The organism is Hymenobacter sediminicola (assembly GCF_014250515.1).
Classification (GTDB): Bacteria; Bacteroidota; Bacteroidia; order Cytophagales; family Hymenobacteraceae; genus Hymenobacter; species Hymenobacter sediminicola.
Map to the genome: position 1 here is coordinate 2,370,946 of NZ_CP060202.1, position 115,343 is coordinate 2,486,288.

Here is a 115,343-nt window from a genome sequence, read left to right on the forward strand (position 1 = left end):
AGGGCTCCTTGGGCGGGGCTGTAGCACTCACTACGGTTGGTAAAGTTAAAAGCCTACGGGATGGTTCAAAATAAAAAGCGCTTTTTTTAGCACTGCAAGCCGCTTTGCTGGTCATAAACCTGATCCTCAGTCGTTTTATTTTTTCTTTTGCGGGTAAACGTAGCACTGGCCTCAAACTTGCAATCTGGGCAGGTAGCAGCTATTTGCCGAGAGTTGCTGACATGTAGGAGTTTTCTCCTATCTTTTCCCACCATCTTTTTACCTCCTCTCTTCACACCATGAAAAAATCCCTGTTTCTCTCCCTCGCTTTCCTGCTCGGCTTTGTGCGGCTGGCCTCGGCCCAAACCCTCTCCCCACTGGGCACGTGGCAGAACGAAGAAAAGAAAGCTACGTTTGAGATTTACAAATGCGGCAACAAGCTGTGCGGCAAAATCGTGACGCTGACTGTGCCCAATGACCCCGCTACCGGCAAACCCAAAACCGACTCCCAGAACCCCGACCCAAAGCTGCGCAACCGTCCGCGCCTGGGCCTGGTGTTCATGCAAGGCTTTGAATACGACGACGCAAACAAGTGGGACGATGGCAAAATCTACGACCCCGAAAGCGGCAAAACGTACTCCTGCTACATGAAGATGATCAACGCGAATACGATGGAAGTAAAAGGATACATCGGCTTCTCCATGATTGGCAAATCGCAGACCTGGACTCGGGTCAAATAAGCCCGATTCACTTTTCAGGCGTATACTTGGCGACGCTTCCGCAATTGCGGGGGCGTCGCTTTTTGTTGTTATAGAGTTGTTGTGGCCCATGCGCTACCCCTCAACATTTCATCTCAAACCGGTTTTTCAACGCTTTGAAATCATTACTACTGAGTTTATTGCTGTGGTGGCGTGCTCTAGTACCGGCGGCCTCCCAGACACCAGTGCCTCTGGGCATCTGGGCCGATGACTCCGGCGACTCCCATATTGAGCTTTACCGCTGTGGTGAGCAGCTCTGTGGGCGGCTGGTGTGGCTGCGCACCCCAACCGATGCCAACGGCAAACCCCGCCTCGATGAGCACCATCCCGACCAAACCAAACGAAGCCAGCCGTTGCACAACATGACGGTGCTGCAAAACCTGCGCTACAATGCGGAGAATGACCGGTGGGAAGACGGCTCACTCTACGACCCTGACAATGGCCGCACCTACTCCTGCTACCTCGCCGCCGCTGGAAAAGACCGACTGGAAGTGAAGGGATACATTGGGTTTTCTCTTTTTGGCCGGGCGCACTACTGGCAGCGCGTGAAGTAGAAACCGGCACTGTTTTTTCTTTGCAAGGCAAGCACTTTCCAGTGCTTGCCTTTTATTTTCTCGCCTACCCGAAGTGGTCGAAAAACCCGCCTTGGCCCCACTGAAAAAACCATTTGCCTGGGGTGGTGTTCTTCATCATATACCCTGTTCACCTTGTTACAACTTCTTAAACGGCTCTTTTCCTCCAGCTCTGCTACTCAGCCAACTGAGTGGCAGCCACTGCACCGCACGCCTGCGCAAGAGCGGCTGCATGCGCGCTGGATAGAGCAACAAGTGTATCTGAACTGGGCCGGACCTTACTTCAAGGCCTATCATTTTTGCAAAGCCGGTATTCAGGGGCATGGCCTGCGGGTGCAGTTACTGAACGAGCCCGGCCGCCAAGGAGCAGTGCTGCTCTACGACCCCAGTATTGGTCCGGGGAATTTTCGCCACTTTTTCGACCTGCTACGTGACCGAGTGCTGGCGCTGGGCTACAACGTATCGACTTCTGACCAGCGCACTCTGCATCACGAGCAGTACACCGAAACCATTGAAAAGCATTTTCTGAAGCCCCGGCCCAACGACTGTACCGCTACCGGCCGCTGCAACCAGCGCTATGGCAATGTGGTAGTAGACTTAGTGCAGGTGAATGGTCAGCCAGGGTTTATCCGTTTCTTCAGCAACCCTTTTCAGGATTCCATCTTCACGGCACCACACTCCTTTGACGAGTTGATGGCTGCGGTACTGGACCTGCCGCCCGCTCCAAAGGAAGTACAGGCTCGCATCAAGCAGTACGCCAAAGGATAATCCACAAGAACCTGCAGCACCCCCTGTTTACAAGCAAGCCCTTGCTACCACGTGGTAGCAAGGGCTTGCTTGTTATTGTAATGTACAGATAGGTAGTCCTACTCCCGTACGAAGCGGGCTAGTGCTGTTTTACCGTTGGCGAAAGTCAGACGCATGTGGTATAGCCCTGCAGCCAGCGCTTTGGTGTCGAGTTGAGCATGAAGCGGGTCTACCTCTTGGCGCAATAGCACGCGGCCAGTGGCATCCGTTACTTCAGCAGTGGCGCGGGCAGTCAGGTCCTGGAGCCGGAGTGTTTCGCGGCAGGGGTTTGGGTACACGGTGAACCGAGCAGTGCGGGCCGCCGCCTCGGTGCCCAGTATCAGCGTGAAGTCACGCGAGGTAATACCGTCGCCTTTCAGCAGCCAGTTGTTGGCATCTACTTCCACAGAAGCTACCGTTTTGGTGGTAGGTACGGTGAAGTTGGAAACCAACTGAGACTGACGCAGACGCAACACCTGCGAAGTACCATCAGTAAAGAACAGCGTGTAATCAACGTCTGTATCGAAAAAGGGCGTTATGCCGGCCACCGACACGGTTTCGGTGTTGCGCAGGTAGAAATTCTGGCCTACCTGATTCCAGTAAACCGAGAATGTGGGGTAGCCCTCGCCGCGGTACCATTGGTCGAAGAAGTACTGCAGGGAGCGGCCAGCTTCGGCTTCAAAAACAGCCTGCAGGTCGCGGGTGCGGGCCGTGCGGCCGCTGTATGTGCTTTGGTAAGTGCGCAGGGCCCGGAAAAACTTGGTATCGTCGTTGAGCAGGTAGCGCAGCATATGAACGACTATCGCGCCTTTCTTATAGGTCAGGTTGTAGTCGAAAATGCGGCCCACGTTGGTCGTGTCCGGCACCCGGACGCTTCCGCCCAGCGCCGGTACCCACTGCCCCCCTACGTAGCGGTTTTTGGCATAATACTGGGCCGTTTCTATCCATTGCTTCGCATCATTCGCCGAGGCAAAGCGCGTGAGGGAAAGGTATTCGCCGTAGGAGGCGAAGCTCTCATTCAGCCAGATATCTTCCCACGAGGCGCAGGTCACGTTGTCGCCGAACCATTGGTGGAATAGTTCGTGAGCCGTGAGGGTGAAGTCGAACCCGTCCTGCGTGGTCATGGTCTGGTGCTCCATGCCGCCCCCGATGGGAGCCATGCTGTGGCCATACTTTTCGCTGGCAAATGGGTAGAGCCCTACCAGGCTAGAGTAGTTTTCGATGAAGCCGGGCGTGCGGTCAATTTCCGTCCGGTAGTAAGTCAGCGCCGCCTGGTTATAAACGTAGTTGACGATGGGAATTTGAGGGCCGCCTACGGGATTGGCGTAGTTGATGTACTCTATATAAGGAGCCACAGCTACCGACACCAGATAATAGTCGATGGGTTTGGCGCGGTGCTTCCACTCGTAGCGGCTCTTGCCATTGGGCATGGGCGAAACCCGCTGCAGCACTCCGTTAGAGCCTACTTTGTTGACGCTACTCGTTGTCACCCATACATCCAGAGAGTCGGCTTTATCGGTGAGCACCTGCTTGCAGGGCCACCACTCATGGGCCGAAAAGGGCTCCGACAGGCTCCAGGTGACGTTGTATGTGTAGTTCAGGTTGTTGACCCGGACGCTGGAACGAGTATTTAGCGCGTTGCCAATGGCCGCCGTATTGCCGTTCGGTGCCGTGCCCCGATAATAGACCACGGTGCTGAACTGGGTGTTTGCCGGTACGGCCTGCGGCAGAGCGGCCGTCACATCGGAGCCAGCGCGGCGCAGGCCCGGTGAGCGGCGGCCGTTTACTACCACCGAGTCGATGGTGAACGTCTGGTAGAGCTCAAACGCGACGGAGTCCAGCGGCTGGGCGAGGCTGCGGGCCACCATCCGGACATTGCCGCCAACGTTGCGGGAATTGTTTTCGAGAGCAATATCCAGCTTGTAGTATTTCACATCGTAGCGGTCCATTTTCTGGCGGTGGCGCACGGTAGTTGCCGGGCCGCGCTGCGCCGAGTGAACATGCGCACGCACGCAGCTGGCCGCCCCATCATGGGCTAGGCTAAGCGGATCTGGTCGGGCAGCCAGCGACTGAGCCTGCGCTCCGGAAGCGGCCAGCAACACCCCTGCCAGCAGTGAGTAGAAACGATACATAGAGAAACCGGGAATTTAAAGAGTGAATGAGCAGCTGCAGTAGCAAGAAGCCGCCTGGCAAGATACGCAGTACCCTTCACTAACCGTTGTTGAAAAGAACCGGGTTCCCCTGTCCTGGTTGTATATTTCGGAAGCGCTTTTCTGCCTGTTATATCTCTCTGCTATATGCCCATTTCTACCCTCCATTTCGTCCGTTGCCGCAGCCGTTGCCTGGGCCTGTTTCTGCTGCTTGCGCTGTGGCTGGGCTGCGCGCCGACGGCCCGTGCCACGCACATTGTGGGCGGCGAAATGGACCTACTCTATCTGCAGGGAAACACCTACCAGATTACGCTTAACCTCTATTTCGATGCGCTGAACGGCAACCCTGGCGCCCTCGATAATGACATGACGGTCAGCATTTTCGAGAAAGGCTCGAACCGCCGTATGCAAAACCTGACGCTGCCGCTTACTTCCAACACGCTCGTCAACTACACAAACCCAGCCTGTTCGTCGCCTTCGCTCGTTACGCGCCGTATTGTGTACGCCGCCCGCGTTGATTTATCGGCCAACATCTACACCAACGCCGCGGGCTACTATGCGGCAGTAGAGCGGTGCTGCCGCAACAACGGCATCAGCAATATTGTGCTGCCGGCCGATGCTGGCCAGACGTTCTATCTGGAGTTTCCGCCGGTGGTGCGCAACGGCCAACCCTTCCGCGACTCTACTCCCCGCATTTTCCCGCCCCTGAGTGATTATGCCTGCTTGGGTGAGCTGTTCTATTATGATTTTGGCGGCGTGGATACCGATGGCGACTCACTGGTGTATGAATTGGCGACTCCCTTCAATGGCTACTCTACTACGGGCGTGCCCAAACCAACGGAGGCGCGCCCGCAGCCTTACCCGGAGGTACGCTGGGGCACCGGCCTGAGTGTACAGAATCAGATTCCGGGCACACCTACGCTCAGCATCAATTCCGCTACGGGCCGGCTGGAAGTACGGCCCACCAATGTCGGGCTGTTTGTGTTTGGCATCAAATGCTCGGAGTTCCGGGACGGCAACAAGATTGGCGAAACTAGGCGCGACTTTCAGCTCAAGGTTATTGCTTGCCCGCGCAACACGGCCCCCAGCATGAGCGTGCAGATGCCGGGAACCACCAGTTCCTATCTGCCTGGCCGCGACACGCTACGCCTACGCCCCGGTTTCAGCCGCTGCATTACGCTGCGTTTCACCGACCCTGACTCTCCTTCACGCCTGGCCTTGTCGTTGCGGCCCGTCAACTTCCCGGCCTCCTTGCTGCCGTCTTTCACCGTCACGCAGGGCACCGTAAAAAGCCCGGGCGCCCCCGATACGCTGGTGTCGCAGCTGTGCTTTCCAGCTTGCTTCAACTCACGGGGCCAGGTATATCTGCTCGATGTGATAGTGGCCGATGATGGCTGCAGCCTGCCCAAGCGCGACACCGTGCGCGTGGCTTTTACGGCCATACCAGACCCCAACAGCCCGCCCACTATTACCTCCACGGCCGCCCTGCCACTGCGGGCCCGCGTCGGCGACCTGATAACGTTCGACGTAACCGGGACTGATGCCGATGGCGACCCTCTCTCGCTTTCGATGACCGGCCAGGGGTTCCAGCCGGCCGACCAGGGCATTACCTTCACGCAGGGCGCCAGCGGCAACCAGATTCGGGGGCGCTTCTCCTGGCGCGTCGATTGCCGGGCAGTAGGCCGGCCGCTATACGAACTAAATTTCCTGGCTAGCTCATCGGTCTGTAGTGAGGCCCAGACGGCAGGCCTGCGCATTCCCATTCAGATTGACTACACCAATACCCCGCCGGTCCTGACCTCCAGCTTGCCGCCGGCCCCCACGCCCATCGACTCGCCGGTGCGCATCCGGCGGGCCGTGGGCGGCGTGTACGAAGCTACCTTCGCCGGTACCGATGCCGACACGGACCCGTTGGTGCTGTCGGCTACGGGCAACGGGTTTGATCTGGCTGCTGCGGGCATGAGCTTCCGGGCTACCAATGGAGCTGGTCGTGCTACGGCCGTGTTTCGCTGGGACGCCAACTGTGCCGGCCTGCAGCAGCCTGACGGAGCGCTGGAAGTAACGTTCCGGCTAGAGGAAACCACCTGCCGCCCTGAGCCTCGCACCCGGGTTGTGCGCTTTGAGCTGATTAACCCGGATACGCTGGCTTTCACGCCGCCTAATATCTTCACTCCCAACAACGACCCCGGCCAGCGCAACGAGTTCTTTACTATTCCCAATCTGCCGCCTGACTTCTGCGACTCCCGCTTTGCCAGCATCAAGGTGTTTTCGCGCTGGGGAAATCAGGTGTATGAGAGTAAGCTCCGCAACTTCCGCTGGAATGGTGGCCAGCAGCCGGCTGGCGTATACTTCTACCTGATTGAGTTCACCGACGGCCGCAAATACAAAGGCCCTATCACACTGGAAAGATGAAGCTGACAGGCAAGGCTACGTATCAGCTACTGATATGACTGGACCAAAAAAGCCCCGCCGGACAGTCCGGCGGGGCTTTTTGCTTTCTGCCACCACAGCTAGTAGAGCAGCACAAATACCACGAACAGTGCCACCCAGAGCACGTCAATAAAGTGCCAGTAGATACTAAGCATCCGTAGTTGCAGACGGCGGTAGGGGTTGCGGATAAAAACCAGGGTGCGCACGGCATCATGGGAGGCATGCAGAGTGCGCAGCAACAGCACCAGCAGGAATACCATGCCCCCCAGCAAATGCACGACGTGCAGCGCCGAAATCAAATACAGAAACGTGCCGCTAGCCCGGCCACCGAAGGGCACGCCCTGCAGCAGCAGTTCGCGCCAGCCCAGTATCTGCAGCCCCGAGAAGATGCAGCCCAGCAACAGGGTGGCACCCAAGCACCGGGTCAGGCTCTGCACATCGTCGGCGCGGTAGAGGCGTGGGGCCTGGCTTAGTACATAGCTGCTGATGAGCAGCACAATTGTGCTAATGGAAAAGAACCTTGGGAGGGACTGTGTGCTGGTAGGCATTTCGGCCGCGTAGCGAGTATAGGCATACGCCACTACCAGAAAAAGAAACAGCACAGCCACTCCCGACAGCCCCAGGTACAGAATCATAAGCAGCGGCGGTACTCGCTCCATGCGCTGGAAGGCGGAAGCCGGCCGGTTGGCACCGACTTTATCTTTGTGTTCTTTATCGGAGTTCATGAGCGGCGGTAGTAGGCAACGGTCTTTTGCAAACCAATACAAAGGCCTTTAGTTCCGGACGCGCTGCCGCCGCTTAACCCAAGGTCTTAGAGCCAGGTACGTAAAACCGGTTCGTACCGACGAGTAGGATTCGGGGCATTTTTCCAGAAAAAAACCGTCCTCCCGCATAGGGCGGAAAGACGGCATTTTCAGTCGCCGCGAAAGAAGGAACCGATTTTCCCCAACACGGCATTCAGGGTGATTTTGGGGCTGCGGCCGGCACCAAACGTAACGTAGGTTTTGCCGGCTACCCGCAGATCCAGCACCAAGCCCAGTTGCAGCGCCAGGTCGTTCAGTTGCTGCAGTGGATCGGGGCCGCGGCGGCCTTTGGGTTTGGGCGGGGCATTCGGATCTTTGGGAGGTCCGCTGGTAAGCTTATCGAGGACCCGCTGGCTGGGCACGTTCAGGATGAGGTAGGAGCCGGAAGCTGCCACCTGAATATCGTCGCCATCGAAGGTAATGACCAGCTGAGCCTCAATGTCGAGGCCGCTAGCCAAGGGAAGGCGAAGTTGAGGACGGCAGTTCCGGCCGGGCCGGCGCAGGCGGGTTTTCGCCGCGCGTCCGAATGCGCAGGGAACCGTTCAGGCGAAACGTGGTGGCCGGGGCACTGGCGTTCTGCGCATTGGGCATCTGCAGCTCCATCTGGTCGAAAGTTAGGGCTAGCTCTACGCCGCCCGACAGTTTGGAGAGCAACGAGGCAGCCGTGTCGGCCCAGGAGGTGGGTTGAGAAGAATCGGGCATAAGGAAGAGGTGATGGTGTTGCTACGAAAACGAAGGCGAGTGGCGCAAGTTACACGCCCCATTGGATTCCGGGATGTAGACTCCAGCATTGGGCACAACGGGAGGCTGGCAACGATTTTGCACTACCGAAGCTCAGCTACTGCAATCAAAATATTGCGGACTGCGTATGTTGGCCCGTTGCCGTACGTCTCTTTTGCACCTGTTTCGCATGCTATTCTCCTGTCCTCGCCCATTTCTGCTGATTTCGGTCCTCACATTGACACCAAGTATCACCTATGCCCAAACCACTCCTGCTGCCGCCGAATCCAATGCGGTGCGCCCGGCAGACAGAGCATTGCTTTCACCAGCCATAAAGCCCGCCGCCGGCCAGCCTTTCGGCCTTTCTGATAATACCGAACTGGTTTATCGTTTGCTGGATGCCAATGGCAAGCCAGCCGGTGAGCTGCACCAACGTGTAGTTCGCCTGAAGAAGGATGAGCGGGAAGAAAGCAAAAAGCAGGTGGTGACGGAGCAGACCGCGCTGCTCAAGAGCGGCCTCTACGACAAAAAGAATATTCTGGTAACCCTCCAGGACCTTACTTTCCGGGCCCGCCGCGACACCAGCTTCACCGACGGCATGGCCTGCATCAACCAAGACGCGCTGCGCTCCTTCCGCGACCGGAAAATTGCGTACGCCCCGGTGGCGCTGGCCTGGCCCGACCGGCCCACCGTTGGCACCGACCTGCCCGATGGTGGCGTCACCATCAACGTCAGTAGCTCTGTGGTGAGTATTGCTAACGTAAGCACCACACTGCGCAAGCGGCGGGTGGTAGGCGGCCCCACTCCTCTTACAACACCAGCCGGCACATTTTCCTGCTACAAAGTGGAATCTGAGCGCGAAGAAGCCACGGTGCCCCGCCCCGACATGGCCATGCGCAGCACCACAAAGCAGGTGGATTTTTACGCACCCGGCGTGGGCATCATCCGGACGGAGCGCTACACGAAAGGTGGTAAGCTTGAGCAGGTTCAGGAACTCACTTCTCGCACTACCTCAGCGGGCGCTACGGATGAGAAGGTGAAATACAAGGCAAAAAAATCGTAATTTCCGGACCGGAATATTTCGTTGTCCTCACCTTTCTTTTCCATGTCCTTCCAGCACTTCGTTTTCGCGGCGGCCCTGCTTTCCCTGGCTGCTTGCCAATCTTCTCCCGCAACCGAAACAGCGGCCACTGATAAGCCCGCTACCGAAACGCCCGTTCTGCTTACCGGCAAAACCTACGGTGCCGCGGTAAACTCAGAAGGTGCCAAGCCGCTGTCAGAACTCAATCAGGTGCTCGGAACCCAGGATTCGGCGCAAGTGAAGCTAATTGGCAAAGCCGATGCCGTGTGCCAGGCCAAAGGTTGCTGGATGACGATGAAGACGCCAGATGGCCGGGAAATGCGGGTGCGGTTCAAGGATTATGCTTTCTTCGTTCCCAAAGACATTGCCGGCAAAACTGTCGTTATCAATGGCTGGGCGCACCGGGAAGAAGTGCCAGTATCTGATTTGCAGCATTACGCCAAAGACGCTGGTAAGTCTGAGAAAGAAATTGCGGCCATTACCAAACCCGAACAGCAACTCAACTTCGAGGCTGACGGAGTGCTAATTGCGGATAAGCTGTAGTACAGGCATCTTGCCTCACAAAGGAAAGCCCCGCTTGCAGAGCGGGGCTTTTTGTTTTGAAATTCCCCACTGGTTAGAGGCATATGGCTGTCAGAAACCGGCCCCGGTTAGTAGCTTGCGGAGCCATTGACCCACACTACCGAATCCCCCGATCTGGACCCTGCTATAGCTCCGCCCGCCTATGACACCTGACATCCAGCAGCGCATCACGGCCCTTACTGAACGGCTACACCACCTCAACTACCAATATTATCAGCGCGACATTTCAGAGATTCCAGATCAGGAGTTCGACCACCTACTGGCCGAGCTGGCGCAACTGGAAAAGCAGCACCCGGAGTTTGCACATGCCAACTCTCCTACCCAGCGTGTGGGGGGCACCATTACCAAGCAGTTCCCGACGGCTGCCCACCGCTACCCCATGCTCAGCCTCGGCAATACCTATTCTGAAGCAGACCTGCGCGAGTTCGATGAGCGGGTGCGCAAGGGCTTGGAGGGAGCCGACTTTGCGTATGTGTGTGAGCTGAAATTCGATGGTGTGGCTATGAGCCTGACCTACGAAAACGGCCAGCTTACGCAGGGCGTCACGCGCGGCGACGGCACCCGCGGCGACGTCGTGACCAGCAACGTGCGCACCATCAAGAATTTGCCGCTACACCTGCGGGCCTCCTCGCCGCAGCCCGCTGAGTTTGAAGTGCGCGGCGAGATTTTTATGCCGCTGCCAGTATTTGCCGAGCTGAACGCTGAGCGGGAAGCCAACGGCGAGGCGCTGCTGGCGAACCCGCGCAACGCGGCTAGCGGTGCCCTCAAACTCCAGGATTCGGCGCTGGTGGCCGCCCGGCGGCTGCGCTTCTACGCCTACTCGTTTCTGATGCCGGGCCGCAGCGTATTTCCTACGCATAGTGCTTCGCTGGCGGCACTGAGTGCCTGGGGCCTACCTGTGTCAGATACATGGCGGCTGTGCAGCTCCATAGCGGAAGTGCTCGATTTCGTGCATGAATGGGACAAGAAACGCTTCACGCTGCCGGTTGCAACCGATGGCATTGTCATCAAAGTCGATGATTTCCGGCAGCAGGAGCAGCTAGGCTACACGGCCAAGAGTCCGCGTTGGGCTATTGCGTACAAGTACCCAGCTGAGGCGGGCCGCACACGCCTGCGCGCTATTCAGTACCAGGTGGGCCGCACGGGCGCCGTTACGCCGGTGGCGCTGCTGGACCCGGTGCCGCTAGCCGGCACTGTGGTAAAGCGCGCTTCCGTGCACAACGCCAACCAGATAGCTGCCCTCGACCTACGCCTCGGCGACATGGTATTTGTGGAGAAAGGGGGCGAAATCATTCCTAAGATTACTGGTGTAGATCTGGCCGCCCGGCCCGATGACAGCCAGCCCATCGTCTATCCTACTGAGTGCCCGGCCTGCGGCACACCGCTCATCCGGCCCGAAGGCGAAGCGCACTTCCGCTGCCCCAATGACCGGGGCTGCCCCCCGCAACGGAAGGCCAAACTGGAGCATTATGTGTCGCGCAAGGCCCTAAACATTGATGGTCTGGGTGCCGAAACCGTGGGCCGCTTCTTCGACCTGGGCCTCGTGACGGACCCTGCCAGCCTGTACGACCTGCCAGCCAAGGCCGAAGAGCTGGCGCAGCTAGACCGGATGGGCGAAAAATCGGTGCAGCGCCTGCTGGCCGGGCTGGAGTTGAGCAAGCAGGTTCCTTTCGACCGGGTTCTGTTTGGGCTGGGCATTCGGTACGTGGGCGAAACAGTCGCCGAAAAACTGGCCAACCACTACCGCACGATTGAGGGGCTGATGGCGGCTACGGCTACGGAGCTGGCAGCCGTACCGGAAGTTGGCGGTGTCATTGCCGAGTCGGCGGCGGCGTGGTTTCAGGAGCCTGAAAACCGGTTGCTGCTGGAGCGGCTGCAGCAAGCCGGGGTGCAGATGACCCTCACGGGAGAAGCGCCTAAAGCCATGAGCAACCGCTTGGACGGTCAGACGTTCGTGTTGTCGGGCGTGTTTGAATTGCACTCCCGCGACGAGCTGCAGGCACTTATTCAGGCGCACGGCGGCAAGGTGACGGGCAGTATCAGCAAGAAGCTCAGCTACCTGGTGGCCGGCGACAAGATGGGCCCCGCCAAGCGCGAAAAAGCCACCGAGTTGAAAGTGCCTATTATTTCTGAAAACGAGTTGCTGGCCATGCTTCCTTCTGCCACTGATGCTGCCGCACCCGCCGCCAATGCCCCGGATATGGCAGCCTCAGCGGAACGAATACCGACGCCAGACGTTACGCCAGAATCCTCAGCACCACTCAATACCCGACCGGGCCAACAGGGCTCTTTATTTTAGCCACCGGCCAGTCCCCCCACTTCTACTCCTGCTTTTCGCCATGACTACCCGCTTTTTGCTACTGGCTTCTCTTGCCGCTCTGCTCAGCTTCCAGCCAGCCCAGGCCCAGACGGCCTCTAAACCCGTTCCGCCTATTGTAGCGGCCGAATTCATTAAGAAACCGGATGTTGTAGTACTGGATGTGCGCACGCCCGAAGAGTTTGCCACCGGTCATTTGAAAGGAGCCCGGAATCTGGATTTCCGCGCCCCGGGCTTTGGGGAGCAAGTTCGTAAGCTTGACAAGAGCAAAACCTACGTGCTCTACTGCGCTTCCGGCAACCGCAGCGGCCAGAGCACCGTGCTCATGGAGGAGCTTGGTTTTCGCAAAATCGTGAATGCCGGCGCGTTCAAGGACCTGAAAGAGGCCGGGTTGAAAACGGAGTAATCCTTCCCTTCGTGATAAAACAAACGGCCCCGCCTGCACAATGCAGGTGGGGCCGTTTGTTGTGCAATAGCCTTTGCCTTAGAAGCTGTTTACCATACTGTTGCGCAACGTACGGGCACTCCAGTAGCCGCTAGCAATGATGCGGCGAATTGTGAACAACGGGTCCTGCGGGTCGCGCTTTTCGGCCAGCACGAAGGCGGCCACCATGCCGCGCTGCTTCAGCTGCGGAATAGCCTCGGGGTTCCAGAGGCCGAAGGGGTAAGCGAAATACTTGATGTCTTTGCCGGTAATTTCCTCCAGCGTTTTGGTGGGCTTCTCGATCTGCGTCACCCAATCCTGGCCCTGGTATTTCTTCACGTTGTGGTGGTCCCAGGTGTGCGAGCCGATAACGTGACCCTCATCCGAAAGCTGCTTTACCTGCGCCTTGCTCATGTAGTTGGGGCGGCCTAGGCTCACAGTCATCACAAAAAACACGCCTTTGAAACCGTGCTTTTCCATCTCAGGCTTCGCAACGGTAAACTGGTCCAGGTCAGTATCATCGAAGGTCAGCATCACAGGCTTGCTGGGCAGCTTGGCACCAGTGGTGAGGTAGGCGTATAGCTGGTCGGGCAGGATGGTGTGGTAGCCAGAGTCGGCCAGCATCTGCATCTGCTTGCGGAAGGCATCTACTGGCACGATGTAGTCTTTGGCACCTTTCGAGTCCTTGGCACGCCAGTCCCGGATCTGGTGGTAGCACAGAATCGGAACCTGTGGACGGGCCGTGATGGTGGCGGCATCCGCAATTTTTCCGGCCGGAATGCTGCTTGGGTCGGGAGCCGTGGTGCCGGAAGCAGTTGCGGCAGCCGAGTCTTCGGCCGCGGCAGTGGCGGCCGTACCGCTCATGGCTTCACTGGTGGGAGAATCTGCTTCCGTGGTAACGGCCGACTTAGAATCGTTGCAGGAGGGCAGGCTGAGGGCCGAGGCCAGGGCCGCTACGGCGAGCAGCGTGAAATGGGTACGCTTCATGAAAAAGGAAAACACGGCCGGGCCGCAAAGGAAATGCTGTATTTTTGTCGAATTAGTCTGCTGGGGCAGCCGTGAACCGGCGCACTGGCGTTCCATCTTACAAAGCAACAGCTAATTCCCCGCATGGACAAACTCCGTGGCACCGGCGTCGCCCTCGTTACGCCCTTCACGCCTGCCCCCGACCACGCCGTAGACTACGCCGCCCTGCGCCGCCTCCTCGATTTTGTCATTGAAGGTGGGGTGGAATACCTCGTCATCAACGGCACCACGGCCGAGTCGCCAACCATTAAGACGGCGGAAAAGGCCGAGATTCTGCGCGTCGTGAAGGAACATGTAGCCGGCCGCGTGCCACTCGTGTACGGCATCGGGGGCAACGACACGGCCGGCACCGAAGCTACCATCCGCAGCACCGACCTGAGCGGCGTAACGGCCATCCTGTCGGCCAGCCCCTACTACAACAAACCCAGCCAGCGCGGTATCATTGCGCACTACGAGCGGCTGGCTGATGCCTCGCCCCTACCAATTATTCTGTACAACGTACCGGGCCGCACGGCTTCCAATCTCACGGCTGCTACCACACTGCATCTGGCGCAGAACCCCAACATCATCGGTATTAAGGAAGCCAGCGGCAACCTGGAGCAGTGCCAGCAGATAGCCGCTGCCAAGCCCGCCGACTTCCTGCTCATCTCCGGCGACGACATGATGACGACTTCGCTCGTGAGCTTCGGGGCCGTAGGCGTTATTTCGGTGCTGGCCAATGCTTTCCCCCGCCCCTTCACCGACATGGTACGCCACGCGCTGGCCGGCAAGTTTCAGGAAGCCTCCCAGCTGCTGTTCAAGTTCGTGGACCTGAACCCGCTGATGTACGAGGAAAGCAACCCAGTGGGCGTGAAAGCAGCACTGGAAGCCCTGGGCGTATGTTCCGGCGAAGTGCGCCTGCCGCTGCTGGCCGCCTCCGAAGGCCTAATGGATCGGGTGAAGAAGCTGCTGTAGCAGCAATTTTAGCTCGATAAAAGCCTGTCATCCTGAGCGGAGCGAAGGGCCTTATCACGCCAGAACGATTATGTTCAACGTGATAAGGCCCTTCGCTCCGCTCAGGATGACAGGCTTTTTTACGGTTGATTCTCACCACCCACTGGCCAGCACATCGGCGACGTGCAGGGTTTTGATGGGCTTTTTCTCGCGGCGGATGTAGGCGTCGAGGTGCATCAGGCAACTGGTATCGGTGCTGATGATGTAGTTGGCGCCGGTGGCCAGGGCGTGTTCCACTTTCTGCTCAGCCATAGCCACGGATATGGCTTCGAACTTCACGGCGAAGGTGCCGCCAAAGCCGCAGCAGGTTTCGTTTTCGGCCATTTCCAGGCGTTCCAGGCCCGGCACAGCGTCGAGCAGGCGACGCGGAGCTTCCTTGATGCCGCACTCCCGCAACGCCGAGCAGGAGTCATGGTAGGTGTAAGTGCCCGAGAGCCGGGCCTGCGGGATGGATGTTATGCCCAGCACATCCACCAGAAATTCGGTCATTTCGAAGATGCGGCGTTGGGTGCCGTGGTAGCGGCCCTGCTCCGGGCTGCCATCGAACAACTCGGCGTAGGAGTTGCGCACCATACCCACGCACGATGCTGAGGGGCTGACGATGTAGCGGCCCGGCTCGTTGGGAAAGTCGTCCAGGAATTTGCAGGCCACTTCGCGGCTTTCGGCCTTGTAGCCAGCGTTGTAAGCCGGCTGCCCGCAGCAGGTCTGGTTGTTGTTGTAGTGCACCTCGCAGCCTACCGCTTCCAGCACCTTCACCATGTTCATGGCGGTGTTTGGAAAAAGTTGATCTACGAAACACGGAATGAATATATCGACAGCAGTAGGCATGGCGTGTGGCGGAAAATGGCTGTCATGCTGCGCGGAAGACCTTCTCAGGTCTGGACGAAACGTCTGACAGATATGTAGTCGTGAGAAGCTCCTTCGCGCAGCATAACCGGGGACTCAGGATGGCAAAGTACAGCTAATGCCCCGCAAATATCTGCTGATTTAGCCGCATGGCTTCTGCCAGCGCCTCCGGATTCAGGTGCAGGTCCTCCCCTGCTTCGGCAGCAAACGAAATCAGGTGCTCAGTGGGCATGTTACCCGTGAGCTGGTCGGCGGCCATGGGGCAGCCGCCGTAGCCGCCCAGCGCCCCATCGAAGCGGCGGCAGCCGGCCTGGTAAGCAGCCTGCACCTTCTCGCGCCAGCTGGTGGGCGTGGTATGCAGATGCGCGCCAAACTCAATATGAGGGAAAGCAGCCGTCAACTCGCGGAAAGGCGGTGCAATGGTGGCAGGTGTAGAAGCTCCGATGGTATCGGACAAGGCCACGATGCCTACCCCCAGCTCGTCGAGCTGTTGCGTGAATTCGCCCAGAATGTCTGGGTTCCAGGGGTCGTTGTAGGGGTTTCCGAAGCCCATGCTCAGGTACACGACTTGTTGCTGGCCGGTGCGGGCGCACAACTCCTGAATGCGCGTCACATCAATCAGCGCCTCGGCAATGGTCTTGTTGGTGTTGCGCAACTGAAACGTTTCGGACACGGACAGCGGGAAGCCGATATAGCGAATCTGGGGGTGCGTGGCGGCAGTTTCGGCGCCGCGCAGGTTGGCCACAATGGCCAGCAGCCGCGTACTCGACTGCGCCAGGTTCAGACCGTCCAGCACTTCGGCCGTGTCGGCGAGCTGCGGAATGGCCTTCGCCGAAACGAACGAGCCAAAATCCAGCGTATCAAATCCTACCCGCAGCAGCGTGTTTAGGTAGGCTATTTTCTGGGTAGTAGGGATGAGCATGGGCCAGCCCTGCATGGCGTCGCGGGGGCAGTCGATGAGTTTCATGGGCAGCTAGCTGAGTGGGAGGCGCAAAGGTAGAATCCTGCACGACAACTGCCCGGTTGCCTCTGGCCTGTCAGGGCTGCAAGACCCCGTACCGGCCGCCTTTGACGTCCAGCACAAGCATGCGGCCCGCAAAGGGCTCATTGCCTAGCATACCGGCGAGGCCCGAAAAGCGCATCAGCGTCTGCTGCATCAGGTTCATACCTTCAATGTACGTGACGGTGCGCAGGGGAACCTCGGTGGTGCCAAAGCGGAGCTGCGCGGCAGTCGGGGCTTTGTGCACGAGTAGCTTTTTGCCCCAGGAGTTGGCGACAGTGGTACGGGCCGGGGCGCCCGGCGTAGCCATCTGCTTCCAGGTATCCTGGCTAGTTATCAGAGCATTGCCGCTAGAGCCGGAGTCAAACAGAAGCTGCTGGGTCTTGCCCTGCAACCCGGCGTCGAGTAATAAGCGGCGGTTGGTGAAGGCCAGCGGCGCAAACTCCGTGCGGCGAGCCAGACTGTCGGGCACCTGCGCGGCAAGCGTAAACTGGTTACGGGAGTAGTCCAGCACCAGCACGCGCCCGTCGAGCACATCCGTCCCGAGCGTACCGATAATATACGGCTCCAGGCTGTCGGCGGGCAGCTCGGGGCGGCCTTGGGCCAGTACCGTGGTACGGCGCATAGTTACCTGGGCACCACCCAGGCCGAAGCGGAAGTTGTGCACAGTATCATGGGAGGCTTGCAGTGCGGTAGACAGCGCCGTGTAGTGGGTGCGGAGCACTTCTATCTGGTGAGCATAGAGTACCGTGTAGGGCACACCGGTATCAAACTGCAGGTAGAAGGTGCGCGCGCAATTGGGTAGCCTGACGGGCACCAGCAGCGCGGTGTGCTGCACGGCGGGCTTCGCCGTAGTATCAGCAGTCCAGTGCAGGAGGCCGGTGGCGGGCAACCCGGCAATAGTGAGCTGGTTGGCGGGTGGCGCGAACTTTTGCTTCATGTAGAAGTAGCCACCTATGCCGCTCAGCACGAGCAGCACCACAACCGACAGCAGGATTTTGAAGAGAGTTTTCATGAGGCTGAAAAGCGGGTTAGAATACGGTAGCAAACCTACCCGCTCCTCTCGCTCAGCCTTGCGTCATTTCCCCGACATTCACCCGCCACTTATCACATACAGCTATTTATCAACGCATTGCCACTACAACCGAACTGGGTAAACTGCTAGATTTCCTCGCCGCAGCTGCCAGCCATAGTACCCGATTGTGGCTACATTCAACAGATAGGTGAGCAGTAGTATCCAGAGAAACCCACCCTTGAGCGGTGCCCGCTGGTATTGCGCGGCTACTATCTGGCCCGCGGCCAGCAGCACGTAGGCAAAGAAGCAGCCTACCTGCCACAGAATCTGAAAGCCCAGTACGCGGCGGCCCACCTCCGCGACATGCGCAATACTGTGTCGGCGCGCGCGCCACAGCAGGAACGGCACAACCAGATTCAGGAGCGGCAGCACCAGAAAACTGAGGGCACTCAGGTTGAGCAACTGTAGAAAGTCCGGGTCGGAGCGCAGAGCTGGCTCGACGGGCTTGGTCACCAGTGCTGGGGTGGGTGGCGGCGCTGGTGCCAGCCCTTGCTCAAGTGAGACCGGCAACACCTGGGGCGCTACTACCTCTACCTCGCTGAATGGCACCGCAGCCGCAGACACTGGCACTTGCTCGGCCTGTAGTTCCTGCAGTGGCACTTGTAGCGCCGAGGCCAGGGCCAGCAGCGTGTGGCCCCGTGGTACGGTGTCGCCCTGTTCTACCCGCTGAATGGTGCGCAGACTTATGCCGGCCTGCTCCGCCAATACCTCCTGTGAAAGACCTTTACTTTTCCGGATAGCAACAACACGAGCTGCAGAAAACATAGTAGCAAGTAGAAGAGGAATAATGCCACAATAATACCTCTTTCCGCTACCAGAACCAGTGTCATAAGTAAGCGGGTTCTACCGTAGCAGATCAGCAGAAGCAGCGAACTACCCTCAGCAATTTGAGGTTTAGAAGGAAATCGATACTTCCTATGCCCTACTCCTTGCGTTTCGCTTTTTATTTATCATTTTTTCTGCTTCTCGCTGCCTGTGGCAAACAGCAGACTCTGCAGGGCATCTTTCAGAAATCAACTCCGCATGAGGCATATGCCCGCAAGCTACGGCAGGCTGGCCTCGACCAAACTGCCTTGGGCCGCGACTGGCTGGCCGCCGCTGACCGGGCACTGCGCGACTCGCTGGTCGTGACACTGCCTTTTGAGGAAACGGGCTACTTCGCGGCTGAGCGGGCCACTGCAGCGGCCTTCCGCTACCAAGTACGGGCCGGCGAAACCGTCCGCATCAGCCTTACCCTTGACAAAGGCGCTGATGCCCGCGTGTTCTTGGATGCCTTCGAGCTAGACCCGGAGCGCCGTGCTACCCGCCCCCTGGCCTCGGCTGATACCACGGCGCTGGCCTTCAGCTACCTTGCCGAAGACGACCGGCAGCATCTGTTGCGCGTGCAGCCCGAGCTACTGCGTACCGGCCGGTTCACATTGCGCATTCAGCGGGCACCCAGTCTCAGCTTTCCAGTGCGCGGCCAGAACGACGTAGCGGTGGGTAGCTTCTGGGGGGTAGACCGCGACGGGGGAGCCCGCCGCCACGAGGGCATCGACATTTTTGCCAAGCGCGGCACGCCAGCCGTCGCCTCCGCCAATGGCTATATCACGCGCGTAAACGAGACGCCGCTTGGCGGGCGGGTAGTTTGGCTGATGGATACGGAGCATGGCCAGCACCTCTACTACGCCCACTTGGATAAACAGCTAGTGCAACCCGGCCAGCAGGTACGCATAGGAGATACGCTGGGGCTGGTAGGCAACACCGGCAATGCCCGCACCACTCCACCGCACCTGCATTTCGGCGTCTACCGCAGCGGCCGGGGTGCAGTTGATCCTTTCCCGTTTGTGCGTCGTCCTGATACAGCCCCGGCTACGCCGCGTACTGCTCCCGAGCGTCTGGGGCAGTGGGTACGCGTGCAGGATAAGCGGACTGACCTGCGCCGGGGCCCGGTTGCGAAAGAAGCTACAGTAGCGTCTGTTGTGCGCAATACACCTCTGCTGGTGGTAGGCAGCCAAACAAACTGGTACCGTGTGCAGCATCCGGATGGCCGGTTTGGCTACGTGCCGGCTAAAGCGGTTGTGCCCGCCAGCACTCCTCTGCGCCAGGCAGCCCTAACCGACGTTGCCATTCTCTACACTCTCCCTCAATCCGGGTCTGCTTCGCTCGATTCGTTGCCTGCCCGCAGTTCGGTGGCGGTGCTGGGCGAATTTGGTGGCTACCGCCTGGTGCGTAGCGCCACTGGTCGGCTGGGCTGGATAGTGCTGGCTGCTTCCTAGCCGTACCAAAAAGTACCGCTTCACCTATTACTCATCTGACCATCACCACTTTTGAAACGGTGATTGGAGTACCGCGCGGCACGGCGTTCCTTGGACAGACAATGCCGCGCTTCCGCAACAACCCCTCCTTACTACGTAAGCAAAAAGGCCCACACGTATCGTGCGGGCCTTTTTATTAGGAAACGGTATACCGTCCTACTCGGCTACAATAACTGCTTTCTGCAATTTCTTGGCATACGCGAGGCGGCGCTCCTTGCCGTTGGCTACGTAATCGAAGCCCACAGCTTTGGTATCGGCTTTCACTGCCTGCCAGGCCTGCGCATCTACCTCGCTAGGCTGGGTGGCGTTGCGTGGCACAGCAGGCTGCGTGAACCGGTCTTCCCGGAAGTAAGAATTCATGCCCTGCAAAATGGCAATTTCCTTGTCGCGCACCGTAGCCGCCTGCGGATCGGCCATTTCCCGCTCGTCGAGCAGTGCCGTGGCCGGCATCACTTCTTTGCGCAGCGTGTCGCCGGCGCTATTCAGAATGATAAGGCGCACCCGTGAGCTGAGGATTTTAGGCCCCTGCAATTGCAGAATGAAGTTGTCCTTGGTTTTAGTATTCGAAAAGTAGTGCGTGGCATTTACCGTCCGCAGAATGGTCCGGTCGTTTACACGGCCCCGGGCACCCTCTGGCGTAGGAGTAAATGGACGGTCAGGATTCCGGGAATTTCCCATTTCCTTTTCCGTATTAAGACACGAAGTAGTCTGGAACAGCAGCCCCGAACAGGCGGCGGCCAGGAGTATTTTTTTCATTTGGTGGTGAGCAACCATTGTCAAGTCAGATCGGCTAAATACAAAACCTCCCGACAGTGGAGAGGAACATAAAGCCGCAACAGCTAATTTTATTCAAAGCTACGGCTCTCCCTGCATCTACCCAAAAAATAGCACAGGGTTGGGGTTCTTTACTTTTTTCTTTTCTGATAAGGGGCTCAACGTGTGGTAAGGCAGTAAATATCTCCACAAGACTGCTGAGTGTAACAGCAGTACTGCACTACGTGGCATATATCACAGCCAGCCCAGTTCCACTCCTACGGTCCAGCGTGGCAGCTCAGGGAAAAGCGCCCCAGCATCAGAAGTAAAGGTGTCGGAGAGGCGGTAGCGGGCTACGGCGGCATAACGGCTGGAGCCCAACCGGGCCCCAACTCCGTAGGGCCAGCGACGCAGATAAGGCAAGCCGTTTTCAGTCTGCTGCACCTTTTTTGGGCCTGTGCCGGGCCGGTCTTCAAAGCGGTGCGCGGTGCTCAGGGCCCAACCGCCCCAGCCTGTCAGGTCGAGGTAGCGGCCTATGGCATCACCGCGTTGGCCTGCATTCAGGCGCACGAAGCCCTCCACCTGCACCTGCGACATAGCCAATGACTCGCGGTAGTGCAGGTCTGTGGTAGGCAGCACTTTGCCGGGGTTTTGAGCTAAGTCGTAGGTTAGGCGCACAAAGCGCAGGTCGAAGCCGATGCTTAGCGGCTCACTCAGGCGAAACTTGTTACGGACCCCTACCATAAACTCGGCCGAGCTGCCATAGCGCAGTTTGGCGCCGGTTCCCGCCGACCTGCCTACCACCGGCATGTAGCCCAGATAGAGGTGGTTGAAGAAGGCCCGGTTGGGCCCGAACTGCTCATACACAGTGTCTTCAGCCGTTGTAGACTGCAGCAGTACGCGCTGGGCCTGTCCTTCAGCCGCTACCAGCAGATGTAGCCCCAACACAACGATGAGCGTACGTATAGAGAGCTTCATAAAACTGGATAGCTATGGGTAGTGCCCAAGTAATATACCCGTACTACGTCGCCGGGCTGGAGCGTACGGCGCGGAATACGCAAAATGGCGCGCTGGCTTACTTCCACCACTTCGTAGCGCCGCAACACGCCACGCGAATCTGATACGTGCCAGTACAGGTAGCCAGCCGCCGGCAGTGCCAGTGCTACCGGCTCCGACTCCGGCACCACTACCGACTGTGTCTGGCCCTGGTTCAGTGGGCGGGGCTCTTCGCGCCCTACCCGGGGCACGCGCTTGGCATCAGGCAGTGCGCCCAAGGAATCGGCGTAGAATGGCAGCGTCCGCACCATGAGGCGGGTGGCTTCCGGACGGATGTTAACAGCCAGAATGCTGTCTTCGACCACAAAATCTACTTTCGTGGCATGTGTGGCAGCCGTTTTCTGCAGAAAGAAGCCGGCCTGTGGCAGTCCGTAGCCATGCGCATAGTCGTAATACGGGTAGAGCGAGGCCGATTCCTGCAGCTTCTGAAACAGTTGCATAGCAGTGAGGCCACGCTGCTGTTGCCATACGCAGGCCGCAAACCCGGCCACGAGCGGACTGGCGAATGAGGTACCATCGACGCGGGAGTAGCCACCTGGCGCCGCCGTCAGGACGGTACCAAAAGCAGCTACATTAGGCTTCAGGCGGCGGTCGGCAGTGGGGCCAAAGGCGCTGAAATTCAGGTGAAGGCCTGTTTCAGGGTCGAGCCCGCCTACTGCCAGCACCGAATCCGCATCGGCAGGGGTGCCCACCGTGCGCCAGTCTTCGTTGTCGCCGTCGTTGCCGGCAGCATTCACCACCAGCATGCCCTTGCGGGCCGCCAGGTTGGCGGCCCGCGCCACTAGGCTCAGGCGGCCGTTCATTTCTTCCGGAAAATAGCGCCGGGCCGTGTATCCCAGCGACGAATTGATGATGTCGGCACCGTTGCGGTCGGCCCACTCCACAGCGGCCAGCCAGTCCAGCTCTTCGGTATATATCTCGCGGTGCATCCGTTCGGTACGGGCCAGCAGGTAGTCGGCGCCAGTAGCTAGGCCCAATGGTGTGCCATCGGGCAGGCGGCCTGCCAGGCAGGCCAGCACTTCGGTGCCGTGGCTGCCGCCATGAAATACGGCGGTAGTATGCCGGGCAAAATCGTAGGTAGCCACTATCCTTTTCTGGGCAAACAACTCCCGAAAAGCCGGATGCTGGTCGGCGCCATTGAAGCCGACATCGAACACGGCAATACGCAGCCCTTTGCCATCTAAAGCGGCCTGCCCAAACGCATCGGCCCCGAGGGTGCGCACCTGGCGGCGGGCCAGCAGCCGGTCGGTGGTGCTAATCGTTTTGTGGCCTTCCTTCCTTGGCGCTACCGCGCGGGCAGCCGCCACCAGTTCCGTATGGGCCAAAGGCTGCACCTGGCGCACGCCGGGTAGGCGGGCCAACGCCGCAGCTTGCGCCGGCGTGGCACGGCAGGCAACTGCGTTGAACCAGCGGCTTACCAGCAGGATTGAATCAGAATGCAGGCGCACAGCGCGTACATAATCAGTACGGACAGCAAAGTCAGTGCTATCGGCGGCGGGTAGGTGCTGACGCTGGCGGCGGGCCCGCGCCTCGGGCACGAAGTACGTAGCGGCGTCAAACCGGACACCGGCTTTGTCGCGAAGCTCTACCCAATAGTGCGCTACCGGTGGCGCTGCCTGTGCAACGGCGCTACCGGTTGAGGCCAGACTCAGCAGAAAGAAAAGAAAAGGAAGAGGCCGCAATAGCAAGAATAGATAAGAGAAAGGTAGAAAACCAAGTTGGCAGGCAGGGGCCGGACACGCCGGGCGCCAGGCTCAACAGGGTTGTCTACGTAAATCGAAGGCGGGCTGCCATCCTTCCTCACTAAGCAACTGGCCCGCCGTGTAGCTGGGAGGGCAAGATAGCCAGAAACCCAACAGCACTGGCCCAGCCGGCAACTCCATACTCCGGCTGTCCGTTTGAAGCCCAACAGCACCTGCTGTGCTGTTTCTCACCTTTCTGGTTCATTCTTATGTATATGCTCCCCATGCGTGCTTCTCTCATCACGGTTCTAAGTGCCGGTTCGCTGCTGCTCGGTGGCTGCAACGCCAAAGAAATTGCGGCGCTCCAGCAGCAAAATGCGTCCCTCAGCTCGTCCCGAGACCAGCTTCAGGCCCAGAAAACAGCACTGGAGCAGGAAAAAGCCCGCAATGAAGAGGCGCTGCGCTCTAGCCTGCTCAACAAAAACCAGCAGGTAAATCAGCTGAATGACAACCTGAGCGGCGCCCAGCAGGCCAACTCGGCCCTTTCTGCTGATTTGCGCTCCAAAGAGCAGCGTATTGCTGAAATGCAGCGCATTCTGGACCAGAAAGACGCGGCTGTGAAGGCCCTGCGCCAAAAAGTTGGGGATGCTCTGCTTGGGTTTAATGCCCAGGACCTGCAGGTGAATGTCAAGAACGGCAAAGTATACGTGTCGCTCTCGGAGCAGCTGCTGTTTAAATCGGGCTCAACCAAAGTGGACCCTAAGGGCCAGGATGCACTGAAAAAGCTGGCTACAGCGCTGAAAGGCAACCAGGATGTGAATGTGCTGGTAGAAGGCCACACCGATAACGTGCCTCTGAAGGGCGTGGTGAGTGGCGCTAAAGACAACTGGGACCTAAGCGTACTGCGGGCCACTGAAATTACCCGCATTCTAACCGAGGCAGGCCTGGCCGCCGGCCAAGTGACGCCTTCGGGCCGCTCGATGTTTGTGCCAGTGGCCGCCAACGACTCCCCAACGAACAAGGCCCTGAACCGCCGCACCGAAATCATCCTGACGCCTAAGCTTGATGAGTTGTTCCAGATTCTGGAAGCCAACTAGCCTGGTGGAGTAGCGCAGTGTCCGCTACTATCTGTGCTTAATACATTGCTTACCTGCAAGTAAAAAGCCGGCTGCTCCTAGTGAAGCAGCCGGCTTTTTTATGGCTGGCCAGTCAGCTGAAATGTCTCTACTCCTACCCATTGCTGGCCGTTATGGCGAAACAATTCGAATGTAGAGACCGGAAAAGTGGCTTCATAGCAGCGAGCAGCAAATTCCTGGCGTAGCGCGGGCACTTGGTCGGCCGGCAGGTCGCGGGTGGCCAAGGTCATATGGGGCGTGAAGGGGCGCGGCTCCTGCGGCACGGCCGGCAGGTACCGGGCGCAATGCGCTACCAGTGCTGCGTGAAACTGCCGGAGCGCCTCCGCCACTCGTACCTCCACAAACAGCGTGCGGCTCCCAAACCAGTTGAAGCCTTGCACCCCTACTTCAAACGGCGCCTGCAAAGCCGCAAAGTCACGAAGCACTACGCTGGCTTCGTCAGTGAAGGTATCCGGCTGGCGCATAGGTGGCAGCAGCGTGATATGCGGTGGCAGCCGGATGGCGTTGCGGCTGCCGGTGCGGTGGTGTAGCTCCTGCTTCATTTCCCACACCTGCTGCCGCACCGGCTCGGGAGGCAGCAGCGCCAGCAGGTACAAGGCGGCGGACTCTTTTGTATAGCTTCGCATGTAGTTTGTAGCAACAGAATGCACAACACACGAAAATTAATAGGCCCTATCCTCCTTGATACACAAAAACCTTTCTCCTACTGAGTGGCCTTCGAAGTAAGCAACTTTGCCACGTATGAATGAAATACTAGTAGTGCTACTTAAGCCGACAATTGCATCCAGCGCCTCCTCAATAGGCATTGTCTGTTGATGATAATCCACTATGGGAGACATGATATAACACACCTTCAATTTATACTTAACTATTGCTTTCAGCACAAATTCAATGTCATGCTGTTTGCTTCCTTTGGGTAGCTGCTTGCAATACCGAATATCTAGCTCTCTCCCCAAACCATCCATACCAAGCATAGGGTTTATGTGACGGTGTCTTGCGCTGCGCTTTGCGGCTTTTTTGGACACTTCGCCTTGTGGCAGATAGTGTCTTCTAGCGGAAGAATGCCTTTCAGTGAAAGCAGCCACAAAAGCCTCCAACTGCTCCTGCATATACAAATGCGCTTGGTAGTCAGGGTCCATTCCGAAATTTCTTCAGGTACCTATAAGGGACAATTGGGCAGCCTAGTAATCAGCAACACACCTTCTACAGCCCATACTTGCTCAGCAGATAAACCAATGCGGCCATACTGGCACCGCCTAGTTCCAACTCCCGGCGGTTGACTTTGTCGAAGGTGTCGGTGGCGGCGTGGTGAATGTCGAAGTAGCGCTGGGAGTCGCAGTCGAAGCCGATGAGGGCTTTGGCCTGGCCTTTCAGCGGGCCGATGTCAGTACCGGCGTGGCCTGCATTGAACTCGGCGCTGCCATAGGGCTGGAGGAGCGGCTGCCAGCGCTGCACTTTCCGCACGGTAGCGGCGTCGGCCTCAATATTGAAACCCCGCGGCGTAAATCCGCCGCCGTCCGACTCCATAGCCGCCAAGTGCTTCTCATTGGTCGACTTAGCTACTTCAGCATATTTATTGCCGCCGCGCACCCCGTTTTCCTCATTCATGAAGAGCACGGCGCGCACCGTACGCTCCGGCTTCAGGCCAGTGACTTTCAACAGGCGTAGCACTTCCATACTCTGTACGCAGCCAGTGCCGTCGTCGTGAGCACCCTGCGCCAAGTCCCAGGAGTCGAGGTGGCCTCCCACCGTAATAATTTCATCAGGATATTTGGAGCCGCGGATTTCACCCACCACGTTATAGCTCTTCACATCGGGCAGCGTCTGGCAGGCCATTTCCAGCTCGAAGGTTAGGTCGGAGTCGGCTTTGAGCAACTGGCTGAGCTGGTCGGCCCCGTTGGTGCTGAGAGCAGCGGCCGGTACCTGCGCCACCCCATCCTCGTAGCGCATGGCACCCGTGTGCGGATAGTCGTCGTGGGCCAGCGAAAGGCTGCGCACCAATGCGCCGATGGCTCCACGCTTGGCAGCTTCGGACGCACCGCTGCGGCGCTGGTCGCCGGCCTCACCATAGGCACGGCCGGTTTCTACATATGCAGGGTTCATTGGGCGGTTGAAGAACACAATCTTACCCTTCACTTTATCAGCGGGTAATGCAGCTAGCTCTGCCATGCTCTTCACCTCTACTACCTGGGCTTTCAGCTTGCCATTGGTGCCTACTGAGCCGCCCAGCGCGCACACGTTAAAGTCGATGCCCTTACCTTTTGCGCCCGTCGCGCGCGCCCTTTCCTTGGCTCCACGAACCCAATGTGGCACCATCACTTCCTGCAGATATACCCGGTCCAGGCCTATCTTCTCCATTTCCGTTTTGCCCCACTGCACCGCCTGTTCAGCCTGTGGCGAACCACTCAGGCGCCCACCAATGCGGGTGCACAGGTCACGCAGGTTGGCGTAGCTCTGTCCCCGCAACAGGGCCTCATCATAGAGCTTGCGGATGTTCAGCGAGTCGGTTTTGGAAGTGGTGGCAGCAGCAGACTGCGCCGTGGCAGACCCGGCCGCGGCCAGGAGCATACCGGCCAGGGCGAAGGGACGGAAGATGTTTCGCATGCGGAATAAAAGAAGCGTGAAAAGGCATTTGGGCGCTTTTCACAGGAATACGGATGGGTAAAGTAGCCGAAAAAGATGGCAGGTTGCAGCGCCTAGCCCCTGCCGCAGCCTAATACATCTGCGTTTCGACTGTTGCGGCCTGCGTAGAATCGCGCGGTATTTTCACTTTGAACAGGTAGCCGTACTGCTCATCCGGGACGCTTGCTACCGGCCGGCGGGCACCCAGCGCTTCTACCGTTTCAAGAATAGTATTGGAGTGTCCCACTACCACTGCCACCCGCCCCCGGTGGTCGCGCCGGATCTGGCGGGCCAGAGCAGGTAGCTGCCGCGCGTCGTAGGTCTGGGGTGTCAGCTTCATTAGGTCAGCTAGGGGCTGCACCGTGGCGCGGGTACGGGCCGTATTGGTAGTAAAGATGACGCTGGGCCGGGCCTGCTCGAATATTTTCTCCCGCAACGCTACTGCCCGCTGCCGTCCGGCCGCCGTCAGGGGTGGGTCAGTCAGACCGGGGGTCAGGTCTTTTTCAGCGTGCCGCACTACATACACGATAGTTACGTAACGGTCGTGCTGCGGCGTAAGCAGGCCGCAGTTACTGCTCAGTAGCAGTACAAGCAGCGGCAGCAGAAAGTAGAGAGGGCGGCGCGGAAAACTCATAGCGGGGTGCGGGAAGATGTAGATGGAAGGCTACCCGGCGGCGGCAAAGCCCTGCAGGGTTGCTGGGGCGGGAAGCGGCTATTCAGCCCTAAATATCGGGTTTCCCTTCTACCTTACGCTGGCCAGCCGGATTTGCTCCTGCATCTGGCCCCAACCTGACTATATGGTGCCCCCCGTTACTCCTGCCATCCGCGCCCAGCACCTTAGCAAGCACTACGATGGCCACGCGGTGGTGCAGGACGTTTCGTTTGAGTTGGCTCCCGGCGAAACCTTGGTGCTACTGGGTCCCAGTGGCTGCGGCAAAACCACGCTGTTGCGCATGCTCAACCGCCTCGTGGAGCCCGACAGCGGCACGGTGGAAGTATTTGGGCAGGATGTGCGCCATTCGCGGCCCGAGCAACTGCGGCGGGGCATTGGCTACGTGATTCAACAGGTTGGGCTGCTACCGCACTATACGGTAGCCGAAAACGTGGGCGTGGTGCCCCGCCTGCTTGGCCATGAGCCGGCCGTAATAGCAACACGTACCGAGGAGCTACTCAGCCGGCTGCACCTGCCCCCGGCCCGATACGCTAATCAGTATCCGCACCAGCTTTCAGGCGGGCAGCAACAACGGGTGGGCCTGGCCCGCGCGCTGGTCGCCGACCCGCCGCTTATCCTGCTCGATGAGCCCTTCGGCGCCCTCGACCCGATTACACGGACCAGCATCCGACGTGAGTTTCGGGAACTGGAGGAGTTGCGGCGCAAAACCATGGTGCTGGTAACGCACGATGTGCAAGAAGCTTTCGAGTTGGCCGACCGGATTCTGCTGCTTGACGCCGGGCAGGTCCAGCAGTTGGGCACGCCCCATGAGTTGCTGTTCAGCCCAGTCAACGATTTTGTGCGCCGGTTCTTCGCAGCCGAGCAACTGGCGTTGCAGCTACGCACACTGCGCCTTACTGACCTGCTACCTTATTTAGTTCCTGGTTCAACAAATAGCTCACTATCAAACCGTAACATCATTCCAACTACAGTAACGATACAGGAAGCCATTGAGGCGCTGAGCAATGCATCTGAACTAACTATCCCGGCTGAGGAGCAGGTGATTTTCGTGCGGTCTGCCGATACCGTCTCGCCAATAAGCCTCACTATTTCGTCCCTGATGGGGGCTTTTGGCCAAGCCATTCAGCACCTGCGTCGCTCATGAAACTCCTCTCTGACCTCTTCTCCTTCTGGCTGGCGCAGGCGGGAAAACTGGGCGAGCAAACGCTGCAGCACATTGGTCTAACGGCGGCGTCGCTGCTACTGGGTGTGCTGGTAGGAGTGCCACTAGGGCTCTGGCTTACGCGCCGGCCCCGGCTGGCACCGTGGGTGCTGGGCGCCGCTGGCATCCTCCAAACCATTCCTAGCATTGCGCTGCTGGGCTTCCTGATTCCACTTATGGGCATCGGCCACTGGCCCGCTATTCTGGCCCTGTTCCTGTATGCGCTGCTGCCCATCATCCGCAACACGGTAGCGGGTGTTCAGGGCGTGCCGGCTGCCGTGGTGGATGCGGCCCGCGGCCTGGGCCTCACCGATGGGCAACTGCTGCGCCGGGTAGAGCTGCCGCTGGCTCTGCCCGTGCTGTTTGCGGGCATCCGGACGGCAGCGGTTATCAATGTGGGTGTGGCGACGCTGGCAGCCTATGTGGCGGCTGGTGGCCTGGGGGAGTTCATTTTTGGCGGCATTGCCCTCAACAACCCGGTCATGATTCTGGCGGGCGCTATTCCTGCGGCGGCGCTGGCACTGGCTTTCGATGCGGCGCTGGCCGGCGTGCAGCGCCTCTCAGTACGAAACTTGACGCGGGTGGGCCGCGCCCTGCTGCTGGCGCTGCCGCTGCTGGCGGGCCTCTACCTGCTGCCCAGAGCCACGGGCAAGCTGCTGGCCGGCTTCAGTCCGGAGTTTGTGGGGCGTGCCGACGGACTGCCGGGGCTGCGCCTGGCGTATGGGTTGCGCCATCTGCCAAGTGTGGTGCTGGCTCCGGCCCTAGTGTACGAGGCGGCCCGCAATGCCAACGTCGATGTGATTGATGGCTACTCTACGGATGGACGCATCAAGGCCTACCAGCTGCAGGTGCTTCACGACGACCGGCGCGTTTTTCCGCCCTACTATGCCGCTCCGGTGGTGCGGCCGCAGCTGCTGGCAGCCCATCCGGAACTGCGCGCCGTGTTTGCGAAGCTCACCGGGCAGCTTTCCGACTCCGTAATGACGGACCTCAACTACCGCGTCGATTATCTGCATCAGGAGCCGAAGGCAGTGGCCTTGCAGTTTCTGCGGCGGCGCGGGCTGTGGCAGGCACCCCGGCCGCTGGCCCCAGATGCTGCCGTCGTGCGGCTGGGTTCCAAGATTTTTGCCGAACAATACATCCTGACCGAACTGTACGCGGCGCTTATCCGGGGCTATACTTCACTCGACGTCAGCACCAAAACCGGACTGGGCGGCACTACTATCTGCTTTGAAGCCCTGCGTACCGGCGCCATCGACATGTATCCGGAATACACCGGCACGGGCCTGCTGGTATTGCTGCAGCCGCCACCTGCCGTCGTCGACTCATTGGGTGGCAATGCCGACGCAGTGTTCCGGTATGTGCAGCTGGGTTTCCGGCGACGCTACGGGCTGGAATGGCTGGCGCCGCTGGGTTTCAACAACACGTATGCCCTGCTCATGCGCCGGCAGCAGGCCGCCACGCTGGGTATTGCGTCGATTTCTGATTTGGGGGCGTACCTGCAGCGGTAAGCTTCGGCCCGGCAACCAGCCGGAACCTATGTTTTCCGGTAGGTGGCCTTCTGTGGTCTACTTCATGTACTCTTCACGGCTGCGGCTCGTATGTTGCAGCACCATTTAAGCTACATGCTCCATGCACGTCCTGATTGTTGAAGATGAGAAAAGCCTGCACGAAGAAATGCGGCAGTTTTTGATTCAGTCCCAATACATCGTCGATTCCGCCTTTTCCTTCGCCGATGCGTCCGAAAAGGTCTTCGTGAACAGCTACGACTTTGTGCTGCTGGACCTGGGCCTGCCGGACGGCGACGGCCTGACCCTGCTCCGAGAAGCCCGCCAAAACGACCAGCAGGAAGCCTCATTTATCATTCTTACGGCCCGCGGCGACTTGGACGACCGGATCAAAGGCCTCGACTTGGGCGCCGACGATTATCTACCCAAGCCCTTCTCGCTTCTGGAGCTGCAGAGCCGAATGCAGGCCATTACGCGCCGTAAGTTTGGGTTGAAGCGCCAGGAAGTTGCGTTTGGGCAGGGCTTCCAGATGGATGTCACGGGCCGCGTGCTGCGCCATGGCGAGCAGGAAGTGCCGCTCACCAAAAAGGAGTTTGACCTGCTCCACTACCTAGTGCTGCACAAAAACCGGGTTCTGACGCGCCTGCAGCTGGGGGAGCACCTCTGGGGCAACGTGCTAGAAGACGACTCCGATTCCAACTACATTGATGTGCACATCAAGAACATCCGCAAGAAACTCACGCCCTTCGCCCCCGCCGATTTTTTGGAAACGGTGCGCGGTATCGGCTATCGGGTGGCGGAGTAAGCGGCCTTCATCTGCTACTGCCGCCCGTCCAGCAACACAGCCCTTTGTGGCCCCTCCAATTCTCGCTTAGTGAGCAAAGCAGCCCTCACTCCACCATCCGGCTATGCGCTTAGAAGCGAAACTCGCCCTCTTTAATGCCCTCTCAAAGCTGCTGCTGGTGCTGCTGGGGGCACTGGTGATTCCGCCGGTAGTGAGCCGGGTGGCCGTGTCGCACACCGACCAGCGCCTACATGAGAAGAAACAGGAAGTTCTGAGCCTCATTGCCCGCGACGGACTGGCCGCTTTTGTGCGGCAGGAGCAGGATGAGGCTTACGCTGACTACAATATTCTGAAGCAGGAATACATTACGCTCACTCCAGAACAGGGCCCGGCCGTGGCGCTGCCGGAGGAAAAGATTTTCGATGAGCAGCGGCAGGTGGATAAGCAAGTGGAAGACTTCCGGATTCTGAGCTACCGTTTCCTGGCCCAGGGCCGCCCCTACCGGCTCGAAATCGGCTCGTCGCTGGCAACGGTGGAGCTGCTGGAAGATACGCTGCGGCGGCTGGCGCTGTGGGTGCTTATCATCGGGGCCCTGCTGACCATTGCGACGGATGCCGCCTTTGCGCGCTTTCTGCTGCGGCCCTTGGGCGAATTGATTACACGCAAGCTCCGCAACGTGCGCCACCCTTCGGCTTTCCCGTTTGCCCCCATTCCCACCTCCACCACCGACTTCCGCCGCCTCGACGACAGCCTCAACGAAATGATGCGCCAGATTCAATCGGCTTTCGAAAAGGAGCGGGAGTTTATGAGCAATGTGTCGCACGAGTTGCTCACGCCAGTTAGTATTCTGCAGTCGAGGTTCGAGAACATGCTGCAGGACCCCGAGCTCAGCCATGCGCACTCGCTCAAAATCGTGGATTCGCAGAAAACGCTGTACCGCCTCCGCAACACCGTCCGGACGCTGCTGCTCATTGCCAATATCGAAAACGAGCAGTACCTGCGTGAGGACACCGTATCTCTTTCGGCGGTGCTGGCCGAGGTAATCAACGAGCTGGACGACCGGCTGGCCCAGCGCGAATTGCACCTGCGCGTGCAGCTGGAGCCCGACTACGTGCTGACCCGCGGCAACCACACGCTCCTGTTTACGCTCCTGTTCAATCTGGTCAGCAACGCCATTAAGTACAACCGCTGGGGCGGCAACATCACCGTAACCGGCCAGCCCCTCCCCGGCCACGGCTACCGCCTGGCCGTAGCCGACACGGGCCCCGGTATTGCGCCCGAAAACCTGCCGCATCTTTTCGACCGGTTCCGGCGGTTTCAGGCGGCCGGCGCGGCCGCCCCCGAAGGCTACGGCCTGGGCCTGCCCATTGCTCTCACCATTGCCACCTTCCACGAAGCCACGCTTACGGCTACTTCAGAAGTAGGCAAAGGCACGACGTTCGTGCTGGAATTTGGCGTAGGCCAGCAGTCGGGGGCAACTATCTGAGGCCATATTCCTCATATAGTCTTCATGCAGAAGCAGGTAGCTTCGGGTTGCCACCTATTTTTCTGCCACCTTATGAAAACGAGTTTCCTCTTGCTGCTGGGGCTGGCCGCCATACTGCTGCTGGGCTGGCTCCTAACGCATAGGGCCCCAGCGCAACACACCGTTATTGCCCACGGCAACGTGCCCGTACTACACCGCACAACCGGGCGGGCCCTGCGGCGCGTCCGGCCGGGGCCATCAACTGCGCAGCACCCTCACCTATAAGCAAGGTAAGCCGCCTGACTTTTGCTAAGTCGGCTGCTGCTATCTGCGGGGAGACAGATAGGAGCTTATGGCTTACTAAAGCGCTGCCCGTTGAACTTCAGCGCCAGCCGGGGAGTCGCCTCCAGGCTCCGAAAGCCCCAGCGGGTTAACAACCGGTAGGGTTCACTTTGAGGCTCATAATAGTAGAAGTCAAACTCGGTTACGTCGAGACGCAATAACTGCTGACGGGCATCGAACTCCATAGGCACGTCGCACAGGCTCAAGTAGGGACTTTGGTCGAAGGCGGGCGCGTCGAGTAGCAGGTAATTTCCCTTCAACTCCACCACGTACGCTATTCGCTGCATGCAGCGGCTGCTGCCCTGCTCGTCGGCCAGCAGCAGATAGAGCTTTCGGCCGGGGCTTTTCAGCTTATGGATTTCGTAAAATCCGGCTTCCAGCGCCGGTGCATAGGAAAACAGCTGCCCAGCCTGGTTTTTCCACTGCATCACAGGCACATTCACCTGCCCACGGGTGCCGCCCGAATGGTAGTTGAATAGATATACCCGAAACTGCGCGGCATCTTTCGAGTCAACGGACAAATACAGGCCCAGCTTCTTGGCCTCGGCAGCCGAAAGCTCGTGGAATAACAGGTAGAGGGCTACCTGCCGGGCCGTTTTGGCAATCAGCAAGCCGCCATCTTCCTCGCCCTTGCTGGAAACGAGAGCAATATTTTTCTTCAGCTCAGCCGCTGATGGGCTACCGCTGCCAGCTGGCTGCCCAAACCCGGCCACGCTGCCCGCCAGCAGACCGAGCACCAGTACACCGAAGCGCATTATCCTGTTCATCATCACCAACAGACTGCTAATACCGAGCTATCCGGCGTGAAAGATAGCAGCCTGACGACAGCAACATACCATCTGGCTGGCTGAAAACCAACGAAAACGCCGCCCGCCACACCTTGCGTGGGTTAAGCGGGCGGCGTTTACTTTTCTCTTCCCTTACCCTAACCCTTCCGCCGACTCGCCGGGGGCGGGCGTGGCGCTGCCCAGGTGTGGGGTAGGCTTCTGCTGCACCGGCAGGCTGGGGCCGAGTTGCCAGTGGGCATTCATATCCCCGATGACATGGTGCGCGGTCAGATCGAACTGGCAGGGCACGATGGACACGAAATTGTTGGCCAGTGCCCATTCATCAGTATCGGTGCCCTGGTCGAGGTTCACAAATTCGCCAATCAACCAGTAGTAAGGGCGCTTGTAAGGGTCATAGCGCAGGTCAAACTCCTCCTGCCATTTGGCGCGGGCCTGGCGGCAGAGCCGGATACCAGCAATAGGCGCCTCCGACTTCTTGGGAATATTAACGTTCAGGGCAGTACCCGTTGGAATGCCGTGCTCCAGCGCCTGCCGAGCAATGTGCTCTACCCAGGCCTCGGCGTGTTCAAAATCGGCATTATGGCCGTATTCGCAGAGTGAAAACCCGATGGCTGGTAGCCCTTCAATAGCCGCCTCAATGGCCGCCGACATCGTGCCCGAGTACAGCACATTCACCGAGGAGTTGGAGCCGTGGTTGATGCCGGACACGACCAGGTCGGGCTGGCGGTCCTTCAGCACGTGGTGCTTGGCCAGCTTCACACAGTCGGCGGGCGTGCCACTGCATTCATACGACTCAATTCCCTCGAAAATAGTGCTGGGGTCAAGGCGCAATGACGTACCGATGGTAATGGCATGGCCCATACCAGACTGCGGCGAGTTGGGCGCTACCACCACCACTTCACCGATGCGGCGCATTACGCGTACCAGAGTGGCAATGCCGGGCGCAGTAATGCCGTCATCGTTGGAAATCAGAATCAGCGGTTTACGGGGTTTGGCAGTCACAGGCAGTAGTATTTAAATCAACAACGGTGGTGCTAAAGGTACGCAGTGGCCGGGCCGGCGTTCAGAAAGTTGCTGAAAGCGGCGCTGCGTTGCCCGGCGGCTACAGTGCGGCCCAACGCCCAGGGCCTTCGCCGCGTATCGTTTTAGTATGCGTTCATTTCCTTCTGCTTCTCTGAGTTGCTGCCTCTTGCTGGCTGCCGCTACCTTCCTGGCCGCCTGCAATTCGCCGGACACGTCGCGGGCGCCTAGCTCCACCCCCGGTGAAGCGCCGCCCTTTGTACCGGCTACCGGCCCTACCGATGACCCGGCGGCATCCAGCCCGGGCGCTACCCCGGGCGCGGCCACAGCGTCAGTGCCAGCAGCAAGCAATCCGCCTGCCCTGTCTACCACCGACTCTTTGCAGTATTTGCTCAGTCCGGGCCGAGTGGGGCAGCTTCGCCTTAATATGACCGAAGCCGCTCTGCTGCAGGTGGTGCCATACGAGCGGATGCGCGAAACCAAGCTGTCCATTGAAGGAATCGACTACCCGGCCTATGAACTGCCTGACCCCAAGCGCCCGTCAGCCCCACCACTGCTGCTGGAAATGGTAGGCGACTCGGCGGAAGGCTTCCGGCTATGGCGCGTGCGGGTGCGCGACCCGCGCTTTCGCACCGCCGAAGGCATTGGGGTAGGCTCGCCATTTGGGGCGGCCGTGCAGCAATACGGCATTTCTACGGTAGAACTCGCCGATGCCGGTCTGGTGGCCGTTTCGGACCAAATGCGCATGACCTGGATGCTGGATGCCAAGTCGGTGCCCAACCTACGCGGTGGCCGCCTCACAGTGGCCGATATTCCACCGGCTACCCGAATCACCGGGGTATTACTTTTCCGGTAGACCACTGTGGCTGGAGCTAGTAAACACAGAAAATTCCTGTACTTTGGCACGTCGGCTGGTTAGCCGGCCTCTGTTATTACCGGACATTATCAGCCGTCAGCCGGCCCGCACCACCTCCCGCGTATGGTTCTGTTTGAAAACCGCTACCGCACCCACGATTTTGGTCTGCTGCTTCTGCGAGTAGGTATCGGGGTAATGTTCACCATTCATGGCTACCCCAAACTTATTGGTGGCCCCGAAATGTGGGCACAGGTAGGTGGAGTCATGAAGCTGGTAGGGCTGGACTTTGCGCCCGTGTTCTGGGGGTTTCTGGCCGCCGTAGCAGAAGCAGTAGGTGGGCAGCTGCTGGCCCTGGGCCTGTTTTTTCGGCTGGCCTGCGCCCTGCTGCTGGGCACCATGATTATGGCCACCATCATGCACGTTAGCGCTGGTGATGCCTTCGGTGCCTATTCTCACGCGCTGGAATCGGCGTTTCTGTTTCTCGGCCTGCTGTTCACTGGTCCTGGCCGCTACAGCCTCGACCAGATGCTGTTTCCGTCGCGCACCCTACGGCGGCTGTATTAATCGGCGGCATTGTTCTCTGATTTAGCTGGAATGAGCGGCGGCCTGCGCAGGAAGCCGTTTGGTTTTCCTTCCTTTGCCGCATGCTCTCTTTTCTGCTTTCTACGCTCCTGCTGACCTCGGCTCCGCCGAAAAACGACTGGCGCACGCCCTACGAGTTGGGCAACGGCAACACTACCACTACCTACGCCGAGTGCATTGGCTTCTACCAGAAGCTAGACGCCGCCTACCCCGAAATAACGATGCGGGAAGCCGGTTTCTCCGATAACGGCCTGCCGCTGCACGAAGTGGTAGTGAGCCTTGATGGCGACGCCGACCCGGCTTCGGTGCGGGCCAAAGGACGCCGCGTGGTATTCATTCAAAACGGCATTCACCCCGGCGAGCCAGAAGGCATTGATGCGGCCATGATGCTGGCCCGCGACTATGTGCAGCAGAAAAAGCTGCGCCAGCAGCTCACGGACATCACGCTGGTTATCATCCCGATTTACAACGTGGATGGCTCGCTGAACCGCAACTCCACGACCCGCACCAACCAGAACGGGCCCGAATCGTACGGCTTCCGCGGCAACGCCCGTAACCTCGACCTGAACCGGGACTACATCAAGCAGGACTCGCGCAATGCCCGCTCTTTTGCGCAGTTGTTTCAACGCTGGCAGCCCGACGTGTTTGTGGACACGCACACCTCCAACGGCGCCGACTACCAGCACACCATGACCCTCATTGCCACGCAGCCCAACAAGCTGCACCCGGCCCTGAGCCAGTACATGAGCAGCCAGCTCCTGCCGGCCCTCTACGGCGGCATGGCGAAGCGCAAAAGCCCGATGACGCCCTACGTGGACTTTGCGGGCCGCACGCCCGACGCGCGCGGGCTGACGGGGTTTCTGGAAACGCCCCGTTACTCCACCGGCTATACCACGCTGTTCAACACCATCGGTTTCGTGACGGAAACGCACATGCTGAAGGCGTATGCGCCCCGCGTGAAGGCCCAGTACGACTTTCTGGAGCTGCTGGTACAGGCCGTTGGGCAGCAGAAAGACGCACTGACCCGCGCCCGCACCGAAGCGCAGCAGCAGCTTCAGACCCAGACCACTTTTCCGCTGGCCTGGAAGCTGGATACCACTGCCGCCGAGAAAACTATGTTTCTGGGCTATGAAGGCCGGATGAAGCCCAGCGAAGTTAGCGGCCAGCCCCGCCTCTACTACGACCGGAAAGCGCCTTTCTCGCGGCAGATTCCGTACTACAACACCTTCCGCCCCACCGTGCAGGTGCAGCGGCCCATAGCGTACCTGATTCCGCAAGCCTGGGGCGAGGTGCTGGACCGCCTGCGCCTCTCGGGTGTGCAGCTCCGCCGCCTGCGCCGCGACACGACTCTTACGGCCGAAGTCTACTACATCCAGGACTACAAAACCGGCCAGCGCCCCTACGAAGGCCACTACCTGCACAGCGGCGTGGAAGTGCGCCCCACCCAGCAGCCGATGGCTTTCCGCCAGGGCGACTACGTGGCCCTACTTGACCAGCCCGCCGCCCGCTACCTCATCGAAACACTAGAGCCGCAGGCCACCGACTCGTTTTTTGCCTGGGGCTTTTTCGACGGCATTCTGCAGCAGAAAGAGTATTTCTCCGACTACGTATTCGAGGATGTGGCTGCCACCCTACTCCGCCAGGACCCGGCGCTGCGGGAGCGGCTGGAAAAACTCAAGCAGCAGAACCCGGCCTTTGCGGCCAGTGGCGCGGCCCAATTGGATTGGGTATACCGCCAGTCGCCGAACTACGAAAAGACCCACCTGCGCTACCCCGTGGCCCGCTGGCTGGGCGGCTCACTCCCGACGGTGGAGTAAAGTTCATTTATGCACAGGCTCGTTGATTTCAGGCTTTTCAACTACATACCTTATCAATATTGTATCTCCGGGCTGCTTGCCAGGGTCGCGCGAATCACCACTATAAGTTTGGCTGTTTACTGCAAATGAATATTTGTAGTAGAATTGATGCGAAACGGGACTGTTGCCTAAGAATTCCTTTTCATTAGTTATTCTGGCCACAGTAGCTGCAACATTGTCACTACTCAAAAGCCTGGTTCGGGTGTAGCCGGATGATAATTTCCATCCCAAGTGCCCAAAAAGCCCGAAGAGTAGGACAAGGACAAAATACGTATTGAAACCACAACCACTTGCTTGTTTCTTTTTCTTGTGGTTCACGATTTTGCGCTTCAATGGCTTATTACTTTCCCAGTAGAACTACTAATCTACCAACCAAATAGCCTTACTATTCATCATTTCCCTTCTCTAGCTTGCTGCATGGCTATTCTTGAACTCGACAACCTTTCCAAATCATACGGCGGTACCACGGCGCTAAAGGGCCTGACGCTGCAGGTAGAGCCGGGCAGCGTGTATGGTCTGCTGGGCCCGAATGGCAGCGGCAAAACTACCACGCTGGGTATTGCGCTGGGCGTGTTGCGGGCTTCGGGGGGCACGGTGCGCTGGTTTGGGCAGGAGCCGACGGCCGCCAACCGCCGCCGCATCGGGGCGCTGCTCGAAACACCTAACTTCTTCCCCTACCTCTCTGCCCGCCAGAACCTGCTGCTGGCCGCCGATATCAAGCAAGCCGACACGCGCAGCGTAGATCAGGCGCTGGACAGCGTGGGGCTGGGCACAAGGCAGCACGATGCCTTCCGGGGCTTTTCGCTGGGTATGAAACAGCGTCTGGCGCTGGCCTCCACCCTGCTCGGCAACCCTGAGGTGCTGGTGCTCGATGAGCCCACCAACGGCCTCGACCCACAAGGAATTGCCGAAGTGCGCAGCCTGGTACAACGCCTGGCAGCCGAGGGCAAAACCATCATCCTGGCCAGCCACTTACTCGATGAGATTGAGAAGGTGTGCACACACGTGGCAGTGCTGCAGCGCGGCGAATTGCGGGCGGCCGGGCCGGTCAGCAACATCCTGGCCACCGCCGACCGGGTGCTGCTCCGCCCCACTCCCGAAACCTCCGCCGCACTGGTGCAGCAGGTACTGGCCACCTTGCCGTGGGTATCGGATGTGCGCCCGGAAACCGGCGGCATCCTCAGTGCGGCCGTAGCGGCTAGCCACGGCCCCGCCGATGTAAACCGGGCCCTTTTTGAGCAAGGCATTGTGCTGGCCGGCCTCGAAGTTCGTCACCGCAGTCTGGAGGCACAGTTTCTGGAGCTCACGAAGTAGCCAGGATAACGCAGCAAAAACAAGGAATTCCACTTCTTCTGTGTGGCACTCCCAATCCCATATCATCGATCCAAGTATATGCTTTTTCGCCCTGAGCTCCGCAAGATTCTCCCTTATCGTACCGTCTGGATTATTCTGCTGGCCTACGCGGTGCTGCTGCTGCTGTTTGTGGGAGCTGGCGGCAGCGTCACGCTGAACGGGCAGCAGCTGGGGCAGTCATTGTATGTGTTTCCGGCGCTGTGGAGCAAACTGGCGTACGTGGCCAGCTACTTCACCATGCTGCTGGGCTTGCTGCTCATCATTCTCATCACCGACGAATTTCAGTTCCGCACCTTCCGCCAGCAGGTCATCGACGGAGCATCCGTAGGCGAGCTGGTGCAGGGCAAGCTGGCCGTGTCGGGGCTGCTGGCGGGTTTTGCGGCGCTGGTGGTATTGGGCGTAGGCTTCTACTTTGGCCTGACGCGCGCCGCTGGCACCGCCGATCAGGCCGCCGCCGGGTTGCCGGCCGTGCTGCTCTACGGCGTACAGGTACTGGGGCTGCTGTCATTGGCGGCGCTGGTGGCCGTGCTAGTGCGCCGCAGTGGAGCCGCCATTCTGGTGTTTCTGCTATATCTGTGGGTGGCGGAGCCGCTGCTGCGCCTTTCCCTGCCCGATGAGCTAGACCGCTATTTGCCGGCCAAAATCTTTAATAGCCTCACACCTATGCCCGGCCAAGAACTGATGGATACGGTAGCGGGGCCTTCGCTGGCACTGCTACCGACGCAGGCGCTGCCGGTGGCGTTGGCCTACACGGCGCTATTTTGGGGCCTGAGCTACATGGTACTGCGCAACCGGGATTTATAACTCATTCCTTCACCAGAGAATTGGCGTAATTCACGATGAAGGCAAGTTCCCGAGCTACCGTGAAGCTGAGCTTATTGTCTTTGGCATACTGCTCTAGCTGCTTCGCCTGGCCCTGAAACACGGCCAGCAAGTCCTTTTTGGGGTTGCGCAGCGGGATAATAGCGCCGGCTGGCGTTGCCAGATAGAAGTCGTCTTTTACCTGCGTGTAGGAGCTGAGGTAGCGCCCGCCGCCGTAGCCGTAGCCTCCGCCATACCCGTAAGGGCCGTTGCTTACGGTGCGCTCTACCAGCGACTCACGCCGCAGCAGCATTCGGGGGCCGTTGCTGAGTTGCTCGAAGAATGCCGGCGACTTGAAGTCGCTGTAGTCGTTTCCGCGGTTCCAGCGAAAGGTTCGGAACACACGCACCCGGTTCAGATTCTCCGTTTCCGGCCGCATCCGAGGCACCCCGTACATGGGGTTGCCATAGAAATAACCATTGCGCGCATCATAGAAATTGTCGTAGTAGCCGCTGCCGCGGCGGCTGTCTACTTCTTCTCCCTTCACCGCAAAGCTGTTGATGGAAACAGCCGACAGGGTGGTAATGGTCCCATCGGGCTGGGCCATGAGCAGCACGTCCTGGTCGCGACGCAGCGTTACGGGGCCCCGTAGCGTGTCGCCGTTGGCGAGCAGAATGGTGCTGCCAGCAAACTCCTGCACCATAGGGCGCTGGCTCTGGGCCTGTGCCGGCAGAATGGTCAGGAGCTGGGCGGCCAGCACCAGCAGGACGAGTAAGTAGGTGGGTTTCATAGGAACGGGGCGGTGGGGCAAGATAAGCGCAAGGCCGGCTTTTCCATTTCATCACGCGCCGGTCCGTTTTCAGACTACCCAAGATATACAGAAGACACCTTGTAGCTATACTTCCTATACACGCAACCAAACAGGAAAGTGCGCAGCCCACGCTGCGGTAATATGCCCACACAAAAAAGCCCACAGCCGGAAGGGCTACGGGCTTTTTCATCAAGACAAAACAGACTACACTGGCTCCTGCTACTCTGTAGGCAGCATTTCGGCGGCCGTCTGGGCCGGGTGCGGGCCCCGGTCTTTGCTCAGGATGGTGTGCCCCAGCTTGTCGCGCTTGGTGGTCAAGTACGTCTCGTTGTGCTGATTGGGCTCGATTTCGATGGGCATGGTGTCCACGATTTCGAGGCCGTAGCCGATGAGGCCTGTACGCTTGCGGGGGTTGTTGGTGAGCAGGCGCATCTTTGAAACGCCCAGGTCGCGCAGAATCTGCGCGCCCACCCCGTAGTCGCGCTCATCCATCCCGAAACCCAGCTCCAGATTAGCTTCCACGGTGTCGCGGCCTTGCTCCTGCAGCTTGTAGGCGCGCAGCTTGTTGAGCAGCCCGATGCCGCGGCCTTCCTGGTTCATATACACCACCACCCCGCGGCCTTCTCGCTCAATCTGAGCCATGGCGCGGTGCAACTGCGGGCCACAGTCGCAACGGCAGCTACCGAAAATGTCGCCCGTAACGCAGGAACTGTGTACGCGCGCCAGCACCGGTTCGGAACCGCTGATGTCGCCTTTTACCAAAGCCAGATGCTGAGCACCATTGGAGCGCTGGGTGTAGGCAACCAGCTCAAAATCGCCCCACTGGGTGGGCATTTGCACCGAAATGTCGCGGGTGATGAGGCTTTCCTTTTCGAGACGGTACTTGATGAGGTCCTGCACCGAAATCAGCTTCAGGCCCCATTTCGTGGCTATTTCGCGCAACTCCGGCAGTCGGGCCATTTCGCCATCTTCCTTCAGAATTTCCACCAGTACGCCGGCCGGCTCGAAGCCCGCGAGGCGGGACAGGTCGATGGCGGCTTCGGTGTGGCCGGCGCGGCGCAGTACGCCTTCTTTCCGGGCCTTCAGCGGGAAAATATGACCCGGCTTGCCCAACTCCTCTGGCTTGGTGTCGGGGTCGATGAGAGCCAGGATGGTTTTGCTGCGGTCGGAGGCCGAAATGCCGGTGGTCACGCCGTTTTTCAGCAGGTCGATGCTGACGGTGAAAGGCGTGGCGTGTAGGGCCGTATTACGGCCCACCATCAGCTCCAGGCCCAACGCTTCGCAACGGTCTTCGATGAGCGGGGCGCACACCAGGCCGCGGCCGTGGGTGGCCATAAAATTGATGACTTCCGGCGTGGCGCACCGGGCAGCGCAGATGAAGTCGCCTTCGTTTTCACGGTCTTCGTCGTCCACTACTACCACCACCTTTCCGGCGCGGATATCGGCAATGGCCTCTTCAATGGAATCCAGCATAGCGGATTAAAACAGATGAATGGGACTTCGCGGAGTTGGTTGTTCCGGCGGGAACCGGCGCGAAGCTGCTGCTACAACCAGCAACAGTGCCGCGAAGTTACGCAAACGCAGATTGCGAAAATGGGAACTGCCGAGATTCGCGTTCTGCCTGATAAGGCCCAACTTCACCTTGGCCCCATCAGGCAGACAGTAGAGCCGCATCGGCCACGGCCTTGCCGCGCAGGCAGGACTACTTGCTCTTCTGAAACCGTTGCGTGGGCTCCCAAACCGTGGTGCGCACGCCACGCAGAAAGCGCCACAAGCCCACCAACAACGCGGCATTCATGCTGTAGAAGTGCGTGATAAAGCGCAACAGGCGCGAATGGGTGCCCACACGGCGCAGGCCGGCATCGAGTAGCAGCAGCAGCGGCACGCCTACCTGCCCGGCCAGCATCAACTGGTAGAACCAGCCGCCGCCCTGCAGCACCAGCACCGCGTTGGCCAGCAGCATGAGCAGCAGCAGCAGCGGCGTGAGCCAGCGCAGCACCTTATGCGACCAGAAGGCAAAGCTCACGCCGCGCCACGGCGGCCACAGCAGGCGCCGGAAAGCCAGCAGGTTCTGGAAGTTGCCGGCCGAGATGCGCGCCTTGCGCCGAAACTCCTCCGGCAGCCTGTCCGACACGTCTTCGTAGCACACGGCCTCCAACTCGTTGATGGCCTGGTAGCCGTCCTGCAGCACGGCCATGGAAATAAAGAAGTCATCCACCAGAAATGAAGCCGGGGCCGGATGGTAGCAGGCCCGCCGCACCGCGAAGCAGCCCCCGAAAGCACCAATCATAGCGCCCCATACAACGCCTTCCTGATACTTGATGAGGTTTTCGCGCTCCAGATAGGCCTTTTCCTGCCCCGATATGCCTTCCTGCCGGTGGTCGGGGTTGAGGATGTTGCCGCCTACCTGACCGATTACAGGATTGCGAAAGTGCTTCACCAGTTGATACAGGGTATCGGGGGCGAAAAACACGTTGGCATCTGTGAGTACCAGAACCGGCGCGGTAGCCTCGCGAGCCAGCGCCTCAATTACGCCGGGCTTGCCGGTGCGCTGCCCGAACGGCCGGAACCGCAACTGCGGATGCTCGGCGGCCAGCCGTGCTACCAGCGCATTGGTACGGTCCTGAGAGTTGTCGGAGCCGATGTAGAAGGTGAGCTTGTGGAGCGGGTAAGTGGTGGCGAAGGTGGAGCGGATTTTCTCCTTAATCACCTGCTCCTCATTGTACACGGCCAGCAGAATATCCACGGCGGGCAAGTCCGGGGCATCTGGCGCAAACACCTGCTGATTCTGGCGGCGCGTGCGGGCCAGCAGGGCCAGCAGCAGCGGAAACAGCACATAGGTGTGGGCCACCAGCAGCAGACTACCCCAGAGTGCGCCGGCCGCGAGGGCCGCGGTCAGTGTCATACGCGTACGGGCGTCAGGATGGTGTACAGGTCCAGGAAGCTCTCCACAATGCGGCGGTTGTCGTAGAGGCGCCGGATGGTGTGGGCGGCTTCCTGGCCAATGAGGGCGGTAGGCAGATGGCCCTGGTAGTAGCGGCCCAACACTTCCAGCCAGGCGGCGGGCTCGTCGCGCAGCACAATGTCATGGCCGTCGCGGGCATGAATGCCTTCGGCGCCCAGCGTGGTGCTCAGAATACACTTGCCTAGGGCCATGCCTTCAATAATCTTGATGCGCATGCCGCCACCGCTCAGCAGCGGCACCAGCATAATATCGTATTGCTGCATGAAGCCAGCTGCTGAGTCCACGAACCCGTGCACCGTGATACCAGGCTGCCGCAGCTCCCGAAACCGCGCCGGCATCTGCTTACCGGCCAAGTGCAGCTCCAACTCCGGATACTGCGCGTGCGCCTTTGGCCACACTTCGGCCAGAAACCAGTCGAGCCCTTCCTGATTCGGCAGCCAGTCGAGCGAGCCAATCATGAACAGCGTACGGGGCTTGGGCCGGATGGCCGGATCGGTCTGAAAACGCTCCAGATGCACCCCGGCCGGCACAAACACCACCGGTTCTTTGCAACCCATGTGGCGCAGACGCTGCTGGTCGGGCTCCGTGATGGCCGCCACCGCATCGAAGCGAGGCAGGTAGTCGTGCTCGAACTGCTGCACGCGGCCGGCCAGATGGCGCAGGTAGAAGCGCTTCAGCGGTTTTTTTTCGCGGCTGGCCAGCATCTGCCAGATGGTGTATTCTACGTTGTGTGCCCGCAGCACCACCGGCACCCCGGGCGCCACGCGCCGCACCACATCCACGTACCACGCCACGAACGAGCCTTCCATCTGTACCACATCAATAGCCTGCGTGCGCAGAATCTCGGTAAGCTGGGTGGCGGATTCTTCGCTCACAAACCGCTCCACGTTGTAAGGAAGGCTGCTGCTCATCAAGTTACGCAGGGCTTTCACCGGGGAGAGCCGCGTGTCCACATCCACGGTTACCAGGCGCAGGTTGGGGCCCAGATGGTTGAGGGCATCGGCGGGCTGGTGGTGTTTGGGCGTGTTCAGGGCCAGCACCGTGACGCGGTGGCCGGCCCGCACGAGGCCCGCCGCCACATCGTACATGGCAATAGCCCCGCCATCGGTGGGCGGATACGGAACGCGCGGACAGAGTTGCAGAATGTGCACTGAGGGGGAATTGGGTAGTCGGTTGGGCTATGGGCGACTTTGGCCCGGCAGCTCCGGTTTCAAGCACCAAAAATCAAAAACAAACCGCCAAAAACAAGCCGGCTAAGCGCCGCGCGGAATGACCGTGCCCAGCAAATTGGCCAGCTGGTTGTCCATCTGCTTGAGCAGCCGGATGGTTTGCAGGTGCTCCATCATGGTATCATCATCGAGAGGGTGACGCAGAGCTTCCAGCCGGATGGCCAATTCGCGCTCCACATTCACCTTGTTGAGGCGCAGGATGGCATTGTCGCAGGCCGTCTGGAGCAGGTCCAGCTCCCGGGGCACGTGAATCTGGTGGGTGGTCCAGTTGGGACTCAGCTCATACTTTTCCGTGGCCAGCTCCGCCACCATGCTCCGGATATCGGAGCGGTTGTGCTGGATGAGGGTACGCACTTCGGGCCAGCGGCCCTGCTCCAGCTCCTGCCGGCACAAGTGCATCAGGTCGGCATAGATGCCCGTTTTGAAAGAGGTGTCGTCGAGCTGCTGCAGCAGGTATTGCGCCACGGCTACTTCCGGAGCCAGCGGCTGCGCCGAGTACAGCAGCAGCAGGCGCACCACTTCCCGCTCGCACTGTTCCAGCACGTCGGGCACGGGCTCCAGGTCCTCACGGGTGAGGGTCTGCAGGTCGCCGCCCCCGCCCATCAGGTCTTCCGGCGACGCGCCGTACATCAGCGCCTCGGCCTCTTCCTCGGGGCTAAGCTGGCGGTTGCTGGTTGCTGGTTGCTGGTTGCTGGTTCGCGGCGGAAGTCCACCGGCGTTGCTGCTTCCCGCCGAAGTGCCGGCTCCGCTTCCAGGGCCGCTGTTGCTGCTGGGGGCCTTGCCGGAAGCGTTGCGTACCAGCTTGTTGTATTCCGTGATAAGCACCTGCTCATCAATGCCGAAAGCCTGCGAAGTCTGCTGCAGAAACACCTGCCGCTTAATCGGGTCGGGCACTTTGGCAATGCTTTGCAGCACCTCCCGGATGGCTTCGGCCTTCTTCACCGGGTCCTGGGCGGCCTCACGGCTTACTAGCTCGGTTTTGAACTGGATAAAGTCCTGGCTGGCCTGCTCCAGATGCTCCCGGAACTTTTGGTCGCCGACTTTGCGGATGTAGCTGTCGGGGTCGTCGCCGTCCGGAAACAGCACCACGCGCACGTTCAGGCCTCCTTCCAGCAGCATATCAATACCACGCAGCGAGGCCCGAATGCCGGCCGCGTCGCCGTCGTAGAGCACCGTTACGTTGTCGGTGTAGCGCTTCAGGAGGCGAATCTGCCCATCAGTGAGCGAGGTACCCGACGAGGCCACCACGTTTTTGATGTCGCCCTGGTGCAAACTCAGCACGTCGAGGTAGCCTTCTACCAGGTAGCACAGCTCCTCCGTCCGGATGGCCTGCCGGCCCTGGTAGAGCCCATACAGCACATCCGACTTGTGGTAGATTTCCGACTCCGGCGAGTTCAGGTACTTGGCCGTTTTGTCGTTGGGTTTGAGCGTGCGTGCCCCAAACCCAATCACGCGGCCCGACACGTTATGAATCGGGAACATCACGCGTCCCCGGAACCGGTCGTAGCGGCGGCCGGTGTCCTGGCCCTGGTCGTCTTCGCGCCGGATGATGAGGCCGGTTTTTTCCAGGTATTTCTGCTCGTAGCCCGCTGCCGTGGCTGATTTCAGCAGATCGTCCCACTGATCCAGCGAGTAGCCCAGCTCGAAAGTCTTGATGGTAGCCTGGTTGAGGCCGCGCTGGCGCAGGTAGCTCAGCCCGATGCTCTGGCCCTCGTCGGTGCTCAGCAGCAGGTGGTGGTAGTGGTCCTTGGCCCAGTTCGACACGATGAACTGGGAATCCTTTTCGTTTTGGGCGAGCTGCTGCTCCGGCGTTTTTTCCTCTTCCTGGACCTCGATGCCGTACTTTTTGGCCAGATACTTCAGAGCCTCCACGTAGCTGGTGCCCTCAATATCCATGATGAACTGCACCACCCCGCCCGCCTTGCCGCAGCCGAAGCACTTATACAGCCCCTTAGCCGGCGCCACTGAGAAGCTCGGCGACTTTTCGTGGTGAAACGGGCAGCAGGCCCACATATTCTGGCCCTTGCGCTTCAGGCTCACGAAGTCGCCCACCACCTCCACAATGTCGGCTTGGTGAATTATCTGATCAACTAGTTCTTTAGGAATGCGGGCCATACTTCCCGCAAAGGTAGGCAGGAAGTCCGGCGAAGTTTCTGCCGCATTGTGCGAACATCCTCCTACAACAACGGGGTGTCATGCTGAGCTTGCCGAAGCATATCTACCGCTTCGTTGTAACAGCAGTAAATAGCCATAGGTAGAGATGCTTCGGCTGCGCTCATCATGACGTGCTTTATAGATGGACGTTACTTTATGACGTTAATAATTCCGACTGGCAGTGGTTTCGGGGATGATGATGACGTAGTCGTAGCCTAGGATGGTGGCTTGCAATTCCTGGTCGGCTACGGGCATTGCTTTATAGAGCATGGCCCGGCGCAAGGGGCGTATATCATACACCTGCCAGGCTGCGCCGGCTGGCGTGGCAGCCATAAACGGTTTGAGCATGGCTTCGTCGGCGGCGGTGTAGCTGGTGGCGTTTTTGCTGAAATCCACTGGGTTCTGGCCAGTTACTTTTTTGCCTTGTTTACCCATCACGAAGATGTGCAGCGTTTTCTGGTCGTGCGCGTCGGCCAGGTTCACGGCCACGTTGCCCACGTCATAGATGTCGCCCCAGATGCTGCGGCCCCGCCCCAGGTGATAAGCCCCAAACTTGAACAGCATAGGCGGCAGCGGCTGCCCGGCCTTCTGATACGGCGCCAGCTCCTGCAATAGGTTGCGCTTCATCAGGTTGATGCGCGTTTGATGGCCGCCGGGCTTACCGGAGGCATTTACCCTGAAAATATTCACGCTGGCCTCCAGGTCCTGCAGCAGCTGGCGCACTGCTACCGGCTCGGTGCTGGTCATTTTCCGCAAGCTGTCCAGCAGCGTGGGGCGCATGCCGTTGATGGTGATTTTGCCGTAGTCGGCGGCTATCAGGGCCGCCCGGTCGTGGGCTTGGATGGCGGTGGCTTGCTGCTGCAGGAAGGCACGGGTGGATTTACTTTTCACCTGCTCGGCCATCAGCGCCAGGGTACGGCCCGTAGTGGCGAAACCCTGCTGCTCGACGCCCACCAAAGACGTGCCCTGCGCACGCAGGGCGCGGGCCAGTTCAAATTCCTCCGCCCAGCTATAAAACGACAAATCCATCGGGTACTGCTGCAGAAACGCGGTGGGCAAGCCCGGCTGTGCGGTCAGGCGGGTCAGGTCCAAAGCCTGATACTTGTCGATTTCAGCTACATACACTTTAGGTTTCAGCACTTGTGCCACAGCCTGCGTGAAGGCCGGAATCTGGGCTATGCCGTGGTCTTCGCCTACCAGTACCAAGGCACTTTTCCGGATGTCCTGCTGCAACTTTTCCCACCCCGGCCCACTGAATTGAGTGCCCGTTTGCGTGAGGCTGAATTGATTTTGGCGCAACAGGCGCTGGAACGTGGTATCGGTGGGAGTTTGCGCGTGCGCAACAGAACTGAAGATGGCAGCCATCAGCAGGGTACCAGATACGCGAGTGACGCAGCGCCGGAAGCGAGAAGAGACGAGCATAAGGGAAATGAAGTGTAGAAATAGAACGCGCAAGAATACCGGCTTTCCGCCGAATTATGGGGCCAGCTGCCGGATAGAGGGGAATACCCACTGACTGGTTGTATGGTCCGATTAAAAATCCTGCTCACAGCACCGGCCCGGAAGGTAGCCGCACAACTTCAGCGCCGCTTTCCGGGTTATCTTTGCGCATTGCATCCGCATTTTCCCGACTGACTATCCAATGGTACCCATCACCAAAGAAGCCGTCCTCAAGGCCTTGAGCTACGTGGAGGAACCCGACCTGGGCAAAGACCTCGTCACACTCAACATGATTGAGGATGTAGCAATTAACGGCCGCACCGTTTCGTTCACGGTGGTGCTCACCACGCCGGCCTGCCCCCTCAAACAACTTATCCACGACGCCTGCGAGCGGGCTATCCATACGATGGTAGACGCGGAGGCCGAGGTAGTTATTGTAATGACTTCGCGCGTGACGAGCATGCGCCAGAACCGCGACCTGCTGCCTGGCGTCAAGAATATCATTGCCATTGCCTCGGGCAAAGGTGGCGTAGGCAAAAGTACCGTTACGGCCAACCTAGCCATTGCGCTGGCCAAAACCGGCGCCAAAGTGGGCCTCGTGGATGCCGATATTTCGGGACCCAGCATGCCACTCATGTTCGGTGTGATGGACGCCCGCCCGCACGTCTTTCAGGGTCCCGATGGCAAAAACCTGATTCAGCCGGTGGAAGCGCACGGCGTGAAGCTGATGAGCATCGGTTTTCTGGCCCCCGCCGAGTCGGCTATTGTGTGGCGCGGCCCGATGGCCTCGTCGGCGCTGAAGCAGTTCATCACGGAAGTAGACTGGGGCGAGCTGGACTATCTGCTCCTCGACATGCCTCCCGGAACCTCCGACATTCACCTGACCATGGTGCAGACCGTGCCCGTCACCGGCTCGCTCATCGTGACCACACCGCAGAAAGTAGCGCTGGCTGATGCGGAGAAGGGCCTGCAGATGTTCCGGTTGCCCCAGATCAACGTGCCGGTATTGGGCATCGTGGAGAATATGGCCTGGTTTACGCCCGCCGAGCTGCCCGACAACAAGTACTTCATCTTCGGGGAAGGCGGCGGTGTGGCGCTGGCTGAAAAGCATCAGGTGCCGCTGCTGGGCCAGATTCCGCTGGTGCAGAGCATCCGCGAGAACGGCGACTTAGGTACTCCGGCCATCCTGCAGGAAGGCACGCCGGCCGCCAACGTATTCGGCCAGTTGGCCGAGGAACTGGCGCGCCAGGTGAGCATCCGCAACGCCATTGCCCCGCGCACCCAGGTAGTACAGATGCAGTCCTAAGGGAGTAGCGAGGGGCAGCATTTCGGCGCAAACCGAAGCTCCTCGCTAGTTCCGGCAACTTTACCGAAACGATTCGTGTTTCGTGTATCCCTGCCAAAAGCAGTACTTTTACGCGCTGCCTGCCCCGGCAGCACCGCTAATTCAATACCCTCAGCGTTACTTTTCCTTTCATGACGCATTCCGCTGCTGTAGAAGATCATCCGCTCCTGCCCCGCATCGAGCAGGCCCTGGACACCATCCGGCCCTATCTGGCCGCCGATGGAGGCAACGTGCGCGTGCTGGGCATTTCCGACGACATGGTGCTCCAGTTGGAGCTACTCGGTGCCTGTGGCACCTGCCCCATGTCGCCGATGACGCTGAAGGCTGGCGTGGAGGAATCAGTGAAGAAGGCCGTACCCGAAATCCGCGCCGTGGAGGCCATCAACCTCACACCCATGTCGGCCCAGCCCGCCGGCCAGACCGGCCACCCTCAGTCGCCCGCGCCGGTACCAACCCCGCAGTTCTAAGTTTTCCTAAGTTACATACAGCAGCGCCCCGCTCCTGCCGGTTATCTGGTTGGGGCGGGGCGTTGCTGTGTTTAGGTTCAATGTTTTTAGAAGTATATATCTAACGGTTTTGGGCTTTACGTTCGGGCGGGTTTCGGAGCACAAAACTGTCAACCTGCACTGCACCCCGCCTGACGCAAAACCCGTGTTATAGGGCGTTTTTCTTCTATTCAATTCCGTATTCTCCAAAATATTCTCTTACCTTTTTCTTGTCATATTTGTCTTCACCACGCCAATGTAAAACAAATGTCCAATCGTGTTTACCAGGTTCTTTTCTGTCATAGCGTAAAGGCTTTAAAATATCAGCACAACCAAGTATTTCCATTAGAACGTGGCGTTCATTTTTTGAAACCTTAAACCCTTCTGTTAATCTATCACGTAGTTTACTCGGTGTTTCTCCGAATTCTGAACTGGCAATAACCTTGAGAATATTTTTTAAGATTTCAATGTCATTTTTGGTTGGTGTTGGAATGCTTTCTTTTTCGAGCAAATGTAAGTCAAGCCAGTTGTAAAGTCCATTATTATGTCTAACTCCGCCCCATTTTATCCTTTCAAAATTTAGAACATTCAAGTCCTCGTTTTCTCCGTGCCCGTAATAATAGTCGTTTATGTTCTTTTCTGTCAAAAGACGTTTTGCATTTTCATAACTTCCAAGTCCAGAACGCCAGTCAAGTCGTTTGTTGCTAAGGCTACAAAGGAAAGCGTCAGTAACTTTCTTTTTTGAAATTATTTTAACAGTATTATCAATATTTGAAACAAGGTCAACTTTTGAAATTGTCAACGGGTCGAACATTAAGCCTTTTTCTTTAGCATACTTAAAGTCGCCAGGTAATGTCTTTTGGTTTTCGTCACTTGTCCAACCAGCCGATGTCCAGTAAGTTTTGAATAATATGTCTTTCGCTTTTTTGTCCACTGTCGGTTGTTTTAAAATACCCTATAACATCCTTATTACCGAAACCATACTGGCTCCTAGTTTCGGTTATAGCACCAACGGGTATCCTATAACCGATACAATTCCTGCCGCCATGGTTGCGGCAATACGTAGCGGAAGCTACAGCACAAGATAGCGGCTTCACAGGATTCTGCTTCCCTTACCCACCATTCCGCCCACCCCGTTACCTTTACCGCTCCTACCAACCACCACCCTTCCCGAATGGCTAACCCCAACGACCCCGCTCTGCACTCCTGGATTGATATTGCCCCCGGCAGCGACTTTCCCATTCAGAACCTGCCGTTTGGCGTGTTCGAGACGGAGGAGCACGGGCCGCGGCTGGGCGTAGCCATTAGCGAGTACGTGTTGGATCTGTACGCCGTGTCGCAGTTCGGCTTTTTCGAGGATCTGGAGCTGGGTGCCAAGATGCCCAAGGTGTTTCGGCGCCGCTCGCTCAACCAGTTCATTGCGCTGGGCCGGCCGGCGTGGCGGGCCGTGCGCCAACGCGTGTCGGAGCTGCTGCGCCACGACAACGCCGCCCTGCGCGCCGATGAGGTGATGCGCGAGTGCCTGCTGCGCCAGAGCGAGGTGCAGATGCTGCGCCCCGTGAAACCTCACAACTACACCGATTTCTATAGCAGCATCGAGCACGCCACCAACGTGGGCATCATGTTCCGCGACCCGGCCAACGCTCTGCTACCCAACTGGCGCCACATTCCCATCGGCTACCACGGCCGGGCCAGCAGCATCGTTGTGTCGGGCACCGATATCCGGCGGCCCAACGGGCAGCGCAAGGCTCCCGATGCCGCCGCGCCCACGTTCGGCCCGTCGCAGCAGCTGGACTTTGAGCTGGAAGTAGGCTTCATTGTAGGCAAAGGCACGCAACTTGGCGACACGGTACCGATTCAGAATGCCGAAGACCACATCTTCGGGCTGGTGCTGTTCAACGACTGGAGCGCCCGCGACATTCAGAGCTGGGAATACGTGCCGCTGGGGCCATTTCTGGGCAAGAGCTTCGGCAGCAGCGTGTCGCCGTGGGTTGTGACGCTGGATGCGCTGGAGCCGTTCCGGGTGGCTGGGCCGGTGCAGGAACCCGAGCCGCTGCTCTACCTGCGCCAGCTGGATAAGCACAACTTCGACGTGAACCTGGAAGTGGTCATTCAGCCCGAAGGCGGGCCTGAGACTACTGTTTCGCACAGCAATTTCGGGCTGATGTATTGGAGCATGGCGCAGCAGCTCACGCACCAGGCTTCCAATGGCTGCAACCTACAGGTCGGCGACCTGTATGCATCAGGCACTATCTCTGGCCCTACGCCCGACTCGCTGGGCTCCATGCTGGAGCTGGCTTGGCGCGGCACCCGCCCCCTGCCCCTCGCCGACGGCTCAGAGCGTAAGTTCCTGCTCGACGGCGACACCGTGACCATGCGCGGCTACTGCGAGCGGGACGGTCTGCGCATTGGGTTCGGCGAGGTGACAGGCAAAATACTGCCGGCCCCAGTGCTCTAGCACTCCGCTACACAGTCTCAACAACTGCCCCGTTTCACAAGGAAGCGGGGCAGTTGCGCTTGTAGCTCCTGAGAGTAAAGGCCTGCACTACGTATTTATACCGCGGCGGTGAGTGCAAATACGTATTTAGAAGTTCATATAGGCGTTGGCGCAACTTTGAATAGGCAGGGCAGTACAATTTAAACGGCTGCAGGAAGTCTTCTTGGGAGCAGCCGGCTTCGGCAAGCTCCCTGTAAAGTTCCGCACCCCTTACTACTGTCATCCGAATCTAAAGCCCCAGCCTTATGCTAGCAATGGAATATCGTGGCCCCAAGAGGGTCCGAGCCGTTCAGAAACCAATGCCCGAAATGAAGCACCCGCAGGATGCCATTGTTCGGGTCTTGCGCACGTGCATCTGCGGGTCTGACCTGCACTTATACAACGGCAACGTGCCCGATACACGCGTGGGCTCCACTTTTGGCCACGAGTTTGTGGGAGAAGTCGTGGAAGTTGGCTCTGAAGTGACAAAGGTTAAAACCGGCGACCGGGTGCTGGTACCGTTCAATATTGCGTGTGGCGAGTGTCACTTTTGTCGGCAGGGCATGTTCGGCAACTGCCACGAATCGAATACCGAGGCTACAGCTGTAGGCGCTATTTTCGGGTACTCGCACACGGCGGGTGGCTTCGATGGTGGCCAGGCGGAATACGCGCGGGTTCCCTACGCCAACGTGGGCCCCACCGTCATTCCGGCTGATATGGACCTAGATGATGCCGTGCTGCTCACCGACGTGGTGCCAACCGGCTACCAGGCCGCCGAAATGGCCGGCATCCAGACCGGCGACACGGTGGTGGTATTCGGAGCGGGCCCCATTGGCATTATGGCCGCACGTTGCGCCTGGCTTTTCGGGGCGGGCCGCGTCATCATTATCGACCAGGAGGATTACCGCTTGGAGTTTGCCCGCAACTACTCGTACTGCGAGGCATATAACTTTAAGGAAATGAACGACCCAGTAGTGTTCATCAAGAAAATCACGGACTGGATGGGCGCTGACTGTGTGATTGACGCCGTGGGTGCCGAAGCCGCCGGCAACACCATGCAGACCATTACGGGCCGCAAGCTACTGCTGCAGGCGGGCTCGGCCACGGCGTTGCACTGGGCCATCAACTCGGTGAAGAAAGGCGGCGTGGTGAGCATTGTGGGCGTATATGGCCCGACAGATAACCTCGTGCCAATTGGCAACGTGCTGAATAAGGGGCTTACTATCCGGGCCAACCAGGCTTCGGTGAAGCGCCTGCTTCCGCGTCTGATTGACCACGTGCAGAATGGGATTATCAACCCTAAAGGCCTGATTACGCACCGCCTGCCCCTGGAAGAAGTGGCCGATGGCTACCGCATGTTCTCCGCTAAGCTGGATAACTGCATCAAAACCGTGTTGCTTCCACCCACCGCTAACCAGTAACGCCGCCCGACCATGAAAAACAAAACGATAGACCCTAAGCAAATCAAAGGCTGGGGCATAGATGCCGACCCGAAGAACGACCCTACCTACCCCATGCGGGACCGGATGAATGTGGGTGAAGACCCTGACAGCAAGCACCGTCCGGCTTCTCTGCAGCCCGTTGATACTGAAGTGTTACGCTCCATTGAGCGGCCCAACGTATCGGCGGTATTCGGCACGCCGGAGCCACCGCGGGGCCTCAGCGGCATGATCCGGCGGGCTGCCTTCAAGTATAGCGAAAACCGCTACCGCCACTGGCTGCCGTTGGTGCTAGCCGACCGTGTAAACGTAGTAGAAGGGGTAGTAAGTGACTTGCTGCACGGCCATGTACCCAATATCTACGCCGAGAAAGGCTATCCTGTAGAGTGGAAGCACAACCGCACGGCCTTCATCACAAAAATGGCCACTATTGCGCTGGCTACTGCTGGCGTTGTAGCACTGCTCAGTTCCGGCAAAAGCAAAAAGAAAGCTAAGAAGAAAGACTACCTCAGCCGTTACTAGCCGGTATCCTGCCTTTTTCTAGAAACAGAAACAGCCCCCAACACGTAGTTGGGGGCTGTTTCTGTTTCTAGGTAGTAAAACAATCTACTTCTTACCAGCTATAATCTCATCTACCACGGCCGGGTCCAGGAGCGTGGAGGTGTCGCCGAGGCTGCTGGTTTCGCCTTCCGCTACTTTGCGCAGAATGCGCCGCATGATTTTGCCGGAGCGAGTTTTGGGCAGGCCCGTCACAATCTGAATTTTATCGGGCTTGGCAATTTTGCCGATTTCAGCCACGATGGTTTCGATGATGCTGGCTTCGATGTGCACCTTGTCGGCCTCCTTGCCAACCGCACCCTCATGGCAGATGACGTAGGCATAAATGCCCTGGCCTTTCACATCGTGCGGGTAGCCCACTACGGCGCTTTCCACCACGTGCGGGTTCTGGTTGATGGCGTTTTCGATTTCGGCGGTTCCGAAGCGGTGGCCCGACACGTTTATCACATCATCAACGCGGCCGATGATGCGGTAGAGGCCGTTTTCGTCGCGACGGGCACCGTCGCCGGTGAAATAGTAGCCCGGATACGGCGCAAAATAGGTCTGGCGGGCACGCTCATGGTCGCCGTAGGTAGTGCGGAGAATACCCGGCCAGCTTTGCTTGATGGCCAAATAGCCCTCTTGGTCATTGCCTTCAATTTCAGAACCATCCTGGTTGAGTAGAACAGGTAGCACGCCGGGTAGTGGCAGGCCGGCGCGGGCCGGCACCGAGGGCGTGATGCCAGCCATGGCCGATATCATAATGCCGCCAGTTTCCGTCTGCCACCACGTATCTACCACCGGACACCGCTCCTTTCCTACGTGTTGATAGTACCAATACCAGGCTTCCTCATTGATCGGCTCGCCCACTGAGCCAAGCACCCGCAGCGAGTCCAGCGAATAGCTAAGCACGTTGTCGAGGGGCGCAGCCATGAGGCTACGGATGGCCGTGGGCGCAGTGTAGAAGATGCTGACCGAGTGCTTGTCGATGACTTCCCAGAAACGGCCGGCATCCGGATACGTGGGGATGCCCTCAAACATGAGCGAAGTGCTGCCGGCCAGCAATGGCCCGTAGAGTAGGTACGAGTGACCTGTCACCCAACCTACGTCGGCGGTGCACCAGTACACGTCGTTTTCTTCTACCTGAAACACGTTACGGAACGTGTAGTCGGCCCAGACCATATAGCCGGCAGTAGAGTGTACCACCCCTTTGGGCTTACCGGTACTGCCCGACGTGTAGAGAATGAACAGCGGGTCTTCGGCGTCCATTTCTTCGGCCGGGCAGGTTTTGGGCACGTCGGCGGCTTCCTCGTGGTACCATACGTCGCGGCCTTCCTCCATGTGCACGGGCCAGCCCAAGTGCTCCACCACAATCACGCGGCGGACGCTGGAACAGGTTTCCAGGGCTTCATCTACTACACGCTTCACCGGAATTTGCTTGGCACCGCGGTTTAGGCCATCGGCGGTGAGCACCACGGTGGCTTGGGCATCATTCACCCGGTCGGCAATAGCCGTGGCCGAGAAACCGGCAAATATCACTGAGTGCACGGCCCCAATACGAGCGCAGGCCAGCACCGCAATAGCCAGCTGCGGAATCATAGGCATATACAAGCATACCCGGTCGCCTTTTTCTACCCCATTGTTATGCAGCACATTGGCAAACTTGCAGACCTCTTGGTGCAACTCGCGGTAGGTAAGGCGCAGGTGGCGGGTCTTGGGGTCGTTGGGCTCGTAGATGAGGGCCAGCTTGTTGCCGCGTGAGGCCAAGTGTCTGTCGAGGCAGTTTTCCGTGATGTTGAGGCGGGCGCCCTCAAACCAGGTGTTGTGGCCACTGGCCATGTCGGAGCTCATCACCTTGTCCCATTTGCGCCGCCACGTGAAGGGGGCGGCCACCGAGGCCCAAAACTCTTCGGGGTGGTGAATGCTGAGGTGGTAGGCCTCGTGGTAGCCTTCAATGCTACGGATGCGGGGGTGTTTAGCAGGAGTTTCGGGCATGGGAGAAAGATGATGGGTGAAGAGGTGATGAGGTGAATCGTGACAGGTGACAGGTAAATGGTGAGGGGCTGGGGGCAGTTAATGGGGGCTGTCATCCTGAGCTAGCGAAGGACCTTATCACGCTGCACGGAATCGTTCCGGCGTGGTAAGGTCCTTCGCTCCGCTCAGGATGACAGGTTCGGCTGCTCGAAGGCCTGGCCTATGCCTCGGCGCTGGAGCACAGCCCCAATTTCCTTCAATATGGCGGGGTCGTCGATGGTGGAAGGTACGGTGAACTCCTCACCATCGGCCAGCTGACGCAGGGTTTTGCGTAGGATTTTACCGGAGCGGGTTTTGGGCAAGCGCTTCACAACAGCCGCCTGCCGGAAGCTGGCTACTGCCCCAATGTAGTTGCGGATCATGCTTACGACTTCCTGCTCTAGCTGCTCCTCTCCCACCGTCTGGCCGTCTTTCAGCACCACTAGGCCCACCGGGCGCTGGCCTCGTAGCTCGCACGCAATACCTAGCACGGCGCACTCGGCCACGGCTGGGTGCGAGGCCAGAATTTCCTCCATTTCGCCAGTACTGAAGCGGTGCCCGGCCACATTAATAACGTCATCGACGCGCCCCATGATGAACAGGTGGCCATCAGGGGCGCGGTAGCCGCCGTCGCCGGAGAGGTAGTAGCCGGGGAAAATATCAAGGTAGCTGCGCTGAAAACGGGCGTCATCCTGCCAGAGCGTGGGCAGGCAACCAGGCGGCAGCGGCAGGCACACCGCCACCAAGCCGGTGGTGCCAGCCGGTACAGGCTGGCCGGCTTCGTCCAGAATCTGTACGTCGTAGCCGGGCACAGGGTGGCCGGCGCTACCGGCCTGGGGGGCCGGCATATCGGCAAGGCCAGTGAGCGTAGCCAGCATCGGCCACCCCGACTCCGTCTGCCACCAGTGGTCAATTACAGGCACGCCCAGCGTGTGGCCGGCCCACTCGTAGGTAGAAGGGTCGCACCGCTCGCCGGCCAGAAACAGGTAGCGCAGGTGGCTCAGGTCATGCTGGCGGACCAGTTCCCCGCTGGGGTCTTCTTTCTTGATGGCCCGGATGGCGGTGGGCGCCGTGAACATCACGCTGACATTGTACTCGGCCAGCAACCGCCAGAACGTGCCGGCATCGGGGGTGCGCACGGGCTTGCCTTCGAACAGAATAGTGATACAGCCATGCAACAGTGGCCCATACACGATGTAGCTGTGTCCCACGGCCCAGCCAATATCGGAGCCGGCGAAGATGGTTTCGCCGGGTTGCAGGCCATAAACAGCCGACATACTGTACTTGAGGGCCACGGCATGGCCGCCGTTGTCGCGCACTACCCCTTTAGGCTTGCCAGTGGTACCGGACGTGTAGAGAATGTACAGCGGGTCGGTGGCATCGAGCGGCACGGCCTCAACGGGCGCGGCCCGCAGCAGCTGCCGGAAGTCCACGTCTCGGGTGCCCGCTCGCAGGTGGCCTTCTGCAGGGTGTTCCGGAAAGTCAGCGGAGCAGAAGTCTCGCTGTAGCACCACTAAGTAATCCGGTTTGTGGGTAGCATGCGCAATAGCGGCATCCACGAGAGGCTTGTAAGGCACCGGTTTATCGAACTCCATACCAGCCGAGGCGCAAATGAGCACGCGGGGCCGGGCATCATCAATCCGAATGGCCAGCTCAGGTGGTGCAAATCCTCCGAATACTACCGAATGCACCGCTCCCAGCCGGGCACAGGCCAGCATGGCCACCACAGCTTCGGGCATGTTGGGCATGTAAATTATGACTCGGTCGCCTTTTTCTACGCCCAGCTCGCGCAGGCCGCCTGCGCACCGGGCCGTCAGGTCCAGCAGCTCGTGGTAGGTGTAGGCGCGCTTGGTGCCGGTCACGGGCGAGTCGTAGAGTAAGGCCGGCTGCTCTGCGCGGCCGTTGTGCACATGGTAATCGAGGCAGAGCCAAGCGGTGTTGAGCTGCCCACCCCGAAACCAGCGGTAGAAGCCAGTGGCAGCATCCTGGCTCAATACTGGGCGGGGCGGCTCACGAAACCAAGCCAGCTGCCGGGCCTGCCGGGCCCAAAAGGCATCGGGGTCAGCGAGGCTGGCGGCATACGCAGCAGCATAGGAAGTGGCAGGATTCATGGCGGCGTGGAAAGTGAGTGGGGCGGGCAGGAATCGGGGTTAGGCGGGAGTAGCCAGCAGCTCTTTCACTTTTTCCATGAGCTGGCGGGTACTGAAAGGCTTGGGCATGTAGAGGTCGGCTCCAACTTCGTAGCCTTTCTGAATATCGGCCTCCTTGCTTTTGGCCGACAGGAAGATGACGCGCGTGCTGGTGCGGCCGGGGTGCTGCCGAATGTGGCGGCATACCTGGTAGCCATCTACATCGGGCATCATGATATCGAGCAGCACCACGTCGAAGGCGCTGTGGTCTACGGCCTCCAGGGCTTCGGTGCCGTTGCGCGCAATACTGACCTGGTAGCCGTTTTTGCGCATCAGAAATTCGAGCGACATCACAATGTTGGGCTCGTCATCGACGATGAGAATGTGGGGCGTCGGCATGAGCAAATGGTTTGTTTTCGGGTGGACGACAGGCAGAACTGGAGCGGGTTGGGCGGGTATGATAGTGCGGGCGGGTTGCTTATTCTTTCACGGGCAGCTCGATGGAGAAGCGGGCACCATGGTCGGGCTGGCTCTCGACCCAGATGCGGCCGGCGTGCAGCTCCACTATTTTGCGGGTGATGGCCAGGCCCAGGCCGGAGCCTTCGGGCTTGCGTGTGGTCTGGTTGCGGGCCTGGAAAAACTTGTCGAAGATGAGTTGATGAAACTCGGGTGCAATGCCTTTGCCGTTGTCCTGCACCCAGAAGCGCAGGCTTTCGGCATCGGCCTGGGCCACCACCCCAATGCGCCCGGTGCCATCGGCGCGGCACGACTTGATGGCGTTGGAAAGCAGGTTTACCAGCACCTGCATCAGCCGGTCCCGGTCGCCGGGCAGGCGGGGCAGGCCGGGCGGCACGGCCAGATCCAGCTGAATCTGCTTGTCGCGCAGCAGCTGGCCCACGGCTTCCAGGGCATCGGTTATTACATCGGCTACGTCCACGGGGCTCTTTTCCAGCGTCGCCTTCCCCGACTCAAATTTCTCCAGGTCCAGCACCAGCGTAATCAGCCGGCTCAGCCGCTCCGACTCCTTGGTAATGGTGAGCAGGAACCGCTGCCGCTCCTCGTCGTCCAGGTCGGGGTTGTCGGACAGGATTTCGGAGAGGGCGCGGATGCTGGTGAGCGGGGTGCGCAGCTCGTGCGTAACGGTGTAGAGGAATTCGTCTTTGTGCTGGTCCAGTTCCTGCAACTGGTCGTAGGCGGCCTGCAGCTGCTGGGTGAGGCGCTGGAGCTGGCGTTGCTGCTTCTGGAGCTGGCGGTTGGCTTCCAGCAGCTGCTGGCTTTCCTTCAGAATCCCCACTACGTTATCAAAGCTGATGTCCTCGGCTGCTACCGACGTGCGCAGCAGCAGCCGCGCCGACGCTGGCCCGATGGAGCCGGCCAACAGCTTTTCGGCGTAGGCCAGCAGGCGCGGGTCGGCTTGGGGCGGGGTGAGGTCGTCGGTGGCGTGGGCATCCGGAAAACGGTCCTGGAAGGCACGCAGGGCTTGGTTGGTACGCTTTTTCCCCAGGAATCCCATCAGTAGGGCGCGCACGTCGGGCAGCGGGGCGGCGCTCTGCCAACCGGCCGGCCCCTCGAACCCGGTACCGTTGCGGAACACATCTACGAACACATGGGCCTGGTGCTGCTCCAGCGCCGTAGGCTCGCGCAGCAGCGACACGCCCACGTAGAGGCCCACATTGAAAAACCAGCTCCAGAATAGCCCGTGCGAGAGGTAGTCGAGCCCTTCAAGGCCGAACAGCGCAAACGGCCGCAGCCAGCTCAGCCCAAATAGTCCCTCGTTCAGCACCGTTTCCGGCAGCAGATCAGGCCCCACCATGGTAGGCAGCACCAGCGTGAAAAACCACACGAAGAAGCCCGCCAGAATACCGGCCGTGGCGCCCTGCCGGGTGCCGCCTTTCCAGTACAGGCCGCCGAGCACCACGGGCACAAACTGCGCCACCGCTGCAAACGACACCAGCCCGATATTGACCAGTGGCAGCAGATGGCCCACCGCCGCGTAGTAGCCGTAGGCTAGCAGCAGCACCAGCACCACGGCCAGCCGGCGGCTCTGCAGGGCTACCTGGCTGAGGTAGGCAAACCAGCGGGCACCTTCCGCCCGCGCCGTCGGAATCCGGACCAGCAGGGGCATCAGCAGGTGGTTGCTCATCATCACGCTTAAGGCAATTGTTTCGACGATAATCATGGACGAAGCCGCCGACAAACCGCCCAAGTAGATGAGCAGCGCCAGCCACGGATGCCCGGCCTGCAGCGGCAGGGCCAGCACAAACGTGTCGGCATCGAAACGGCCGGTGCCCTCCAGCAGCCGCCCGCCAAAAGCCAATGGCAGCACAAATAGGTTGATGACGATGAGGTAGAGCGGAAACAGCCACATGGCCTTTCGCAGGTGGTCTTCGTTCACGTTTTCCACCACCGACACCTGAAACTGGCGGGGCAGCAGCAGAATGGCGGCCATGCTCAGAATCAGGAGCGTGAACCACTGCGCGCCGCTAGTCCCGGCCCCGTGCAGCGTGAACAGGCGGCTCAGGTCGGGCACAGCGGCGGCGCGCTCAAACACATCCGCAAACCCATCGAACAGCCCGTAGGTGACAAAGAGGCCCGCCGCCAGAAACGCCACTAGCTTCACCAGGCTTTCCAGCGCCACGGCCAGCACCATGCCCTCATGCCGCTCGGTGGCTTCCACGGAGCGCACCCCAAAAATGATGGTAAAGAAGGCCAGCGCCACGGTGGTGTAGAACGCCGAACCGGCCGCCGCGGCATCTTCTACGGGCAGGCTTAGCGCATTGGCAGGCCGAGTCAGGATGTCGAAGGAAACCGCTATAGCCTTGATTTGCAATGAAATGTAGGGCACAATACCCAGCACGCATACCACCGTCACGAGGGCCCCGAGCCAGGCACTTTTGCCGTAGCGGGCCGAAATAAAGTCGGCAATGGAGGTGAGGCGCTGCAGCCGGCAGATGCGGATGATTTTGCGCAGCACCAGCCACGCCGCTGGCGCCATGAGCGTGGGTCCCAGATAGATACCCACGAACTCCAGCCCGAAATGTGCCGCCCGCCCCACGGAGCCATAGTACGTCCAGGCGGTGCAATACACAGCCATGCTCAGAGCATACACATAAGGGTTGCTGACGAGGCTGCGCCGTCCCGAACCGGCCCGCCGCTCCGCCGCATACGCCACCCCAAACAGCAAAGCCAGGTAGCCGAACGAAAAGCCGATGACGAGCAGAATGGGCACGGAGCGAGTAAGAAAACGCGTGGAGTGATGCAGTAGGAAATCGAGCCCTACACTAGTAGTGCAAGGCTGCTGGCTCGGGTTACTTAGTTCGGACCAGCCAGCCTGTCAGGAGCACCAGCGCGCACCAGGCCAGCAGCACGTAGAGGTAGAGCACCGGAATTCCCCCTACCCTGCCGTCGTGGTCGAAAACGGCCAGTAGCGGAAAGTTGAACAGTATCCCGAACAGCAGGGAAACGAACAGCAGCCGTTGTCCGCGCCGCTGCTCCGGGCGCTCCTGGGACGGAATAGGTGGCATGGGCGACGAGGTATGAGGGAGTGGGAGCATGGCGGCAACATAATAAAGTCCGCCGAACCAACGGCCCGGCGGACTTTATTCGAATGCAGCCCACAGGCTATTTCGCGTCGCCGGCAGTTTCGTCCATCAGCTTTACGTTGCGCACATCCTTCATCAGCGCCTGCCCGATAAACCAGCAGATCAGGGCAATGCCCACCGGATACACGAGGCCAGCCAGGGTGCTGTGCTCCTTAATAAACGGCGTATCGGAGGCAGCAGCGCGCAGCGTGAGGGCTGTGGCAATCAGCGGCACGAAGCCCCCAAACACACCGTTGCCGATGTGGTAGGGCAACGACAGGGAGGTGTAGCGCACTTTGGTCGGGAACAGCTCTACCAAGTAGGCCGCAATTGGGCCGTAAGCCATGGTCACGAAGAGCACGAGGCAGAACACGAGGGCCGTCATGGCCGGCAGATTAGGGTCCAGGGCCTTCATTACGGCCGGAATGGCTTTGCCGGTAGCATCGACGGTGGCGGCTGTTACTTCTGTGATGGGGCCAGCAAACTGCTTGAGGCCGTAGAAAATGGGGAACGTAAACAGCGCCCCGCAGAGCAGGCCCATCATGATAATTTTCTTGCGGCCAATCCGGTCTGACAGCGAGCCGAAATACACAAAGAACGGCGTGGCCAGCACCAGCGCAATACAGAGAACCAAGCTGGCATCTACCAGGTCCAGCTTGAGCGTGTTCTGCATGAATGAGTAGGCATAGAACTGGCCGGTGTACCACACCACGCCCTGGCCCATAGTAGCGCCGAACAGCGAAATCAATACCAGACGGCGGTTTACGGGATTCACAAATGACTCACGCAGCGGGTTGGCGCTGGTTTTGCCCTCCGACTTAGCCTTGGCAAACAGCGGTGACTCGTGCAGCTTGCGGCGGATGTAGTAAGAGGCAATTACCAGCAGACCCGAGAGCAGAAACGGAATGCGCCAGCCCCACTCCTTGAAGGCTACTTCGCCCATGGTTTTGCGCGTGATGATAATCACGAGGATGCTCAGCAGCAGGCCGGCCGTCGCCGTAATCTGGATGAAGCTGGTGTAGTAGCCCCGCTTGTTGTCCGGAGAGTGCTCTGCCACATAGGTAGTTGCTCCGCCGTATTCGCCGCCCAGCGCCAGGCCCTGCAGCAGGCGCAGAATGGTCACGATAACCGGGGCGGCAATACCAATCTTGTCGTAGCTCGGAATCAGGCCCGTCACGAACGTGGCGCCGCCCATAATAAGCAGTGTGAGCAGAAACGTGTACTTGCGCCCGATCATGTCGCCGATGCGCCCGAAGAACAGCGCCCCGAACGGCCGCACCACGAAACCGGCCCCGAACACGGCCAGCGTCCCGAGAATGGTGTCTTCAATCTTGCCCGTAGACCCGAACAACACCGGACCGATGATGGCCGCCAGGGACCCGAAAATATAGAAGTCGTACCATTCGATGACGGTTCCGACGGAGGAGGCGGTAATTACCTGCCAGATCTTACTGGTCGAAACCGCGTTGTTGTCGTGCGCAATGGCATCGTCGGCACCGCCGCCGGCCAAGGGCGTGGCTCCGGCATAGGCGGCAGCGTCGCGCTGAGGGAGGTTGTCTTTCATGACTGATTGGTGGGAGTGTTAGAATAGGGTTGAAAGGCAGCTTTGCGGCTAGAGGGCCACCTGCGTCTGCAGCGTGATTTCCGGCTTGTAGTCCAAGTTGTTTATGTCCGTGAAATCGGGCCGGGCGCGGTAGTTGAGCGTGAATTTGGCGTTGTGCCCATCGATGTAGAAGTTGGCCCCGGCATCGAAAATATTCACGTTCTTCTGCTCTCCGTCGCTGGTGCGCAGGCCTTCGTAGCCGGCCAGCAGGTGCGAGGCGTAGGGCTGCACGCGCAGCTTGGGGCCCAGCAGATTTTTGGGTAGCAGGAAACCGGCTTGCACATAGCCTACGTTGCCGGTACCGGAGTGCGGCACAGCATTGCCACGGCGGGCATCGGTGCCGTAGCCAGGGTTCGAGGCCCCAATGAAGCGGGTATGGTTGGGGCCCATATTGTAGTTGTAGTACACGGCATATGCCGTGAAGGCCGTGCCCGACTCCTTGTTGATGGGCGTATCAAAAAACACATCGGCCGAGAACAGGGCAATATCGTGCTTGGTGGTGCCCACGGTGTTTAGTGAACCTAGGCCTGCAGCGGTGGCCGCGTCGATGGCGGCGGCATCCAGCACGCTGCCTGCCGAGCGGGAGTACATGCCGTCTTTGTTGTAGAAGAAACCAGCCCCGATATTGAACACCCGCTTGGCTCCCAGGTATGTGCCCACGTTGAAGGGCAGCAGGTTGGCTTCCTGCTCCAGAAACTCATAGCTGAAATAGCCCTGGTACACGTGGTTGGTGCCCTGCGGATTATACTGCGCCGTGTTGGAGCCAGTATTTACGCGTGCCGCGCCGGTGCCGGTGGTCGTGCCCAGGCCCAAGGGCGTGCTGAACGCCCCCGTTTGGTTAGTCAGGAATGATTCGTTGACCGACAGCACGTAATCGAGCTTACCAACGCGGCCTTTGCCGTATACGCCAATACCGCGCACAAACTGGTCAATTGCTTCAATGACAGGCCAGTTAGTCAGCGGCGCATCCAGCGTGAGGTAGTTGATGGTGCTCGAGCGTGTCATTCGGGACAGACCGTTCTGGTAGTGCATCCCCGCCCCCAGGTTCAGGTACTTATTGACCTTATACTCCACCACGGCCTCGTGCACGAACAGTTGCGGCTTTTTACCATCAACAGTTGGAGCAAAACCGCCGCTTACTGCCGTCTGGTTATTGATACCGAGGTGGGTGTACACCAGAAACCGGGGATTCAGCTGCGAAAGAACAATCAGGCGGGAACGGCGCAAGGCGAAATCAACCTGGTCGGACTGCGGCTTGCCAGGCGCGCGCAGCGTGCCGGTGTTATTCTCGGTGTAGCGGGCCCATACCTGATGCCAGGTAATGAAGCGAATGTACTTCGAGCCGTCGGGCGAGATGTTCACCTTCATGCCCGGCCCATAAGGAGCCGATTCTGTGGGCGGCGGCGGGGTGGCAGCCACCACCGGAGCCGGGGCAGCAGGAGCCGGGGCAGGTGGAGTGCTGGCAGGCGGCGGAACCGGCGTGACCTGAGCCGAGGCGCCAGCCGCTGACATAAGCGCGCTCAGTGCCAGCGCATAACGGGCGTTTTGCATGGACGTGGTGGGAATAGTGGTGAGGGGAAGGTCGGCGCAAACAGCCCGCTGGCACACAGCCTCCGGACTACACCGCCAAGTAGAAGAATCCCACTGTAGAAGTCACTATTCTGCTATACTTCTGCTAACTCCTATAGTTTTGCTACCCCTGCCGGAACCGTTCCCAGCGAATCATCATGTATTTGTCGCCCAGCTCGGTCACCATCATGCCGGCTCCTTTCAGGTTTTCCGCCTTCGCAAAAAAATCGGCCAGCTCTTTCTGATTAAGTATTTTATAGGTCGGATGATACTCTGTCTGTCGGGGAGCCTTCACGCCATATTTCTTCACCCAGTTCATCACCGACACATGGCTCACGCCCAGCAGCCGCTCAATCTCGCGGTAGCTCACGCCCTCCACATACAGTTGCAGTGCTTTGATGACATAGTACGGATTGGTTTCCTTTCCCGTCTTGGCTACCGAGTAATGGTAACTGCAGTTCTTGCACTTATATCGCTGCCTGCCGCCCACAATGCCGCTTTTGGTAGCTTCTTTCGATTCGCACTTCGGGCAGCTGATCTGGGCCATATGGGTGGTGAGTAAGTCCTTACTATGAAGCTATATTATTTTAGTAAATATATACCTATTTAGCAAGTATTGCTGGATTGATGGTACTTTATCTTGTCCACTCGCCAAACCACACCGCTCATACACGCCTACTGACGGCAACTTCTAACTAATGGTTCAGACCGGCTGGGTGTGGGTTGGCCAAGCTGATTCAGGGCTTACATAGCTAGCACAGTCACCAGCACGGCATCTACAGCTAGGCCCAGGCGGCGCATGTCCAGGCGGCCCAGCGTGTCGGTGGGCTCGTGGTAGTGCTTATTGCGGTAGAAGGCCGTGTCGGTAAGCAGCACGGCGGAGTAGTCGAACTGCCAGTAGTTGAGGTGGTCGGAGAAGTCGATGCCAGGCAGCCAAGCCGGCGCTTTAAAACGCTTTACGGGCAGAGCTGCTGCACCTTTGTAGCGCCGCGCAAACTGCCGCCCGAACTGACCGTTACCGAATTTCTGCGCTACGGTTACGTAGTTGCCGCGGCTGCCATAAATCCATTTCAGCGGGCCCAGCGGATAGTCTTGGCTGCCTTTCCGGTCGTCGTAGTAGCCCAGCATTTCCAGCGCCACCATACCACGCACTGGCACGCCGGCATCGTGCATAGACTTGGCGTGCACGTAGCTGCCCATTTGCCGGGTCCGGAAAAACGGCGGCTCCTCCAGCGTGTATGCCACCAGATCAATGCGGTAGGGCAGTTGAGGTTGCTGGCCCAACAGCCGCGCCAGCTCCAGTAGCGCCGCTACACCAGTGCCATTGTCGTCGGCACCGGGCTGCTCGCCGCACACATCATAATGGGCCCCAATAATCAGCCGCGGACCGGTTTCGGGACCAAAACTGCCGAGTATGTTGCGGTAGGTATTGCCCCGCACCTCGTAGGGTTGCTCAGCAGGACGGGCACCGGCGGCACGCAGTTCTGCTTTGATATAGTCGGCGGCCTGATTGAGGCTGGCCAGATGCTGGTAGTTGCGCGGCTCGGGCGTGGTAATGAGAGCCAGCAGGTGGCGGCGCAGACGGGTAGTATCGGCAGTAGGCTGAGCGGCAGCAAATACTCCGCTTAACAGCAACAGTAACAGCAGAGTGATACGCGGCATAAATAACAGAAGCAACTGGTAGCAGGAAAGACGCCGGGAAGATACTGAAGCCACGCCGGCTGTATTGCTCCAAACGAATACAACAGCGCTTGGCGCATGCGGCCAACCTGTTTAACTTCACGCATGATTGTACGCTTTCCGGTGGTGGTGCTCTTGTTTTTGCTGCTGATGGCTAGCCGGGTTTTCGCCCAAAGCCCGCAGACGCCCCTACTGCGTGGAACTCTGGCACAGGCAACCTCCGATACCAGCCGAGTCTTGCTACTTGCCAACCTGAGTGCCTCCTACCGCTATTCCCGCTTCGACTCGGTGCGCTACTACGCGTTGCGGGGGCTGCGGCTGGCACGGCGTATCGGCTATGCCAAGGGCGAAGGCCGGTGCCTTTCGCGCATCGGGATTCTGATGAGCGAGCGGGGCAATCTGCCGGCGGCACTTCGCATCAACCTGCAGGCGCTACAACTCAACGAAGACAGCCACGATGCCGAAGGCACGGCCCGGACCCTCAACCAGACTGGCCTGCTCTACTACGCCCTGGATGATTTCCGGCCGTCTTTAGGGTACTACTTTCGGGCGCTGCGACTATACGAGCAAGGCGGCATTGAGGACGATTCACAGTTGATCAGCGTGCTAACCAACATTGGAGCCAGCTACGAAGGTCTTCGGCAACTGGACTCCGCATCACACTTTCTAAACCGCGCGTATGCCCTTGCTGCGGCGCCTCGTAAGCAGGACTGGAGCTGCTGGGGCAACCCGCTGCCGTATGTGCTACGGGAGCTAGGACTGCTGCAGGCTTCGCAGGGCCGGGTGGCAGAAGCCGTGCGCTACTATCATAGCAGTGCCCGCGCCGCTGCCACGGAGAACGACAAACGCAGTGGCTGCCGGGCCTATCAGTATCTGGCCGAACTCTACCATACCAATCAACAGCCTGACTCCAGCCATTTCTACGCCCGCAAGGCTCTGGTCCTGGGCCAGACCCTGCCGTTCATACTGGGGGTGCTGCATACCAGCCGGCTGCTTTCCGAGTCGTTTGAGAAACGCGGGCAGCACGACAGCACGCTGAAATACCTGCGCATTATGCTCACGGCACAGGATAGCCTCTACAATCCGCAGCGCATTAAGCAGCTCGACGCCATTGGCTTTGCCGAACAGCAGCGGCTGCGGCAGTTGGAAGATGAAAATACGCGCTTCACAGCCGATGTCCGCACGTATGTGTTGTGGGGCTCACTCGGGGCGCTGCTGCTGCTGGCGCTGCTGCTGGCTCGCCACATTCGGCAGCAGAAACGGGCCAATCAGCAACTACAAAGCCTCAATGATCAGATTGGCCAACAGAAACGAGAGCTGACCCAGCAGCGCGACCGGCTGGCCCAGATGCTGCAGGAACTGCGGGCGGCCCAGGGCCAGCTGCTGCTACGCGAGAAAATGGCTTCTCTCGGCGAGTTGATGGCTGGGGTGGCGCATGAGATTCAGAACCCGATGAACAGCGTCAAGAACTTCGCTGCCATCAGCGTAAATCTGTGTCAGGAGATTCGGGAGGAACTGGCAAAGGTGCTGCTGCCCATCGACGACCAGCAAATCATTGATGATATGTTCCAGAATCTGAGCCAGTATCAGGCCCATATCGTGAAGCACAGCCAGCGGGCCGAAGGCATTGTGGAAGGCATGCTCGAATATTCTAGCAGCAGCCCTGCCCAGCGCCAACTCACCGACCTCAGCATGCTGGCCAACGAGTACATGCGGCTTACCTACCAGGATCTGCGCCTCAAAAACCGGCGCTTCAATGCCGCCCTCCTGCCCCATTTTGCTTCCAATCTACCGGAAGTGCCCATTGTGCGGCAGGACATCGGGCGGGCACTGGTCAGTCTTTTCACCACAGCTTTCTATGCCGTACAGCAGCGCCAGCGCCTGGGCGAGGAAGATTACGTTCCGCAAGTGAGCCTGACCACAAAGCTGGCGGGCGAGTATGTCGAAATCAGGATTCGTGACAACGGGTCCGGCATTTCGGAGGCTGTGCAGGCCAGCATCTTTCAGCGTTTTTTCACCACAAAGCCCGTCAGCGAAAGTTCTACCCTGGGCCTAGCCGTCAGCTACGACATCATCACGCGCGGGCATGGCGGCACTCTCCGCGTGGAAAGCCAGGAAGGTGTGTTCACGGAGTTTATTGTGCAGCTTCCGGTGCAAGGCAAACCCGCAGTGCCCGCCGAATGGGTGCTCTGAGCGGTGCTTCGGTTCCGCTGCAATGCTCCCTTACCTTTGCCGGCTCATTGTCCCATCCATTCCCACCATATGTCCTTCCGCACCATCACGCCCGGCACGCTGCCCGGCCCCGAGTGGCACCAGTTCCTACTGGGTGCCGTGGCGCCGCGCCCCATTGCTTTCGTCAGCACTATTTCGGCTGATGGCGAGGTGAACCTGAGCCCGTTTTCGTTCTTTAACGTCTTCAGCTCCAACCCGTCCACACTTATCTTCTCGCCTGCCAACCGCGTCCGTGACAACACCCAGAAGCACACGCTTTTCAACGTGCGTGAAGTGGCCGAATGCGTGGTTAATATCTGCGACTACGCGGTGGTGGAGCAGATGTCGTTGGCCAGCACCGAGTATGAGCGGGGCGTGAATGAGTTTGTGAAAGCCGGCCTCACGGAGCTGCCGTCTGACAAAGTGCGCCCGCCCCGTGTGGCGGAGTGTCCGGTGTCGCTGGAGTGCGTGGTGGAGCAGATTATTGCCATCGGCGACTCCAACGGCGGCGGCAACCTCGTAATTTGCCGGGTGGTGCAGGCCCACTTCCGCCAGGACATTTTGCTGGCCGATGGTGCCGGCATCGACCCGCATAAGTTCGATGCTGTGGCCCGCCTCGCCGGCGACTGGTACAGCCGCGTGGTGCCCGAAAGCCTGTTCATTGTGCCCAAACCTAACCGCAACAAGGGCATCGGCATTGACCAGCTCCCGGAGCATATCCGCACCTCCGACCTGCTCACCGGCAACAACCTGGGCCGCCTCGCCAACATCGAGCAGCAGGCCCTACCCACTCCCGAGCAGGTGCAGGCGTTCCGGCAGGACCCATTAGTGAGCTACACGCTCAGCAAACACGCCGCCGACCCAGCAGCACAACGCCACGAGCTGGTGGTGCTAGGGAAGAAAATTCTGGAAGAAGGCCGCCTGCTGGACGCCTGGAAAACGCTGCTGCTGGCCACGCCCTCTGCAGGCTAGCCTAGGGGCCGCACCATTTCGTAGAGCGACAAGGGCTGCTGTTCCCATCCCGCAGCCTGCAATACTGCGCGCACCGCCCCCTCCGGCACCAACGATGCTACCAGCGGCACGCCTGGAAATTCGGCCTCTAGCGCCTGCAGCATGCGCGTAGCCCACCCTTGGCGACGTAGGGCACGCGGCACTACCAACGTCAGTAGCAGGCTGCGCTCAGCTTCCGGCCGCACCACAGCGTAGGCGCTGTGAGCCAAATGGAAAGCCCGCGCAGGTGGCGCCGCAGCCGCAAGAGTCTCGCCCGAGAACATCCAAGGCAAGTCCGGTTCTCCCTCTGTTGTTACCAGCCGCGCAACCGTTAGCGGGTCCAGTTCGCTAAGGGCAGTCATGTTGGACATTGGGGCTGGCATACGCCTAAAGCTGAGCAAGTGGCGGGTATTGCGGAAGCCCAGCCGCTCGTAGAGGCGCCGAGCCGGCTCGTTTTCAGTGAAGACTTCGAGCAGCATTTCCCGGTCACCGCGCATCGTGGCCTCTTCTATGGCGGTTTGCAGCATGGTCCGGCCATAGCCTTGGCTACGCGCTTCCTTCACTAGCCCCATACCAGCTACCCGGCAGGTCCAGCCGCGCCGGGCTAGGTATACCACTCCTATCAGTTGGTCGCCCTTAAACCAGAGCCGGCTGGCAGCGGGGTCAAGATGCTCGCTCCGGAAGCGCCGCTCAAAGCTGGCGGCATCAAAGTTGAAGGGCACGAAGTACTCTTCAAACGACCGGTTCATTGCCTGAGCAAGCTCCTGCGAAGTAAACTTCAGTACCGGCCGGGCTATCAGTTCGGCTTCTGTTTGGCTGTTCATGTGCTGCAGAATTTCTCCCGCCTTCCGGACGACGTGTGTGAGGTGGACTTCTGACTATTGTGCCCTCCGCCTGTACGAAACCATCTGTCAGTTACGCACGGCAATCATCAGCCCCAGTTCCTTATAGCGCATGTTGAAGCGCTTGGCAATGGTGGCGTTGGTGAGGGAGCCTTTGTAGATGTAGACGCCGCTACGGAAATGCTCATTCGTGAACAGCACCTCATTGATGCCGCCGTGCTGGCTAATTTCCTGCAGAATAGGCGTGAAGATATTACTCAGGGCATTGGTGGCAGTACGCGGCACGCGGCTGGCAATGTTGGGCACGCAGTAGTGAATCACGTCGTACTTGCGGAAGACGGGCTTGCTGTGGCTGGTCATCTCGCTCGTCTCGAAGCAGCCACCCTGGTCAATGCTCACATCGATGATGACGGAGCCGGGCGCCATGCTGGAAACCATGCTTTCGGGCACCATAAACGGCACCCGGCCGTCCTCGGCGTTCAGGGCCCCAATCACCACATCGGCACGCCGGATCTGCTGGCTCAAGGCAAACGTATCGAGAGTACTGGTGTAAAGCTGCGTACCTAGATTTTGCTTGAGGCGACGCAGTTTATACAAGTGATTATCAAACACTTTTACCTCAGCCCCTAGTCCGGTAGCAGCGCGGGCAGCGTACTCGGCTACTGTGCCTGCACCCAGAATCACGACCTGTGACGGAGGCACGCCCGTGATACCGCCCAAGATGATGCCTTTGCCTTCGTTGGAGCGCGCCAAGTATTCGGCCGCAATCAGCATGACGGTGGAGCCGGCTATTTCGCTCATGGCCCGCACCACCGGCCGCGCTCCGCTCGGGTCCTTAATCAGCTCGAAGCTGATGGCGCTGATTTTCTTGCGCGTGAGGGCCGTAACGTACTCGGAGGTGAGCGTACCAAACTGCAGCGCCGATATCAGCGTCTGATTGGAGCGCAGAAACTCGATTTCGTCGTGGGTGGGCGGCGCCACTTTCAGGATGAGGTCGGCTTCGTATACCTCTTTTTGCGAGTAAGCAATAGTGGCCCCGGCTTCGGAGTAGTCGTGGTCGGAGTACTTGCTGGGTTCACCGGCCCCGCTTTCCATCACAATTTCGTGTCCTTCTTCCACTAGATGCTTCACGGCTTCCGGCGTCAGGCAGATGCGGTTTTCCTGCAGCGAGGTTTCGCGGGGCAGCCCAATAAACAGCTTACGCTTCCGGGTTTCCACAGCCAGCATGGATTCCTGCGTGAAGTAGGCGCGGCTCGTGGCCAACGACTCAAATCCGGGTGGTACTGCTTCGGGCATCTCTGATAGGTATGAATTAGAAAGTAGTAGATCTGAAATTCAGCATTTTACAAACGAATTCTTTACAATTCGCTGCGTACATCTGATTCCTTATTTCTTAATTTCTAATTGAAGAGTGCGAGACTCTTCGCCGGTGACATGAAGGGTGATGAGCAGCCGCTCTGGTGGCAACAGCGCCTCAATGCGGCTGGGCCACTCTATCAGGCAAAGATAGCCGGAATCGAAGTACTCCAACGCCCCGATGCCTACTGCTTCGACGGGTTCGTTGAGGCGGTAGAAATCGAAGTGGTAAATGGGCTGGTTCTGCGCGTCGCGGTACTCGTTTACCAGCGCGAAAGTGGGGCTACTCACCTCATCCTGCACGCCCATACTCTGGCAGAGCGCCTTGATGAAGGTGGTTTTGCCGGCCCCCATTTCGCCTTCGAAACACACAATGGAGTGGCTCTGTAGTGCCTCAAGCACCTGGGCGGCCACGGCGGGCAGCGCCGCCAGCGTCGGAAGTTCAAAAGTCAGCATGGGCTGCAAGGTAGGCAGAGCGTTCAGCAAAATCCGCGCTACTGTGCACCTTGGGCCGTAGCATTTGCCGCTGCACCTCTTACTTTTGGCCGACCACAAACCCCTTCCTCATGCAAGTTTCGCGAATGGCCGGCAGCCTTATCGGCTCCGAAATCATCAAAATCGGCAATGAAGTCAACGACATGATCCGCAAGGGGGAGCAGATATGCAACCTCACCATCGGTGACTTCGACCCGGCTATTTTCCCCATTCCGACGGAGCTACAGCACGAAATTACGGCGGCGTATCAGGCCGGCCATACCAACTATCCGCCTGCCAACGGCATAGCTGCGCTCCGCGAAGCTGCCACCGCCTTCACAAAGGAGCGGCTGGGCCTGGCCTATTCCCCCAACGACGTGCTGGTGGCGGGTGGCTCCCGGCCTCTCATCTATGCCACGTACCTCGCCGTGGTAGACCCCGGCGACAAAGTAGTATTTCCGGTGCCCAGCTGGAACAACAACCACTACTGCCACCTCTCGGGTGCCGAGGCCGTGATGGTAGAAACCTCGCCCAAGAACAACTTCATGCCTACAGCCGCCGAGCTGGCTCCGCATTTGGCCGGCGCCACGCTGCTTGCCCTCTGCTCGCCGCTCAACCCCACGGGCACAGTATTCACCAAAGAAAACCTGGCGGCCATCTGCGACCTAGTAGTGGCGGAGAACCAGCGCCGCCAGCCCGGCGAAAAGCCTCTTTACCTGCTCTACGACCAGATTTACTGGATGCTCACCTTCGGCCAGACCGGACACTTCGACCCGGTAAACCTGCGCCCTGAGCTGCGCGACTATGTCATCTACATCGACGGCATCTCAAAATGTCTGGCTGCTACCGGCGTGCGAGTGGGCTATGCCTTCGGGCCGGCGGTGGTCATCGATAAGATGAAAGCCATTCTGGGCCACGTAGGAGCCTGGGCCCCGAAAGCCGAGCAGGTAGCCACAGCTAAGTTTCTACCGAATACGCCGGCTGTCGACGGTTTTGTGGACGAGTTCAAGGACAACATTCAACGTAGTCTCGACACCCTGCACCACGGTTTGCAGGAGCTAAAAGGCGCTGGCTACCCCGTCGACTCCATCGTGCCGATGGGCGCTATTTACCTCACGGCCAAGCTGGCTGTATTGGGCAAAACCACGGCGACCGGGCAGGTACTACGCACCACAAAGGAGCTGACCTCCTACCTCATCAGCGAAGCCCGGCTGGCGCTGGTGCCGTTCAGTGCCTTCGGGACTTCCGATACGGCTCCCTGGTTCCGGATGTCAGTGGGAGGCGCTTCGCTGGATTCTATTGAGGCAGCCCTGCCCCGGTTGCGGGCAGCGCTGGATGCGCTGAAATAGGTCGTCGTTCTGTTGTTACAGACTTCTTTCGAGCTACCTCGGTCCACTAGGGCCGGGGTAGTTTTGTTTGGGCTGTGTAGCTTCGGTTCCGGCGTGCTACTGGGCTGCCGGTTTTCCCAAAACCTGCGAGGCCAAATCGGTCTTTCTTTCTATCTTTCCTTCCACTACTCAAAAGCGGGCTTTGGTAAAGGCCCAAAACAGTTTAGTTAACCGCTCTATACTCTACCCGGCTTTGCTTCTTTCCAGCCCTGGAATTGCGAGGCCTCGCCACACGCCACCTATTGCACGCTCCACTTTTTTACCACCGGACTGTGCACACACGCTTTTCTACCAGCTTTCTGGGCTGGATATGGCACCTCTCAGTAGCGCTGCTTTTTTTGCCTCAGGTTTCTGCTGCCCAGATACCTGCTGCTCCAATTCCGGGAGTGGTGCGCTCAGCCGCAGGCCTTCCCCTGGACTACGCTACCATCATATTGCACCGTGCCACCGATTCCGTGGCCGTTAAGACCGAATTCAGCGACGCGGAAGGCAAGTTTCTGCTCACACCGCCTGTCGCGGGCCGCTACCTGTTGTCGGTGCTGCATATTGGCTACCGGCAAGCCTGGGTGGGGCCGCTGGAAACCAGTGCCGCCGTGGGCCAGGTGGTGGTCATCACGCTGACGCCCAGCGCGGCTCAGCAACTGCGCGGCGTGACCGTGACGGCGCAAAAACCGGCTTTTGAACGCCTACCCGACCGTACGATTGTGCATGTGGAAGGCAGCACGCTGGCCGCTGGCAACACAGTGCTGGATGTGCTGAGCCGGGCACCGGGCGTGACGGTTGGCGGCAACGACAACCTAAGCCTGCGCGGCAAGCAGGGCGTACTGGTGCTTATTGATGGCAAGCGGGTGCCCATGACCGGCGTGGAACTGGCCTCGATGCTGCGCGCCCTACCTGCCGAACAGGTGCGCACGATTGAGTTGATTACGAACCCTCCCGCCAAATACGACGCCCAGGGCGGCGCCGGCATTATTGCCATCAACCTCAAGAAGGACCAGCGCCTAGGCACCAATGGCAGCGTGAATGCCAGCTACGGCCGAGGCCACTACGGCAAGCACACTTCCGGCCTTTCCCTGAATCACCGTAGTGCCAGCCTCAACCTCTACGGCTCCTACGCCTACACAGACCGCCGCAACTTCCAGAACCTGACCTTCAACCGCCGCTATCTGCAGGACGGGCAGGTGCAAATCAGTAGTCAGCAGCTCAATGAGATGCGCAACCACCTGCAGTCGCACACTTGGAAGGCTGGGATGGAATACACTGCAAGCAAACGAACCACGCTGGGCGCCATGCTCAGCGGGCTGGCCAGCAACTCGCCGTGGGAAGGCACCAACGCATCGGAGTTCTTTAATGCACAAGGCGCATCTACTACCCGCTACAGTTCCTGGAACCTGCGCAACCTGCGCACGCCCAACATAGCCGGCAACCTCACGCTGCGCCACACCTTCCGCCCCGACTCGGTGGGCACGCCGGAGCTGACCGCCGACGCCGATATGGCCCGCTATGGCATCACGCGGCTACTGAATCTAGCTACCTCCTATACCTTACCAACCCGTACGCCAACCTCTCTTCTTGGCACACACGACGGCACACTTACCATTCAGTCGGTGAAGGCCGACTACGTGCGGCCGTTGCCGCGGGGCCTGCGCCTAGAAGCCGGCGCCAAGTCCAGCTGGGTGCAGTCAGACAACAGTGTGGTGTTCTACCGAACCGAAAACGGTGCTACGTACCTCGATACCAACCAGTCGAACGAGTTTCGCTACGATGAGAACATCAACGCGGCTTACCTGAGCCTGACCCGCCCCCGCCCCACCCTGACACTGACTGCCGGCCTGCGCGCCGAGCAGACCAACGCCACCGGCCGGCAAGTTATCGGCAACGAAAATTTCGACCGGCACTACTTCCAGCTATTCCCGAACCTGAGCCTGAGCCGGACGCTTTCGGAGAAGCATTCGGTGGGGTTTTCGCTGAGCCGCCGCCTCGACCGGCCCACTTACAACCAGCTCAACCCTTTCCGCTCTTTCGTGGATGCCACTTCTTACCGCGCCGGCAACCCGTATCTGTTGCCCCAAACCAATTACAGCGCCGAGCTGACTCATACCTGGCGCCAGAAATATACCACCGGCCTGAGCTACGCCCACGCCCGCCAGCCCATAGTAAGCGTGTATCTGGCGCAGCCCACCCTGCTGGTAGCCGCCACCGATGTAAACCTGCGCACCCGCCACTACTACGCCTTCACGCTTACGGCCCCGCTGGCGCCCACTAAATGGTGGCAGCTCTACGCCGATGCCGAGTTGTTCTTCATCTACTTCGAGGGCAACCTAGGCGACACAGCCCCACCCGCCGGCCAGCCGGGCGCTATTCTGAATGCCAACAGCACATTTACGCTGGGCAAGGGCTGGACCGCCGACCTCAATGGCAGCTACCATTCCCGGGAGCGGTATGCGTTTCAGGTAGTGAATGCCTTCGGGCAGGTGGGCATAGGCATCCAGAAAAGCCTTTTCGACGGCCGCGCCACACTGCGGGCCAATGCCACCGACCTGCTCTATACCGCCCCGGTGCAGGCCACCTCCCGCTACGTAGCCTTCGAGGAAACCTTCCGCTCCACGCAGGACACCCGCGTGGCTACCCTGGCCTTCACCTACCGGTTCGGCAGCAACGAGGTGGCACCGGCCCGCAAGCGCGCCACTGGCGCCGAGGACGAAAAGCGCCGCGCCATCAGTCAGTAACCTTCGAATTGCTGCCACTATATCCGGCGTCCGATGTATTGGGCGCCGGATTTTTTATTGGGTACTCCACAGCCATTAACCACGGATTACCAGACTGAGTCGGCAGAGTGCACAGCATCTCCAACATTTTTTACTCAGCAAAGCAACTTCAATGATATATCATACATCTATAGGATATCATTCCTGAAATTCCCTTTATGCTCTCCAGTGTCATCTTTTACTCGCTCGATAAGGCCATCCGGCAGTACCGGAAGCTGGCGCAAGCCAACATCGACCGGGCCGGTATTGCTATTACCATCGACCAGTGGCTGGTGCTACGCGTGATTCAGGAGCACGACGACCTCACCCAGGCCGACATTGCCGACCGGGTTTTCAAAGACCAGGCCTCGGTAGCGCGCATGATCAGTCTGCTGACCAAGCGCGGCCTGCTAGTGGCGGTGCCTCTGCCCTCCGATGGCCGCCGCAGCCAGCTCCGCGTGACCAAGGAAGGCGAGCAGGTACTGAGTGATGTGCAGCCAGTGGTGCTCAACAACCGCAGCTTAGCACTGAAGGGCCTCTCTGAAGACGACCTAACCCTATTGCGCAACATGCTGGAACGCATCTACCTGAATTGCAGCGCACGGGCCCCTACTTCCTAGTAGTTACTTCACTCTCTGTCAGCCTCAAGAATCACCTGTTGGTAGCACTTGATAAATAGTAAAAACAAAATTTGCTTCTACGAAAACATTCGTATATAATTGTACGAACAAATTCGTAGACACATCGAATTCTTCCTGCATCTGCTGACGAGCAGCGTAGGAAGTTCCATTCCAAGCTCGCTGCTCCGGCCTTTCGGCCGCCTCTGCTACTCCGCTACCGTCTTCTAGCAGCTCATCCTTCCTTTCCTTCTTTTCACTAGCGACACGTCGTCTGGCTCATGAAAACCCTACTTACTCGGCTGCTTGGGCGGCTGGCCTTCCTTGTTATTGCTTTTCCGGTAGCTGTCTTTCCTGCGCACTACGCGGCGGCACAAGCTACCGGCGCGGTTCGCGGTTCGGTACAGGATGCTACGGGCAAGCCACTGGAGTTTGCTACGCTCACGCTGCATCGGGCCACCGATTCGGTAGTTGTAAAATCGGAGTTCAGCGACGAAAAAGGAGCGTTCCGGCTAGGTCCGGTAGCAGCCGGACGCTATCTGGTACTGGCCTCACAAGTAGGATTTGTGCGGCGCTGGAGCGCACCGGTAGAAGTGGCCGGCAGCGACGTGAGCCTACCGCCTCTCGCGCTGACAGCCAGCGGGGCCACTACCCTGAAGGAAGTGACAGTAGTAGGCCAGAAACCACTGTTTGAGCGCCTCGCCGACCGTACCGTGGTGAATGTGGAAGGTAGCACGCTGGCAGCGGGGGCCTCGTCGCTGGAGGTGCTGGGCCGTTCGCCGGGTGTGACGGTAGACGGCAACGACAACCTGGCCCTACGTGGCCGCCAAGGCGTGCTCGTGCTCATTGACGGCAAGCGCCAGCCCATGACGGGCACTGAACTGGCCGACTACTTGCGCGCCCTTCCCGCCGACCAAGTGAAGAATATTGAGCTGATAACGAACCCACCAGCGAAATACGACGCCCAGGGTAGTGCTGGCATTATTGCCATCAACCTTAAAAAGGACCAGCGCCTAGGCACCAACGGCACTCTCAATGCCAGCTACGGACGGGGGCAGTCCAGCGTTGATAAATACACAACGGGCCTTTCGCTCAACCACCGCCGCAAGGGCCTGAACCTGTTTGGGAGCTACACCTACGCCGACCGGGAGAACTTTGGGGACCTAATGATTCACCGGGACTTTTTCAGCTATCCGGACGGGCAGCGCACTTTCACGGGCAGCACCGAGCAGGACAACTTCAGCAAAGGGCGCGGCCGTTCCCACACCTGGAAAGCCGGCCTCGACTACGACCTGACCGAACGGACAGTGCTGGGCGCAACAGTAAGCGGCGTGAACTTTCGGTTCAACCAAGATGGCACCAACAACTCCGATCAGCTGGCCGCAAACAACAGCCTGCAGCGCCAGTATCAGTCGCTGAACACGCGCAGCATTGTGGCGCCCAACGTGGCCGGCAATCTAAACTTTCGCCATACATTCAAAGCCGATTCGGTGGGGCCGCGCGAGCTAACGGCCGACGCCGATGTGGCGCGCTACGACGCACGCCGCCTGCAGCAGCTGAATACGACTTACACCTTCCCCATTGATTCCCTCGATTTCCTCGACAGCAACCAGCACGGCCAGCTCGACATCTGGTCGGTGAAGGCAGACTACACGCAGTTGCTGAGCAAGCGCCTGACGATGGAAGCCGGCGGCAAAGTAAGCTGGGTGACGTCGGACAATGATCTGCTGTTCCGGATTCCGGGGCCGGACGGAGTAGGACTGGTGCGCGACGCCCGCCGCTCCAACCGCTTTCTGTACGACGAGAACATCAACGCAGGCTATGTAAATTTCAACTACACCAAGCCGGGTTGGACGCTGCAGGCCGGCCTGCGGGGCGAACAAACCAAGGCCACCGGCGTGCCCGAAGACCCAGACCAAGGCTTCGACCGCAACTACTTTCAGCTGTTTCCGAGCGCGGCAGTGAAGCGGGAGTTTTCTAAAACGCACGAGGTTTCTCTGTCCTTGAGCCGCCGCATCGACCGGCCGTCCTATGGACAGCTCAACCCATTCAAATCCTACATCGACGCAACAACTTATGGTGCCGGCAACCCCGATCTGCTGCCCCAGACGAGCTACAACTTTGAGCTTACGCACACTTTTCGCCAGAAATACAGCCTCGGGCTGAGCTACAGTGTCACGACTAACCCCATTATCGGGACGGTGCAGCCGGCACCGGAAGGTGGCCGGGCCGTCGTCTCAACGAACCAGAACTTAGGGCAGCAGCAGTACACGGCCCTCACCCTAACTGCTCCGCTGGAACTGGCCAAGTGGTGGAGCATGACCAATAACTTGGTGGTGTATTACAACCACTTCACCGGTGACCTGGCTGGCACGCGCCTCAATGCGGGCAAAGCGGCATATAACGTCAACAGCACTAGCTCTTTCACCATTGGCAAAGGCTGGAGCGCCGACCTAACTGCTTTCTACCAGTCGCCGGAAGTGTATGGTTTTTTTCAGGTGCGGCCACAGGGCCAGGTAACGGCCGGAGTTCAGAAGACGGTGTGGGACCGGAAGGGCACTCTAAAGCTGAACATGACGGATATCTTCTTCACCGACTATGTGCGTGCTACTTCCTCCTATGAGAACTATGTGGAGCGCTTCAATCAGCGCCGCGACTCCCGCGTAGCAACTCTTTCGTTCAGCTACCGCATCGGCAACGACAAGGTAGCACCTACCAAGCGCCGCTCAGGCGGAGCTGAGGAAGAGAAACGCCGTGCTGGCGGATCATAGCCAGCCTGCTCTGCGCAAAAAAAGCGGCAGCCAGGTAGGCTGGCGCTTTTTTTATGCGTGTTGCGGCCGGCCGGACGCTACTGATGTGGGCATAAAGCAGGACCTTTGCTCGTCTTCCTTTGTAGTTCGCGCCGAGTGGCCAATTCCTATTTCCAGTTCAAGCAGTTCCGCATCGAGCAGGGTGAGTGCGCCATGAAGGTGAGCACCGATGCCTGCGTACTGGGTGCCGCCGCCGACATTGAGGAGGCGCAGCGCATACTGGACATCGGTACCGGCACCGGGCTGCTGGCCCTGATGGCCGCCAAACGCAACACAAGCGCCCGGATAGAAGCCGTGGAACTGGAGCTGGCAGCGGCAGCCCAAGCGGCGGCCAATTTCGCGGCCAGCCCCTGGGCTGCGCGCCTTACGCTGCATGCGCAGCCACTGGCACGTTTCGCCGCCACTTGTCCGGCGCCCTTCGACCATATTCTCTGCAACCCGCCCTTCTTCCGCCACTCGCTCCGCTCCCCCAATGCGCAGCGGACCACTGCCCGCCACACCGCCGACGATACGCTTTCCTTCCCCGAATTAGCCCGCTTCGCGTCTGATTTTCTAACACCTGTCGGGCGTCTCACGGTACTGCTCCCACCACCGGAAATGCGGCACTTCGAGGAAGCTGCGGCTCAGGCCGGTTTGTGGCCGCTAACAAGGCTGGTGCTCCAGCACCGCGCCGGCAGTAAGCCGCTACGCCATATCACAGCTTTTTCGTGGCAAAAGCAGCCGGCTCAGCAGCATGACCTGTTGGTAAAAGATGACGTGGAGGAATACTCAGCAGCGTTTCGGACGTTGCTACAGGATTTTTACCTAGCGTTTTAGTAGAGAATCCTCCGGTATTTGCCCGTTACAGTGGCAGCAAGCGTTGTACCTGCGCCAGCTTATTCTGGTAGAAACCGTCGAGCAGGTCGGCCTGCACCTGGCCAAACTCGGCCGCCTGGTAGCGGCGGCGTACGGTACCATCAGCCAATACTGTGAGTTCGTCGCAGAGTTCGGTGAGGGAGCCCAGCAAGTGCGAGGTCAGCAGAATACCGGTACCTTGCCCGCGTAGCCGCCGCAGTATTTCCATCAGTAGCAGGTTGGTGTTGAGGTCAAGGCCGTTGAAGGGCTCATCCAGGATAAGGTAGCGGAAGGGCTGCACGAGGAGCGCCAGAAGTGCCAGCTTCTTCTTCATGCCCGCCGAATACTCCTCGGCATATTGGTCGAGCGGCAGCTCCAGAAGCTGATTCCAGCCCTCAAAATCAACTAAGGCTCGGCCACGGGCCTGCAGCGTAAACTCTAGGTACTCGCGGCCAGTGAGGCGCGGATAGAAGTACGGCTCGTAGGGCAGCAGGCCTGTACACGGGCGAATAGATAGGCCTGTAGTTTCGCGCACCGTGCCTTGGTAGTCATGGTACAGGCCGTAGAGGCAGTGCAGCAGCGTGGTTTTGCCGGCGCCATTAGCTCCCACCAAGCCATGCAGGGTACCAGGCCGCAGGTTCAGGCTGACATCGTGCAGCACATCGTGCGTGCCAAAAGCCTTGCGCAGGCCATTTACTTCAATCATGGCGAAAGGTGGAAAGCCGCTGCCGGCTTTTCCAGATAAGTCCGAAAAAAGCCACCGCCAGCAACGCCGGATATACCGGATGGCCGGCCGCCAGCACACTCAGAGCCAGCACTGCACCCTGCGTGAGCCGTACCAGCAGCGCGCTGGGGTAGAAGGCATAGCGGGCCAGCACCACCATCGTGAGCAATGCAGTTCCCCAGAGCATAAGCAATACCGCACCATCCGGCCCGGCGGGGCCGCTACTAAGCAGCCAAGCAAAAGGAGCCGCTGTCAGGCTGAAATAGAGGAGCGCCAGCCCCACCCGCCGCCGCAGCCATGCGCTTGGCTGCCGAAGTGCAGGCAGTAACAGCTCCCAGGGTTCCGGCGTGCCGTAGAGAGAGGCAAAAAGCACTGTCCAGATGCCAAATGCCACTGCCGGTGCCACCGAATACTGTTGCCACCATAAGGCCGTCCCCAGTAGCGCCAGCCACCACAGCCACGCACCAGTTTGCCGGAAGCCGCTAATCAGCTCCAACGCTTCGCTCCGCAGCAGGCTGCGCCGGTGCCGCGACGAAGTGTGGATCTGTGCAGCAGGTACCCAGGCACAAAATGGAGCAAGCCCTACAGTCAGCAGGCTAGCGCCTACCCTTCCGAACCCCAGCAGCGCACCAGCCGCCGGCAGGCTCCACAACGCATATTCGGCGGCCAGCCACCAGCGAAAACTAGGCGCGGCCAGGTGCAGGAAGGGCAGGTCGGAACGGCGACGGTGCTGGCTGAGTAGCAGTAGCACTACGAGCGGCGGCACCACCCATTGCCCGGCTGGATGCGGGGCCAATACGACGAAAGTTCGCGCTAGTGCTAGTAGCAGCATCGGCCCCAGCAGCACCATTCGCCACCACCCCAACTCCGCCAACAAGCGGCCCAGTACACGCAGCCGCAGCAATAGATAGGCAGTCATAGGTTTGGGAAGCAAGCAGAGCCTGCACAACGCCGAAACACGCTTTTTCGTCTGGATTTAGCGAGCAAATACGCTCCTAGAAGCCACGCTTTCCGTTTCCTCGAATCGAATACTGTAGTCGGCGGCCAGTTCCGCCAGAATGGGTGTGTACAGTTCCGGACTGGTTGGGATGACCACACCACGCCGGGACATTTCGCCTCGCGCCAGCCGCCGCACGGCCATTCCCAGCGGCAGACCCACGGTTTTGGCCATGGCGGTGTGTGTGGCATCATCACCTAGTACTACCAGAGAGGAGGTGCTGTTGTAAAGCACGCCTTGCAGCTCAAATTCAAATAAGTGCTGCATCACAATCATGTCATGGTCGTGAGGCTGTAGCTGCCATTTCTCGGTGAGCAGGCGCTCCAGCAACTGTGCGGGCGTCGCATTGGCCAGCCCCACAGGCTTATCGGTGAAGAGCTCAAGCCATTGCAGGCGCTGCATTTCGGGGCCGGCCAGCGGCAGGCCCAGGTAGTCGGCACACTGCACGGCCAGCTCGGTTTCGGACGCCGCTCGCGGCACCGCTACCGGCAGGTATGCCTCGATTAGTTCTCGCCAGGTCAGGTCAGCAGAGTTTCCGAGGTGCACGGAGTCGTCGGTGAGGCCTAAGCGCACGAGGGTGTGCCAAGCGGCGCAGTAGCCGGCCCGGCGCAGCGTGCCGCGCAGAATAGTCGGAATATCATCGAGACCGTAGGGCGCGCGGTAGCTGAGCGAGTCGCGGTTGGCATAGCCGTCGAAGCTGCCGTAGCCGGGCACTTCTATCGGCTCGGTGCGTGCAAAAAGGTGCTGGTACGGGATAAAGCGGGCCCGGCCGTTTTCGAGATACTTGGCCGTGCTCTGGCCAGCCAGCACTACGTTGCGCGGGTTCCAGGTGAACTTGTACTTCCACGGATTGTCACCCTCCGAATCGGGGGCCAGCAGCCCGCCGCAATAAGACTTGAATGAAGTGATACGTCCGCCCCGCGCCCTGATATGCTCTATCACGGCCATCGCCGACATATGGTCGAGGCCGGGGTCGAGGCCGCACTCCATGAGCAGCGTGACACCCGCCTGCTGCGCTTCCGCATGCAACTCCCGGATTTCCTCACTCACGTAGCTGGCCGTGGCTAGGTGCCGCCCCAGCCGCACGCAAGCATGCGCCACAGGCCCATGAAACAGCGCCGGCAGCATCGAAATAACAATGTCAGCGCCGGCTACCAGCTCCTCCAACCGGGCTTCATCCTGAATATCGAAGGCCACAGCACGAGCATATTCGCTGTGCGCGGCCAGTACCGGCACCAAGTGGGCCGGATTTACATCGGCTACCGTAAGCTGCCACTTTTCTAGGGGCGCGTAGCGGATCAGGTACTGAATGAGCGAAGAAGCCGAGCGGCCGGCACCAAGCAGGGTAATACGGGTCATCGGGGGAAATTGGGTGGGAAGGGACTATCAGCAGGAGCTGGGTTGCACGAAGCAAAGCTCCGGCTCAGCTGCCAAATCAGGCCCAATTCTAGCGAATTCCGGGGAGTATGGAAGGCTGTCGGCCGGCTTCTTCGGCCTTTTTGGCCCCTGCACTGGCTCTGGTTCACCTCTGCTTGTGGTGGCAGACTGCCGCGCATTCGTCCGTAAAGGAAATTGTAGTACATTCACCGCCCCTTATCCAACCGGGGCCGCCAGCGGTACCGGGCTTTCCTTTTCCTGCCTCCTCAATGGCCCATCCGCTCCACCTCACCATCAACGTCGAGGTTCTTACTGCAGCCGAACTAACACCCGCCGAAGCCGCTACCTGGCAGGCTGCCCGAGCCGCCACCGACCACGCCTACGCTCCCTACTCCCACTTCCACGTCGGCGCATCGCTACTACTTGATGACGGCACCATTTTCCGGGGTACCAACCAAGAAAACGCGGCCTTTCCGTCCGGCCTTTGTGCGGAGCGCACGGCACTATTTGGCCTGGCAGCTTCTCAGCCCGAGCGTCGCATTGTAGGCATGGCGGTAGCTGCCCGCCCCGCTTCCGGCGACTTTGTGGCCGTGACGTCGTGCGGGGCCTGCCGACAGGTGATGGCCGAGTATGAGCACCGCCAGCAGCAGGCCATTCCGTTGCTGCTGCCCGGCCCCAACGGCAGCATCTACCGTTTCCGCAGCCTCTCCGACCTGCTGCCCTTCGGCTTTACTGCCGACGATTTGCCGCAGAAAGGCTAATCTGGATGGCGCAGGAACACCACTTGGCTGTCACGCGCACGGCTCGCTACTTTCAATTGGGCGAGTTGTCGGCCAGCACCCGGCAGGTGTGGTTCGTGTGCCACGGCTACGGGCAATTGGCGCAGTACTTCATCCGGCACTTCGCGGCCGTCACCGCCGCCGACCCTACGCTGGTGGTTATTGCGCCCGAAGGCCTGTCACGGTTCTACCTGCAGGGCACCGGCGGCCGAGTGGGAGCTACCTGGATGACGCGCGAAGACCGGCTCACAGAAATCGATGATTACGTTGCGTATCTGAACCAACTGGCCTCATCCATATTGGCAGCCGTGCCGACTAATGCACACGTGACGGTGCTAGGCTTCTCGCAGGGCGCCGCTACCGTAAGCCGCTGGCTGGCCCGGGCCGCTTTCCGCCCGGCCCGGCTCATCCTCTGGGCCGGCGCCTTCCCGCCCGACATGGATTTCACGGTGGCTTCGCACCTGCTACAGGGCCTGCCGGTTACGTTAGTTTGCGGCGACGAAGACGAATTCATCACGCCAGAAGACGTGGAAAAGCAGCGCGCATTTCTGCGGCAACTGGGTGTAGAGCCGCTGGTTATCGGCTTTGCCGGCAAGCATACCCTGCATCCCGGCGTGCTGCAGCAGCTGGCGGCTTCATGAATAAGTAAAACCGACGAAAAAGCGCCGGCCCCAAAGGCCGGCGCTTTTCTGTTTGGGGTGTTCTACTGCTTACGGATAGTAGTGGCGGCCCCTTGCGCGGTCGGGAACAGCAGTACTTCGGCCACATTAACGTGCGGCGGGCGCGTCACCATGAACTGGATTACGTCGGCTACATCTTCGGGGCGTAGCGGTTCGAAGCCGTTGTAGACCTGTTCGGCCCGCGCTTCGTCGCCTTTGAAGCGCACGTTGGAAAACTCTGTTTCCACGGCTCCGGGGTTCACTTCTGCCACGCGGATATTGTGCGGCAGCAGATCCAAGCGCATCGTCTTCGTCAGCATCGATACGGCGGCTTTGGAAGCGCAATACACGTTGCCATTGGCATACGCCTCCGAGCCGGCCACGGACCCGATATTGATAATGTGGCCTACTTGGCGGCGCGTCATGGCGGGCAATACAGCGCGACTCACATAGAGCAGGCCTTTCACATTGCCGTCGAGCATGGCATCCCAATCGGCCGGGTCGCCGTCCTGCACTGGCGCCAAGCCGTGGGCATTGCCGGCGTTATTGATCAGGACGTCAACAGCAGCAAACTGGGTAGGCAGGCTCGCTACTGCCTCCTCTACGGCAGTTCGGTCGCGCACATCAAACGTCAGGATATGTACTGGTGTGCCGCTCAGTTCCAGCGCCAGTTCCTCCAGCCGCTCCCGGCGGCGCCCTGTCACAACCAGTTGAAACCCGGACTTAGCTAAGGCTACCGCCGTTGCGCGGCCAATTCCTGACGAAGCGCCGGTAATAAAAGCAGTTTGCATGTTTTCAGATAAAGGGTTGCAAAAAGACCGTCTTGCGGGACGGTCTTTTGGGTAATCAGTCTTCTATTCGAAAGTCAGGTACAGCGTCACTGTATTACTTTTGAGGCTCTGCAGACTGCGGCTGTATACGTTGTCCTCAGGCTGATACTGGTTGCTCAGGCCGTGCGAAAAGCGCAACTCAGGCGCAAATTTAAAAAACGGATAGAACAGGTCCAGCCCTACGCCATACTCAATGGCCATATCGCTACGAGCCGTTGTGAGTTGGTTCTTCAAGGGGTCTTTTCGGCGGTTGCCCACGCTTACGCTGGGCTTGAGGCCACCTACCACATACACGCGTGTGTTGCGTCGCCGCTCCGAATGAAACTTGAGCAGGACCGGAAAGTCTACTTGCGTGGCTCCGACCTCCTGAGTAGTTATTTCGGCCGGATCATCTTCGTTTGTCGGATCGGGCGCGTAGCCAGCTGGCTTGAACTCGATTTGCCGCGTGATGAAGCTAACCCCCGGCGCAAAACGCAGATTAAAATAATCACCCAGCCGCGCGTCGCCCACAAACCCGACTGCGAAGCCGGGGCTGCTGATGGCATTAGCCGTCACGCCACGGTTGGTGCCTTGGTTGGTGATGTAGGCCGGTGACTGCTCCAGCTTATAGCGCGAAAAATGCGGCGCAATGTAGAAACCTGGGTGAAACCATTTATCGTCGTAGCCGGGCAGGTTCTCCACCGTAATGGATTTGACCTTGCCGCCTTTGCCACGGCTGGCGCTGGCACGGCTTTTTTTCTGGGCCACTGTGCTCAACGGCACAGCCAGGGCCAGTAGCCCCAGCAATGCGAAGCGGCCTATTTGTGCGCGGTGTAAATGGAGCTTATGCCGAACGTGAGGGGTTGCCATGCGGGAGAAGTAAAGCCAACCTGCCGGAGAATAGCCAGAAAGTCGGGACCGTCCGGGAAAGCCTGCACCGATTCGGGCAGGTAGGTATAGGCGGCGCGGTCTTTGGAAATCAGTTTACCGAACACCGGCAGAATATGCCGGAAGTAGAAGTTGTAGGCCTGCTTCATAGGGAAGGCCGTGGGCTTGGAAAACTCCAGTATCACGAGTTTGCCACCCGGCCGTAGTACTCGCCGCATTTCGGCAAGGCCAATGGCCAGGTTTTCGAAGTTGCGCACCCCAAATGAAGCCGTTACGGCATCGAAGTGGTTATCGGGGAACGGCAGGTTTTCGGAGTCGCCCAGTTCCAGCTGGATCCGGTTGGTGAGTCCTTTGGCCTGCAGCTTGCGGCGCCCCACCTCCAGCATACCTTCCGAAATATCTACGCCCGTTACCTGCGCATCCTTCGAAGCAGCACGCAGTGTTTCGATGGCGAAGTCAGCAGTACCGGTGGCTATGTCCAGAATGCGGGCCGGGCGAAGTTGCTTCAACTCCCCTACTGCTTTGCGGCGCCAATAGATATCCGTGCCAGCACTCAGGAAGTGGTTCAGGAAGTCGTATTTCCCGGCAATGCTATTGAACATCTGCGCTACCTGCGACTTTTTGCCGGCGGTGTCGTCTTTATAGGGTACTACGGCCATGGTTCTGGGTCGAACAACGAGAATTCAGGGGCAAAATTGCCCAAACATAACGTGGGTTGAGCCATTATGTTGAAAAAAAACGGGCCGGACAAATTGCCCGGCCCGTTTTCTAGCGGTTGAAAGCGGCTTAGTCGTTGTCCGTCTTCACTTTGGTCTTTTCGCCATTGGCATCTTTGGTCTTGGCATCGATGGTACCGTCTTTGGTCTTGGTCTTCGATTCCTCGCCGTTAGCGCCTTTGGTTTTCACTTTTACTTTGTCGCTGTCCTCGTCCACTTTGGTTTTCACCTTGGTGCCGTCGGCCATCTTCACCTTGCTTTTGCCAGGTTGCAGCGGCGTAGTACGGGCCGGAGCAGCAGAAGTCGGAGCAGGCGTGGTCATGGTTGGCATAGCTTCGCCTTCCTTCAGAATCACGCGGAATTCAACGCGGCGGTTAAGCTGCATGTTCTCCGGCGAATCATTGCCGGCAGCCGGACGACGCTCACCGTAGCTAACCGTTACCATGCGCGTTTCGCCGATACCTTGCTTCTTCAGGTAGTTATAAGCGGCGTCAGCACGGTTCTGGCCCAGTACCATGTTGTACTCGTCAGTGTTGCGCGAGTCGCAATGGCCTTCGATGGAGATGTTTACGCCGGGGTTAGCCTTCAGAATCGAGGTGATGTTGTTCAGCTCAGTAATAGACTCCGGACGCAGCTTGTATTTGTCTGTGTCGAAATAAATTTTCTTAAAGGCAAACATGCCTGTTGCACTCGTGTCGATGTAGTCAACATAGAAATCCTTGTTGATTACAGTCGAGTCGTTAGTCGACACAGGTATTGCGAATTCCTCGGTACCTACGTTCTGGCCATCTTTCGACAGCGCTACTTGGTAGGTACGGCCCGAAAGCACACTTACCTGATAGTCACCGGTTTCAGGCTTGGTGATGTCGCGGTAGCTAAGTGCCGTTTTATCGGCTTGCGTGCCACTAAACACCAGCTCTACACCCGGAATAACAGTGCTGTCACGCTTGGTGTACACCTTACCACGGATGATGGCGTTTTTGATGTAGTTGATAGTGTAGATATCCTTTTCACCGTAGCCACCGATGCGGTACGACGACAGGTAGGCATACGAACCATCTGGGCTCAGGCGGTAATAAGTATCGTCATCTGGTGTGTTTACAGGGTAGCCCATGTTTTCAGGACGGCCCCATTTGTTGCCAACCGAGTCAAACTCCGACTTGAAGATGTCGTAGCCGCCCATGGTATTGTGGCCACGCGAAGCAAAGTACAGCGTCTTACCGTCCTTGCTCAGGTACGGGCTATCGTCGTCATACTTCGTGTTGATGCCGGTGCCTACCGATTTGGCTTCACCCCAGTCACCACCCTGCTGGCGGGTAGCGTAGTAGATGTCCAGCGTGCCGTCTTCAGAATACTTGCCCGTGGAGAAGTAAATGGTGCGGCCGTCTGGCGTGATATACGCATCCGACTCGAAAGCCTTCGAGTTGATGTTGTCGTTGAGCTTCTTTGGCTCCGTCCAGTCCGCGCCTGACTTCTCGGCATACATGATGTCGCCGTTCTCATCGTTGCGGTACATCAGCAGCTTCGTGTCGTTGTCGAAGACTTGGATGGAAGCGTCGTGGCCTTTGCCATTGAGCACGGAGCTCAGCGAGCGAGGCTTCTCCCAGTTTTCATCATCGATGCGGGTAGCCTCATAGATGTTCTCGTAGTACTGACCGTCAGCAGCAAGGTTTTTGTCCTTCTTCTTGCCTTTCGCATCATCCGCTACCGGAATGTTGCTCATGTTGTCAGAACGCGACGTGAACAGCAGCAGCTTGTCGTCTTGCGAGATAACTGGGCTGTGCTCTGAGTACGGCGTATTGATGGTCGGGCCCAGGTTTTTCACGAAGATGTCCTTGGGGCTGTTGAACTGCACCTTGGCATTCTTCGAGTGCTGGATCAGCTGGGCAAGCTCCGCTTTGCGGGTGTCCTTCTGTTTCAGCGTAGCGTTGTACGCCTGGTAGTGCGAAATAGCCTCATCAAAGTTGTAGTTGAGGTGATCCACACGGCCCAGCCAGTACTCCACGTCTTTCGAAACCTTGGGTTTCAGCTTCTGCGCCTTATAGATATAGTCGCTGGCTTTCTCTTTGTCGAATGACATGTAGGAAATGCCGGCGCGGAACAGGGCTAAGGCGTTGTTGGGCTCCTTGGCCAACACTTGCTCGTAGAAAGGGATGGATGCCCGGTAGTTCTCTTGCTCAAAGAACTTATTTGCAGTCTTCAGCTGCTTCCGCACGCTCTGGGCCAGCGCGGGCTGGGCCACGGCCGCGGTAAGAGCGAAGGCGCAAGAGGCTTTCAATAACCTTCTGACTAAGTTGTCCATTTTAGGAGGGGTTTGAGGAATAAGGAGTTGCAGAGGAGATTCCCGAGAACGGAAGGCAACCTGTTGGTGCTGTGCTTTGCGTAAGATGCCTCTTATACTGAAAACACGTTCTAGGGTTAAGCAGGGAACTATTTTTTTCGCGACGAAAATGCTTCAACGTACCAGTGTACGCTACTTCACATTGTTCTCCTGCTAGTGCGTAAGGCGTCAATTTGGGGGCAAAGATAGAAATTTTATAATACCACCTCAATCTTATCCAATTGACGCAGAATTTTACCGGAGAAAATGTTCAAAATCATAATTGGAAGTCGTTTGCTGCCTTTCAGCAAAGAATGTGAAGCACGCAAATATAGAGGCGCTTTGTATACTACAAGAATTTCAATCAAAAATTTATATTCCATTTACGCTATTCGGAAGTAGCGTTTGCAAACCATATACCTTTGCAGCAGTACTTCTTACTATTTCCCTATGCAAATCCGTGACGCAACCTTTCTGATGAGCAACTCGCGGGTAGAGCTATGCCCGCCTCCCACATTGCCTGAGTATGCCTTTATTGGGCGCTCCAATGTGGGCAAGTCTTCACTCATTAATATGCTAACTGAGCGGCGGGGGCTGGCCAAGACCTCTTCTCTGCCCGGCAAAACGCAGCTTATTAACCATTTCATAATAAACAAGGAGTGGTACCTCGTGGATTTGCCGGGCTACGGCTATGCGAAGGTGAGCAAGGAAAACCGTGTCAAATGGGCGCGGATGATCAATTTCTACCTCCGCCAGCGTGAGAATCTGGCCTGCGTTTTTGTTCTGATTGATTCCCGTCACTCGGCTCAGGCCGTCGATCTGGAGTTTATGGAAATGCTCGGATCCGAAGGCATTCCATTCGTGATGGTATTTACTAAAGCCGATAAGCAGTCGGGTAGCCGTACGCACCAGAACGTGGTAGAATACATGCAGAAGATGAGCGAAAGCTGGGACGAAGTACCGCGGCATTTCATTACATCGGCCGAAGAGAAAACGGGCCGCGAAGAAGTGCTCGGCTTCATTACCGACATCAACCAGCAGCTAGCCCAAACGCAGGAGAATGTGTAGATTGGCCCTGTAATTGTCATGGCGCCACCCGTAGCCACGTGGGCTTACTTCACTCCTTCACTCCTCCTTCCACTCTCATGAAAAAAATCACTCTCACGCTGGCGCTGGGCCTGATGGCCTGCACCGTACCAGCGTTGGCGCAGAAAACCAAGGTAAAGATCAAAACCGACGGCCCGACTCCTGAAACGACGGCCCCTGCTACGGAAGCCGCGCCTGCACAGGCCCCAGCTGCCGGCAATGTAAGCAAGGCCATTCCGGTGGCTGAGTACTATGAGGGAGGCCAGGAGGCCATGTATGCCTTCATCGAGAAAGAAAAGAAATACCCGATTCTGGCCCGCCGCAACCGGATTCAGGGTACTTGCATTGTTAGCTTCACGCTGACCACCAGCGGCACGCTGGAAGGCATTAAGCTGGTAAAAAACATTGGCGGAGGCTGCGGCGAAGAAGCGCTACGCGTAGCACGTTTGCTCCAGTTCAAAAAGCCCGATTACGCTATTCTCACCAGCCTGCCCATCGTGTTTAAGCTGGGAGCCCCCGGCCAAGCCGCCGCAACTGAGTAACTTTGCCCGTTCAAACAACCATTCTACCCTATGCCCTACGACCTGAAGGAAATTGCCGCTATCAGCGGAATGCCCGGTCTGTTCCGTCTCGTAAAGCCCACCCGCGCAGGCGTTATCGTCGAATCCTTGGATGAGCGTGGCACACGTTCTGTGGCTTCTGCCCGCAACAAGGTGTCGCTGCTGCAGGAAATTTCCATCTATACCCAGGACTACGACCAGACGGTGCCACTGTCGGAGGTATTCGACCGGATTCACCAGAAGCACGGCACCAGCCTGGCCATCACGCACAAGTCGGACGACCGGGACCTGACGGCCTTCATGGGTGAAATCATTCCGGACTATGACCGGGACCGGGTATACATGTCCGACATTAAGAAGCTGGTGCAGTGGTACCACGCCGTAAGCAGCCGCCTCGAGTATCAGGCGCCCGTAACGGAAGCGGCACCCGCTGCCACTGAAGCCACTGATACTGAGCCGAAAGCTGTAAAAAAATCTTCCGCTAAGGCCCCTTCGGAAGCCGCTGTAGAAGAAAAGCCGAAAGCCAAAAAGAAGACGTCTGCTTCGGATAGCGACAGTGAAACAGCCGCCGAAAAGCCAGCTAAAAAAGCAGCTAAAAAGAAAGAGTAATTTCTTTTTAGTCAGCATAAAAAAGCCCGGATGCTACAGTAGCATCCGGGCTTTTTTTATTAGGCAAACCGGAAACGGAATAAAACCAAATGCGGTAGGTGCTTTCCGTTTTTCCGCTCTGTTTTATTTCGCTTCCACAAACTCTTTCGCCAGAAATTCCTCTGCTTTATTTACTAACTCAGTAGAGCCAATAAATAGCGGGCACCGGTCGTGCATGTCCTGAGGTTCGATTTCCATAGTACGCATGCGGCCGTTGCTGGACTTGCCGCCGGCCTGCTCTACAATAAACGCCAGCGGATTGCACTCGTACATGAGGCGCAGCTTGCCCTTCGGCGACTTCTGCGTGGACGGGTAGATGTAGATGCCGCCTTTGAGCAGGTTGCGGTGGAAGTCGGCGACCAGGGAGCCAATATAGCGGGCCGAGTAGCCCTGCTCCTTGCAATGCGCCACGTAGTCGGCCACACCCGGCGAGAAAGAGGCAGAGCTACCCTCATTCACGGAGTAAACCGTGCCGGTTTTGGGCGACTGAATATTGGGGTGCGAGAGGAAAAACTCGCCGAGGCTAGGCTCGTAGGTGAATCCGTTTACGCCATTGCCGGTGGTGTACACGAGCATGGTGCTGGAGCCATAAATGACGTAGCCGGCGGCCACCTGGTGCGTGCCTGCCTGTAGACAATCGGCCATGGTGCCCTCATTACCAGTCGGCGACACACGCCGATAGATGCTGAAGATGGTGCCGATGGATACGTTTACATCGATGTTGCTAGAACCGTCGAGCGGATCAATGGCCACGATGTACTTGCCTTGCACGTTGCCAGTCTGGATAACTTCCTCGTCTTCCTCGCTGATAATGGTGCAGACCTCGCCGCCATTGCGCAGTGCCCGGATGAAACGGATGTTGGCAATAACATCGAGCTTCTGCTGGTCTTCGCCCTGCACGTTGCGGTTGCCATAGGCCCCGGCAATATCAATGAGGCCGGAGCGGTTGATTTCGCGGTTCACGATTTTGGCGGCCAAGGCAATGTCGCGGAGCAGCTGGGACAGTTCCCCGGTGGCATAGGGGAAATCTTCCTGCTTGCGCATGATGAAACGGTCCAGAGTAGTGCCTACGGGCAGCGCCAGCTTGTCGTGTTGATTCATAAAAGCCTGAGAGAATGAACGAATGGGTGGGAAGCCAAAATTAACCTTTTTCGGGCGTAGTGGCACAAATATCCGTTCGGCCCTACATTTGGCCCCATGCAGGAATCTTCTCAGTTGAAAGTTTACAAGTTTGGCGGTGCCTCGGTGAAAGACGCGGGGGCTATTCGCAACCTCAGCCGGATTGTGCAGGAGCACGGCAGTGCTGGGCCGCTGCTCATCGTGGTTTCGGCCATGGGCAAAACCACCAATGCACTTGAAAAACTATATCAACTGGCTCATACCGGGCAAGATTTCAGCGAAAAGCTGGCGGCGCTTCGCACGTTCCATCTGGCGGTAGCAGCAGAGCTGGATATAGCCGATGAGCAGACCGCTGCTACAAGTGCTCCGACCTTGGCAGTACTGCTGGAACAGCTCGGCGACCGGCTGGCCACCCTCACTCCCGGCGACTATGATAAGCAATATGACCAAGTAGTGAGCTTTGGTGAGCTGCTGGCCACCCTGATTGTGGCCCGCGCCCTGCAAGCCCAATGGCTCGATTGTCGCCCTCTTATTCGGACCGACCATACCTGGCGCGAGGGCCGGGTAGACTGGCCGACCACGGAACGGGCGCTTACCGCAGATGTAGTACCACTGCTGGCGCAGGGGCCTATCGTTACGCAGGGCTTTGTGGGCGGCACTACCAGTGGCCAGACCACTACCCTGGGCCGCGAAGGCTCCGACTATACGGCCGCTATTCTGGCCTACTGCCTGGGCGCTGAGTCAGTGACCATCTGGAAGGATGTGGCGGGACTGCTGAACGCCGACCCCAAGTTTTTCTCGGACACGGTGCGCTACCCGGAAATCAGCTACCAGGAAACCATTGAAATGGCGTACTACGGGGCCTCGGTTATTCACCCCAAAACCATCAAGCCGCTGGCCGTGCGCCGGATTCCGCTGCTGGTCAAGTCGTTTCTGGACCCCAGCGCCGAGGGCACCCGCATCCACGACTGCCGGCACGGGCTGCTGGTACCGGCCTTCATCCGCAAAGACGGGCAGTGCCTGGTTTCGTTTGAGAGCAAGGACCTGACATTTATTTCGGAAGAAAATCTGGAGGTGATTTTCGGGGCGCTGGCGCAGGTCCGGCTCAAAATAAACCTCATGCAGAACTCAGCCATCAGCTTCTCGGTCTGCACCGATTTTTCCGCTTACCGCCTCGAAAAGCTACTGGCAGTATTGCGTGAGCAGTTCACAATACATTACAACACGGGGCTGGAGCTGTATACCATCAAAAACTACGATGCCCCGAGTATTCAGCGCCTCACAGAAGGCCGTGAGCTGCTACTGGAGCAGCGCAGCCGCCAGACATTCCAGTTTGTGTGCCGGGGCAGCACCAACGAGGCCACAGCATAGCAGTTCAACCTGTCGACACCCTGTTTTTTCTGGCTACCTCAGGTCCTGATTGGCAGCCTGTTTGGGTAGCCACGCCGTGTAATTTCTGCGCCAGGACCGAACAATTTTGCCTCACTGGGCCTTATAGGCATATCTTTGCGGAGAATCATTCTTAGCTAGTGAGCCACTTTCCAGACCATTCGCCGCCCTCAGCGGGCCATTTGCGTGACCGACTGGCCCAAGCCGGACTGCGGGCTACGCGGCAACGGTTGGTCATTCTGGAAAGCCTGCTGCTATTGCCCGGTCATCCCACGGCCGAGCAGGTTCACCGCCGTGTTGTGGGCCAGGAGCCCAGTCTGTCGCTGGGTACGGTATATAAAGCCTTGGACTCTTTTGTGGCGGCTGGGCTTACACGTCGGGTAGCTTCCGCCGAAGGCTCTTGCCGCCGCTACGATGCCGACTGCTCGGCCCACCACCACCTGTTCTGCACGGATACCCAGGAAATCATTGACTTCCGCGACCCACAGCTGGACACTCTCATTCAGGAGTTCTTCGCGGCCCACGGGCTGCAAGGCTTCCAGCCCCAAAGCTTTTCGCTGCACATCATCGGGAATAAGCTCGCCAGTGACGAGACCATAAAGTAAGGCCCGGAATACGCCTGTGCTTTTTCTCCGGTCACCGGTTTCCATCCGCTCATCACCTTTTTTCACTTTCATAAATTCAGTAACTCATGGCAGTTCTCGTAGGTAAGCGTGCCCCCTCGTTCAAAGCTACCGCCGTTATCGACGGCGAATTCGAGGAGGATTTCTCCCTTGACCGGTACCTGGGCAAGAAGCACGTCATCTTCTACTTCTATCCCGCCGACTTCACGTTCGTTTGCCCCACCGAAATTATTTCCTTCCAGGAGCGTCTGGCCGATTTCGAAGCCAAAGGCGTTGCCATCGTAGGCTGCTCCACGGACACGCACTTCTCGCACTTTGCCTGGCTGCAGACTCCGCGCGACAACGGCGGCATTGAAGGCGTAACGTATCCGCTGGTAGCGGACGCCACCAAAACCATTGCGGCCAACTACGACGTACTGGGCGGCCACTACGACTACAACGAGGCGGGCGAAATGACCTTCGTTGGCTCGCCCCTCGCCTACCGCGGCCTGTTCCTCATCGACAAGGATGGCATTGTGCGCCACCAGGTAGTAAACGACGGTCCGCTGGGCCGCAGCATCGACGAAGCCATGCGCATGGTAGACGCGCTGCAGTACTTCGAGGTGAAAGGCGAGGTATGCCCGGCCAACTGGGAAGAAGGCAAAGAAGGCATGTCGGCCACCCGTGAGGGAGTAGCTGACTACCTCGGCAAGCACCACTAAGCCAGTGGCTCCAGCCCATCAATGGGCTGATGCCTCTCAAAAAGCCTCTGCCATACCGGCAGAGGCTTTTTCATAATAGTCTGAGGAAGACTGTACTTTTGCGCCGCTACCTGAATGATGCATCCAGGAGTGCAGGTGCCGGGCATTTCCGACCATCTGCTACTCCTTTCATCCGCAACGAAACCGCTCTTTTGCCTTTCCTATATTCCATAGCCCTGCGCCTGTATGCGCTGCTACTGCAGCTGCTGACTCCTTTTGTGCCGAAAGCGGCCCAGTGGGTGGCCGGCCGACAGGGGCTGCTGCCACGCATTCAGGCGGCGCTACAGCACGAGACGGCGCCGTTGGCCTGGTTTCACTGCGCCTCGCTGGGCGAGTTTGAGCAGGGGCGCCCGCTTATAGAAGCCTATGCCACGCGCTACCCCGACCACAAAATCGTGCTGACGTTCTTCTCGCCTTCGGGCTATGAAGTGCGCAAAAACTGGCCCGGCGCGGCGTACGTGTTCTACCTGCCGCTTGATACGGCAGCCAACGCGCAGGCCTTTGTAGCGGCGGTGAAGCCCCGGCTGGCGGTATTCGTGAAGTACGAGTTCTGGTATCATTTCCTCACGGAGCTGCAACGCCGCCAAGTGCCTACCATTTGCGTATCGGCTATTTTCCGGCCGGAACAGGTGTTTTTCCAACCCTGGGGCGGTTTCTTCCGCCAAATTCTGAGCCGCTTCACCCACATCTTCGCTCAGAACAAAAGCTCCGTGGCGCTGCTGCGGGAAATCGGCATTACCCAGACCAGCGTGGCCGGCGACACCCGTTTTGATACCGTAGTACGTACGGCCGCTGCCGCGTCTCAGCCGCTGCCCCTCGTCGATGCCTTTACGGAAGACTGGGTGCCGGTTCTCATTATTGGGAGTAGCTGGCCCGAGGATATGCCGATTCTGACGCCGTTGATGCGCCAGTACGCCGGCCAGATGCGCTTCATTGTGGCCCCCCACGAAATCAGCGAAACCAACCTGCGGCTGGTGGAGGAGGCCATGCCGGGCCAGGTAGTGCGCTACTCCCGCGCCGACGTGGCCACCGTAGCCGAGGCCCGCGTGCTACTCATCGACAACGTGGGCTTGCTCAGCCTGCTCTATCGGTTCGGGCATTTCGCCTACATCGGGGGAGCATTTGGCAAAGGCCTGCACAATACGCTGGAAGCCGCTGCTTTTGGCCTGCCACTATTCTTTGGGCCCACCTACGATAAGTTTCAGGAGGCGAAAGACCTGGTAGAAATCGACTGCGCCTTCCCGATAGAGTCGGCGGAAGAGCTGCTGGCGGCATTTGGGCGGCTGTTCTACCAGGAAGAGGCCCGCCTCGCCGTGCAGGACCGTAGCCTCGACTATGTGCACGACAACAGTGGCGCCACCGGCCGGATTATGCAATGGGTGGCGGCGCGGGTGGCGGAATGAGCCAGCCACTCTCGGCACAGTCTACTGTCCTTTTCTGTTTTATTCTGACTTCACCTCCTCACGCATTTTCCTCATGACCGGAACCGTTGTAAGATCTACTGGCTCGTGGTACGTGGTGCGCGAAGCGGGCACGGGGCAGCTGCACCGCTGCCGGCTGCGGGGCAAGTTCAAGATGAAAGACCTGAAGGTGAGCAACCCGCTGGCCGTCGGCGACCAGGTAGACTTTACGGTGGAAGAGCAGACCGAAGGCGCGGGCGTCATTCACCACATCGAGCCGCGCCGCAACTACATCATTCGCCGGTCGGTGCACAAGAGCGAACATGCCCACATTGTGGCCGCCAACCTCGACCAGGCCATGCTGGTAGTCACGCTGGCCTCGCCGGCTACATCGTTTGGCTTCATCGACCGGTTTCTGGTGACGGCGGAGGCCTACAGCATCCCGGTTACGCTGCTCTTCAACAAGACGGACCTCTACGACGAAGATCTGGCCGACTACCAGGACCAGATTCTGAAGATGTATGAGCGAATCGGCTATCCGGGCATGCGCTGCTCGGCGCACACCGGCGAAGGGGTAGCCGATATCGACGCGCAGCTGAATAACAAAACCACGCTGCTCTCGGGCCATTCGGGCGTGGGCAAGAGCACGCTCATCAATGCGCTGGTGCCCGACCTGGACCTGAAAACGGCGGAAATCAGCCAGTTTTCCGATAAGGGCGTGCACACCACCACCTTCGCCGAGATGCTGGAGGTGCGGCCCGGTACGTTCCTGATTGACACACCCGGCATCAAGGAGCTGGGCCTCGTGGACATGAAACCCGGTGAGTTGGCCCACTTCTTCCCCGAAATGCGCGCCCTGCTCAACCAGTGCCGCTACCACAACTGCCAGCACCTGCACGAGCCGGGCTGTGCCGTGCGCGAAGCCGTGGACAAAGGCCGTATTGCCCTGCCCCGCTACGACAGCTACGTGAGCATGCAGCAAGGCGACGATAACCGCCGGTAGCTGGTTGGTTCTGGTTAGTTGTTGGTTGATTGTTGTCATCCTGAGCTTGCGAAGGACCTTATCACGCTGGAACGACTTGCTCTGACGTGATAAGGTCCTTCGCAAGCTCAGGATGACACATTTTACACACTCCTCCCAACCCACCGCGCAAAAAAAGCCCGGCTGAGGCAGCCGGGCTTTTCAACCAATCAGGAAATCAATTCCCGGCTATTCAGCCGAGGGCAGCAGCACGCCATCAATGACGTGCGTAACTCCGTTGCTGGATACCACGTCGGCGGTTTGCACCGATACGGGAGCATCCTTGCCGTTGCTGATCATCACTTTGCCGTCTTTTACCGACACCGTGATTTTCTGACCGTTTACGGTCGTCAGCTGTTGGCCATCTTTTAAGTCCTGGGCCAGCAGGCGGCCCGCAATAACGTGGTAGGTGAGCACGCCTTTCAGCTTGTCTTTGCTTTCGGGCTTCATCAGGCCAGCAAGGGCACCGTTGGGCAGCTTATCGAAAGCAGCATTGGTGGGCGCGAATACTGTGAATGGGCCCGCACCGCTAAGGGTGCCATCGAGGCCGGCAGCCTGCACGGCTTTCACCAGCGTGCTTACGCTGGGCGCCATCACGGCATTCTGCACGATGGTTTTGTCTGGCGTCATCGGAATGCCATCTACCAGCACGCCCTCCGACTTGCCCATACGGGCCGAGTCGCTCATCATGGCCGTCGAGTCGACGGTAGTGGCCATATCCGTTGAGGTGGTAGTGGTTTCTGTGGTGGAAGCGGAGTCGCCGCAGCTGGCCAGGCCAAAGGCAAGCGCGCCCGCTGAGAGCAGGCTAAAAGAAGCAGAACGCAGGGTGTTGTTCATGGGGTACACGAAGGGTTGGGTTGTGGAAGTGTGAGAGATACGGGCAAACCACCGCGCCACGGGCAGCCGGGCGGCAGTAGTGTCTCTACGAAACCCAACTGTTGCCTGGATGTTTGGCCGCGCACAAATTGGCTACCTTTGAGCCGGAGCCGCATCTACCGGCTCCGCCTCTTCGTACAAATACCCGTTCCATTCGTTTGCAATCCAACATGAAAACAGCCGAAATCCACACTGCCAAAGGTGTAATGAAAGTGGAGTTCTATGAGAAAGATGCTCCTAACACCGTGAAGAACTTCACCGATCTGGCCCAGAAGGGCTTCTACGACGGCCTGAAGTTCCACCGCGTTATTCCCAACTTTGTGATTCAGGGCGGCTGCCCCAACTCGCGCGACGGCGCCAAAGGCATGGCCGGCACCGGTGGCCCCGGCTACAAAATCGACTGCGAGCTGACCGGCGACCACCAGTACCATGAGCGGGGTGCCCTGAGCATGGCCCACGCCGGCCGCAACACCGGCGGCAGCCAGTTCTTCATTGTGCACAGCCGCGACAACACCGCCCACCTCGACCGCAACCACACGGTATTTGGTAAGGTAGTAGAAGGCCTCGACATCATTGACCAGATTCAGGCCAACGACGAAATCCAGAAAATCGTGGTGACGGAGCAGGCGTAAGCCTCCCCGCTACCTGACATACAACGCCCTGCGTGCCGAAAGGTGCGTGGGGCATTGTTGTGTTTCGGTGTAGGGGCGGGGCTCGCCCCCGCCCGCCATTGAACGGTACCGTTGTATCGGTGCGAACGGCGGGCGGGGGCGAGCCCCGCCCCTACACTGTTCCTTCAGCGCCCGTATACTGGTATCGTTCAACGATGGGCGGGGGCAAGCCCCGCCCCTACTTTGCCGGAAGTGTTGTATGTTTTCCTATCGGCACGAATGCCGGACTACCCCTCTGCTTATACGTATATGGAGCCACTTCCTGAGCGGCGCAGCATCCGCTACGAAGGCTACGATTACCGTTCGGCCGGCTAGTATGCCCTCACCCTATGTGCGCTTGGCAAGGCGCATTTGTTCGGCAGCTTGTCGCACGACGAGCCACTGCGGCCCTCGGCGCTGGGTGATATAGTCGTGGCGGAATTGCTGGACCTGCCCCGGCACTATCCCACTATTCAGCTGGATACCTGGGTTCTGATGCCGAACCACCTGCACCTGATTCTGGCTCTCACCCGCCACGGCACGGTTGCCGTGAGTGAAGTAGTAGGCAGCTTCAAATCTCGCTGCTATAGGCGGTGGCGCACGGCACTGCTGGCGGCCGGACAGCCTGCCCCGTCCTCCTGCTGGCAGCGCAACTACTATGAGCACATCATCTGCAACCCCACCGAGCTGGAAGCCCAACGCCGCTACATCCTCGAAAACCCCAGCCGCTGGCAGTAGGGGGCTTGCCGCCGCCCGCGCCGATGCAACAGTTTCGTGCAACGACGGGCGGGGGCAAGCCCCGCCCCTACAGCAAAAAAGCCCGCCGGATATTCCGGCGGGCTTTTTTGTGTTTTACAGATACGCGTGCCGTTAGGTAGTCAGCGAGCTGCGGTGGTTCGTTACCTGCGTTTGTGCATCGGTAAGCACGGCTACCTGTGCCGTCACCTGCTCCCCATCGACGCCGGCCAGGAAGCGGGCGGGGCCGCTGCGGGCGCTGCCCCGGTCCAGTAGGTTGTCGCGCCGGTCGTTGGCGCGGCGCAGCTTGGTTTCGTTCAGCTTGCGCAGGGAGGGGGTAATGGCAGGCGAGGCCAGAATAGAGGTATAGGCCGTAATTTCCGCGTCGAGGCCGGCTACCTGCCCGCTTACGTCGGCCTGAGTACGGTCGGCGCGCCGGTCGGCGTAGTCGAGGTTGCTGGTACGCTGCTGGTAGCCATCCAGCTCGGCGGCCAGGTCGTCCAGCACTTCGTCGCAGTCGGCGCGGGTGGTTAATAGTTTCAGATCTAAAGGCATAATCAGTACTGGTTAAAGGATGAGGAATGCGCCAATATAGCCGGCCAAAACCCTCCCCGATCCTGCCTTTGGTATAATTATTTTGGGAAACACCTTCCCGTTTTGAGACGCCTAACCGGCCGCACCGGCCAGCAGCACGGCCAGCGTGGCGGCTTCGGTTTCGAGGGCTTGCAGGCGCAGCCGCAGCAGATGGTAGCGGGCAGCGGTGTCGGCATCGTGCAGGGTGGCGTGCGTCTGGTGCTGCCGCGCCAGCAGCCACTGGTGGGCGGGAGCATCCGCTTCGGCGGTGGCCAGCAGGCTAGGCAGCACCACCTGCCAGTGCCGGGCCTGGGCGTAGGCCGCGGACAACCGCTGCAACTCCCGGCGCAGCTTGCCGGCTTGGTGGCGGCACATATCGAGGCGGGCTTCCAGCGGGCCAAGTGCCGGGGCACCGGGCGGCGCTTCTTCGGGCGCCGGACGGGCCGGGGCCTCGGCGGGCAGCAGCGCGGCCAGTGGGTTGAGGCGCAGCAGCACCCGGCCGGTGAGTGTGCGGCGGCCGGCTTCGATGTCGGCGACGTAGGGCCGACTGATGCTTAAATAATCGGCCAGTGCCTGCTGATCAAGGCTGAAATACTTGCGCACCTGAGCTATCAGTGCAGTAGATGGAGTGGATTTGCGGGGCATGTCGTAGTGGTTTTTGCAGCATATTTTTCAAAAAGCAAAAAATATGCTGCAAAAACCACTACGACATGCCCCCTACTCTTTACTATCTTCCGCCCCTTCTATTCTCCGCTATCCACATGCCCGCTTTATTACCGCTGTTTCCGGCCGCTACCCTGCCCGCCCCGTTTTCCCATTTCGACCCGGCCGCTGCCCTGCCCGACTTCGCGGATCGGGTGCGCCACCTGCGCCGCTGGCAGCAGGCCATAGCCAGCGGCTATGTGCGCAGCCGCAAAGAGGAAGTATTGCAGGCCGAGTTTCTGAACCTGCTCTTCGGGGAGGTGCTGGGCTACGAGTACCAGGCCACCGACCACCGCCAGCTGCAGCTGGAGCTGAAAACCCTCACCGACGGCACCAAACCCGACGGGGCGCTGGGCGAGTTTGTGGCCGCGCCCGGCGGCAGCCTCGGCGGGCCGGTGCGGGCGGTGGTAGAGCTGAAAGATGCCCGCACCTCGCTGGATGCCAAGCAGCGTGGCGGCGCGGGCAAGGGCCGCCAGGAGACACCCGTGGAGCAGGCCTTCAGCTACCCCAGCAAGTTTGGCGCGTCCTGCCGCTGGGTGCTGGTGAGCAACTTTCTGGAGCTGCGCCTTTACTCGGCCCAGGACCAGAGCCGCGCCGAGGTGTTCAACCTCGAAACCCTGCCCGACCAGCCCGAGCAGCTCCGGCGCTTCTTTGCCCTGCTGCTGCCCACCCACCTGCTGCCCCCGGCCGGCCGCGCCGAAGCGCTTCTCGATGAAGCCCTGCAACAGCGCCAGCAGGAGGAAACTAAAATCACGAAGGCCTTCTACAAAGACTACAGCACCGCCCGCCGCCAGCTCCTCGACCACCTGATTGAGCAGAACCCCACGGTGCCGCCGCTGGACCTGCTGGCCCACACCCAGAAGCTGCTCGACCGGGTGATTTTCGTGTGCTTCTGCGAAGACAAGAACATCATTCCGCGCCTCACCTTCCGGCGGCTGCTCGATGCCGTGCGCCAGAACGTGTTCGACCCCGCCGACGACAAGGTGTACCGCACCGTGCGCGGCCTGTTTCACAGCATTGATAAGGGCAACCCGCTGGCCGGCATCAACCGCTTCAACGGGGGGCTGTTTGCCGAAGACGCCGCCCTCGATGCGCTGCTGATCAAGGACCGCACCCTCACGCCCGTTATTCAGCTGGAGCAGTACGACTTTGCCTCCGACCTGAACGTGAACATCCTGGGGCACATCTTCGAGCAGAGCCTCTCGGACCTGGAGCAGGAGCGTGCCCGCCTCTCGGGGCAGGCCCACGACCCCAGGCAGGGCAAGCGCAAGCAGGACGGCATTTTTTATACCCCCGAGTATATCACACGCTACATTGTGCAGCAGGCCGTGGGCGGGTGGCTGCAGGAGCGCCGCCGCGAAGCCGGCCTCGACACGCTGCCTGAGCTGACCGACGACGACCGGGCCACCATCCGCATTGGAGCCGGCAACAAGCTGGTGCAGCCCTCGGCGCGGGTGCAGCGGCACATTGCGGCCTGGGAGCAGTACGGGCAGCGCCTGGAAGGCATCCGGGTGCTGGACCCGGCCTGCGGCTCGGGAGCGTTTCTGAACGAAGCCTTCGGGTACCTGCTGCGCGAGGGCGAGCAGGTGAACCGGGAGCTGGCCGGGCTGCGGGCCGGGCAGTACAAGGTGTTTGACTTCGACCGCCACATTTTGCAGCACAACCTCTACGGCGTCGACCTCAACCCAGAGTCGGTGGACATTACGCGCCTGAGCCTGTGGCTGCAAACCGCCAACCCCGGCAAGCCCCTCACCTCCCTCGACCACAGCATCCGCTGCGGCAACTCCCTCATCAGCGACCCGGCCGTGGCCGGCCCCCGCGCCTTCGACTGGCAAGCCGCCTTCCCGGAAGTATTCGCCCAGGGCGGGTTCGACGTGGTGATTGGCAACCCGCCGTATGCTACCGGCTTTCCGTCAGAAATCAAACGCTACTTCACGAAGCAGTACGAAACTGCCCAGTATCAACTGGATTTATACCTACTATTCATTGAGCGCGGAATTAAGATTTTAAACCCCGCAGGTTTCATGAGCTACATTGTTCCTAACTCTTGGATGAAGAATATGATGATGTCTGAAACGCGGCGATTTATGCTAGAGCATCTTCAGTTTCTGAGCATAACGCCTAACCTGTCAAATGTCTTTCCCGATGCGTCAGTGGATACTATGATTTACATAGCACAAAGACAGAAGTCAGATCATGAAATCAAGATTACTGAGTTTGCAGATCAAGAAACCGTTGAAAAGCACAGTATCAACCAAGAGCGTTTTCTAACCAACGACAATTTCATTTTCAATGTCGAGTCAGATGAGGCCGTTACTACCATTCTGGCCAAGGCTCGTCTTAACAGTAAGCCATTAAGTGAACTGTTTGATATTACTCGCGGCATCAACCCTTATGATAAGTACAGAGGTCAGTCAGAAGAAGTCATTCGGACTAAAGCATATCATGCTAACCATAAAAAGGACGAAACCTTTGTACCTGAGATTAGAGGGAAGCATGTTGGGCGTTATTCTCACCAATGGGATGGAGAGCACTACATAAGTTATGGCGAATGGTTAGCGGCTCCTAGGGACTTAAAATTCTTTAAAGGCAAACGGCTTGTCTTACGCCAGGTATTAGGAAGCAAACTATTTGCTACTGTAATCGAAGAGGACTTAAAAATTGACCAAAGCATATTCATTGCCTTACCTATACTACCGGAGAATGAGCTTAGCACATCTTATGTGCAGGCTATTGTAGCATCCGGTTTGATGAGTTTCTATTTCCGGTATTCGAGTAATGAGTTTGATGATTTGTTTCCCAAAATCAAGATTGGGGAATTTAAAGAGTTGCCCATAAAGCTCATTTCCCCCACCGATCAGCAACCGTTTATTGAGGCGGCAGAGTCGTTGCTGGCGGGGCACAAGGAGCTGCACCAGGCGGAGGCCAAGGCGGCGCGGCTGGTGCGGGCCGAGCTGGGGTTGCGTGAGCCCCTGAGCGGCAAGCTGGCCCTCAGCCAGCCCTGGCCCGTCTGGAGCACGGCCCTGGAGAAAGCCCTGGGCCGCAAGCTCAGCCTGAGTGAGAAAAGCAACTGGGTGGAATACTTCACTGAGTTTCAGGCGCAGCAACAGCAGCAGCGCGCCACCCTCCACCAGCAGGATGCCGCCCTCGACCAGCTCGTGTACCAGCTCTACCAGCTCACTCCCGCCGAAATTGCGTTGGTAGAAGGCCGCCCCGCTCCCACCAAATAACGCGCCGTTTTTTGCAGCATATTTTTTACTTTTTGAAAAATATGCTGCAATGTAGGGGCGGGGCTTGCCCCCGCCCGTCGTTAAACGATTATCCCGCCCGCCGTCCGTGCCGATACAACGATTCCGTGCAACGACGGGCGGGGGCAAGCCCCGCCCCTACTGCCATCCCAACAATTCCGGTCAGTGAGCGGCATTTGGTAACACAACAACGCCCCGCGCACCTTTCGGTACGCGGGGCGTTGTTGTGTTACGTTCGAAGCAGTAGGCTACCGGCGGCGGCCGCGCTGGGGCTTCTCGTCTTCGTCCTCGTCGTCATCATCCTCACCGAAGCTGGGCATGGTAAACATGCTGCTGAGCAGGTCCTTGAACTGGGCGCCGGCCGTGAGGCGGTTGCGCGAAATCAGGCTGTACTCGGCCAGGCCGTGGAGCAGGAACTCCATCAGGAAGTAGGTGTGCTCGGGCGTTTCGTTGGGGTGCAATTCCGTCACGATGTCGCGCAGGCCGGGCACCTGGTCGAGCACGGCGCGGTAGTCTTTGGTGCTGGCATCGTGCAGCATATCCACGGTGTGGCCCGCCCCAAACCACTCCTGCACCGTTTTGTAGGGCGAAGGGCGGCCTTTGAGCTTCTTGGCTTTGTCGGGGTCGGGGAAGTACTGCAGAAACAGCGTGCGGATGGCTTTGCCCATCAGCTTCTCGGCCACGATGCCGGCTCCCTCCTGCTCGCCCTCGTACACCAGCTCCACCTTGCCCGTCACGGCCGGCACCGCCGAAATGAAGTCGCCGACGCGCACGTAGGTTTGCTTCTCGCCGTTGATGAGGGCGCGCCGCTCGGCCCCGGCCACCACCTGCTCGTAGGCCGAGATGGTGAGGCGGGCCGATACGCCGCTCTTGGCATCCACGAACTCCGAGGCGCGGGCCTCCACGGCCACCTGCTCCACCAGGTCATGAATGACTTCGTTGCTGGTCACCATGCCCTTCTGCACGTCCTTGATGCGGGCTTCCTGCTTGGTGATGCGCTTACCGATTTCGATGCTCTTGGGGTAGTGCGTGATAATCTGGGCGTCAATCCGGTCTTTGAGCGGCGTCACGATGGAACCCCGGTTGGTGTAGTCCTCGGGGTTGGCCGTGAACACAAACTGGATATCGAGCGGCAGCCGCACCTTGAAGCCCCGGATCTGGATGTCGCCTTCCTGCAGGATATTGAACAGCGACACCTGAATGCGGGCCTGCAAATCGGGTAGCTCGTTTATCACGAAAATGCCCCGGTGCGCCCGCGGAATCAGCCCGAAGTGAATCACCCGCTCATCACTGTACGGCAGCTTGAGCGTGGCCGCCTTGATGGGGTCAGCGTCGCCGATAAGGTCGGCTACCGACACGTCGGGGGTGGCCAGCTTCTCGGTGTAGCGGTCGTTGCGGTGCACCCAGGCCACGGGCGTGTCGTCGCCGTGCTCGGCAATCAGGTTTTTGGCAAACACGCTTAGGGGCTGCAGCGGGTCGTCGTTGAGCTCGGAGCCAGCCACTACGGGCATATACTCATCGAGCAAACCCACCAGCAGGCGGGCAATGCGGGTTTTGGCCTGGCCCCGCAGGCCCAGCAGGTTGATGTGGTGGCCGGCCAGAATAGCGCGCTGCAGCTCTGGTATCACGGTTTCCTCGTAGCCGAAGATGCCGGGAAACACGTCGTCTTTGCTTTGCAGCTTCTTAATCAGGTTGTCGCGCAGCTCGGTTTTCACGGAGCGGGGCTGGTAGCCGGACTTTTTGAGGGCGCCGAGGGTAGTGAGTTGCTGGAGTTGGTCGGCGGAGAGAGAGGAATACGAAGGCATACAGTGTAGGGTGCGGGGCTTGCCCCCGCCCGTCGTTGAACGATGTTAAATGAAGTGTCGGGTGCTTGCTACGTGTGCGGAAGGCCGAACGGCGCGGTTCAGCGGGCGGGGACAAGCCCCGCCCCTACGGGCACGAGCTACACATTTTTGCGGCGGTTGCGCTTGTAATCCTCAAAAATTAGGTGGCCGAGGCCTTTGAGCGAGCTATAGTACGCCTTGCCCTGGTTTACCTCCGTGAATTCGTTGACGAACTGCTGCAGATACGGGTCGGAGGCAATCATGAACGTGGTGATGGGCACTTTGAGGCGGCGGGCGGCGGCGGCCAGGTTCAGCGTCTTGTTGACCACCTTGCGGTCGAGGCCGAAGCTATTTTTGTAGTAGCCGTTGCCTTCCTTCAGGCAGGTGGGCTTGCCGTCCGTAATCATAAAAATCTGCTTGTTGGGCGTTTTGCGCTTGCGCAGCAGGTCCAGGGCCAGCTCCAGGCCGGCCACAGTATTGGTGTGGTAGGGCCCTACCTGCAGATACGGTAGGTCCTTCACCTCAATCTGCCAGGCGTCGTTGCCGAACACCAGCACGTCCAGAAAGTCCTTGGGGTACTTCTGCTTCACCAGCTCGGCCAGCGCCATGGCCACTTTCTTGGCCGGCGTGATACGGTCTTCGCCGTACAGAATCATGGAGTGCGAAATGTCAATCATGAGCACGGTGCTGGTCTGGCTCTTGTGCTCGTTTTCGCGCACTTCCAGGTCGCCTTCGGTCAGCATGAACTCGCCGGTGCCCAGGCCGTGGTTGAGCTGGGCGTTGCGGATGCTCTCGGTCATGGAAATCTGGTCGAGCGAGTCACCGAACCGGAATTCGCGCATGTCGGTGCTCTGCTCGTCGCCCTGGCCGGTGTGGGGCGTGCGGTGGTTGCCCTGCCCCGACTTCTTGAGCTTACCGAAGATTTCCTCCAGGGAGCTTTTGCGGATCTGCTGCTCGCTTTTGGCCGTGATGTTGAACTCGCCTTTTTTCTGCTCGTCCTCATCGATGTAGCCCTTCTTTTTAAGGTCTTCGATGAAGTTGCCCATGCCGTACTCATCGTTGGTGAGACCGTACTGCTTGTCCAGCTCATTCAGCCACGAGAGGGTCTCGCCCACGTCGCCGCTGGTGATGGTGATGAGCTGCATGAATATCTTAAAGAGGGAGTCGAAACCTTTATCGGTCGACTCTTCGGGCACGTAGTCCCGAAAACGAAAGCCTGAGGACATAATAGAGGGGATGAGCTTTCAGAACAACCACCGGGTGAAGTTGGTTTATGGTTGCTGGTTTTCAGGGGGCCGCTATTGGCAGCCATCTGGCGGTTTCGGCACCTCCTCTCCCCCATATACAAGCCCCCAAACAACCCATACCCACCATGAAAGCCATCTGGAACAATACTGTAGTTGCGGAAAGCAATGACACTGTAGTAGTAGAAAACAACCACTATTTTCCGGCCGACTCCATCAAGCGCGAATATTTCGAGGACAGCATTGCAGGAACCACCTGCCCTTGGAAAGGCCGCGCCAGTTACTACTCCCTGCGCGTGAACGGGGAGCTGAACAAAGACGCCGCCTGGTTCTACCCCGAGCCCAAAGAAGCGGCTCAGCAGATTCAGGGCCGGGTTGCGTTCTGGAAAGGCGTGCAGATTCAGCCCTAAGCGCAGGTTTGTAACCTCCTGCCGGGCTCTACGGTATGCAAAAGCGGGGCTGCTGCCTGCCGGCGTTGGCAGTATAGCGGCTCCGCTACGCATATGAAACATTCTCTCCCCTTTCTGTCGGCTGCCCTGCTGCTATTGGCGGCCTGCGATGCGCCCCGGTCCGCCACCGAAACCGCCGATCCGGCCACGCTACGGGCCAGCAGCTCCACCGCCACACCGGCCGCCACCGTCAGCTTCCGCCGCGAGCTAAGCCAGGACGACCACCGCTTTGTGGTACAGACCACTGGCGAAGGCAGCCAGCGCCAGATGCAGTTACGCGTAGAAAAGAACGGCCGGGAGCTGACTACCACCACCCAGACGGTGGAAGGCGTAGTAGCCAATGCCGTGGCGACTAATCTGAACAATGATAAATTTCCGGAGCTGCTGGTGTTTCTCACCGACGCCGGCAGCGGCTCCTACGGCCAACTCATCGGCTACGAATTTCTGAACCAAGGCCGCCGCAACCTTAGCTTGCCAGAGTTGGTAGGGCCGGCTGCCAAAGGCTACCAAGGCCACGATGAATTCCGGGTGCAGGGCCAGCGGGTGCTACGGACCTTCCCTATTTACCTGGACGCTGACCCCAACTGCTGCCCTACGGGAGGCTTGCGCACGATACAGTATGAGTTGCCGGCCGGAGCAGCAAGCTTCCGAGAAGTGGCATTCAGCAACCAGATAAAGTAAAAGTTACACAGCATTGTGCAGCATATTTGCCAGAATTACGTAAAGCATTGGCAGATTGCGGCTAACACCGTAAAACAAGCCTCCAAAAACTAGCACGTGTTTACTTTTTATTTGCATTACACCTAGAAGATAATACCTTGCGTAGATATTACCGCTCCCATGCCAGGCAAGACCGTAACTAGGTACTGTCTGTTTTTCAAATTCTTTGCTGCTAGCTCCGCTTCTATGTAGTGCTAGCCACCCGAAATGCGGGTCGTACGTTGTTTCTCTCTTCCAAAAACACCATATCTATGAAAGCTTCCGCTTTTGCTCTGCTAGGCGCCTCGCTTCTCGCAGCTACTGCCTGTGACTCTTCGCGCAATGCCGTCGAAGACGCTTCTACCGCTGCTCCTACCGCAGAAAACACAGCTTCTACGGAGGCTGTGAGCTTCACCCGCGAACTGACGCAAGGTGATGCCCGCTTTGAGGTACGCACAACTGGCTCTTCGGCGCAGCGCCAGCTCACCATTCGCTCCTACCGCGGTTCGGCCCTCACCACTGATCCGGTTCGTGTTGACATCAGCGGTGCCGTGCGCGACGCCGTAACGGCTGACCTGAACGGCAACGGCAAACCCGAGCTGTACATCTTCACCGACAACCCAGCCTCCAACGGCGGCTTCTACGGCTACGAATTCGCAGAGCGCGGCTACACTCCCATCAGCAGCCCCGGCATGATTCAGGGTACGGCAGGTGTTGGCTACTCCGGTAAAGACACCTATGTACTTAACAACGGCACGCTGAGCCGCACCTTCCCCGTAACCACGACGACGGCCGCTACTGATGGCACTACCCCAGCCGCCGCCAGCAACCGCACCATCAGCTACCGCCTTGGTGCCGATGGCAAATGGACAATGGGCCAAGTAATGGACGCGCAGCCATAATCGAACTAGCGCCACCGACAAAAAAGCCCCCGCAACACATTGGTTGCGGGGGCTTTTTTGTGCTCTAGAAATATGGTTAGTCAATCCACTTAAAGCGGTACTCCAGTTTGGGTACTGGCATCCGGTCGGCTACGCGGCGCAGGCGGTTGGGTAGCGCCATCACATAGTCGCGGGCTTTTTCGGCGGCACTGTTGAGGCCGGGTATTTCAGCTACTTTCCAGTCGGTGATGAGGGTTTCGAGGATGTCGGTGTAGTCCTGGCTGGTGTACACACCCAAGCGCTGCGCAGCATCGGTGAAGTGGCCAAAGGTCTTGCCCATTTCAATGCCCATTTCGCGCATATAGTGAGCAGGCATCACAATCTTCTTGCGCATCATGTCTTCAAAAGCCAGCATCATCTCCGAAGGGTCTACCTCAAAGATTTTGTCGACGAAGGTTTTGTAGACGCGGGCATGGCGGGTTTCGTCGCCGGCAATCATACCGCAGATCTTCGACAACTGGTCGTCGCCGGCTTTGCGGGCCAGCTGGCCTACCCGACGGTGCGAGATATTGGTAGCGGTTTCTTGGTAGCTGGTGTAAATGAAAGCACGGTACGGGTCGTGAGCCGTGCCCAGGTCGAAGCCGTCTGCAATGAGATACTGCGTGCTTACCTCAAACTCGCGCATGTTTACGCGGCCGGAAAGGTAGAGGTAGCGGTTGAGCAGGTCGCCGTGGCGGTTTTCCTCGGCGGTCCAGCCCCGGATCCACTGCGCCCAGCCGTTGTTGGGGTCGCGCCCCAAGTCATCGAGCTGATGAAACCAGGCTTCGTAGTTTGGCAGGGCTTCTTCCGTGATGGTGTCGCCGATCAGTACGGCCATCAGGTCGTAGCTCAGTTCTTTGGCACGCTCACGCAGCAGCTTCACTTCGTCAAAAAAGGTATCCGTCCGGGAATCGGGCAGGTAGTCAGACGGCTGCCAGCTGTTATCTACGCTTTTTAGAAAAGTGCCTAGATTTTCGCGCAGAAACGGTTCGAGGTGCTGCAAAACCTCTCCGCGGGAGGTGGTGGTTGCAATCATGGCAGTAGGTCTAAATGAAGGAACGTAGGAAGGGAGCCCAAAGGTATATACTCACTACCCGGTATTTCGTTGAATAAGTCCCCCAACCCGCCTACAAAATTTTGGCTTTTACCTGTATTTGGCACTTTCCAGATACGGTATATACGCTTTTGCCTCTTTTAACGAGTCCGTTTGCCCTTCAGCCGGTACCAGCTGTATGCGTGGGCCAGGCAGTTGTGCCAGCTGGTAGTTGAATGTTTGTGCGCTGCCCGGAGTGAGCACCCACGCCACATCGGCTCTTTGCGCCAGCCGATGCAGACTTTTGGCGAAGTCTCTGGTGCCGGTGAGTTGGTGCCGCCAAACAGCCTGGGAAGGGTGCAGGCTCGTCCAGCCTGCTACACTAAGGCGGCGAACCAGTGGGCCATCTACAGCAAACGGCGACTCCGCTTTGTAAGTAGCTTCGAAAGCATCAGATACTATCAGATTGGGGGGCGAAGACTGGTGTGCATGGGCCAGCGCTGTGAGTCGCTGCCGTTCGGCACGGTTAAGCTTCCGCTCTATTATCAGCGTGGTATGGCGGTGCAATGTTTTGTAAGCATACGGCACAAGCACTACCGCTAAAACACCCAAGATAATCCACGGTGCCTGGCGGGGTGCGGCGGGGCGCATCAGCACCAATGCCAGGTTGCTCAGCACCCACAAATCCAGTAGCGGCAGAGCAATGCGAGGCGGCAGCTTGAGCACAGCTGCCAGCACCAGCATCAGACCCACATAACCTGCCTGCAGCAGCCAGAAGCTTCTACTGTGCGGCACTCCTCTCCCGGTTTGCAGCAGTATGCTGGCCAGTAGCAGCAACAGGAGCGGGAAATAGTCTCGGACCAGCTGCGGCAGCGTCTGGCTAAGTTTCGCAGGGGCAATGTGGGTGAGGAAGTAACGCGGTGTGGGCAGCGGCGCGGCACGGACAAAAAATGCTTCGTTGATGAGGGTCGAGTCGGCCAGCAGCCATTGCTGTGTGGCAGCCAGGCCCAGGCTGTCAGTAGCAGTCAGCTGCTTCACAGGAGGTGCAGCCAGCTGAAAGTCCAGTAAATTGGATTTCAGGACATCGAGGCGGCGAAATGTGGCAGCTGCCGGGCTCCAGGTGAGTTGCAGCCACACGGCCCCTACAATGGCCCAAGCAACCGCGCCACCCAGCACAGGCAAGGACCGCCGGCCACTCAGCCACCACGCCCCCGGCGCGGCCGCCAGCAGCCCCAGCAGCGCCGCGCTGGGCCGAATCAGCCAGCTCAACGCAAAAGCCAGGAGCCCCCACCATAGCGCCCACCGGCTTTGCGGGCGCTGCGCCGCGCACAGCACTCCTACCCCCGCCAGCAGAATAGGCACGCGCACGTAGTTGAACCAGAAGCCGTGCTCCAGCCAGGCTACCAGAAAAAACAGCGTCAGCAGCAGCATTGCCCAGCCAGCCGGTAATCTGCCCACCAGTAACCGGTCGAGGAAGGTGAAGGTCCCGGCGGTAGCGGCGTAGAGCAGTGCGTAGAGCAGCAGCGCATACCAGGGCACTTCGGGCATGGCCTGGTAGAGCCAGGCCAGAACGGCGCTCAGCCCGTGAAAATACAGGTAGAGCGTCGTGACCGGCGTAGCGGCCGTAGTACCGCGTAGCAACTGGATAATAGCGGCATCGTCGTTGGTTTCGAAGTAGCTGCCCAGCCCGGCAGCTACTGCCAGCATAAGTAGCGCAGGCAACAGCACACGACGAAACAGCTTACCAGACATTAGCGAAATCAGAGTGAACGATAGAACTGATGAATTCTAGGGCAAACCTACAGGCTTAATTTGTAGCGTAGCCGCTCCTAGTGGCCGACTAACCGGCGCAGCTCCAGATACGCTCCTATGGCGTGTTCCGGCAGCCTCATTCCGCCTATTTCGCGCAACAAACCATACAGGTCTCTGGCTTGCGGCAGACTCCCGAACCGCGCCGCCTGCCGCAGCTCCCACCGCACCCGTACCGCTAAGGCTGCGCGTTCTGCCGAAGTGCGGCACAGCGCCAGCGCCTTGCGGCACACCACACTAGTAGAGGCCAGCAGCGGGTCGTTGGGGCGGTAGCCTTGCACTGACTTGGAACGGGGATGCAACCGTTTGCGAGTCAGCACTTCGTTTTGGTAATAGAACTGCCAGCTGCGGGACGCACGCACCCAGAAGTCGAAATCCTCATACGCCAGGGTTTCGTCGTAGCCGCCGAGGGCCTGCAGCGTGGCACGACGCATCATCATGGAGGGGGCACTGATGAAGAACCGCTGCAGCACGTCCTCGAACACCCAGCCAGAGGCCGGGCGGGGTTGCAGCTGCCCTGCCCTATCGGGCCGATGAAAGTGGCGCTGGAACTCGCCGGCTTCGGTTATCAACTCCAGGTTGCCATAGAGCATGCCGTAGCTGGCATCAAGCTGCTGAAACTGAGCCACCTGCCGGGCTACCCGCTCGGGCAGCAGAATATCATCGGTGGCAAAGTCGATGATGT

The 115,343-nt window shown here is 58.9% G+C and carries 103 protein-coding genes (1 of these 103 running past the window's edge); 49 read left to right on the plus strand and 54 right to left on the minus strand.

Going from position 1 to position 115,343, the window contains the following annotated elements:
• Positions 1-278 precede the first annotated feature (278 nt).
• From H4317_RS10040 to H4317_RS10050, 3 genes are all read left to right on the plus strand, one after another.
• On the plus strand, positions 279-719 hold the full coding sequence (locus H4317_RS10040; protein WP_185886348.1) for a DUF2147 domain-containing protein: 441 nt from the start codon (positions 279-281) through the stop codon (positions 717-719).
• A 134-nt stretch (positions 720-853) separates the two neighbouring features.
• A complete protein-coding gene (locus H4317_RS10045; protein WP_185886349.1) occupies positions 854-1,291 on the plus strand; it encodes a DUF2147 domain-containing protein in 438 nt (145 codons plus the stop codon).
• A gap of 153 nt (positions 1,292-1,444) precedes the next feature.
• Positions 1,445-2,077 (plus strand): hypothetical protein, encoded by a 633-nt coding sequence (locus tag H4317_RS10050; RefSeq protein WP_185886350.1) that lies wholly within the window; start codon positions 1,445-1,447, stop codon positions 2,075-2,077.
• A gap of 98 nt (positions 2,078-2,175) precedes the next feature.
• Here H4317_RS10050 and H4317_RS10055 read toward each other — a convergent pair whose 3' ends face one another.
• The gene (locus H4317_RS10055; protein ID WP_185886351.1) at positions 2,176-4,227 is read right to left on the minus strand and encodes a M1 family metallopeptidase; all 2,052 of its coding nucleotides are present in this window, start codon (positions 4,225-4,227) and stop codon (positions 2,176-2,178) included.
• 165 nt (positions 4,228-4,392) lie between these two features.
• Here H4317_RS10055 and H4317_RS10060 point away from each other — a divergent pair, with 165 nt between their 5' ends.
• Complete coding sequence (locus H4317_RS10060; protein WP_185886352.1) at positions 4,393-6,657, plus strand: T9SS type B sorting domain-containing protein; 2,265 nt, start codon at positions 4,393-4,395, stop codon at positions 6,655-6,657.
• A 98-nt stretch (positions 6,658-6,755) separates the two neighbouring features.
• Here H4317_RS10060 and H4317_RS10065 read toward each other — a convergent pair whose 3' ends face one another.
• The 3 genes from H4317_RS10065 to H4317_RS10075 form a co-directional block, all read right to left on the minus strand.
• Entirely contained in the window at positions 6,756-7,400 is a 645-nt protein-coding gene (locus tag H4317_RS10065; RefSeq protein WP_185886353.1) for a cytochrome c oxidase subunit 3, read from the minus strand.
• 188 nt (positions 7,401-7,588) lie between these two features.
• Positions 7,589-7,936, minus strand: a complete 348-nt coding sequence (locus tag H4317_RS10070) for a hypothetical protein (protein ID WP_185886354.1) — start codon at positions 7,934-7,936, stop codon at positions 7,589-7,591.
• Entirely contained in the window at positions 7,929-8,180 is a 252-nt protein-coding gene (locus H4317_RS10075; RefSeq protein ID WP_185886355.1) for a hypothetical protein, read from the minus strand. The genes H4317_RS10070 and H4317_RS10075 overlap by 8 nt, the downstream gene beginning before the upstream one ends.
• 208 nt (positions 8,181-8,388) lie before the next feature.
• Between H4317_RS10075 and H4317_RS10080 the strand changes: the two genes are divergently transcribed.
• From H4317_RS10080 to H4317_RS10095, 4 genes are all read left to right on the plus strand, one after another.
• Entirely contained in the window at positions 8,389-9,261 is an 873-nt protein-coding gene (locus H4317_RS10080) for a TapB family protein (protein WP_185886356.1), read from the plus strand.
• A gap of 42 nt (positions 9,262-9,303) precedes the next feature.
• Complete coding sequence (locus H4317_RS10085; protein ID WP_185886357.1) at positions 9,304-9,822, plus strand: DUF4920 domain-containing protein; 519 nt, start codon at positions 9,304-9,306, stop codon at positions 9,820-9,822.
• Positions 9,823-10,003: 181 nt separating this feature from the next.
• The gene (gene ligA / locus H4317_RS10090) at positions 10,004-12,160 is read left to right on the plus strand and encodes an NAD-dependent DNA ligase LigA (RefSeq protein WP_185886358.1); all 2,157 of its coding nucleotides are present in this window, start codon (positions 10,004-10,006) and stop codon (positions 12,158-12,160) included.
• Positions 12,161-12,200: 40 nt separating this feature from the next.
• The gene (locus H4317_RS10095) at positions 12,201-12,584 is read left to right on the plus strand and encodes a rhodanese-like domain-containing protein (protein WP_185886359.1); all 384 of its coding nucleotides are present in this window, start codon (positions 12,201-12,203) and stop codon (positions 12,582-12,584) included.
• A 78-nt stretch (positions 12,585-12,662) separates the two neighbouring features.
• Here H4317_RS10095 and H4317_RS10100 read toward each other — a convergent pair whose 3' ends face one another.
• A complete protein-coding gene (locus H4317_RS10100) occupies positions 12,663-13,589 on the minus strand; it encodes a polysaccharide deacetylase family protein (RefSeq protein WP_185886360.1) in 927 nt (308 codons plus the stop codon).
• Positions 13,590-13,712: 123 nt separating this feature from the next.
• On the opposite strand from H4317_RS10100, the gene dapA reads away from it, so the two are divergent.
• Positions 13,713-14,582, plus strand: a complete 870-nt coding sequence (gene dapA / locus H4317_RS10105; protein WP_185886361.1) for a 4-hydroxy-tetrahydrodipicolinate synthase — start codon at positions 13,713-13,715, stop codon at positions 14,580-14,582.
• 132 nt (positions 14,583-14,714) lie between these two features.
• Here dapA and H4317_RS10110 read toward each other — a convergent pair whose 3' ends face one another.
• The 4 genes from H4317_RS10110 to H4317_RS10125 all read right to left on the minus strand — a co-directional run bounded on the left by H4317_RS10110 (position 14,715) and on the right by H4317_RS10125 (position 18,307).
• A complete protein-coding gene (locus tag H4317_RS10110; RefSeq protein ID WP_185886362.1) occupies positions 14,715-15,449 on the minus strand; it encodes a (Fe-S)-binding protein in 735 nt (244 codons plus the stop codon).
• 133 nt (positions 15,450-15,582) lie between these two features.
• Positions 15,583-16,434 carry a hydroxymethylglutaryl-CoA lyase gene (locus H4317_RS10115; protein ID WP_185886363.1) on the minus strand — a complete coding sequence of 284 codons (852 nt, stop codon included), beginning with the start codon at positions 16,432-16,434 and terminating at the stop codon, positions 15,583-15,585.
• 70 nt (positions 16,435-16,504) lie between these two features.
• Positions 16,505-17,482, minus strand: a complete 978-nt coding sequence (locus H4317_RS10120) for a hypothetical protein (RefSeq protein WP_185886364.1) — start codon at positions 17,480-17,482, stop codon at positions 16,505-16,507.
• Between the two features lie 123 nt (positions 17,483-17,605).
• A complete protein-coding gene (locus H4317_RS10125; RefSeq protein ID WP_185886365.1) occupies positions 17,606-18,307 on the minus strand; it encodes a helix-turn-helix domain-containing protein in 702 nt (233 codons plus the stop codon).
• Between the two features lie 152 nt (positions 18,308-18,459).
• On the opposite strand from H4317_RS10125, the gene H4317_RS10130 reads away from it, so the two are divergent.
• The gene (locus H4317_RS10130; protein ID WP_185886366.1) at positions 18,460-19,800 is read left to right on the plus strand and encodes a peptidoglycan DD-metalloendopeptidase family protein; all 1,341 of its coding nucleotides are present in this window, start codon (positions 18,460-18,462) and stop codon (positions 19,798-19,800) included.
• 195 nt (positions 19,801-19,995) lie between these two features.
• Here H4317_RS10130 and H4317_RS10135 read toward each other — a convergent pair whose 3' ends face one another.
• From H4317_RS10135 to H4317_RS10145, 3 genes are all read right to left on the minus strand, one after another.
• Positions 19,996-20,595 (minus strand): hypothetical protein, encoded by a 600-nt coding sequence (locus H4317_RS10135; protein ID WP_185886367.1) that lies wholly within the window; start codon positions 20,593-20,595, stop codon positions 19,996-19,998.
• A 252-nt stretch (positions 20,596-20,847) separates the two neighbouring features.
• Positions 20,848-21,570 (minus strand): hypothetical protein, encoded by a 723-nt coding sequence (locus tag H4317_RS10140; protein ID WP_185886368.1) that lies wholly within the window; start codon positions 21,568-21,570, stop codon positions 20,848-20,850.
• Positions 21,567-23,330, minus strand: coding sequence for a S8 family serine peptidase (locus H4317_RS10145; RefSeq protein ID WP_185886369.1), 1,764 nt, complete (start codon positions 23,328-23,330; stop codon positions 21,567-21,569). Before H4317_RS10145 ends, H4317_RS10140 begins: the two co-directional genes overlap by 4 nt.
• A 284-nt stretch (positions 23,331-23,614) precedes the next feature.
• On the opposite strand from H4317_RS10145, the gene H4317_RS10150 reads away from it, so the two are divergent.
• Positions 23,615-24,427: an OmpA family protein gene (locus H4317_RS10150; RefSeq protein WP_185886370.1), complete on the plus strand. Its 813-nt coding sequence runs from the start codon at positions 23,615-23,617 to the stop codon at positions 24,425-24,427.
• A gap of 98 nt (positions 24,428-24,525) precedes the next feature.
• Here the strand turns inward: H4317_RS10150 and H4317_RS10155 are convergent, their stop codons facing one another.
• From H4317_RS10155 to H4317_RS10170, 4 genes are all read right to left on the minus strand, one after another.
• The gene (locus H4317_RS10155) at positions 24,526-25,092 is read right to left on the minus strand and encodes a 2'-5' RNA ligase family protein (RefSeq protein ID WP_185886371.1); all 567 of its coding nucleotides are present in this window, start codon (positions 25,090-25,092) and stop codon (positions 24,526-24,528) included.
• A gap of 36 nt (positions 25,093-25,128) precedes the next feature.
• Positions 25,129-25,605 carry a hypothetical protein gene (locus H4317_RS10160; protein WP_185886372.1) on the minus strand — a complete coding sequence of 159 codons (477 nt, stop codon included), beginning with the start codon at positions 25,603-25,605 and terminating at the stop codon, positions 25,129-25,131.
• A gap of 64 nt (positions 25,606-25,669) precedes the next feature.
• A complete protein-coding gene (locus H4317_RS10165; protein ID WP_260625619.1) occupies positions 25,670-27,070 on the minus strand; it encodes a M28 family peptidase in 1,401 nt (466 codons plus the stop codon).
• Between the two features lie 109 nt (positions 27,071-27,179).
• Positions 27,180-27,722 carry a histidine phosphatase family protein gene (locus tag H4317_RS10170; RefSeq protein ID WP_185886373.1) on the minus strand — a complete coding sequence of 181 codons (543 nt, stop codon included), beginning with the start codon at positions 27,720-27,722 and terminating at the stop codon, positions 27,180-27,182.
• Positions 27,723-27,885: 163 nt separating this feature from the next.
• On the opposite strand from H4317_RS10170, the gene H4317_RS10175 reads away from it, so the two are divergent.
• The 5 genes from H4317_RS10175 (at position 27,886) to H4317_RS10195 (ending at position 33,004) form a co-directional block, all read left to right on the plus strand.
• The gene (locus H4317_RS10175) at positions 27,886-28,905 is read left to right on the plus strand and encodes an ABC transporter ATP-binding protein (RefSeq protein ID WP_185886374.1); all 1,020 of its coding nucleotides are present in this window, start codon (positions 27,886-27,888) and stop codon (positions 28,903-28,905) included.
• Positions 28,902-30,473: an ABC transporter permease/substrate-binding protein gene (locus H4317_RS10180; RefSeq protein WP_185886375.1), complete on the plus strand. Its 1,572-nt coding sequence runs from the start codon at positions 28,902-28,904 to the stop codon at positions 30,471-30,473. Before H4317_RS10175 ends, H4317_RS10180 begins: the two co-directional genes overlap by 4 nt.
• A 121-nt stretch (positions 30,474-30,594) precedes the next feature.
• Entirely contained in the window at positions 30,595-31,275 is a 681-nt protein-coding gene (locus tag H4317_RS10185; protein ID WP_185886376.1) for a response regulator transcription factor, read from the plus strand.
• 103 nt (positions 31,276-31,378) lie between these two features.
• Positions 31,379-32,740: a sensor histidine kinase gene (locus H4317_RS10190; protein WP_185886377.1), complete on the plus strand. Its 1,362-nt coding sequence runs from the start codon at positions 31,379-31,381 to the stop codon at positions 32,738-32,740.
• Positions 32,741-32,812: 72 nt separating this feature from the next.
• Complete coding sequence (locus H4317_RS10195) at positions 32,813-33,004, plus strand: hypothetical protein (RefSeq protein WP_185886378.1); 192 nt, start codon at positions 32,813-32,815, stop codon at positions 33,002-33,004.
• 65 nt (positions 33,005-33,069) lie between these two features.
• Here H4317_RS10195 and H4317_RS10200 read toward each other — a convergent pair whose 3' ends face one another.
• Both H4317_RS10200 and surE read right to left on the minus strand, forming a co-directional pair.
• On the minus strand, positions 33,070-33,831 hold the full coding sequence (locus tag H4317_RS10200; RefSeq protein ID WP_185886379.1) for a hypothetical protein: 762 nt from the start codon (positions 33,829-33,831) through the stop codon (positions 33,070-33,072).
• A 150-nt stretch (positions 33,832-33,981) separates the two neighbouring features.
• Positions 33,982-34,851 carry a 5'/3'-nucleotidase SurE gene (gene surE, locus H4317_RS10205; RefSeq protein WP_432805902.1) on the minus strand — a complete coding sequence of 290 codons (870 nt, stop codon included), beginning with the start codon at positions 34,849-34,851 and terminating at the stop codon, positions 33,982-33,984.
• 148 nt (positions 34,852-34,999) lie between these two features.
• Between surE and H4317_RS10210 the strand changes: the two genes are divergently transcribed.
• From H4317_RS10210 to H4317_RS10220, 3 genes are all read left to right on the plus strand, one after another.
• Positions 35,000-35,725 (plus strand): hypothetical protein, encoded by a 726-nt coding sequence (locus H4317_RS10210; protein ID WP_185886380.1) that lies wholly within the window; start codon positions 35,000-35,002, stop codon positions 35,723-35,725.
• 123 nt (positions 35,726-35,848) lie between these two features.
• A complete protein-coding gene (locus tag H4317_RS10215) occupies positions 35,849-36,289 on the plus strand; it encodes a DoxX family protein (protein WP_185886381.1) in 441 nt (146 codons plus the stop codon).
• Between the two features lie 80 nt (positions 36,290-36,369).
• Complete coding sequence (locus H4317_RS10220; protein ID WP_185886382.1) at positions 36,370-38,124, plus strand: M14 family metallopeptidase; 1,755 nt, start codon at positions 36,370-36,372, stop codon at positions 38,122-38,124.
• A 3-nt stretch (positions 38,125-38,127) separates the two neighbouring features.
• On the opposite strand, the gene H4317_RS10225 is transcribed toward H4317_RS10220, so the two are convergent.
• Positions 38,128-38,481: a hypothetical protein gene (locus H4317_RS10225; protein WP_185886383.1), complete on the minus strand. Its 354-nt coding sequence runs from the start codon at positions 38,479-38,481 to the stop codon at positions 38,128-38,130.
• 99 nt (positions 38,482-38,580) lie between these two features.
• Here H4317_RS10225 and H4317_RS10230 point away from each other — a divergent pair, with 99 nt between their 5' ends.
• Both H4317_RS10230 and H4317_RS10235 read left to right on the plus strand, forming a co-directional pair.
• A complete protein-coding gene (locus H4317_RS10230; protein WP_185886384.1) occupies positions 38,581-39,477 on the plus strand; it encodes an ABC transporter ATP-binding protein in 897 nt (298 codons plus the stop codon).
• A 78-nt stretch (positions 39,478-39,555) separates the two neighbouring features.
• Complete coding sequence (locus H4317_RS10235; protein WP_185886385.1) at positions 39,556-40,320, plus strand: ABC transporter permease; 765 nt, start codon at positions 39,556-39,558, stop codon at positions 40,318-40,320.
• A gap of 1 nt (position 40,321) precedes the next feature.
• Here H4317_RS10235 and H4317_RS10240 read toward each other — a convergent pair whose 3' ends face one another.
• From H4317_RS10240 to H4317_RS10265, 6 genes are all read right to left on the minus strand, one after another.
• Positions 40,322-41,107: a hypothetical protein gene (locus H4317_RS10240; RefSeq protein ID WP_185886386.1), complete on the minus strand. Its 786-nt coding sequence runs from the start codon at positions 41,105-41,107 to the stop codon at positions 40,322-40,324.
• A gap of 240 nt (positions 41,108-41,347) precedes the next feature.
• Positions 41,348-42,601: a bifunctional 3,4-dihydroxy-2-butanone-4-phosphate synthase/GTP cyclohydrolase II gene (locus H4317_RS10245; protein ID WP_185886387.1), complete on the minus strand. Its 1,254-nt coding sequence runs from the start codon at positions 42,599-42,601 to the stop codon at positions 41,348-41,350.
• A gap of 229 nt (positions 42,602-42,830) precedes the next feature.
• On the minus strand, positions 42,831-44,033 hold the full coding sequence (locus tag H4317_RS10250; protein WP_185886388.1) for a glycosyltransferase: 1,203 nt from the start codon (positions 44,031-44,033) through the stop codon (positions 42,831-42,833).
• Complete coding sequence (locus tag H4317_RS10255) at positions 44,030-45,244, minus strand: glycosyltransferase family 4 protein (RefSeq protein WP_185886389.1); 1,215 nt, start codon at positions 45,242-45,244, stop codon at positions 44,030-44,032. The genes H4317_RS10250 and H4317_RS10255 overlap by 4 nt, the downstream gene beginning before the upstream one ends.
• A 102-nt stretch (positions 45,245-45,346) precedes the next feature.
• Complete coding sequence (gene dnaG, locus H4317_RS10260) at positions 45,347-47,437, minus strand: DNA primase (protein ID WP_185886390.1); 2,091 nt, start codon at positions 47,435-47,437, stop codon at positions 45,347-45,349.
• A gap of 201 nt (positions 47,438-47,638) precedes the next feature.
• Entirely contained in the window at positions 47,639-48,898 is a 1,260-nt protein-coding gene (locus H4317_RS10265) for a hypothetical protein (RefSeq protein ID WP_185886391.1), read from the minus strand.
• A gap of 220 nt (positions 48,899-49,118) precedes the next feature.
• Between H4317_RS10265 and H4317_RS10270 the strand changes: the two genes are divergently transcribed.
• Positions 49,119-50,222, plus strand: coding sequence for an Mrp/NBP35 family ATP-binding protein (locus H4317_RS10270; protein ID WP_185886392.1), 1,104 nt, complete (start codon positions 49,119-49,121; stop codon positions 50,220-50,222).
• A gap of 170 nt (positions 50,223-50,392) precedes the next feature.
• Entirely contained in the window at positions 50,393-50,728 is a 336-nt protein-coding gene (locus H4317_RS10275) for a NifU family protein (protein WP_185886393.1), read from the plus strand.
• A 205-nt stretch (positions 50,729-50,933) separates the two neighbouring features.
• Here the strand turns inward: H4317_RS10275 and H4317_RS10280 are convergent, their stop codons facing one another.
• The gene (locus tag H4317_RS10280; RefSeq protein ID WP_185886394.1) at positions 50,934-51,680 is read right to left on the minus strand and encodes a hypothetical protein; all 747 of its coding nucleotides are present in this window, start codon (positions 51,678-51,680) and stop codon (positions 50,934-50,936) included.
• Between the two features lie 240 nt (positions 51,681-51,920).
• On the opposite strand from H4317_RS10280, the gene fahA reads away from it, so the two are divergent.
• The 3 genes from fahA (at position 51,921) to H4317_RS10295 (ending at position 55,183) form a co-directional block, all read left to right on the plus strand.
• A complete protein-coding gene (fahA, locus tag H4317_RS10285) occupies positions 51,921-53,204 on the plus strand; it encodes a fumarylacetoacetase (RefSeq protein WP_185886395.1) in 1,284 nt (427 codons plus the stop codon).
• A gap of 284 nt (positions 53,205-53,488) precedes the next feature.
• Entirely contained in the window at positions 53,489-54,643 is a 1,155-nt protein-coding gene (locus H4317_RS10290; protein ID WP_185886396.1) for a zinc-dependent alcohol dehydrogenase, read from the plus strand.
• A gap of 12 nt (positions 54,644-54,655) precedes the next feature.
• Entirely contained in the window at positions 54,656-55,183 is a 528-nt protein-coding gene (locus tag H4317_RS10295) for a hypothetical protein (protein ID WP_185886397.1), read from the plus strand.
• An 84-nt stretch (positions 55,184-55,267) separates the two neighbouring features.
• On the opposite strand, the gene acs is transcribed toward H4317_RS10295, so the two are convergent.
• The 9 genes from acs to H4317_RS10340 all read right to left on the minus strand — a co-directional run bounded on the left by acs (position 55,268) and on the right by H4317_RS10340 (position 67,755).
• Positions 55,268-57,193, minus strand: coding sequence for an acetate--CoA ligase (acs, locus tag H4317_RS10300; protein ID WP_185886398.1), 1,926 nt, complete (start codon positions 57,191-57,193; stop codon positions 55,268-55,270).
• 164 nt (positions 57,194-57,357) lie between these two features.
• Positions 57,358-59,322: an AMP-binding protein gene (locus tag H4317_RS10305; RefSeq protein WP_185886399.1), complete on the minus strand. Its 1,965-nt coding sequence runs from the start codon at positions 59,320-59,322 to the stop codon at positions 57,358-57,360.
• A 39-nt stretch (positions 59,323-59,361) separates the two neighbouring features.
• Positions 59,362-59,739 (minus strand): response regulator transcription factor, encoded by a 378-nt coding sequence (locus H4317_RS10310; protein ID WP_185886400.1) that lies wholly within the window; start codon positions 59,737-59,739, stop codon positions 59,362-59,364.
• Between the two features lie 79 nt (positions 59,740-59,818).
• Positions 59,819-62,569: a sensor histidine kinase gene (locus tag H4317_RS10315; RefSeq protein ID WP_185886401.1), complete on the minus strand. Its 2,751-nt coding sequence runs from the start codon at positions 62,567-62,569 to the stop codon at positions 59,819-59,821.
• 79 nt (positions 62,570-62,648) lie between these two features.
• The gene (locus tag H4317_RS10320) at positions 62,649-62,894 is read right to left on the minus strand and encodes a hypothetical protein (RefSeq protein WP_260625621.1); all 246 of its coding nucleotides are present in this window, start codon (positions 62,892-62,894) and stop codon (positions 62,649-62,651) included.
• 67 nt (positions 62,895-62,961) lie between these two features.
• The gene (locus tag H4317_RS10325) at positions 62,962-64,485 is read right to left on the minus strand and encodes an MFS transporter (RefSeq protein WP_185886402.1); all 1,524 of its coding nucleotides are present in this window, start codon (positions 64,483-64,485) and stop codon (positions 62,962-62,964) included.
• Positions 64,486-64,533: 48 nt separating this feature from the next.
• On the minus strand, positions 64,534-66,075 hold the full coding sequence (locus H4317_RS10330) for a hypothetical protein (RefSeq protein WP_260625622.1): 1,542 nt from the start codon (positions 66,073-66,075) through the stop codon (positions 64,534-64,536).
• A 142-nt stretch (positions 66,076-66,217) separates the two neighbouring features.
• On the minus strand, positions 66,218-66,640 hold the full coding sequence (locus H4317_RS10335; protein WP_185886403.1) for an IS1/IS1595 family N-terminal zinc-binding domain-containing protein: 423 nt from the start codon (positions 66,638-66,640) through the stop codon (positions 66,218-66,220).
• A 197-nt stretch (positions 66,641-66,837) separates the two neighbouring features.
• Entirely contained in the window at positions 66,838-67,755 is a 918-nt protein-coding gene (locus tag H4317_RS10340) for a M28 family peptidase (RefSeq protein ID WP_185886404.1), read from the minus strand.
• A 123-nt stretch (positions 67,756-67,878) separates the two neighbouring features.
• On the opposite strand from H4317_RS10340, the gene H4317_RS10345 reads away from it, so the two are divergent.
• Both H4317_RS10345 and H4317_RS10350 read left to right on the plus strand, forming a co-directional pair.
• A complete protein-coding gene (locus tag H4317_RS10345) occupies positions 67,879-69,966 on the plus strand; it encodes a tetratricopeptide repeat protein (RefSeq protein WP_185886405.1) in 2,088 nt (695 codons plus the stop codon).
• Between the two features lie 69 nt (positions 69,967-70,035).
• On the plus strand, positions 70,036-70,956 hold the full coding sequence (locus tag H4317_RS10350; RefSeq protein WP_185886406.1) for a flavin reductase family protein: 921 nt from the start codon (positions 70,036-70,038) through the stop codon (positions 70,954-70,956).
• On the opposite strand, the gene H4317_RS10355 is transcribed toward H4317_RS10350, so the two are convergent.
• The 3 genes from H4317_RS10355 to tsaE form a co-directional block, all read right to left on the minus strand.
• Positions 70,953-71,798, minus strand: coding sequence for a GNAT family N-acetyltransferase (locus H4317_RS10355; protein WP_185886407.1), 846 nt, complete (start codon positions 71,796-71,798; stop codon positions 70,953-70,955). The two genes, H4317_RS10350 and H4317_RS10355, sit on opposite strands and share 4 nt — an antisense overlap.
• Before the next feature lie 87 nt (positions 71,799-71,885).
• Positions 71,886-73,112, minus strand: a complete 1,227-nt coding sequence (locus tag H4317_RS10360; RefSeq protein WP_185886408.1) for an alanine dehydrogenase — start codon at positions 73,110-73,112, stop codon at positions 71,886-71,888.
• Positions 73,113-73,202: 90 nt separating this feature from the next.
• A complete protein-coding gene (gene tsaE, locus H4317_RS10365; protein ID WP_185886409.1) occupies positions 73,203-73,628 on the minus strand; it encodes a tRNA (adenosine(37)-N6)-threonylcarbamoyltransferase complex ATPase subunit type 1 TsaE in 426 nt (141 codons plus the stop codon).
• 110 nt (positions 73,629-73,738) lie between these two features.
• Between tsaE and H4317_RS10370 the strand changes: the two genes are divergently transcribed.
• The 5 genes from H4317_RS10370 (at position 73,739) to H4317_RS10390 (ending at position 82,024) form a co-directional block, all read left to right on the plus strand.
• Positions 73,739-74,995, plus strand: coding sequence for a pyridoxal phosphate-dependent aminotransferase (locus tag H4317_RS10370; RefSeq protein ID WP_185886410.1), 1,257 nt, complete (start codon positions 73,739-73,741; stop codon positions 74,993-74,995).
• Between the two features lie 311 nt (positions 74,996-75,306).
• Positions 75,307-77,763 carry an outer membrane beta-barrel protein gene (locus H4317_RS10375; protein WP_185886411.1) on the plus strand — a complete coding sequence of 819 codons (2,457 nt, stop codon included), beginning with the start codon at positions 75,307-75,309 and terminating at the stop codon, positions 77,761-77,763.
• A gap of 197 nt (positions 77,764-77,960) precedes the next feature.
• Entirely contained in the window at positions 77,961-78,401 is a 441-nt protein-coding gene (locus H4317_RS10380) for a MarR family winged helix-turn-helix transcriptional regulator (RefSeq protein ID WP_185886412.1), read from the plus strand.
• A gap of 278 nt (positions 78,402-78,679) precedes the next feature.
• Positions 78,680-81,169, plus strand: a complete 2,490-nt coding sequence (locus H4317_RS10385) for an outer membrane beta-barrel protein (RefSeq protein WP_185886413.1) — start codon at positions 78,680-78,682, stop codon at positions 81,167-81,169.
• Positions 81,170-81,304: 135 nt separating this feature from the next.
• Positions 81,305-82,024 carry a tRNA1(Val) (adenine(37)-N6)-methyltransferase gene (locus tag H4317_RS10390; RefSeq protein ID WP_260625623.1) on the plus strand — a complete coding sequence of 240 codons (720 nt, stop codon included), beginning with the start codon at positions 81,305-81,307 and terminating at the stop codon, positions 82,022-82,024.
• A gap of 25 nt (positions 82,025-82,049) precedes the next feature.
• Here H4317_RS10390 and H4317_RS10395 read toward each other — a convergent pair whose 3' ends face one another.
• The 3 genes from H4317_RS10395 to H4317_RS10405 are packed head-to-tail and all read right to left on the minus strand — an operon-like array spanning position 82,050 to position 85,122.
• Positions 82,050-82,748, minus strand: a complete 699-nt coding sequence (locus H4317_RS10395; protein ID WP_185886414.1) for an ATP-binding cassette domain-containing protein — start codon at positions 82,746-82,748, stop codon at positions 82,050-82,052.
• Entirely contained in the window at positions 82,741-83,685 is a 945-nt protein-coding gene (locus H4317_RS10400) for a hypothetical protein (RefSeq protein WP_185886415.1), read from the minus strand. Before H4317_RS10400 ends, H4317_RS10395 begins: the two co-directional genes overlap by 8 nt.
• Positions 83,686-83,742: 57 nt before the next feature.
• Positions 83,743-85,122 carry a saccharopine dehydrogenase C-terminal domain-containing protein gene (locus H4317_RS10405; protein WP_185886416.1) on the minus strand — a complete coding sequence of 460 codons (1,380 nt, stop codon included), beginning with the start codon at positions 85,120-85,122 and terminating at the stop codon, positions 83,743-83,745.
• A 287-nt stretch (positions 85,123-85,409) separates the two neighbouring features.
• Here H4317_RS10405 and cdd point away from each other — a divergent pair, with 287 nt between their 5' ends.
• Positions 85,410-85,901: a cytidine deaminase gene (gene cdd / locus H4317_RS10410; protein WP_185886417.1), complete on the plus strand. Its 492-nt coding sequence runs from the start codon at positions 85,410-85,412 to the stop codon at positions 85,899-85,901.
• Positions 85,902-85,906: 5 nt separating this feature from the next.
• Positions 85,907-86,560: an alpha/beta hydrolase gene (locus H4317_RS10415; protein ID WP_185886418.1), complete on the plus strand. Its 654-nt coding sequence runs from the start codon at positions 85,907-85,909 to the stop codon at positions 86,558-86,560.
• 62 nt (positions 86,561-86,622) lie between these two features.
• Here the strand turns inward: H4317_RS10415 and H4317_RS10420 are convergent, their stop codons facing one another.
• From H4317_RS10420 to H4317_RS10435, 4 genes are all read right to left on the minus strand, one after another.
• Positions 86,623-87,369 (minus strand): SDR family NAD(P)-dependent oxidoreductase, encoded by a 747-nt coding sequence (locus tag H4317_RS10420; protein WP_185886419.1) that lies wholly within the window; start codon positions 87,367-87,369, stop codon positions 86,623-86,625.
• Positions 87,370-87,432: 63 nt separating this feature from the next.
• Entirely contained in the window at positions 87,433-88,257 is an 825-nt protein-coding gene (porT, locus tag H4317_RS10425; protein WP_185886420.1) for a type IX secretion/gliding motility protein PorT/SprT, read from the minus strand.
• Positions 88,206-88,934, minus strand: a complete 729-nt coding sequence (gene ubiE, locus H4317_RS10430) for a bifunctional demethylmenaquinone methyltransferase/2-methoxy-6-polyprenyl-1,4-benzoquinol methylase UbiE (protein ID WP_185886421.1) — start codon at positions 88,932-88,934, stop codon at positions 88,206-88,208. Before ubiE ends, porT begins: the two co-directional genes overlap by 52 nt.
• A gap of 127 nt (positions 88,935-89,061) precedes the next feature.
• Positions 89,062-91,293, minus strand: coding sequence for an OmpA family protein (locus tag H4317_RS10435; protein ID WP_185886422.1), 2,232 nt, complete (start codon positions 91,291-91,293; stop codon positions 89,062-89,064).
• Positions 91,294-91,761: 468 nt separating this feature from the next.
• On the opposite strand from H4317_RS10435, the gene yihA reads away from it, so the two are divergent.
• The 3 genes from yihA (at position 91,762) to H4317_RS10450 (ending at position 93,566) form a co-directional block, all read left to right on the plus strand.
• Positions 91,762-92,379 (plus strand): ribosome biogenesis GTP-binding protein YihA/YsxC, encoded by a 618-nt coding sequence (gene yihA / locus H4317_RS10440; protein ID WP_185886423.1) that lies wholly within the window; start codon positions 91,762-91,764, stop codon positions 92,377-92,379.
• Positions 92,380-92,456: 77 nt separating this feature from the next.
• Complete coding sequence (locus tag H4317_RS10445; protein ID WP_260625624.1) at positions 92,457-92,939, plus strand: energy transducer TonB; 483 nt, start codon at positions 92,457-92,459, stop codon at positions 92,937-92,939.
• Between the two features lie 30 nt (positions 92,940-92,969).
• Positions 92,970-93,566, plus strand: a complete 597-nt coding sequence (locus H4317_RS10450) for a DUF5606 family protein (protein ID WP_185886424.1) — start codon at positions 92,970-92,972, stop codon at positions 93,564-93,566.
• A 123-nt stretch (positions 93,567-93,689) separates the two neighbouring features.
• Here H4317_RS10450 and fbp read toward each other — a convergent pair whose 3' ends face one another.
• The gene (gene fbp, locus H4317_RS10455) at positions 93,690-94,706 is read right to left on the minus strand and encodes a class 1 fructose-bisphosphatase (protein WP_185886425.1); all 1,017 of its coding nucleotides are present in this window, start codon (positions 94,704-94,706) and stop codon (positions 93,690-93,692) included.
• A gap of 96 nt (positions 94,707-94,802) precedes the next feature.
• Here fbp and H4317_RS10460 point away from each other — a divergent pair, with 96 nt between their 5' ends.
• From H4317_RS10460 to rsgA, 5 genes are all read left to right on the plus strand, one after another.
• Positions 94,803-96,095 carry an aspartate kinase gene (locus tag H4317_RS10460; protein WP_185886426.1) on the plus strand — a complete coding sequence of 431 codons (1,293 nt, stop codon included), beginning with the start codon at positions 94,803-94,805 and terminating at the stop codon, positions 96,093-96,095.
• 158 nt (positions 96,096-96,253) lie between these two features.
• Positions 96,254-96,718, plus strand: a complete 465-nt coding sequence (locus tag H4317_RS10465) for a Fur family transcriptional regulator (protein WP_185886427.1) — start codon at positions 96,254-96,256, stop codon at positions 96,716-96,718.
• An 86-nt stretch (positions 96,719-96,804) separates the two neighbouring features.
• Positions 96,805-97,437 carry a peroxiredoxin gene (locus H4317_RS10470; protein ID WP_185886428.1) on the plus strand — a complete coding sequence of 211 codons (633 nt, stop codon included), beginning with the start codon at positions 96,805-96,807 and terminating at the stop codon, positions 97,435-97,437.
• Positions 97,438-97,628: 191 nt separating this feature from the next.
• On the plus strand, positions 97,629-98,879 hold the full coding sequence (locus H4317_RS10475; RefSeq protein ID WP_185886430.1) for a 3-deoxy-D-manno-octulosonic acid transferase: 1,251 nt from the start codon (positions 97,629-97,631) through the stop codon (positions 98,877-98,879).
• A 73-nt stretch (positions 98,880-98,952) separates the two neighbouring features.
• Positions 98,953-99,879, plus strand: coding sequence for a ribosome small subunit-dependent GTPase A (gene rsgA, locus H4317_RS10480; protein ID WP_185886432.1), 927 nt, complete (start codon positions 98,953-98,955; stop codon positions 99,877-99,879).
• A gap of 207 nt (positions 99,880-100,086) precedes the next feature.
• Here rsgA and H4317_RS10485 read toward each other — a convergent pair whose 3' ends face one another.
• A complete protein-coding gene (locus tag H4317_RS10485; RefSeq protein ID WP_185886433.1) occupies positions 100,087-100,734 on the minus strand; it encodes a fasciclin domain-containing protein in 648 nt (215 codons plus the stop codon).
• Positions 100,735-100,943: 209 nt separating this feature from the next.
• Between H4317_RS10485 and H4317_RS10490 the strand changes: the two genes are divergently transcribed.
• On the plus strand, positions 100,944-101,405 hold the full coding sequence (locus H4317_RS10490; protein WP_185886434.1) for a peptidylprolyl isomerase: 462 nt from the start codon (positions 100,944-100,946) through the stop codon (positions 101,403-101,405).
• Positions 101,406-101,807: 402 nt separating this feature from the next.
• Positions 101,808-102,161 (plus strand): transposase, encoded by a 354-nt coding sequence (locus tag H4317_RS10495; RefSeq protein ID WP_185886435.1) that lies wholly within the window; start codon positions 101,808-101,810, stop codon positions 102,159-102,161.
• A 132-nt stretch (positions 102,162-102,293) separates the two neighbouring features.
• On the opposite strand, the gene H4317_RS10500 is transcribed toward H4317_RS10495, so the two are convergent.
• Positions 102,294-102,713: a hypothetical protein gene (locus H4317_RS10500; RefSeq protein WP_185886437.1), complete on the minus strand. Its 420-nt coding sequence runs from the start codon at positions 102,711-102,713 to the stop codon at positions 102,294-102,296.
• Positions 102,714-102,824: 111 nt separating this feature from the next.
• Positions 102,825-103,376, minus strand: a complete 552-nt coding sequence (locus H4317_RS10505; protein WP_185886438.1) for a helix-turn-helix domain-containing protein — start codon at positions 103,374-103,376, stop codon at positions 102,825-102,827.
• Between the two features lie 116 nt (positions 103,377-103,492).
• Between H4317_RS10505 and H4317_RS10510 the strand changes: the two genes are divergently transcribed.
• Complete coding sequence (locus H4317_RS10510) at positions 103,493-106,663, plus strand: Eco57I restriction-modification methylase domain-containing protein (protein WP_185886440.1); 3,171 nt, start codon at positions 103,493-103,495, stop codon at positions 106,661-106,663.
• 266 nt (positions 106,664-106,929) lie between these two features.
• Here H4317_RS10510 and H4317_RS10515 read toward each other — a convergent pair whose 3' ends face one another.
• Together H4317_RS10515 and H4317_RS10520 are read right to left on the minus strand one after the other, a co-directional pair.
• Positions 106,930-108,486, minus strand: a complete 1,557-nt coding sequence (locus H4317_RS10515) for a sigma 54-interacting transcriptional regulator (protein ID WP_185886441.1) — start codon at positions 108,484-108,486, stop codon at positions 106,930-106,932.
• Positions 108,487-108,623: 137 nt separating this feature from the next.
• Positions 108,624-109,730: a vWA domain-containing protein gene (locus tag H4317_RS10520; protein WP_185886443.1), complete on the minus strand. Its 1,107-nt coding sequence runs from the start codon at positions 109,728-109,730 to the stop codon at positions 108,624-108,626.
• Between the two features lie 146 nt (positions 109,731-109,876).
• Here H4317_RS10520 and H4317_RS10525 point away from each other — a divergent pair, with 146 nt between their 5' ends.
• The 3 genes from H4317_RS10525 to H4317_RS10535 all read left to right on the plus strand — a co-directional run bounded on the left by H4317_RS10525 (position 109,877) and on the right by H4317_RS10535 (position 111,798).
• Positions 109,877-110,158, plus strand: a complete 282-nt coding sequence (locus tag H4317_RS10525; protein ID WP_185886444.1) for a DUF427 domain-containing protein — start codon at positions 109,877-109,879, stop codon at positions 110,156-110,158.
• Between the two features lie 93 nt (positions 110,159-110,251).
• The gene (locus tag H4317_RS10530; RefSeq protein ID WP_185886446.1) at positions 110,252-110,878 is read left to right on the plus strand and encodes a hypothetical protein; all 627 of its coding nucleotides are present in this window, start codon (positions 110,252-110,254) and stop codon (positions 110,876-110,878) included.
• A 290-nt stretch (positions 110,879-111,168) separates the two neighbouring features.
• Positions 111,169-111,798, plus strand: a complete 630-nt coding sequence (locus H4317_RS10535) for a hypothetical protein (RefSeq protein ID WP_185886448.1) — start codon at positions 111,169-111,171, stop codon at positions 111,796-111,798.
• Positions 111,799-111,874: 76 nt separating this feature from the next.
• On the opposite strand, the gene H4317_RS10540 is transcribed toward H4317_RS10535, so the two are convergent.
• From H4317_RS10540 to H4317_RS10550, 3 genes are all read right to left on the minus strand, one after another.
• Entirely contained in the window at positions 111,875-112,852 is a 978-nt protein-coding gene (locus H4317_RS10540) for an acyl-ACP desaturase (protein ID WP_185886450.1), read from the minus strand.
• A gap of 108 nt (positions 112,853-112,960) precedes the next feature.
• The gene (locus H4317_RS10545) at positions 112,961-114,601 is read right to left on the minus strand and encodes a hypothetical protein (RefSeq protein WP_185886451.1); all 1,641 of its coding nucleotides are present in this window, start codon (positions 114,599-114,601) and stop codon (positions 112,961-112,963) included.
• Positions 114,602-114,678: 77 nt separating this feature from the next.
• On the minus strand, positions 114,679-115,343 hold the 3' portion of the coding sequence (locus tag H4317_RS10550) for a glycosyltransferase family 2 protein (RefSeq protein ID WP_185886453.1). Its footprint extends 271 nt past the window's final position; only the last 665 of its 936 coding nucleotides appear in the window; its start codon lies beyond the right edge, outside the window; it ends in the stop codon at positions 114,679-114,681.

Coding starts and splice junctions, on each gene's coding strand:
- H4317_RS10240 (WP_185886386.1), bottom strand. CDS start 41,107: ATGAAACCCACCTACTTACTCGTCCTGCTGGTGCTGGCCGCCCAGCTC.
- H4317_RS10460 (WP_185886426.1), top strand. CDS start 94,803: ATGCAGGAATCTTCTCAGTTGAAAGTTTACAAGTTTGGCGGTGCCTCG.
- H4317_RS10370 (WP_185886410.1), top strand. CDS start 73,739: ATGCAAGTTTCGCGAATGGCCGGCAGCCTTATCGGCTCCGAAATCATC.
- H4317_RS10180 (WP_185886375.1), top strand. CDS start 28,902: ATGAAACTCCTCTCTGACCTCTTCTCCTTCTGGCTGGCGCAGGCGGGA.
- dapA (WP_185886361.1), top strand. CDS start 13,713: ATGGACAAACTCCGTGGCACCGGCGTCGCCCTCGTTACGCCCTTCACG.
- H4317_RS10270 (WP_185886392.1), top strand. CDS start 49,119: ATGGTACCCATCACCAAAGAAGCCGTCCTCAAGGCCTTGAGCTACGTG.
- H4317_RS10135 (WP_185886367.1), bottom strand. CDS start 20,595: ATGAAAAAAATACTCCTGGCCGCCGCCTGTTCGGGGCTGCTGTTCCAG.
- H4317_RS10405 (WP_185886416.1), bottom strand. CDS start 85,122: ATGACCCGTATTACCCTGCTTGGTGCCGGCCGCTCGGCTTCTTCGCTC.
- H4317_RS10120 (WP_185886364.1), bottom strand. CDS start 17,482: ATGAAAACTCTCTTCAAAATCCTGCTGTCGGTTGTGGTGCTGCTCGTG.
- H4317_RS10320 (WP_260625621.1), bottom strand. CDS start 62,894: ATGCTCCCACTCCCTCATACCTCGTCGCCCATGCCACCTATTCCGTCC.
- H4317_RS10165 (WP_260625619.1), bottom strand. CDS start 27,070: ATGCGAAACATCTTCCGTCCCTTCGCCCTGGCCGGTATGCTCCTGGCC.
- H4317_RS10195 (WP_185886378.1), top strand. CDS start 32,813: ATGAAAACGAGTTTCCTCTTGCTGCTGGGGCTGGCCGCCATACTGCTG.
- H4317_RS10210 (WP_185886380.1), top strand. CDS start 35,000: ATGCGTTCATTTCCTTCTGCTTCTCTGAGTTGCTGCCTCTTGCTGGCT.
- H4317_RS10290 (WP_185886396.1), top strand. CDS start 53,489: ATGCTAGCAATGGAATATCGTGGCCCCAAGAGGGTCCGAGCCGTTCAG.
- H4317_RS10395 (WP_185886414.1), bottom strand. CDS start 82,748: ATGATTGAAGTAAATGGCCTGCGCAAGGCTTTTGGCACGCACGATGTG.
- H4317_RS10520 (WP_185886443.1), bottom strand. CDS start 109,730: ATGTCCTCAGGCTTTCGTTTTCGGGACTACGTGCCCGAAGAGTCGACC.
- ligA (WP_185886358.1), top strand. CDS start 10,004: ATGACACCTGACATCCAGCAGCGCATCACGGCCCTTACTGAACGGCTA.
- H4317_RS10170 (WP_185886373.1), bottom strand. CDS start 27,722: ATGAGTTTTCCGCGCCGCCCTCTCTACTTTCTGCTGCCGCTGCTTGTA.
- H4317_RS10130 (WP_185886366.1), top strand. CDS start 18,460: ATGCCCTACTCCTTGCGTTTCGCTTTTTATTTATCATTTTTTCTGCTT.
- porT (WP_185886420.1), bottom strand. CDS start 88,257: ATGGCAACCCCTCACGTTCGGCATAAGCTCCATTTACACCGCGCACAA.
- H4317_RS10085 (WP_185886357.1), top strand. CDS start 9,304: ATGTCCTTCCAGCACTTCGTTTTCGCGGCGGCCCTGCTTTCCCTGGCT.
- dnaG (WP_185886390.1), bottom strand. CDS start 47,437: ATGGCCCGCATTCCTAAAGAACTAGTTGATCAGATAATTCACCAAGCC.
- H4317_RS10400 (WP_185886415.1), bottom strand. CDS start 83,685: ATGACTGCCTATCTATTGCTGCGGCTGCGTGTACTGGGCCGCTTGTTG.
- H4317_RS10115 (WP_185886363.1), bottom strand. CDS start 16,434: ATGAAACTCATCGACTGCCCCCGCGACGCCATGCAGGGCTGGCCCATG.
- H4317_RS10100 (WP_185886360.1), bottom strand. CDS start 13,589: ATGAAGCGTACCCATTTCACGCTGCTCGCCGTAGCGGCCCTGGCCTCG.
- H4317_RS10150 (WP_185886370.1), top strand. CDS start 23,615: ATGCGTGCTTCTCTCATCACGGTTCTAAGTGCCGGTTCGCTGCTGCTC.
- H4317_RS10095 (WP_185886359.1), top strand. CDS start 12,201: ATGACTACCCGCTTTTTGCTACTGGCTTCTCTTGCCGCTCTGCTCAGC.
- H4317_RS10110 (WP_185886362.1), bottom strand. CDS start 15,449: ATGCCTACTGCTGTCGATATATTCATTCCGTGTTTCGTAGATCAACTT.
- acs (WP_185886398.1), bottom strand. CDS start 57,193: ATGCCCGAAACTCCTGCTAAACACCCCCGCATCCGTAGCATTGAAGGC.
- H4317_RS10265 (WP_185886391.1), bottom strand. CDS start 48,898: ATGCTCGTCTCTTCTCGCTTCCGGCGCTGCGTCACTCGCGTATCTGGT.
- H4317_RS10155 (WP_185886371.1), bottom strand. CDS start 25,092: ATGCGAAGCTATACAAAAGAGTCCGCCGCCTTGTACCTGCTGGCGCTG.
- H4317_RS10310 (WP_185886400.1), bottom strand. CDS start 59,739: ATGCCGACGCCCCACATTCTCATCGTCGATGACGAGCCCAACATTGTG.
- H4317_RS10305 (WP_185886399.1), bottom strand. CDS start 59,322: ATGAATCCTGCCACTTCCTATGCTGCTGCGTATGCCGCCAGCCTCGCT.
- H4317_RS10295 (WP_185886397.1), top strand. CDS start 54,656: ATGAAAAACAAAACGATAGACCCTAAGCAAATCAAAGGCTGGGGCATA.
- H4317_RS10545 (WP_185886451.1), bottom strand. CDS start 114,601: ATGTCTGGTAAGCTGTTTCGTCGTGTGCTGTTGCCTGCGCTACTTATG.
- ubiE (WP_185886421.1), bottom strand. CDS start 88,934: ATGGCCGTAGTACCCTATAAAGACGACACCGCCGGCAAAAAGTCGCAG.
- H4317_RS10535 (WP_185886448.1), top strand. CDS start 111,169: ATGAAAGCTTCCGCTTTTGCTCTGCTAGGCGCCTCGCTTCTCGCAGCT.
- H4317_RS10125 (WP_185886365.1), bottom strand. CDS start 18,307: ATGTTTTCTGCAGCTCGTGTTGTTGCTATCCGGAAAAGTAAAGGTCTT.
- H4317_RS10340 (WP_185886404.1), bottom strand. CDS start 67,755: ATGCCGCGTATCACTCTGCTGTTACTGTTGCTGTTAAGCGGAGTATTT.
- H4317_RS10500 (WP_185886437.1), bottom strand. CDS start 102,713: ATGCCTTTAGATCTGAAACTATTAACCACCCGCGCCGACTGCGACGAA.
- tsaE (WP_185886409.1), bottom strand. CDS start 73,628: ATGCTGACTTTTGAACTTCCGACGCTGGCGGCGCTGCCCGCCGTGGCC.
- H4317_RS10055 (WP_185886351.1), bottom strand. CDS start 4,227: ATGTATCGTTTCTACTCACTGCTGGCAGGGGTGTTGCTGGCCGCTTCC.
- H4317_RS10435 (WP_185886422.1), bottom strand. CDS start 91,293: ATGGACAACTTAGTCAGAAGGTTATTGAAAGCCTCTTGCGCCTTCGCT.
- H4317_RS10220 (WP_185886382.1), top strand. CDS start 36,370: ATGCTCTCTTTTCTGCTTTCTACGCTCCTGCTGACCTCGGCTCCGCCG.
- fbp (WP_185886425.1), bottom strand. CDS start 94,706: ATGAATCAACACGACAAGCTGGCGCTGCCCGTAGGCACTACTCTGGAC.
- H4317_RS10540 (WP_185886450.1), bottom strand. CDS start 112,852: ATGATTGCAACCACCACCTCCCGCGGAGAGGTTTTGCAGCACCTCGAA.
- H4317_RS10140 (WP_185886368.1), bottom strand. CDS start 21,570: ATGAAGCTCTCTATACGTACGCTCATCGTTGTGTTGGGGCTACATCTG.
- H4317_RS10490 (WP_185886434.1), top strand. CDS start 100,944: ATGAAAACAGCCGAAATCCACACTGCCAAAGGTGTAATGAAAGTGGAG.
- H4317_RS10175 (WP_185886374.1), top strand. CDS start 27,886: ATGGTGCCCCCCGTTACTCCTGCCATCCGCGCCCAGCACCTTAGCAAG.
- H4317_RS10080 (WP_185886356.1), top strand. CDS start 8,389: ATGCTATTCTCCTGTCCTCGCCCATTTCTGCTGATTTCGGTCCTCACA.
- H4317_RS10360 (WP_185886408.1), bottom strand. CDS start 73,112: ATGCCCGAAGCAGTACCACCCGGATTTGAGTCGTTGGCCACGAGCCGC.
- H4317_RS10355 (WP_185886407.1), bottom strand. CDS start 71,798: ATGAACAGCCAAACAGAAGCCGAACTGATAGCCCGGCCGGTACTGAAG.
- H4317_RS10330 (WP_260625622.1), bottom strand. CDS start 66,075: ATGCAAAACGCCCGTTATGCGCTGGCACTGAGCGCGCTTATGTCAGCG.
- H4317_RS10380 (WP_185886412.1), top strand. CDS start 77,961: ATGCTCTCCAGTGTCATCTTTTACTCGCTCGATAAGGCCATCCGGCAG.
- H4317_RS10445 (WP_260625624.1), top strand. CDS start 92,457: ATGAAAAAAATCACTCTCACGCTGGCGCTGGGCCTGATGGCCTGCACC.
- H4317_RS10470 (WP_185886428.1), top strand. CDS start 96,805: ATGGCAGTTCTCGTAGGTAAGCGTGCCCCCTCGTTCAAAGCTACCGCC.
- H4317_RS10510 (WP_185886440.1), top strand. CDS start 103,493: ATGCCCGCTTTATTACCGCTGTTTCCGGCCGCTACCCTGCCCGCCCCG.
- H4317_RS10065 (WP_185886353.1), bottom strand. CDS start 7,400: ATGAACTCCGATAAAGAACACAAAGATAAAGTCGGTGCCAACCGGCCG.
- H4317_RS10230 (WP_185886384.1), top strand. CDS start 38,581: ATGGCTATTCTTGAACTCGACAACCTTTCCAAATCATACGGCGGTACC.
- H4317_RS10160 (WP_185886372.1), bottom strand. CDS start 25,605: ATGGACCCTGACTACCAAGCGCATTTGTATATGCAGGAGCAGTTGGAG.
- H4317_RS10060 (WP_185886352.1), top strand. CDS start 4,393: ATGCCCATTTCTACCCTCCATTTCGTCCGTTGCCGCAGCCGTTGCCTG.
- rsgA (WP_185886432.1), top strand. CDS start 98,953: ATGACCGGAACCGTTGTAAGATCTACTGGCTCGTGGTACGTGGTGCGC.
- H4317_RS10215 (WP_185886381.1), top strand. CDS start 35,849: ATGGTTCTGTTTGAAAACCGCTACCGCACCCACGATTTTGGTCTGCTG.
- H4317_RS10075 (WP_185886355.1), bottom strand. CDS start 8,180: ATGCCCGATTCTTCTCAACCCACCTCCTGGGCCGACACGGCTGCCTCG.
- H4317_RS10415 (WP_185886418.1), top strand. CDS start 85,907: ATGGCGCAGGAACACCACTTGGCTGTCACGCGCACGGCTCGCTACTTT.
- H4317_RS10250 (WP_185886388.1), bottom strand. CDS start 44,033: ATGACACTGACCGCGGCCCTCGCGGCCGGCGCACTCTGGGGTAGTCTG.
- H4317_RS10420 (WP_185886419.1), bottom strand. CDS start 87,369: ATGCAAACTGCTTTTATTACCGGCGCTTCGTCAGGAATTGGCCGCGCA.
- H4317_RS10325 (WP_185886402.1), bottom strand. CDS start 64,485: ATGAAAGACAACCTCCCTCAGCGCGACGCTGCCGCCTATGCCGGAGCC.
- yihA (WP_185886423.1), top strand. CDS start 91,762: ATGCAAATCCGTGACGCAACCTTTCTGATGAGCAACTCGCGGGTAGAG.
- H4317_RS10345 (WP_185886405.1), top strand. CDS start 67,879: ATGATTGTACGCTTTCCGGTGGTGGTGCTCTTGTTTTTGCTGCTGATG.
- H4317_RS10200 (WP_185886379.1), bottom strand. CDS start 33,831: ATGATGAACAGGATAATGCGCTTCGGTGTACTGGTGCTCGGTCTGCTG.
- fahA (WP_185886395.1), top strand. CDS start 51,921: ATGGCTAACCCCAACGACCCCGCTCTGCACTCCTGGATTGATATTGCC.
- H4317_RS10040 (WP_185886348.1), top strand. CDS start 279: ATGAAAAAATCCCTGTTTCTCTCCCTCGCTTTCCTGCTCGGCTTTGTG.
- H4317_RS10525 (WP_185886444.1), top strand. CDS start 109,877: ATGAAAGCCATCTGGAACAATACTGTAGTTGCGGAAAGCAATGACACT.
- H4317_RS10530 (WP_185886446.1), top strand. CDS start 110,252: ATGAAACATTCTCTCCCCTTTCTGTCGGCTGCCCTGCTGCTATTGGCG.
- H4317_RS10485 (WP_185886433.1), bottom strand. CDS start 100,734: ATGAACAACACCCTGCGTTCTGCTTCTTTTAGCCTGCTCTCAGCGGGC.
- H4317_RS10275 (WP_185886393.1), top strand. CDS start 50,393: ATGACGCATTCCGCTGCTGTAGAAGATCATCCGCTCCTGCCCCGCATC.
- H4317_RS10185 (WP_185886376.1), top strand. CDS start 30,595: ATGCACGTCCTGATTGTTGAAGATGAGAAAAGCCTGCACGAAGAAATG.
- H4317_RS10450 (WP_185886424.1), top strand. CDS start 92,970: ATGCCCTACGACCTGAAGGAAATTGCCGCTATCAGCGGAATGCCCGGT.
- H4317_RS10385 (WP_185886413.1), top strand. CDS start 78,680: ATGAAAACCCTACTTACTCGGCTGCTTGGGCGGCTGGCCTTCCTTGTT.
- H4317_RS10245 (WP_185886387.1), bottom strand. CDS start 42,601: ATGCTGGATTCCATTGAAGAGGCCATTGCCGATATCCGCGCCGGAAAG.
- H4317_RS10335 (WP_185886403.1), bottom strand. CDS start 66,640: ATGGCCCAGATCAGCTGCCCGAAGTGCGAATCGAAAGAAGCTACCAAA.
- H4317_RS10505 (WP_185886438.1), bottom strand. CDS start 103,376: ATGCCCCGCAAATCCACTCCATCTACTGCACTGATAGCTCAGGTGCGC.
- H4317_RS10515 (WP_185886441.1), bottom strand. CDS start 108,486: ATGCCTTCGTATTCCTCTCTCTCCGCCGACCAACTCCAGCAACTCACT.
- H4317_RS10350 (WP_185886406.1), top strand. CDS start 70,036: ATGTCCTTCCGCACCATCACGCCCGGCACGCTGCCCGGCCCCGAGTGG.
- H4317_RS10235 (WP_185886385.1), top strand. CDS start 39,556: ATGCTTTTTCGCCCTGAGCTCCGCAAGATTCTCCCTTATCGTACCGTC.
- cdd (WP_185886417.1), top strand. CDS start 85,410: ATGGCCCATCCGCTCCACCTCACCATCAACGTCGAGGTTCTTACTGCA.
- H4317_RS10190 (WP_185886377.1), top strand. CDS start 31,379: ATGCGCTTAGAAGCGAAACTCGCCCTCTTTAATGCCCTCTCAAAGCTG.